Source organism: Curtobacterium sp. MCPF17_011 (assembly GCF_003234145.1).
Taxonomy (GTDB): domain Bacteria; phylum Actinomycetota; class Actinomycetes; order Actinomycetales; family Microbacteriaceae; genus Curtobacterium.
Genome location: NZ_QKSK01000002.1, coordinates 1 through 115,343, shown reverse-complemented (window position 1 = coordinate 115,343; position 115,343 = coordinate 1). Strand labels below are relative to the sequence as shown.

Annotated in this window: 102 protein-coding genes and 1 tRNA gene (1 of these 103 running past the window's edge); 78 read left to right on the top strand and 25 right to left on the bottom strand. The window is 70.9% G+C overall.

Annotated features, from left to right (window positions below):
• Nucleotides 1-196: the 5' portion of an A/G-specific adenine glycosylase gene (locus DEJ25_RS03395; RefSeq protein WP_375334535.1), read on the bottom strand. 704 nt of this gene lie to the left of the window's left edge; the window shows 196 of its 900 coding nt (coding positions 1-196); its start codon is at nucleotides 194-196; the stop codon falls past the left edge of the window.
• Between the two features lie 52 nt (nucleotides 197-248).
• Here DEJ25_RS03395 and DEJ25_RS03390 point away from each other — a divergent pair, with 52 nt between their 5' ends.
• From DEJ25_RS03390 to DEJ25_RS03370, 5 genes are all read left to right on the top strand, one after another.
• Entirely contained in the window at nucleotides 249-695 is a 447-nt protein-coding gene (locus DEJ25_RS03390; protein ID WP_111043769.1) for a hypothetical protein, read from the top strand.
• Nucleotides 696-733: 38 nt separating this feature from the next.
• Nucleotides 734-1,675, top strand: coding sequence for a tRNA pseudouridine(55) synthase TruB (truB, locus tag DEJ25_RS03385; RefSeq protein ID WP_111043768.1), 942 nt, complete (start codon nucleotides 734-736; stop codon nucleotides 1,673-1,675).
• The gene (locus tag DEJ25_RS03380) at nucleotides 1,672-2,037 is read left to right on the top strand and encodes a hypothetical protein (RefSeq protein WP_110902170.1); all 366 of its coding nucleotides are present in this window, start codon (nucleotides 1,672-1,674) and stop codon (nucleotides 2,035-2,037) included. Before truB ends, DEJ25_RS03380 begins: the two co-directional genes overlap by 4 nt.
• 92 nt (nucleotides 2,038-2,129) lie before the next feature.
• Nucleotides 2,130-2,594, top strand: coding sequence for a hypothetical protein (locus DEJ25_RS03375; RefSeq protein ID WP_110902171.1), 465 nt, complete (start codon nucleotides 2,130-2,132; stop codon nucleotides 2,592-2,594).
• Between the two features lie 17 nt (nucleotides 2,595-2,611).
• Complete coding sequence (locus tag DEJ25_RS03370) at nucleotides 2,612-3,574, top strand: bifunctional riboflavin kinase/FAD synthetase (RefSeq protein ID WP_110902172.1); 963 nt, start codon at nucleotides 2,612-2,614, stop codon at nucleotides 3,572-3,574.
• 98 nt (nucleotides 3,575-3,672) lie between these two features.
• Here the strand turns inward: DEJ25_RS03370 and DEJ25_RS03365 are convergent, their stop codons facing one another.
• Both DEJ25_RS03365 and DEJ25_RS03360 read right to left on the bottom strand, forming a co-directional pair.
• Nucleotides 3,673-4,905 (bottom strand): DUF349 domain-containing protein, encoded by a 1,233-nt coding sequence (locus tag DEJ25_RS03365; protein ID WP_111043767.1) that lies wholly within the window; start codon nucleotides 4,903-4,905, stop codon nucleotides 3,673-3,675.
• 113 nt (nucleotides 4,906-5,018) lie between these two features.
• Complete coding sequence (locus DEJ25_RS03360) at nucleotides 5,019-5,828, bottom strand: peptidylprolyl isomerase (RefSeq protein ID WP_110902479.1); 810 nt, start codon at nucleotides 5,826-5,828, stop codon at nucleotides 5,019-5,021.
• Nucleotides 5,829-5,918: 90 nt separating this feature from the next.
• On the opposite strand from DEJ25_RS03360, the gene DEJ25_RS03355 reads away from it, so the two are divergent.
• The 23 genes from DEJ25_RS03355 (at nucleotide 5,919) to DEJ25_RS03245 (ending at nucleotide 32,734) form a co-directional block, all read left to right on the top strand.
• Nucleotides 5,919-7,301 carry a replication-associated recombination protein A gene (locus DEJ25_RS03355; RefSeq protein WP_375334534.1) on the top strand — a complete coding sequence of 461 codons (1,383 nt, stop codon included), beginning with the start codon at nucleotides 5,919-5,921 and terminating at the stop codon, nucleotides 7,299-7,301.
• Nucleotides 7,302-7,576: 275 nt separating this feature from the next.
• On the top strand, nucleotides 7,577-8,206 hold the full coding sequence (gene rpsD, locus DEJ25_RS03350; protein ID WP_110902175.1) for a 30S ribosomal protein S4: 630 nt from the start codon (nucleotides 7,577-7,579) through the stop codon (nucleotides 8,204-8,206).
• A gap of 114 nt (nucleotides 8,207-8,320) precedes the next feature.
• Nucleotides 8,321-8,512, top strand: a complete 192-nt coding sequence (locus tag DEJ25_RS03345) for a hypothetical protein (protein WP_111043765.1) — start codon at nucleotides 8,321-8,323, stop codon at nucleotides 8,510-8,512.
• 97 nt (nucleotides 8,513-8,609) lie between these two features.
• Nucleotides 8,610-11,267 carry an alanine--tRNA ligase gene (gene alaS / locus DEJ25_RS03340; protein ID WP_111043764.1) on the top strand — a complete coding sequence of 886 codons (2,658 nt, stop codon included), beginning with the start codon at nucleotides 8,610-8,612 and terminating at the stop codon, nucleotides 11,265-11,267.
• Between the two features lie 2 nt (nucleotides 11,268-11,269).
• Nucleotides 11,270-11,719 (top strand): Holliday junction resolvase RuvX, encoded by a 450-nt coding sequence (ruvX, locus tag DEJ25_RS03335; RefSeq protein ID WP_111043763.1) that lies wholly within the window; start codon nucleotides 11,270-11,272, stop codon nucleotides 11,717-11,719.
• 71 nt (nucleotides 11,720-11,790) lie between these two features.
• The gene (gene mltG, locus DEJ25_RS03330; protein WP_146240607.1) at nucleotides 11,791-13,524 is read left to right on the top strand and encodes an endolytic transglycosylase MltG; all 1,734 of its coding nucleotides are present in this window, start codon (nucleotides 11,791-11,793) and stop codon (nucleotides 13,522-13,524) included.
• Nucleotides 13,525-13,620: 96 nt separating this feature from the next.
• A complete protein-coding gene (gene aroC, locus DEJ25_RS03325; protein WP_111043761.1) occupies nucleotides 13,621-14,841 on the top strand; it encodes a chorismate synthase in 1,221 nt (406 codons plus the stop codon).
• Nucleotides 14,842-14,912: 71 nt separating this feature from the next.
• Nucleotides 14,913-15,434, top strand: coding sequence for a shikimate kinase (locus DEJ25_RS03320; RefSeq protein WP_111043894.1), 522 nt, complete (start codon nucleotides 14,913-14,915; stop codon nucleotides 15,432-15,434).
• Nucleotides 15,431-16,528, top strand: a complete 1,098-nt coding sequence (aroB, locus tag DEJ25_RS03315) for a 3-dehydroquinate synthase (RefSeq protein WP_375334533.1) — start codon at nucleotides 15,431-15,433, stop codon at nucleotides 16,526-16,528. The genes DEJ25_RS03320 and aroB overlap by 4 nt, the downstream gene beginning before the upstream one ends.
• Nucleotides 16,529-16,574: 46 nt before the next feature.
• Entirely contained in the window at nucleotides 16,575-18,266 is a 1,692-nt protein-coding gene (locus tag DEJ25_RS03310) for an AarF/ABC1/UbiB kinase family protein (protein WP_110902181.1), read from the top strand.
• 70 nt (nucleotides 18,267-18,336) lie between these two features.
• Nucleotides 18,337-18,897: an elongation factor P gene (gene efp, locus DEJ25_RS03305; RefSeq protein ID WP_110902182.1), complete on the top strand. Its 561-nt coding sequence runs from the start codon at nucleotides 18,337-18,339 to the stop codon at nucleotides 18,895-18,897.
• A gap of 11 nt (nucleotides 18,898-18,908) precedes the next feature.
• Nucleotides 18,909-19,361, top strand: a complete 453-nt coding sequence (nusB, locus tag DEJ25_RS03300; protein ID WP_111043760.1) for a transcription antitermination factor NusB — start codon at nucleotides 18,909-18,911, stop codon at nucleotides 19,359-19,361.
• Between the two features lie 75 nt (nucleotides 19,362-19,436).
• Nucleotides 19,437-20,021, top strand: coding sequence for a bifunctional pyr operon transcriptional regulator/uracil phosphoribosyltransferase PyrR (gene pyrR / locus DEJ25_RS03295; RefSeq protein ID WP_111043759.1), 585 nt, complete (start codon nucleotides 19,437-19,439; stop codon nucleotides 20,019-20,021).
• The gene (locus DEJ25_RS03290) at nucleotides 20,018-20,977 is read left to right on the top strand and encodes an aspartate carbamoyltransferase catalytic subunit (protein ID WP_111043758.1); all 960 of its coding nucleotides are present in this window, start codon (nucleotides 20,018-20,020) and stop codon (nucleotides 20,975-20,977) included. Before pyrR ends, DEJ25_RS03290 begins: the two co-directional genes overlap by 4 nt.
• On the top strand, nucleotides 20,974-22,329 hold the full coding sequence (locus tag DEJ25_RS03285; RefSeq protein ID WP_111043757.1) for a dihydroorotase: 1,356 nt from the start codon (nucleotides 20,974-20,976) through the stop codon (nucleotides 22,327-22,329). Before DEJ25_RS03290 ends, DEJ25_RS03285 begins: the two co-directional genes overlap by 4 nt.
• On the top strand, nucleotides 22,326-22,871 hold the full coding sequence (locus DEJ25_RS03280) for a hypothetical protein (RefSeq protein WP_111043756.1): 546 nt from the start codon (nucleotides 22,326-22,328) through the stop codon (nucleotides 22,869-22,871). The genes DEJ25_RS03285 and DEJ25_RS03280 overlap by 4 nt, the downstream gene beginning before the upstream one ends.
• Nucleotides 22,868-24,067, top strand: coding sequence for a glutamine-hydrolyzing carbamoyl-phosphate synthase small subunit (carA, locus tag DEJ25_RS03275; RefSeq protein ID WP_110902188.1), 1,200 nt, complete (start codon nucleotides 22,868-22,870; stop codon nucleotides 24,065-24,067). Before DEJ25_RS03280 ends, carA begins: the two co-directional genes overlap by 4 nt.
• Nucleotides 24,067-27,345, top strand: coding sequence for a carbamoyl-phosphate synthase large subunit (gene carB, locus DEJ25_RS03270; protein WP_111043755.1), 3,279 nt, complete (start codon nucleotides 24,067-24,069; stop codon nucleotides 27,343-27,345). Before carA ends, carB begins: the two co-directional genes overlap by 1 nt.
• Nucleotides 27,342-28,226: an orotidine-5'-phosphate decarboxylase gene (gene pyrF / locus DEJ25_RS03265; protein WP_258366401.1), complete on the top strand. Its 885-nt coding sequence runs from the start codon at nucleotides 27,342-27,344 to the stop codon at nucleotides 28,224-28,226. The genes carB and pyrF overlap by 4 nt, the downstream gene beginning before the upstream one ends.
• 53 nt (nucleotides 28,227-28,279) lie before the next feature.
• Nucleotides 28,280-29,188 carry a guanylate kinase gene (gene gmk / locus DEJ25_RS03260; RefSeq protein WP_110902482.1) on the top strand — a complete coding sequence of 303 codons (909 nt, stop codon included), beginning with the start codon at nucleotides 28,280-28,282 and terminating at the stop codon, nucleotides 29,186-29,188.
• Nucleotides 29,189-29,217: 29 nt separating this feature from the next.
• A complete protein-coding gene (gene rpoZ / locus DEJ25_RS03255) occupies nucleotides 29,218-29,481 on the top strand; it encodes a DNA-directed RNA polymerase subunit omega (protein WP_110902190.1) in 264 nt (87 codons plus the stop codon).
• A gap of 5 nt (nucleotides 29,482-29,486) precedes the next feature.
• On the top strand, nucleotides 29,487-30,695 hold the full coding sequence (metK, locus tag DEJ25_RS03250) for a methionine adenosyltransferase (RefSeq protein WP_111043754.1): 1,209 nt from the start codon (nucleotides 29,487-29,489) through the stop codon (nucleotides 30,693-30,695).
• An 8-nt stretch (nucleotides 30,696-30,703) separates the two neighbouring features.
• Nucleotides 30,704-32,734 carry a primosomal protein N' gene (locus DEJ25_RS03245; RefSeq protein ID WP_110902192.1) on the top strand — a complete coding sequence of 677 codons (2,031 nt, stop codon included), beginning with the start codon at nucleotides 30,704-30,706 and terminating at the stop codon, nucleotides 32,732-32,734.
• Nucleotides 32,735-32,846: 112 nt separating this feature from the next.
• Here the strand turns inward: DEJ25_RS03245 and DEJ25_RS03240 are convergent, their stop codons facing one another.
• Nucleotides 32,847-33,323, bottom strand: coding sequence for a DUF4383 domain-containing protein (locus DEJ25_RS03240; RefSeq protein ID WP_111043753.1), 477 nt, complete (start codon nucleotides 33,321-33,323; stop codon nucleotides 32,847-32,849).
• Nucleotides 33,324-33,432: 109 nt separating this feature from the next.
• Nucleotides 33,433-33,762, bottom strand: coding sequence for a hypothetical protein (locus DEJ25_RS03235; RefSeq protein ID WP_110902194.1), 330 nt, complete (start codon nucleotides 33,760-33,762; stop codon nucleotides 33,433-33,435).
• A gap of 117 nt (nucleotides 33,763-33,879) precedes the next feature.
• Between DEJ25_RS03235 and DEJ25_RS03230 the strand changes: the two genes are divergently transcribed.
• The 18 genes from DEJ25_RS03230 to DEJ25_RS03145 all read left to right on the top strand — a co-directional run bounded on the left by DEJ25_RS03230 (nucleotide 33,880) and on the right by DEJ25_RS03145 (nucleotide 55,306).
• Nucleotides 33,880-34,833, top strand: a complete 954-nt coding sequence (locus tag DEJ25_RS03230; protein ID WP_111043752.1) for a methionyl-tRNA formyltransferase — start codon at nucleotides 33,880-33,882, stop codon at nucleotides 34,831-34,833.
• Complete coding sequence (locus DEJ25_RS03225) at nucleotides 34,830-36,431, top strand: RsmB/NOP family class I SAM-dependent RNA methyltransferase (protein ID WP_111043751.1); 1,602 nt, start codon at nucleotides 34,830-34,832, stop codon at nucleotides 36,429-36,431. The genes DEJ25_RS03230 and DEJ25_RS03225 overlap by 4 nt, the downstream gene beginning before the upstream one ends.
• A gap of 50 nt (nucleotides 36,432-36,481) precedes the next feature.
• A complete protein-coding gene (rpe, locus tag DEJ25_RS03220) occupies nucleotides 36,482-37,147 on the top strand; it encodes a ribulose-phosphate 3-epimerase (protein WP_110902197.1) in 666 nt (221 codons plus the stop codon).
• Between the two features lie 9 nt (nucleotides 37,148-37,156).
• The gene (locus tag DEJ25_RS03215) at nucleotides 37,157-37,420 is read left to right on the top strand and encodes a phosphoribosyl-ATP diphosphatase (protein ID WP_111043750.1); all 264 of its coding nucleotides are present in this window, start codon (nucleotides 37,157-37,159) and stop codon (nucleotides 37,418-37,420) included.
• Between the two features lie 62 nt (nucleotides 37,421-37,482).
• Nucleotides 37,483-38,322 carry an ATP phosphoribosyltransferase gene (hisG, locus tag DEJ25_RS03210; RefSeq protein WP_110902199.1) on the top strand — a complete coding sequence of 280 codons (840 nt, stop codon included), beginning with the start codon at nucleotides 37,483-37,485 and terminating at the stop codon, nucleotides 38,320-38,322.
• Nucleotides 38,319-39,122: an imidazole glycerol phosphate synthase subunit HisF gene (gene hisF, locus DEJ25_RS03205; RefSeq protein WP_110902200.1), complete on the top strand. Its 804-nt coding sequence runs from the start codon at nucleotides 38,319-38,321 to the stop codon at nucleotides 39,120-39,122. Before hisG ends, hisF begins: the two co-directional genes overlap by 4 nt.
• 88 nt (nucleotides 39,123-39,210) lie before the next feature.
• A complete protein-coding gene (gene hisI, locus DEJ25_RS03200; protein ID WP_110902201.1) occupies nucleotides 39,211-39,612 on the top strand; it encodes a phosphoribosyl-AMP cyclohydrolase in 402 nt (133 codons plus the stop codon).
• The gene (locus DEJ25_RS03195) at nucleotides 39,609-41,141 is read left to right on the top strand and encodes an anthranilate synthase component I (protein WP_110902202.1); all 1,533 of its coding nucleotides are present in this window, start codon (nucleotides 39,609-39,611) and stop codon (nucleotides 41,139-41,141) included. Before hisI ends, DEJ25_RS03195 begins: the two co-directional genes overlap by 4 nt.
• Nucleotides 41,138-41,881: a Trp biosynthesis-associated membrane protein gene (locus DEJ25_RS03190; RefSeq protein WP_111043749.1), complete on the top strand. Its 744-nt coding sequence runs from the start codon at nucleotides 41,138-41,140 to the stop codon at nucleotides 41,879-41,881. Before DEJ25_RS03195 ends, DEJ25_RS03190 begins: the two co-directional genes overlap by 4 nt.
• Complete coding sequence (locus DEJ25_RS03185; RefSeq protein ID WP_110902204.1) at nucleotides 41,868-42,107, top strand: DUF6704 family protein; 240 nt, start codon at nucleotides 41,868-41,870, stop codon at nucleotides 42,105-42,107. The genes DEJ25_RS03190 and DEJ25_RS03185 overlap by 14 nt, the downstream gene beginning before the upstream one ends.
• A gap of 58 nt (nucleotides 42,108-42,165) precedes the next feature.
• The gene (gene trpC / locus DEJ25_RS03180; protein WP_111043891.1) at nucleotides 42,166-42,939 is read left to right on the top strand and encodes an indole-3-glycerol phosphate synthase TrpC; all 774 of its coding nucleotides are present in this window, start codon (nucleotides 42,166-42,168) and stop codon (nucleotides 42,937-42,939) included.
• A 40-nt stretch (nucleotides 42,940-42,979) separates the two neighbouring features.
• The gene (trpB, locus tag DEJ25_RS03175) at nucleotides 42,980-44,194 is read left to right on the top strand and encodes a tryptophan synthase subunit beta (protein ID WP_110902205.1); all 1,215 of its coding nucleotides are present in this window, start codon (nucleotides 42,980-42,982) and stop codon (nucleotides 44,192-44,194) included.
• On the top strand, nucleotides 44,191-44,985 hold the full coding sequence (trpA, locus tag DEJ25_RS03170; RefSeq protein ID WP_111043748.1) for a tryptophan synthase subunit alpha: 795 nt from the start codon (nucleotides 44,191-44,193) through the stop codon (nucleotides 44,983-44,985). Before trpB ends, trpA begins: the two co-directional genes overlap by 4 nt.
• 94 nt (nucleotides 44,986-45,079) lie before the next feature.
• Nucleotides 45,080-46,069: a prolipoprotein diacylglyceryl transferase gene (lgt, locus tag DEJ25_RS03165; RefSeq protein ID WP_110902207.1), complete on the top strand. Its 990-nt coding sequence runs from the start codon at nucleotides 45,080-45,082 to the stop codon at nucleotides 46,067-46,069.
• A 305-nt stretch (nucleotides 46,070-46,374) separates the two neighbouring features.
• Nucleotides 46,375-50,892, top strand: coding sequence for a glutamate synthase large subunit (gene gltB / locus DEJ25_RS03160; protein ID WP_110902485.1), 4,518 nt, complete (start codon nucleotides 46,375-46,377; stop codon nucleotides 50,890-50,892).
• Between the two features lie 77 nt (nucleotides 50,893-50,969).
• A complete protein-coding gene (locus DEJ25_RS03155) occupies nucleotides 50,970-52,427 on the top strand; it encodes a glutamate synthase subunit beta (RefSeq protein ID WP_110902208.1) in 1,458 nt (485 codons plus the stop codon).
• A gap of 97 nt (nucleotides 52,428-52,524) precedes the next feature.
• Entirely contained in the window at nucleotides 52,525-53,970 is a 1,446-nt protein-coding gene (gene pyk, locus DEJ25_RS03150; RefSeq protein WP_110902209.1) for a pyruvate kinase, read from the top strand.
• A 166-nt stretch (nucleotides 53,971-54,136) separates the two neighbouring features.
• The gene (locus tag DEJ25_RS03145) at nucleotides 54,137-55,306 is read left to right on the top strand and encodes a VIT1/CCC1 transporter family protein (protein ID WP_110902210.1); all 1,170 of its coding nucleotides are present in this window, start codon (nucleotides 54,137-54,139) and stop codon (nucleotides 55,304-55,306) included.
• Nucleotides 55,307-55,353: 47 nt separating this feature from the next.
• Here the strand turns inward: DEJ25_RS03145 and DEJ25_RS03140 are convergent, their stop codons facing one another.
• A complete protein-coding gene (locus DEJ25_RS03140) occupies nucleotides 55,354-55,893 on the bottom strand; it encodes an HdeD family acid-resistance protein (RefSeq protein ID WP_110902211.1) in 540 nt (179 codons plus the stop codon).
• Between the two features lie 126 nt (nucleotides 55,894-56,019).
• Between DEJ25_RS03140 and DEJ25_RS03135 the strand changes: the two genes are divergently transcribed.
• The 3 genes from DEJ25_RS03135 to DEJ25_RS03125 all read left to right on the top strand — a co-directional run bounded on the left by DEJ25_RS03135 (nucleotide 56,020) and on the right by DEJ25_RS03125 (nucleotide 57,307).
• Nucleotides 56,020-56,099, top strand: a tRNA-Leu gene (locus DEJ25_RS03135).
• A gap of 80 nt (nucleotides 56,100-56,179) precedes the next feature.
• Entirely contained in the window at nucleotides 56,180-56,785 is a 606-nt protein-coding gene (locus DEJ25_RS03130; RefSeq protein WP_110902212.1) for an ANTAR domain-containing response regulator, read from the top strand.
• Between the two features lie 51 nt (nucleotides 56,786-56,836).
• The gene (locus DEJ25_RS03125) at nucleotides 56,837-57,307 is read left to right on the top strand and encodes a GNAT family N-acetyltransferase (protein ID WP_111043747.1); all 471 of its coding nucleotides are present in this window, start codon (nucleotides 56,837-56,839) and stop codon (nucleotides 57,305-57,307) included.
• 56 nt (nucleotides 57,308-57,363) lie between these two features.
• On the opposite strand, the gene DEJ25_RS03120 is transcribed toward DEJ25_RS03125, so the two are convergent.
• Nucleotides 57,364-57,711 carry a PaaI family thioesterase gene (locus DEJ25_RS03120; protein WP_111043890.1) on the bottom strand — a complete coding sequence of 116 codons (348 nt, stop codon included), beginning with the start codon at nucleotides 57,709-57,711 and terminating at the stop codon, nucleotides 57,364-57,366.
• Between the two features lie 162 nt (nucleotides 57,712-57,873).
• Between DEJ25_RS03120 and polA the strand changes: the two genes are divergently transcribed.
• The 7 genes from polA (at nucleotide 57,874) to DEJ25_RS03085 (ending at nucleotide 68,567) form a co-directional block, all read left to right on the top strand.
• Nucleotides 57,874-60,546 (top strand): DNA polymerase I, encoded by a 2,673-nt coding sequence (polA, locus tag DEJ25_RS03115; protein WP_111043746.1) that lies wholly within the window; start codon nucleotides 57,874-57,876, stop codon nucleotides 60,544-60,546.
• A 113-nt stretch (nucleotides 60,547-60,659) separates the two neighbouring features.
• Nucleotides 60,660-62,339, top strand: coding sequence for a DUF885 domain-containing protein (locus DEJ25_RS03110; RefSeq protein WP_110902215.1), 1,680 nt, complete (start codon nucleotides 60,660-60,662; stop codon nucleotides 62,337-62,339).
• A gap of 175 nt (nucleotides 62,340-62,514) precedes the next feature.
• Nucleotides 62,515-63,966: a 30S ribosomal protein S1 gene (rpsA, locus tag DEJ25_RS03105; protein ID WP_110902487.1), complete on the top strand. Its 1,452-nt coding sequence runs from the start codon at nucleotides 62,515-62,517 to the stop codon at nucleotides 63,964-63,966.
• 162 nt (nucleotides 63,967-64,128) lie between these two features.
• On the top strand, nucleotides 64,129-64,731 hold the full coding sequence (gene coaE, locus DEJ25_RS03100; RefSeq protein ID WP_110902216.1) for a dephospho-CoA kinase: 603 nt from the start codon (nucleotides 64,129-64,131) through the stop codon (nucleotides 64,729-64,731).
• Nucleotides 64,728-65,804, top strand: a complete 1,077-nt coding sequence (locus DEJ25_RS16560) for a hypothetical protein (protein WP_181421447.1) — start codon at nucleotides 64,728-64,730, stop codon at nucleotides 65,802-65,804. Before coaE ends, DEJ25_RS16560 begins: the two co-directional genes overlap by 4 nt.
• A 22-nt stretch (nucleotides 65,805-65,826) precedes the next feature.
• On the top strand, nucleotides 65,827-67,410 hold the full coding sequence (locus DEJ25_RS03090; RefSeq protein ID WP_111043744.1) for a class I adenylate-forming enzyme family protein: 1,584 nt from the start codon (nucleotides 65,827-65,829) through the stop codon (nucleotides 67,408-67,410).
• Nucleotides 67,407-68,567 carry an acyltransferase gene (locus tag DEJ25_RS03085; protein WP_110902218.1) on the top strand — a complete coding sequence of 387 codons (1,161 nt, stop codon included), beginning with the start codon at nucleotides 67,407-67,409 and terminating at the stop codon, nucleotides 68,565-68,567. Before DEJ25_RS03090 ends, DEJ25_RS03085 begins: the two co-directional genes overlap by 4 nt.
• Before the next feature lie 113 nt (nucleotides 68,568-68,680).
• Here the strand turns inward: DEJ25_RS03085 and DEJ25_RS03080 are convergent, their stop codons facing one another.
• Complete coding sequence (locus DEJ25_RS03080) at nucleotides 68,681-70,012, bottom strand: MFS transporter (RefSeq protein WP_110902219.1); 1,332 nt, start codon at nucleotides 70,010-70,012, stop codon at nucleotides 68,681-68,683.
• A gap of 143 nt (nucleotides 70,013-70,155) precedes the next feature.
• Between DEJ25_RS03080 and uvrB the strand changes: the two genes are divergently transcribed.
• The 11 genes from uvrB (at nucleotide 70,156) to DEJ25_RS03025 (ending at nucleotide 84,486) form a co-directional block, all read left to right on the top strand.
• Nucleotides 70,156-72,246, top strand: a complete 2,091-nt coding sequence (gene uvrB / locus DEJ25_RS03075; protein ID WP_181421449.1) for an excinuclease ABC subunit UvrB — start codon at nucleotides 70,156-70,158, stop codon at nucleotides 72,244-72,246.
• Nucleotides 72,236-73,174: an SDR family NAD(P)-dependent oxidoreductase gene (locus DEJ25_RS03070; protein ID WP_110902220.1), complete on the top strand. Its 939-nt coding sequence runs from the start codon at nucleotides 72,236-72,238 to the stop codon at nucleotides 73,172-73,174. The genes uvrB and DEJ25_RS03070 overlap by 11 nt, the downstream gene beginning before the upstream one ends.
• 48 nt (nucleotides 73,175-73,222) lie before the next feature.
• Entirely contained in the window at nucleotides 73,223-76,231 is a 3,009-nt protein-coding gene (uvrA, locus tag DEJ25_RS03065) for an excinuclease ABC subunit UvrA (protein ID WP_258366068.1), read from the top strand.
• Entirely contained in the window at nucleotides 76,232-78,388 is a 2,157-nt protein-coding gene (uvrC, locus tag DEJ25_RS03060) for an excinuclease ABC subunit UvrC (protein ID WP_111043743.1), read from the top strand.
• Between the two features lie 151 nt (nucleotides 78,389-78,539).
• Nucleotides 78,540-79,427, top strand: coding sequence for an RNase adapter RapZ (gene rapZ, locus DEJ25_RS03055; protein WP_110902222.1), 888 nt, complete (start codon nucleotides 78,540-78,542; stop codon nucleotides 79,425-79,427).
• A 78-nt stretch (nucleotides 79,428-79,505) separates the two neighbouring features.
• Nucleotides 79,506-80,486, top strand: a complete 981-nt coding sequence (gene whiA / locus DEJ25_RS03050) for a DNA-binding protein WhiA (RefSeq protein WP_110902223.1) — start codon at nucleotides 79,506-79,508, stop codon at nucleotides 80,484-80,486.
• A 240-nt stretch (nucleotides 80,487-80,726) separates the two neighbouring features.
• Entirely contained in the window at nucleotides 80,727-81,731 is a 1,005-nt protein-coding gene (gene gap, locus DEJ25_RS03045) for a type I glyceraldehyde-3-phosphate dehydrogenase (protein ID WP_110902224.1), read from the top strand.
• A gap of 4 nt (nucleotides 81,732-81,735) precedes the next feature.
• On the top strand, nucleotides 81,736-82,953 hold the full coding sequence (locus DEJ25_RS03040) for a phosphoglycerate kinase (RefSeq protein ID WP_111043742.1): 1,218 nt from the start codon (nucleotides 81,736-81,738) through the stop codon (nucleotides 82,951-82,953).
• Complete coding sequence (gene tpiA, locus DEJ25_RS03035; protein WP_111043889.1) at nucleotides 82,950-83,729, top strand: triose-phosphate isomerase; 780 nt, start codon at nucleotides 82,950-82,952, stop codon at nucleotides 83,727-83,729. The genes DEJ25_RS03040 and tpiA overlap by 4 nt, the downstream gene beginning before the upstream one ends.
• Nucleotides 83,730-83,870: 141 nt before the next feature.
• Complete coding sequence (gene secG / locus DEJ25_RS03030; protein ID WP_110825023.1) at nucleotides 83,871-84,122, top strand: preprotein translocase subunit SecG; 252 nt, start codon at nucleotides 83,871-83,873, stop codon at nucleotides 84,120-84,122.
• Between the two features lies 1 nt (nucleotide 84,123).
• Entirely contained in the window at nucleotides 84,124-84,486 is a 363-nt protein-coding gene (locus DEJ25_RS03025) for an RNA polymerase-binding protein RbpA (RefSeq protein WP_110902226.1), read from the top strand.
• A gap of 158 nt (nucleotides 84,487-84,644) precedes the next feature.
• Here DEJ25_RS03025 and pgl read toward each other — a convergent pair whose 3' ends face one another.
• The 6 genes from pgl to tkt form a co-directional block, all read right to left on the bottom strand.
• Nucleotides 84,645-85,415 (bottom strand): 6-phosphogluconolactonase, encoded by a 771-nt coding sequence (gene pgl / locus DEJ25_RS03020; RefSeq protein ID WP_111043741.1) that lies wholly within the window; start codon nucleotides 85,413-85,415, stop codon nucleotides 84,645-84,647.
• Between the two features lie 108 nt (nucleotides 85,416-85,523).
• Nucleotides 85,524-86,468, bottom strand: coding sequence for a glucose-6-phosphate dehydrogenase assembly protein OpcA (locus tag DEJ25_RS03015; protein ID WP_110902228.1), 945 nt, complete (start codon nucleotides 86,466-86,468; stop codon nucleotides 85,524-85,526).
• On the bottom strand, nucleotides 86,465-88,003 hold the full coding sequence (zwf, locus tag DEJ25_RS03010; RefSeq protein ID WP_110902229.1) for a glucose-6-phosphate dehydrogenase: 1,539 nt from the start codon (nucleotides 88,001-88,003) through the stop codon (nucleotides 86,465-86,467). The genes DEJ25_RS03015 and zwf overlap by 4 nt, the downstream gene beginning before the upstream one ends.
• Nucleotides 88,004-88,022: 19 nt before the next feature.
• Nucleotides 88,023-89,621: a glucose-6-phosphate isomerase gene (locus tag DEJ25_RS03005; protein WP_111043740.1), complete on the bottom strand. Its 1,599-nt coding sequence runs from the start codon at nucleotides 89,619-89,621 to the stop codon at nucleotides 88,023-88,025.
• Nucleotides 89,622-89,623: 2 nt separating this feature from the next.
• On the bottom strand, nucleotides 89,624-90,736 hold the full coding sequence (tal, locus tag DEJ25_RS03000) for a transaldolase (RefSeq protein WP_110902231.1): 1,113 nt from the start codon (nucleotides 90,734-90,736) through the stop codon (nucleotides 89,624-89,626).
• A gap of 154 nt (nucleotides 90,737-90,890) precedes the next feature.
• Nucleotides 90,891-92,987 carry a transketolase gene (gene tkt, locus DEJ25_RS02995; RefSeq protein WP_111043739.1) on the bottom strand — a complete coding sequence of 699 codons (2,097 nt, stop codon included), beginning with the start codon at nucleotides 92,985-92,987 and terminating at the stop codon, nucleotides 90,891-90,893.
• Nucleotides 92,988-93,401: 414 nt separating this feature from the next.
• Here tkt and DEJ25_RS02990 point away from each other — a divergent pair, with 414 nt between their 5' ends.
• On the top strand, nucleotides 93,402-94,331 hold the full coding sequence (locus DEJ25_RS02990; RefSeq protein WP_181421450.1) for a heme o synthase: 930 nt from the start codon (nucleotides 93,402-93,404) through the stop codon (nucleotides 94,329-94,331).
• Between the two features lie 501 nt (nucleotides 94,332-94,832).
• Here DEJ25_RS02990 and DEJ25_RS02985 read toward each other — a convergent pair.
• Nucleotides 94,833-95,798 (bottom strand): heme A synthase, encoded by a 966-nt coding sequence (locus DEJ25_RS02985; RefSeq protein WP_111043738.1) that lies wholly within the window; start codon nucleotides 95,796-95,798, stop codon nucleotides 94,833-94,835.
• 250 nt (nucleotides 95,799-96,048) lie between these two features.
• Between DEJ25_RS02985 and sufB the strand changes: the two genes are divergently transcribed.
• The 5 genes from sufB to DEJ25_RS02960 all read left to right on the top strand — a co-directional run bounded on the left by sufB (nucleotide 96,049) and on the right by DEJ25_RS02960 (nucleotide 100,244).
• Nucleotides 96,049-97,467 (top strand): Fe-S cluster assembly protein SufB, encoded by a 1,419-nt coding sequence (gene sufB / locus DEJ25_RS02980; RefSeq protein WP_110902235.1) that lies wholly within the window; start codon nucleotides 96,049-96,051, stop codon nucleotides 97,465-97,467.
• The gene (sufD, locus tag DEJ25_RS02975) at nucleotides 97,468-98,751 is read left to right on the top strand and encodes a Fe-S cluster assembly protein SufD (RefSeq protein WP_111043737.1); all 1,284 of its coding nucleotides are present in this window, start codon (nucleotides 97,468-97,470) and stop codon (nucleotides 98,749-98,751) included.
• Nucleotides 98,751-99,077: a non-heme iron oxygenase ferredoxin subunit gene (locus tag DEJ25_RS02970; protein ID WP_375334532.1), complete on the top strand. Its 327-nt coding sequence runs from the start codon at nucleotides 98,751-98,753 to the stop codon at nucleotides 99,075-99,077. The genes sufD and DEJ25_RS02970 overlap by 1 nt, the downstream gene beginning before the upstream one ends.
• Nucleotides 99,078-99,138: 61 nt before the next feature.
• Nucleotides 99,139-99,912: a Fe-S cluster assembly ATPase SufC gene (sufC, locus tag DEJ25_RS02965; protein WP_111043735.1), complete on the top strand. Its 774-nt coding sequence runs from the start codon at nucleotides 99,139-99,141 to the stop codon at nucleotides 99,910-99,912.
• A gap of 2 nt (nucleotides 99,913-99,914) precedes the next feature.
• The gene (locus DEJ25_RS02960) at nucleotides 99,915-100,244 is read left to right on the top strand and encodes a metal-sulfur cluster assembly factor (protein WP_110902238.1); all 330 of its coding nucleotides are present in this window, start codon (nucleotides 99,915-99,917) and stop codon (nucleotides 100,242-100,244) included.
• A 79-nt stretch (nucleotides 100,245-100,323) separates the two neighbouring features.
• On the opposite strand, the gene DEJ25_RS02955 is transcribed toward DEJ25_RS02960, so the two are convergent.
• The gene (locus tag DEJ25_RS02955; RefSeq protein ID WP_111043734.1) at nucleotides 100,324-100,923 is read right to left on the bottom strand and encodes a biotin transporter BioY; all 600 of its coding nucleotides are present in this window, start codon (nucleotides 100,921-100,923) and stop codon (nucleotides 100,324-100,326) included.
• Between the two features lie 114 nt (nucleotides 100,924-101,037).
• On the opposite strand from DEJ25_RS02955, the gene DEJ25_RS02950 reads away from it, so the two are divergent.
• The gene (locus DEJ25_RS02950; protein ID WP_110902240.1) at nucleotides 101,038-102,636 is read left to right on the top strand and encodes an ABC-F family ATP-binding cassette domain-containing protein; all 1,599 of its coding nucleotides are present in this window, start codon (nucleotides 101,038-101,040) and stop codon (nucleotides 102,634-102,636) included.
• A 95-nt stretch (nucleotides 102,637-102,731) separates the two neighbouring features.
• Here the strand turns inward: DEJ25_RS02950 and DEJ25_RS02945 are convergent, their stop codons facing one another.
• The 3 genes from DEJ25_RS02945 to DEJ25_RS02935 are packed head-to-tail and all read right to left on the bottom strand — an operon-like array spanning nucleotide 102,732 to nucleotide 104,508.
• Entirely contained in the window at nucleotides 102,732-103,721 is a 990-nt protein-coding gene (locus DEJ25_RS02945; RefSeq protein WP_111043733.1) for an SURF1 family protein, read from the bottom strand.
• Complete coding sequence (locus tag DEJ25_RS02940; protein ID WP_110902242.1) at nucleotides 103,718-103,993, bottom strand: hypothetical protein; 276 nt, start codon at nucleotides 103,991-103,993, stop codon at nucleotides 103,718-103,720. Before DEJ25_RS02940 ends, DEJ25_RS02945 begins: the two co-directional genes overlap by 4 nt.
• Nucleotides 103,993-104,508, bottom strand: a complete 516-nt coding sequence (locus tag DEJ25_RS02935; protein ID WP_220033158.1) for a DUF3099 domain-containing protein — start codon at nucleotides 104,506-104,508, stop codon at nucleotides 103,993-103,995. Before DEJ25_RS02935 ends, DEJ25_RS02940 begins: the two co-directional genes overlap by 1 nt.
• A gap of 165 nt (nucleotides 104,509-104,673) precedes the next feature.
• Between DEJ25_RS02935 and fabG the strand changes: the two genes are divergently transcribed.
• On the top strand, nucleotides 104,674-105,387 hold the full coding sequence (gene fabG, locus DEJ25_RS02930) for a 3-oxoacyl-ACP reductase FabG (RefSeq protein ID WP_111043732.1): 714 nt from the start codon (nucleotides 104,674-104,676) through the stop codon (nucleotides 105,385-105,387).
• Nucleotides 105,388-105,417: 30 nt separating this feature from the next.
• Here fabG and serB read toward each other — a convergent pair whose 3' ends face one another.
• Complete coding sequence (gene serB / locus DEJ25_RS02925; RefSeq protein WP_111043731.1) at nucleotides 105,418-106,056, bottom strand: phosphoserine phosphatase SerB; 639 nt, start codon at nucleotides 106,054-106,056, stop codon at nucleotides 105,418-105,420.
• A 67-nt stretch (nucleotides 106,057-106,123) separates the two neighbouring features.
• Complete coding sequence (glgC, locus tag DEJ25_RS02920) at nucleotides 106,124-107,365, bottom strand: glucose-1-phosphate adenylyltransferase (protein ID WP_110902493.1); 1,242 nt, start codon at nucleotides 107,363-107,365, stop codon at nucleotides 106,124-106,126.
• 47 nt (nucleotides 107,366-107,412) lie between these two features.
• On the opposite strand from glgC, the gene glgA reads away from it, so the two are divergent.
• The 3 genes from glgA (at nucleotide 107,413) to DEJ25_RS02905 (ending at nucleotide 109,918) form a co-directional block, all read left to right on the top strand.
• Nucleotides 107,413-108,609: a glycogen synthase gene (gene glgA, locus DEJ25_RS02915; RefSeq protein WP_110902245.1), complete on the top strand. Its 1,197-nt coding sequence runs from the start codon at nucleotides 107,413-107,415 to the stop codon at nucleotides 108,607-108,609.
• A gap of 138 nt (nucleotides 108,610-108,747) precedes the next feature.
• Nucleotides 108,748-109,530 carry an ABC transporter ATP-binding protein gene (locus DEJ25_RS02910; RefSeq protein WP_110902246.1) on the top strand — a complete coding sequence of 261 codons (783 nt, stop codon included), beginning with the start codon at nucleotides 108,748-108,750 and terminating at the stop codon, nucleotides 109,528-109,530.
• 139 nt (nucleotides 109,531-109,669) lie between these two features.
• Complete coding sequence (locus tag DEJ25_RS02905; RefSeq protein ID WP_071275272.1) at nucleotides 109,670-109,918, top strand: type B 50S ribosomal protein L31; 249 nt, start codon at nucleotides 109,670-109,672, stop codon at nucleotides 109,916-109,918.
• Between the two features lie 70 nt (nucleotides 109,919-109,988).
• Here DEJ25_RS02905 and DEJ25_RS02900 read toward each other — a convergent pair whose 3' ends face one another.
• From DEJ25_RS02900 to DEJ25_RS16555, 4 genes are all read right to left on the bottom strand, one after another.
• Nucleotides 109,989-110,804, bottom strand: a complete 816-nt coding sequence (locus DEJ25_RS02900) for an HAD family hydrolase (RefSeq protein ID WP_111043730.1) — start codon at nucleotides 110,802-110,804, stop codon at nucleotides 109,989-109,991.
• Nucleotides 110,801-113,515 carry a phosphoribosyltransferase gene (locus tag DEJ25_RS02895; RefSeq protein WP_258366400.1) on the bottom strand — a complete coding sequence of 905 codons (2,715 nt, stop codon included), beginning with the start codon at nucleotides 113,513-113,515 and terminating at the stop codon, nucleotides 110,801-110,803. The genes DEJ25_RS02900 and DEJ25_RS02895 overlap by 4 nt, the downstream gene beginning before the upstream one ends.
• Entirely contained in the window at nucleotides 113,512-114,678 is a 1,167-nt protein-coding gene (locus tag DEJ25_RS02890; protein WP_110902248.1) for an HpcH/HpaI aldolase/citrate lyase family protein, read from the bottom strand. The genes DEJ25_RS02895 and DEJ25_RS02890 overlap by 4 nt, the downstream gene beginning before the upstream one ends.
• 3 nt (nucleotides 114,679-114,681) lie before the next feature.
• The coding region (locus DEJ25_RS16555; RefSeq protein ID WP_220033157.1) for a hypothetical protein at nucleotides 114,682-115,343 on the bottom strand (662 nt) is incomplete at its 5' end.

Below are 115,343 nucleotides of genomic sequence, written 5' to 3'. Positions count from 1 at the left end.
GCCACCGGGTGAGCCATGCCTCCAGTCGGGGGACGACCCGCGCGACCTGCGTCTGCTGGAGCATGATCTCGCTGACCAGGGTGCCCCAGGCCGGGAAGCCGACACGACGCCAGGGCAGGTCACGGGCCTCCCGGCGGTACCAGGCCAACAAGGGGGACGAGATCGCCGCAGCCCGGTGGATCGTCGCGTCGTCCACGGACGGACTGGAGGCTCTGCCCACGTTCACCACGACAGCCTACGGTGGTGGCATGGCACGCTGGGCACCGCAGGAGATCGACACCATGGCCGCGATCGCGAGCGAAGTGATCGCGCAGGTCGGGACGAACCGGACGGTCATCGCCGTCGACGGGCAGGACGGGACCGACCTCGAGCACGTCGCGGCGGCGCTCGTCGCCGGCTTCGAGCAGCGCGGCGTCCAGGCCATGGCTGCGGCTGCCCCGTCCACCCACGCGGACACGCTGCGGGACGATCTGGTGACCCCGTTCCGCACGACCGGGGCGGGGGAGGGCGTGCTCGTCGTCCACGGCCGGGGGCTCCTCGCCCCGAGCACCCGCACCCTGTGGCGGTGGTCCCTGTGGGTGGAGCAGGAGACCGGTCGGCTCGAGCGGCGGGCCGACGTGAAGATCGCCGCCTCCGCGGTGCTCGACGTCACGGATCCGGAGCACCCCCGGCGCGAGTGGAACGACGCCTGCTGATCGGCGCTGCGCGACCGTCCCGCTGCTAGTCTCGTCCGGTGCTCGTGATCCCTCCAGACGGCATCCTCCTCGTCGACAAGCCGCAGGGCATCTCGAGCCACCGCGTGGTCTCGATCGCCCGACGACGCCTGGACCTCAAGAAGATCGGTCATGCCGGGACCCTCGACCCGATGGCGACCGGGCTCCTGATCCTCGGCGTCGGCCCGTCGACACGCCTCCTGACGCACCTCGTCGGCCTCGGCAAGACCTACACGGCCACCATCCGACTCGGTGTCGGCACCGATTCGGACGACGCGGACGGCGACCCGGTCACGGCCCACGGTGCCCCCGCGGGCACGGTGAGCGACGACGCGATCGAAGCCGTTGTGGCGGCGCTCCGCGGTCCGATCGACCAGGTGCCGTCGACGGTCAGCGCGATCAAGGTCGACGGCCGACGTGCCTACGACCTGGCGCGCAAGGGTGAGGCGGTCACGCTGAAGGCCCGACGTGTGACCGTCGACCGGTTCGACGTGCGGGGCCGAGCCGACCGTGTCGTCTCCGTGGACGGGGCCGACGTCGCCGTGATCGACCTCGACGTCGTCGTCTCGTGCTCGTCCGGTACCTACATCCGTGCGCTCGCGCGTGACGTCGGCGCCGCCCTCGGCACCGGCGCCCACCTCACCGCACTCCGTCGGACCGTCGTCGGCCCGTTCGCGGTCGAGGACGCCGTCGACCTCGAAGACGACGCCGTCGACGTCCGCGCCGCCCTCGCCCGACCGACCGACGTCGCCCGTCGCCTGTTCCCGGTCGTGCAGCTCGACGGTGCCCAGGCGAAGGACCTCGGGGACGGCAAGCGGATCACTGCGGACCACCCCGACACCGACGGCCCGGTCGCGGCGATCGCCACAGGTGCCGACCGGCTCGTCGGCCTCGTCGCCGTCCGGCGTGGACAGCTCCGGGTCATCACGAACTTCCCGACCGCGACAGGAGCGAACACGTGATCGAGTGGTTCATGTGGGTGCAGTTCGGCATCGCGTGCGTCATCGGGCTGGCCGCGGTCGTGCTCGGCCTGATCGGACGGAAGCCGAACGACTACACCGTCGGCGGGCTCGCGCTCGTCGAACTGCTGCTCCTCGCGCAGCTGGTGGTCTCGCTCGTCGCCCCGGCGGTCGGGAACCCGCCGCAGGGCAACATGCTCGAGTTCTGGGTCTACGCGGTGTCGGTGGTCCTGGTCCCGCCGGCGACGATCGTCTGGGCGCTCGTCGACCGGACGCGCTGGAGCACCGTCGTGCTCGGCGCCGGGGCCTTCACCGCAGCGGTCATGGTGTACCGGATGTACCAGATCTGGTTCGCGCTGAACTGACGCCGGCCCTCCTGTCCGGACGTCCCCGGTGACGTCGTCCGCGGTCCGCTCCCCGTGCTCGCGACGCTGCGACGGTCGGTAGGATCGGTGCAATGGTGATCAAGTCCCCCGCAGGAACCGACCGCCCGGCCCGGGGCCGTCGCACGTCGACCCTGGCGAGCGGTGTCGGACGGGTCCTGATCGCCGTCTACGGCATCCTCGCCCTGGCCGCGACGGGCCGGAGCGTCGTGCAGATCGCGGAGAAGTTCTCCTTCGCGCCGTTCTCGTACACGCTCAGCGCCATCGCCGCAGTCGTGTACATCGTCGCCATGGTCGCCCTCATCGTGCCGGGCCGCGCCTGGTACCGGGTCGCCTGCGTGACGATCGTCTTCGAGATGACCGGCGTGCTCGTGATCGGCACGCTCTCGCTGCTCGACCGGCAGCTGTTCCCGGACGACACGATCTGGTCGTACTACGGCCTCGGCTACGCCTTCGCCCCGCTCGTGCTGCCGATCGCCGGACTCTGGTGGCTCCGCAAGCACCACCGGGCCACCGCGTCCGTGGCGTCGGCAGAGTGAGGACGGAGGACCTGCGCATGCACTTCTACGACGACGTCGCCGACGTCCCCGACGACTTCGGTCCGAGCGCGGTCACCATCGGCAAGTTCGACGGTGTCCACGTCGGCCACCGCGCCGTCATCGCCCACCTCGAGGACGCCGCACGGGCCCGCGGTCTCGTCTCGACGGTGGTCACGTTCGACCAGCACCCCCTCAACGTCATCGACCCTCTGCGTGTGCCGCCGGCGCTGACCAGCACGGCCCAGCGGCGCGAACTCCTCGACGCGGTCGGTGTCGACACGACGCTGCTGCTGCGGTTCGACTCAGCGCTCCAGGCGAAGCCGGCCGAGGCGTTCGTGTCCGAGATCCTCGTCGACACCCTGCACGCGAAGCTCGTCTTCGTCGGCAGCGACTTCCGGTTCGGTGCCCGCGGTGCCGGGGACGTCACCCTGCTCCGACAGCTCGGCGAACGGCACGGCTTCCAGGTCGAGCTCATCGACGACGTGGACCTGGCCGACGACGTCCGGTCGGTGGGGGAGCGCCGCGTGTCGTCGACCTGGATCCGCGAACTCCTGTCCGTCGGTCGGGTCGCCGAGGCCGCTCGTCTGCTCGGTCGTGAGCACGCCGTCCGGAGCGTCGTCGTGCACGGCAACCAGCGCGGCCGGGCGATGGGGTACCCGACGGCGAACCTCGCGCCGGCCTGCGAGGGCTTCGTGCCCGCTGACGGCGTGTACGCCGCCCGGGTGCTGCACGACGGTGTGACGTACCCGGCCGCGGTGTCGGTCGGCAACAACCCGACGTTCGAGGGAGTCCCGGCGAAGCAGATCGAGGCGCACCTGCTCGACGTCGACCTCGACCTGTACGACGAGACGATCTCGGTGTTGTTCGTCGCCTACGTCCGGGGCATGGTCGCCTTCCGCGGCATGGACGAACTCGCCGCCCAGATGCGACAGGACGATCTGGACATCCGACTGCTCCTCGGGATGCCCGTCTCCGCCTGACCCTCAGCGCCTGGTCGGCTCCGTCTGATCCACTCGAGCGCAACGCGAACGCCCCGCGACCGATCTGGTCGCGGGGCGTTCGTGGGTGCAGCTCGTGCTCAGCCGCCGAGCGCGTCGAGCCAGATCTTGCGGGCGTCGAGCGCTTCCTGCGCGTCCTTGATCTTGCGGGCGTCGCCGGTCGCCTGCGCGTCGGCGAGCTCCGACTGCAGTTTGGCGATCGCGTCCTCGAGCTGGCTGGCCAGACCCGTCTGACGGGCCTTGCGCTCCGGGTCGGACTGCTTCCAGTGGCTGTCCTCGAGGCTGCGCACGTGGTCCTCGACCGCACGGATGCGGTCCTCGACGCGACGGACGTCGGCGCGGGGGACCCGTCCGATCTCGTCCCAGCGGCGCTGCACGTCGGTGAGGGCCTTGCGCGCGGCGACCCGGTCCTTGATCTGCAGGATCGGCTCGGCCTCGGTCAGGAGTGCCAGCTTCGCCTCGAGGTTGGCCGAGTACTCCTCGTTCTCGGCCGTGTTCTCGGCGTGGCGCTGTTCGAAGAGGACGTCTCCGGCCGCCTTGAAACGGGCCCAGAGCGTGTCGTCGTGGCGTTTGCCGGCGCGGCCGGCGTTCTTCCACTCGTCGAGCAGCTCCCGGTAGGCCGGGATGGCGTCGGAACCGCGGGGAGCGAGCGCCTCGGCCTGCTGGACCAGCTCCTGCTTGCGTGCCCGGGCGTCGCGGTGCTGCGAGTCGAGCTCCGAGTAGAAGGCCCGACGGTGCTGGTCGACCGTGGAGCGGGCGGTGCGGAACCGCTTCCAGAGGTCGTTCGCGTCGTTCTTCGGGATCCGGGGCCCGTCGTGTTGGTGCTGCTGCCACCGGGCGAACACGTCGTCGAGCTGCGCGGTCACCTGCTTCCACTGCGCACGGGCGGGGTCCACCGCGGCGAGTGCCTCGGCCTCTTCCACCAGGGCGGTGCGGTGAGCCAGCGCCTCGGTCAGGGCGGCCTGCGCCTGGGCGGCCTGCTCCTTGGTGAGCGAGCCCACCTGGTCGGTCAGGGCGCCGATGCGGTCCTCGAGCGACTTGATGTCGCCGACGACGCGGGCTTCGGCCACCAGGCTGCGCAGGTGCTCGACGGTCCGGGCGACGTCGTTGGCGGACGCGCCGCCCTTGACGCGCTGCTCCGCGATCTTCACCTGGCCTTCGAGGTCCGCGTACTTGCGGGCGAAGTAGGCCAGCGCCTCTTCCGCGGAGGCGTCGGGGTACTCACCCACGACCCGCTCCGAGTCCTCGTACCGGACGTAGACCGTCCCGTTCTCGTCAACCCGGCCCCAGGTCGTTGCTTCGTCAGATGCCACAGGTCTCGCCTCGATCGTGGTCGTGCATCACCGACGTCACCGTCGGCACGGTCAGGTCGTCAGCCTATTGCACCGCCGCGCCGTACGACGGGCGTGTGCGCTTTCGCTGTGGACTACTTCTGCTCCGCGATGGTCGCGCCGGTGATCTCGGTGGCGACCTCGGGCTCACCGGACCCGTCGGAACCCGCGTCGGCGATGCCCTTCGACGTCACCTTCGACACGAGGTCCGACAGCCCGCTGGTCACCTTGCCGACCACCGTGTAGCCGCCCGTCGACGGGTCGAGCGTGGTGTCGTCCGTCACGATGAAGAACTGCGTCGTCTGGGACGCGGGCGTCGCGCCGCGGGCGATGGCGATCGTGCCCTTCGCGTAGGTGCCGTCGCTCGGCACGTTCTCGAGCGGTCCGTACTGGAACCCGGCGTCGCCCGTGCCGTCGCCGTTCGCCGATCCGCACTGCAGGAAGTGGAAGCCGGTGCTGTCGGCCAGGCGGTGGCACTTCGTGCCCTCGTAGAACTGCTTGCGGATGAGGTCGATCTCGACGCTCGCGGCCTGCGGGGCCTTCGCCCCGTCGAGTTCGATGCCCAGGCGGATGTCCTTGTTCAGCGTGAGCGTGCCGGTCCACGTCGTGCCCTGTGCGATGCGCTTGCTCGGCACGTCGCCGGTGTTGCCGGCGGTCGCGCTGGCCGAAGGCGTCGGGGTGGCCGTGGAGGTCGCGCTGGCCGGAGCGGAGGCGCGGTCGTCATCCTGCGTCGACGCGTGCACCAGCTGTGACCCGGTGGCGAGGGCGGCGACGAGGACGAGGGCACCGGCCCCGATGACGTTGTCACGGACACGACGTCGACGCTGACGCTCGTGGAGGCCCTGTCTGGCCTGGTAGAGACGGAGACGCTCGCGGGCTTCACGGCTCTGGTTCTTCGGTGCCACGGTGCTCTTCTGACCTCTCGTCGCGGTGTCCGACGAGCGTACCGGTTCGCCCGTCACCGGCCCGTCGGTGCTGGCGCTTACGATCGACGCATGGCAACTGACCGGTCGGGGATGAACGCGCCCACGACGGGTGGCCGGACCGGGTTGGCCCAGGGTTCGGTACCGCTGGCCGTCCGCATGCGTCCGACCAGTCTCGACGAGGTGGCCGGTCAGCAGCACCTCCTCGGACGCGGGTCACCGCTCGTGCAGCTGGCGACCGGCTCACGGGAGAGCCCAGGCGGCGTCTCGGTGATCCTGTGGGGACCGCCCGGCACCGGCAAGACGACCCTGGCGCAGGCGATCGCCCGGCAGTCCGGCCGCGAGTTCGTGGAGCTGTCCGCGGTGACCGCCGGTGTCAAGGACGTGCGGGAGGTCATGGAGAAGGCCCTGACGCACCGGGACCTCTACGGGGCGACGACGGTCCTGTTCCTCGACGAGATCCACCGGTTCAGCAAGGCGCAGCAGGACGCCCTGCTGCCCGGGGTCGAGAACGGCTGGGTGATCCTCATCGCCGCGACCACCGAGAACCCGTCCTTCTCGGTCATCTCGCCGCTGCTCTCGCGCTCGCTGCTCCTCACGCTCAAGCCGCTGACCGACGCCGACCTCGGCATGCTGGTCGACCGCGCGGTCGAGGACGCCAGGGGCCTGCGTGGTGCGGTGGTCCTCGGCGACGAAGCGCGGGCTGCGATCGTCCGTCTGGCCTCCGGTGACGCCCGCCGGGCCCTCACCGCGCTCGAGGCAGCGGCGGCGTCCGCCGTGGCGGCCCAGGACGACGACGAGCGTGCGGCCAGCACCGCTCCGGTCGTCGACGCCGACACGGTCGCCGCGGCGGTGGACCGCGCACTCCTCCGGTACGACCGACAGGGCGACGAGCACTACGACGTGATCAGCGCCTTCATCAAGTCGGTGCGGGGGAGTGACGTCGACGCGGCGCTGCACTACCTGGCGCGGATGATCGAGGCCGGTGAGGACCCGCGGTTCATCGCCCGACGGATCATCATCTCGGCGTCCGAGGACATCGGCATGGCGGACCCGCAGGCGTTGCCGATCGCCGTCGCCGCCGCGCAGGCCGTGCAGTTGATCGGCATGCCCGAGGGTCGGATTCCGCTCGCCGAGGCCGTCGTCTACCTGGCGACCGCGCCGAAGTCGAACGCGGCGTACAACGGCGTCAACCAGGCCGTCGCCGACGTCAAGGCCGGTCGGATGGGCGTCGTGCCGAACCACCTCCGCGACGCGCACTACGCCGGCGCGAAGCGGCTCGGGCACGGCAAGGGGTACATCTACTCGCACGACGCCGAGCACGGGGTCGCGACGCAGCAGTACCTGCCCGACGCCCTGGACGGCACCGAGTACTACACGCCGACCGGCAACGGCTTCGAGCGCGAGATCGGCCCGCGGCTCGACCGACTCCGCGGGATCATCCGCGGCGACTGACCCCCGGGTGCGACGCGCGGGCGCCGTGAGGGCCACATCGGGACCGGATGCTGCTATCGTTGACGGGCCTACGTCCTGGTCCTCGCGTGCGGCTGCGTCGAGGACACAGTGTCGGACACGTCCTGAACGGACCTGACCGGCACGGGGGCAGAGGTTCGGGCTGTAGCCGCCCGATCCCACAGGCTCATCCCTCTGGATCCCGTCGCGGGGTCCGTCGGCGCGTGCGCGCTCCGAGACCCGTGACACCTTCAGTTCAGTACAGAGAAAAGGACCCTGTGTCTACCAAGTCACGCACCCGCAGCAAGACCCGCCTGTCTCGCGCGCTCGGCATCCCGCTGACGCCGAAGGCGGCCCGTTACCTCGAGAAGCGCCCCTACGGCCCCGGTGAGCACGGTCGTACCCGCCGTCGTCAGGACAGCGACTACGCGGTGCGCCTCCGTGAGAAGCAGCGTCTGCGCGCCCAGTACGGCATCCGCGAGAAGCAGCTCCGCATCGTCTTCGAAGAGTCCCGCAAGGCGGCCGGTCTGACCGGTGAGAACCTCGTCGAGACCCTCGAGACGCGTCTGGACGCCCTCGTGCTCCGCGCCGGCTTCGCCCGCACGACCTCGCAGGCCCGCCAGCTGATCGTGCACCGCCACATCCTGGTCGACGGCAAGCTCGTCGACCGCCCCTCCTTCCGCGTCAAGGAGGGCCAGCTGATCCACGTCAAGCAGCGCTCCGAGTCGCTCGAGCCCTTCCAGGTCGCCGCTGCCGGTGGCCACCAGGAAGTCCTCCCGAAGGTCCCGGGCTACCTCGAGGTCGAGATCGACAAGCTCCAGGCCCGCCTGGTCCGTCGCCCGAAGCGCGCCGAGGTCCCCGTGACCTGCGAAGTGCAGCTCGTCGTCGAGTACTACGCAGCCCGCTGATCCCAGCACCTGTGTGAACGGCGGGTCGTCCTCCTCGGAGGGCGGCCCGCCGTTCTTCGTGCCCGCGCTACGCTTGTCGGACGCACGCCCCGGCGTGCCCGAGAGGGAGGCATCGTGAAGCAGCTGTTCTTCGTCGCCGTCGGCGTGGTGATCGGTTTCGTCGCCGCGCAGCGCGTCAGCCGGACGCCGTCCGCCGCACACCTCCTCGCCCAGGTCGACGCCGGCGCGAAGGCCTTCACGGGCGCGGTGGCCGAGGGGTACCGCTCACGCGGAGCCGAGCTGCGCCCGACCGCCCACACGGACTGACGCAGCCCCGTTCCGGACGCTGGGTCCACCTGCCGCACCGTCCCACCTGACTCGCTCCGAGCCTCCCGTCCCCGCCACACGCCCTACAGGAAGCACCATGCAGACCGCAGAGATCCGCCGTCGTTGGCTCCAGTTCTTCGGTGACCGCGGCCACACCGTCGTCCCGTCCGCGTCGCTCGTCTCGGACGACCCGTCGCTGCTGTTCACGGTGGCCGGCATGGTGCCGTTCATCCCGTACCTGACCGGGCTCATCCCGGCGCCGTACCCCCGCGCCACGAGCGTCCAGAAGTGCATCCGCACCAACGACATCGAAGAGGTCGGCAAGACCCCTCGGCACGGCACGTTCTTCCAGATGAACGGCAACTTCTCGTTCGGCGACTACTTCAAGGAGCAGGCGATCCAGTACGCCTGGGAGTTCCTGACCGACCCGGAGTCCGACGGCGGGCTCGGCTTCTCGGCGGACGACCTCTGGGTCACCGTCTACGAGGAGGACGACGAGGCGATCGACTTCTGGAAGCGGCACTCGACGCTGCCGGACGACCGCATCCAGCGCCTCGGCAAGGACACGAACTACTGGTCGACGGGGCAGCCCGGTCCGGCCGGCCCCTGCTCGGAGATCTTCTTCGACCGTGGCCCGGCGTACGGCGTCGACGGCGGTCCCGCGACCGACGACGACCGCTACGTCGAGATCTGGAACCTGGTGTTCATGCAGTACCAGATCGCCGACGTGCGGTCGAAGTACGACTTCGAGATCACCGGCGAGCTGCCGAACAAGAACATCGACACCGGCATGGGGCTCGAGCGCGTCGCCTTCATCAAGCAGGGCGTCGACAACATGTACGAGATCGACCAGGTCCGCCCGGTCCTCGACAAGGCCGCCGAGGTCTCGGGCCGTCGCTACGGTGCCGACCACGAGGACGACGTCCGGATGCGCGTCATCGCGGACCACGTCCGTTCGGCGCTCATGCTCATCACCGACGGTGTCTCGCCGTCCAACGAGGGTCGTGGCTACATCCTCCGTCGCCTGCTCCGTCGCACCGTGCGCGCGATGCGGCTGCTCGGGGTCGAGGGTGCGACCTTCCCCCAGCTGTTCCCGGCGTCGCGCGACGCCATGCGCGACGCCTACCCCGAGGTCGGCGAGCAGTACGACCGCATCGCCCGGATCGCCTACGCCGAAGAGGAGACGTTCCTCCGCACGCTCGCGCAGGGCACGACGATCCTCGACGTCGCCGTCGACCGCGCCAAGCAAGACGGCCGTCCGTCGATCGGCGGGGACACCGCCTTCCTGCTGCACGACACGTTCGGCTTCCCGATCGACCTGACCATGGAGATGGCCGAGGAGGCGGGCGTCCACGTCGACCGTTCCGCGTTCGAGACGCTCATGTCGGAGCAGCGCTCGCGTGCCAAGGCCGATGCGAAGAGCAAGAAGACCGCCCTCGCCGACCTCAGCGTCTACAGCGCGTTCCGTGCCGCGGGGGAGACCGTCTTCCTCGGCTACGACGCCCTGCAGGCCGAGAGCCGGATCCTCGGCCTCATCGTCGACGGCCGGAGCGTCGACCGAGCGGTCGTCGGCGACATCGCCGAGGTCATCCTCGGCGAGACCTCGCTCTACGCCGAGTCCGGTGGCCAGGACGCCGACCAGGGGGCGATCGTCGGCAACGGCTTCGACCTCGAGGTGCTCGACGTGCAGCGCCCGGTGTCCGGCCTCTGGAGCCACACCGTCCAGGTGCGCTCCGGCGAGGTCGGTGTCGGTGACCCGGCGACGACCCTGGTCGACGCCGAGTACCGCCGTGGTGCGACCCAGGCCCACTCGGCCACGCACCTGGTGAACGCGGCGCTCCGCGACGTCCTCGGCCCGGAGGCACTGCAGGCCGGCTCGTACAACAAGGCCGGCTACATGCGCCTCGACTTCTCGTGGAGCCAGCCGGTGTCGCTCGAGACCCGCTCCGAGATCGAGGAGGTCGTGAACACCGCGATCCGCTCCGACCTCGAGGTCTCCACGCGCATCCTGCCCATCGACGACGCCAAGGCCCTCGGGGCCCAGGCGCTGTTCGGCGAGAAGTACGGCGCCGAGGTCCGCATGGTCGACATCGGCGGCCCGTGGTCCCGTGAACTCTGCGGTGGCATCCACGTGGCCTCCAGCTCCCAGGTCGGCCTCGTCAACCTCGTCGGCGAGTCCAGCGTCGGGTCGACCAACCGCCGTGTCGAGGCCCTCGTCGGGCTCGAGGGCTTCCGCGAGCTCGCCGTCGAGCGGACCATCGTGTCCCAGCTCTCGAGCGCACTCAAGGCGCCGCGTGACGACCTCCCGGGCCGTGTGCAGTCGCTGCTCGAGGACCTGAAGACGGCCCAGAAGCGCATCGCCGAGTTCGAGTCGGCGAACCTGCAACAGCGCGTGCCGGCGATCGCCCGGACCGCCGAGCGCGTGGGTGCCGTGGCGCTCGTCGCACAGGTGGTCGACGGGCTGTCCTCCGGCGACGACCTCCGTGCCCTCGCCACCGGTGTCCGGGGCCAGCTCGGCTCCGACGCCGCCGTGGTCGTGCTCGGTGCCGTCATCGGCGGCAAGCCGGTCGTCATCGTCGCGACCAACGACGCCGCCCGTTCCGCCGGTGTCCAGGCGGGGCCGCTCGCCAAGGAGGCCGCCGGTGTCCTCGGCGGTGGTGGCGGCGGCAAGCCGGACCTCGCGCAGGGCGGTGGCACCGACGCGTCGGCGCTTCCCGCGGCCCTCCGCGCCGTGTCCGACCGCATCGCGGCCTGACGGTGGCGGTCCGCTCCGGGCGCCGGCTCGGCATCGACGTCGGCCGCGCCCGGATCGGGGTGGCGGTGTGTGACCGCGACGGGCTCCTCGCCACCCCGGTCGAGACCGTCCGTCGGGACGACTCGGCCGACCTCCGGCGGATCCTGGCGATCGCGGAGGAGTACGACGTCCTCGAGATCGTCGTCGGACTCCCGCTCTCGATGTCCGGTGGGGACACCCCCTCCACGACCGACGCCCGGGACTTCGCCGCCCGGATCGCGGCGCACCGGCCGGTCCGGCTCGTCGACGAGCGACTCTCGACGGTCACGGCGCAGCGCGGGCTCCACCAGGCGGGGAAGAACACGAAGAAGTCGCGGGCCGTGATCGACCAAGCGGCCGCTGTTATCATTCTGCAACATGCGCTCGACCACGAGCGCGCAGCCGGCGCCCCACCCGGGGCCGAACTCCCCTGACAGCTGCCCTCCCGGACCCGCCCCAGCGGACCGGAGCCGCGCGGGGTTCCCGACCGAGAGACCGAGGACCGTTGGCAGACGATCTGGACTGGAACGCGATCATCGCGACCGGCAGCGACGCCGAACGCCGTGACCGCACGGGGACCCGCCGAGGCGAGGGACCCACCGAGACGCCCACGGACGACCCGCCGCTGTCGCGTCGGGAAGCCCGTGCTGCGCGTGCACGAGCCGCAGCAGCTGCATCGGCATCGGCATCGGCCGACGAAGCCGTCGATCCGACCGCGTACCGACCCGACGACGACGGCGACCAGCGTCCCGACGCTGCCGGGAGGCCCGCCCCCCGTCCCGGCGTCGGCGCCGCTCCCGCAGGTGACGCCGTCCACCCCGACGTGCACGCCCTCCTCGGTGGCTCGTTGCACAGCGGTCCGGTGCCCGGCACCGCGGCACCGGCCGACGGAAGCCCGGCCGACGGAGGCCCGGCCGACGGCGTCGACGAGGACCACGGGCAGCAGCCCCGACGACGCGGCACCTGGCAGGGCGTCGACGTCGGATCGCCTCTCCCGGACGGCACTGGGCGGGTCGGCGACGACCCGGACGGCGACCGCGTGGACGGCGACGCCCTGGCGAGCACGAGTGGTGCCGGTGGCACCGGCGGCGAGAGTGGCCGTGGTGGCGACGGTGGCGGGCGACGTGGCGGACGTGGGGGAGCCTCCCGGCCGCCGCGCGACGAGCGTCCGCCGCGACGCAAGGGGCCCCTCATCGCCGGGATCGTCATCGTGGCGATCGTGGTCGCTGGCGGTGCGGTCGCCTACAACTTCGCGGCACCGAAGATCCAGGCCATCGCCAGCGCGATCTCGGGGTCGCAGGAGAGCGACGACTACACCGGCGACGGCACCTCGAAGGTGACGATCACGATCAAGGACGGCGACATCGGTGAGGACGTCGCCGCGACGCTGCAGCGGAGCGGTGTGGTGAAGACCTCGAAGGTCTTCTACCAGCTCCTGCTCTCGTCGCCGAACGTGCAGTTCCAGCCCGGCTCGTACTCGCTGAAGAAGAAGATGAGCTCGAAGGCCGCGCTGACGGCTCTGCAGGACAAGGCCAACCGGGTCGAGGACCCGTCGATCGTGATCCCCGAGGGCACGGCGCTGCAGGACATCGAGGCCGGCATGGTCTCGAAGGCCGGGCTGAGCAAGGCCGACGTCGAGGCTGCAGCCGAGGACGTCTCCGCGTACGGCCTGCCGTCGGGTGTCACCACGCTCGAGGGCTGGCTGTTCCCCGCCACCTACCCGATCAACCCGAAGTGGACGGCGAAGCAGTACTTCCAGACCATGGTCGACACCATGAAGCAGCACCTGGAGACCGCCGGTGTCGCCGCCGCAGATCAGGAGCGCGTCGTCGTCTTCGCGTCGCTCGTGCAGAAGGAAGCCGGCCTCGCAGCTGACTACCCGAAGGTCGCGCGGGTCTTCCAGAACCGACTCGACGACGGCATGCTCCTGCAGTCCGACGCGACGGTGGCGTACGGCACGGGCAACACGCACCGTGTGACGACGACGGACGCCGAACGTGCGGACCGGTCCAACCCGTACAACACCTACCAGCACGAGGGGCTGCCGCCGGCACCGATCTCCAACCCGGGCGACCTCGCCATCAACGCGGTGACGAAGATGGCGACCGGCAACTGGCACTACTTCGTGACGGTCGACCTCGAGAGCGGTGAGACCGTGTTCTCGGACACGCTCGCGCAGCACGAGCAGGCCGTGCAGCGTTTCCAGGCCTGGCTGCGCGCCCACCCCGCCTACCAGTAGTCGGTCGGACCACCAGCAGGACCTCGCGCGACGGGCGGCGGTCGGTGCACCTCGCGGTACACCGGCCGCCGCCCGTCGCTGTGGGAGGATGTCGTCATGCTTCGTTGGTTGACCGCTGGTGAGTCCCACGGACCCGAACTGATCGCCATGATGGAAGGCCTCCCGGCCGGCGTCCCGGTGTCTTACGAGTCCATCCGCGCCGACCTCGCGCGCCGCAAGCTCGGCTACGGGCGTGGCTCGCGCATGAAGTTCGAGCAGGACGAGCTCCACCTGTCCGGCGGCGTCCGACACGGCCTCTCGATGGGCAGCCCCATCGCGATCCGCATCGGCAACACCGAATGGCCGAAGTGGGTCGAGGTGATGAACCCCGAGCCCGTCGAGCAGACCGACGCGTCGCGTGGCCGAGGTGCGCCGTTGACCCGTCCGCGGCCCGGGCACGCCGACCTCGTCGGCATGCAGAAGTACGGCTTCGACGAGGCCCGGCCGATCCTCGAGCGCGCGTCCGCCCGTGAGACCGCCGCGCGGGTCGCCCTCGGCGCCGTCGCGAAGTCCTTCCTCGCCGAACTCGGCATGGCCTCGGTGGCGCACACCCTGCAGGTCGGGACCGTCCGGGTGCCGGACGACGCAGCACTGCCCGTGCCAGAGGACGTCGACCGTCTCGACGACGACCAGCTGCGCTGCTTCGACCCCGTGACCTCCGAGCGCATGGTGACCGAGGTCGAGGCGGCCAAGAAGGACGGCGACACCCTGGGCGGTGTCGTCGAGGTGCTGTTCTACGGCGTCCCACCGGGGCTCGGATCGCACGTGCAGTGGGACCGTCGTCTCGACGCCCGACTGGCGGCGGCGATCATGGGGATCCAGGCGATCAAGGGCGTCGAGGTCGGGGACGGCTTCGCGACCGCGGCCCGGCGCGGCTCCGCCGCGCACGACGAACTCCAGCGCGAGGACGGCGAGATCGTCCGGAGGACCGATCGCGCTGGCGGGACCGAGGGCGGCATGTCCACGGGCACCGTGCTCCGCGTCCGTGCCGCGATGAAGCCGATCGCCACCGTGCCGCACGCCCTGCAGACCATCGACGTCGCCACCGGCGAGGACGCGGCCGCACACCACCAGCGCTCGGACGTCTGCGCGGTGCCGGCATCCGGGGTCGTCGCCGAGGCGATGGTGGCACTCGTGCTCGCCGACGCAGTGCTCGAGAAGTTCGGTGGGGACAGCGTCGCCGAGACCAAGCGCAACCTCGAGGGCTACCTCGCCGCGATCCCGGACACGCTCCGGACGCGTCGCACCGAGTCGCCCGCGCAGACCGCCGCCTGGTGACCGGGGCCGACGTCCCGCCCGGGGCAGCCCAGACCGGGGCCGCGGTCCCGCCCGTCGTCGTCATCGGGCCGATGGGTGCCGGCAAGTCGAGCGTCGGGCGCCGGGTCGCGAAGGCCCTGGGCGTGCCGTTCACCGACACCGACCGGGTGATCGCACGCGAACACGGTCCGATCCCGCAGCTCTTCGCCGAACACGGCGAGCCGGCCTTCCGGGAACTCGAGGCCGCGGCGGTCCGTCGCGCGATGCAGATCGGCGGCGTGGTCTCGGTCGGCGGGGGAGCGGTCATGCACCCGGAGACGCGCGCCGCGATGGCGGGCGCGCACGTCGTGCTCCTCACCGTCACGGCCGAGGCGGTCGCCGCGCGGATCGCCGGTAGCGACCGCCCGCTCATCGCCTCGGGTGGCATCGACGCCTGGCAGGCGATCCTGGACGAGCGGGCGGCGACGTACGCCGAGCTCGCCCACGTGGTGTTCGACACCTCGCGCCGACCCATGTCCCGGGTTGCTGACGACGTCGTCACCTGGGTCCGCGACAGCGCACCCGCCGGCACCCACACTCCACCTCCCCCCACCTCCGACGAAGGAGCACCGTGACCGATTCGTCCCTGCCCGAGGGCACCACCGAGATCCGCGTCGGCGGCCAGGACGGCTACGTCGTCGCGGTCGGCAACGGCCTGCTCGCGTCGGTCCCCGCCCTGCTCGGTCCGCGAGTGGCGAAGGTCCTCATCGTGCACGCCCGGACCCTGGGTGCCCGCGCCGAGGACCTCCGTCAGCTGCTCGTCGGCGCGGGGCTCGAGGCCCTCATCGCCGAGGTGCCCGACGCCGAGGCCGCGAAGCGGATCGAGGTCGCCTCGTTCTGCTGGCAGGTCATGGGACAGTCGGACTTCACCCGGACCGACGCCGTGATCGGCCTCGGCGGCGGTGCCGTCACCGACCTCGCCGGCTTCGTCGCCGCCACCTGGCTGCGCGGTGTGCCGTACCTGTCGATGCCGACGACGGTCCTCGGGCTGGTCGACGCGAGCGTCGGTGGCAAGACCGGCATCAACACGAACGAGGGCAAGAACCTGGTCGGGGCCTTCGCCGCCCCGCGCGCCGTGGTCGGTGACCTGGACCTGCTCCGCACCCTGCCACGGAACGAGATCCTGGCGGGCTTCGCCGAGATCGTGAAGGCCGGGTTCATCGCCGTGCCGGAGATCCTCGACGTGATCGAGGCAGACGTCGACCGCGTGACCGACCCGACGACGCCGGAGTTCCGCCGCGTGGTCGAGCTCGCGATCGAGCTGAAGGCCCAGGTCGTGTCCGAGGACTTCACCGAGCAGGGCCGCCGCGAGGTGCTCAACTACGGGCACACCCTCGGCCACGCCATCGAGCACGCCGAGCGGTACCAGTGGCGACACGGTGCGGCGGTGGCGGTCGGCATGGTGTTCGCCGCCGAGCTGGCACGCCTCACCGGGCACCTGGACGACGCCACGGTCGACCGGCACCGCTCGATCCTGGATTCGCTGTCGCTCCCGACGACCTACCCGCTCGGCCGGTGGCAGAGCCTCCTGGCGACGATGCGCCGCGACAAGAAGGCCCGCGCCGGCATGCTCCGGTTCATCATCCTCGATGCCGTCGGCAAGCCGGTGACGCTCGAGGGACCGGAGGACCACCTGCTCTTCACCGCCTACCAAGAGGTGGGTGCCTGAGGGCTGTACCCCGGTCGGCCCCAGGCCCGCGGAGCAGACTGACGGCGTGCCGAACCCGCCCCGTCTCAGCGACTTCTCCACCCAGCAGCGCCAGGAGCCCTCGGGTCTCCGCAGCCGCGGCCGCCGTTTCACCGAGGTGCTCGGGATCGCCCGTCGGCACGCGCTGCTGCCGTTCCGTCGGTTGGACTTCTCCCGGGACCCGGCCACCGCCGACCTGCGCCGTGACCAGGCGGACCACCTGCGCCGGGCACTCGAGGAAGCGGGCGGCGGTTTCGTGAAGATGGGCCAGCTCCTGTCGACCCGCGACGACCTGCTGCCCGAGGAGTGGACCGAGGGTCTCGCGCACCTGCAGCGGGGCGTCCGTCCCGCGGACCCGGTCGAGGTCGCGGCGTTGCTCGAGGCCGAACTCGGCGCGCCGGTGTCCGAGGTGTTCGCGTCGTTCGACTCGGAACCGGTCGCCGCGGCCTCGATCGCGCAGGTGCACCGCGCCCGGCTCACCGACGGCACCGCGGTGGCCGTGAAGGTCCAGCGCCCCGGCATCGACGCAGCCGTCCGGCGGGACGTCGACATCGCGCTCCGCGTCGTGCGGTTCCTCACCCGGACCTCCGCCCAGGCTCGTCAGCTCGGGGTGGTGCAGGTCGCCGAGCAGTACGGTGCGGACCTGATCCGCCAGGTGGACTTCTCGGCCGAGCTCCGCAACCTCGAGTCCCTCCGCGCCGCCCAGGCCCGCAGCGCCCGACCCGACGAGGTCCGGTTCCCGGAGCCGTACCGCGACCTGTCGAGCCGTCGCGTGCTCGTGATGGAGTTCCTCGAGGGGGACACGCTCAGCGCCATCCGAGCAGAGCGCTCCGACCGTGACCTCGACGAGCCGATGCGGGCGATCCTGCGGTCGTTCCTGCGCCAGGTCGTCTTCGACGGGGTCTACCACGCGGACCTGCACCCGGGGAACGTCCTGGTGCTGCCCGACGGTCGGCCCGCCCTCATCGACTTCGGCTCGGTCGGGAGGCTCGACCCGGGTCTCCGGGACACGGTCCAGGAACTCCTCGCCGCCTACCTGCAGGACGACACCTCGCGCATCGCCGACGCGGTGCTCCGGATGGCCCCGGTCCGCAACGCCGAGGACGAGTCCGACTTCCGTCGGGACATGGCCCGTTTCGTCGCGGAGGAGCTCGGTCCGGGCGCACGGATCGGGGTCGAGACGGTCGACGACGCCGTCGCGGTGTTCGGGCGGTACCGGCTCCGTGCGCCGGCGGACTTCGTGGCGGCGGCCCGGGCCCTGGCGATCTTCGAGGGCACGCTCCGCACGCTGACCCCGTCGTTCGACCTGCTCGAGGAGTCGCGCGGCCTGGCTGCGGAGCAGATCCGCGACCAGCTCCGTCCGGCCGCGATCCGGAACGTGCTGGTGCGCGAACTGTTCGGCCTCGTCACCTCGGCACGTCGGCTCCCACGACGCATCGACAAGATCACCGAGGCGGTCGAGGCCGGCCGCCTGTCGGTGAACATCCGCCTGCTCAGCGATCGACGGGACCGGCAGACGGTGTCGGGCATGATCCGTCGGGTGCTGCTCGTGCTCCTGGGAGCCGGGTCGGGCCTCCTGGCCGTGGTGTACCTGGCGACGCCCGCGCGACCGACCGCGGTGATCAGCACGCTCGTGGCCGGCGCCCTGCTCGGCGGCACCTGCGTCGTCCTGCTCGCCTGGGCAGCGATCGACGCCTGGCTCGCGCGCCGACGGCAGTAGCCCGTCCGCTACACTCGTCCGGGGCTCCACGAGCCCGGACTCCTTCACAACACCATCGAACGGAAGACCAATGGCGAGTACCACTGACATCAAGAACGGCGCCGTTCTCATCATCGACGGGCAGCTCTGGTCGGTCGTCGAGTTCCAGCACGTGAAGCCGGGCAAGGGCGGCGCCTTCGTGCGCACCAAGCTCAAGCAGGTCGTCTCCGGCAAGGTCGTCGACCGCACCTTCAACGCCGGCGCGAAGATCGAGACCGCCGTGGTGGACCGTCGCGACTTCCAGTACCTCTACGAGGACGGCGACTCGTACGTCTTCATGGACCAGGACACCTACGACCAGGTCAACGTCCCGGCGGCCGTCGTCGGTGACGCGCGCAACTTCCTGCTCGAGTCCGCGCAGGTCACCATCGCGATGAACGAGGGCAACCCGCTCTACGTCGAGCTCCCGACCTCGATCGTCACCACGATCGAGACCGAGCCGGGCCTGCAGGGTGACCGCTCCTCCGGCGGCACCAAGCCGGCGACGATCGTCACGGGCTACCAGATCCAGGTCCCGCTGTTCCTCGAGAGCGGCACGAAGGTCAAGGTCGACACGCGTGACGGCAACTACCTCGGCCGCGTCAACGACTAGGCGCTGACCGGATGAGTGCTCGTTCCAAGGCGCGGAAGCGCGCCCTCGACATGCTCTACGTGGCCGAGGTGCGCGAGCTGCCGATCGCGGACGTCCTGGCGACCGAGACGGTCCGCCACCTCGACCAGCCGGAGCGTGCCTCCAGCTGGGACTACGCGCGGCAGATCGTCACGGGCATCGACGAAGCCCGGTACGAGATCGACGGCGTGATCGCCGACCACGCGCAGGGCTGGTCGATCGCCCGCATGCCGGTGCTCGACCGCTGCATCCTGCGCATGGGGGTCTGGGAGCTGCGGTTCAACCCGGAGGTCCCCGACGCGGTCGCGATCGCCGAAGCCGTCGAGCTCGCGCAGTCGCTCTCCACGGACGACTCGGCCGGCTTCGTGAACGGTGTCCTCGGCGCCGTCGCGGGCGGCCGCGGACCGTCCGGTCGGACTGTCGCGGAGGACCAGGAGTCCCGCTAGGCTCGAAGCCGTCAGCATCCTTGAAGCCGTCCAGAGAGACGGGAGCCGTCCAGAGAGGCGGGGAAGGAGGTCGGCGTGGGTACCAGAACGGTCCTGCAGCAACCCGACATCACGCGTGCTCTGACACGCATCGCGCACGAGATCCTCGAGGCCAACCACGGTGGCTCGGAACTCGTGCTGCTCGGCATCCCGACCCGTGGGGCCGTCCTCGCCGAGCGCCTCGGTCGCATCCTCGCCGACATCGAGCCCGGGTGGGAGTCAGCCGCCGCGGGGATCGGCAGTGAGCGGGTCGGCGCACTCGACGTCACGATGTACCGGGACGACCTGCGCCGGGGCATCGGTCGAGCGCCACACCCGACGGTGATCCCGGCCGGCGGCGTCGACGGCAAGGTCGTCGTCCTGGTCGACGACGTGCTGTACTCCGGCCGGACGGTCCGCGCGGCCCTCGACGCCCTGCAGGGCATCGGCCGTCCGCGCGCCGTCCGCCTCGCGGTCCTCGTCGACCGCGGCCACCGCGAACTGCCGATCCGCGCCGACCACGTCGGCAAGAACCTGCCGACGGCGGGCGACGAACGGGTCACGCTGCACCTGACCGAGACGGACGGTGTCGACGACGTCGTCATCGAACAGGGCGGTCCCGAACAGGGTGGTGCGTCGTGAGGCACCTGCTCTCCACCGCCGACCTGTCACGCGACGAGGCGATCGGGATCCTCGACGTCGCCGAGGAGATGGCCGAGGTCAACACGCGCGAGGTCCGGAAGCTCCCGGCGCTCCGCGGTCGGACGGTCGTGAACCTGTTCTTCGAGGACTCGACCCGCACCCGCATCTCGTTCGAGGCCGCCGCCAAGCGGTTGTCCGCGGACGTCATCAACTTCGCCGCCAAGGGGTCGAGCGTGTCGAAGGGCGAGTCGCTCAAGGACACCGTGCAGACCCTCGACGCGATGGGCATCGACGGCATCGTCATCCGCCACGGAGCGTCCGGCGCGCCGCGCGTGCTCGCCGAGGCGGACTGGATCGACGTGCCCGTCGTCAACGCGGGTGACGGCACCCACGAGCACCCCACGCAGGCGCTCCTCGACGCCTTCACGATGCGCCGCCGTCTGCACGGCACCGACAGCCGCGGGCAGGGGCTCGACGGGGTCCGGGTGCTCATCGTGGGTGACGTGCTGCACAGCCGCGTCGCCCGGAGCAACGCCTGGCTGCTCCGGACGCTCGGTGCACACGTCACCTTCGCCGCCCCGCCGACACTGCTGCCGGCGGTCGACCGTCCCTTCGGCGCCGCCGTGCACCACGACCTCGACGCCGCACTGGCCGAGGACCCGGACGTCGTGATGACCCTCCGGATCCAGCAGGAGCGGATGGACGACGCCTTCTTCCCGAACCCGCGTGAGTACACGCGGCACTTCGGGCTGACCGCCGCGCGGTTCGCCCGGCTGCCCGAGCGGACGCTCGTGATGCACCCCGGACCGATGAACCGGGGCCTCGAGATCGCCGGGGTCGCCGCGGACGACGCTCGCTCGACCGTCGTGGAACAGGTCGCGAACGGCGTCTCGGTCCGGATGGCCGTGCTCTACCTCGCCCTCACCGGCGACCACCAGAAGGAGACCGTCGCATGACCGCACACCTCATCCGTGGCGCGCAGCTGGTCGACGGCTCGCGTGCCGACATCCGCCTGGAGGGACCGCTCGTCACCGCGGTCGGGTCCGGTCTCGACGCGGCTGGTGCGACGGTGGTCGACGCCGACGGGCTGCTCGCCCTGCCGGGCCTGGTCGACCTGCACACCCACCTCCGGGAACCCGGGCACGAGGAGTCCGAGACCGTCCTCTCCGGCTCGCGGGCCGCGGCCGCCGGCGGTTTCACGGCCGTGAACGCGATGGCGAACTCCTCGCCGGTCGCGGACACCGCCGGGGTCGTCGAGCAGGTGCAGGCGCTCGGGGACGACGCCGGGTACGTCACGGTCCGTCCGATCGGTGCCGTCTCGCAGGGGCTGCAGGGCACGCACCTGTCCGAGATCGGTGCCATGGCGACCTCACGCGCGAAGGTCCGGGTGTTCTCGGACGACGGCTCGTGCGTCGCCGACCCGCTGCTGATGCGCCGGGCGCTCGAGTACATCAAGGGCTTCGGCGGCGTGCTCGCACAGCACGCGCAGGAGCCCCGTCTGACGGTCGGCGCGCAGATGAACGAGGGCCGACTGTCGTCCGAACTCGGTCTGGCGGGCTGGCCGGCCGTGGCGGAGGAGTCGATCATCGCGCGAGACGTCCTGCTCGCAGACCACGTCGGAGCTCGGCTGCACGTCTGCCACGTCTCGACCGCCGGCAGCGTCGAGGTGATCCGCTGGGCCAAGTCCCGCGGCATCGACGTCACGGCCGAGGTCACACCGCACCACCTGCTGCTCACGGAGGACCTGATCGCCGGGCACGACGGCACCCCGGGCTACGACGCCCGGTACAAGGTGAACCCGCCGCTCCGCCGCCGCGAGGACGTCGAGGCACTCCGCGCCGCCCTGGCCGACGGCACGATCGACATCGTCGCGACCGACCACGCCCCGCACCCCGCCGAGGCCAAGCACTGCGAGTGGCCCGCCGCCGCGAACGGCATGGTCGGGCTCGAGTCCGCGTTGAGCGTGGTGCACGCCGCCGTGGTCGAGGACGGCCGACTGGACTGGGCCGACGTCGCCCGTGTGCTGTCGAGCGCGCCGGCCCGGATCGGCCAGGTCACGGGCCACGGCCACGCGATCGCCGCGGGTGCGCCGGCCGAGATCACCCTCTACGACCCCGCGGCGGGCCGCGAGTTCTCGGTGGCCGACCTGCACGGGCAGTCGCAGAACTCGCCGTACCTCGGGATGCGGCTGCCCGGCCGGGTCGTCGCGACCTTCCACCACGGCGAGCCGACGGTGCTCGACGGGCAGCTCGTCGACGCCGACACCGTCGCGGCCCGGGCTGCAGCGGCACGGGTGGCGACGGCATGAGCGGTGACACGGCGCGCTGGCTGCTCGGCGGGGTCATCCTGCTCGCGGTGGCCGCGCTGTTCGTCGCGATGGCGCGCACGTGGCGCACGCGGAGCCGACGGCAGGCGGAGGCCGTGCCTCCCGTCCCGGTGCCGGCCGACCGTGGTCCGGCGGCCGGGTCGTGGGACGGGTTCACCGTCGCGACGACCCGAGCGGACCAACCGCTCGAACGGATCACCGCCGGCGGACTCGGCTTCCGCGGCCGCGGCGGCGTGACCGTGCACGCGACCGGCGTCGTGCTGCACCACGCCGGCGTGGACGACCGGTGGATCGCCCGGAGCGCCGTCCGCGGCGCCGACCGGGCCACGTGGGCGATCGACCGAGTGGTCGAGCCCGGGGGACTGGTCCGACTGCGATGGACGGCGACCGGCGCCGCAGCAGCGACGGACCTCGACACCTACTTCCGGTTCCCGGAGGGCGACGCGGAAGCGCTCACCGCCCTGCAGGGACTGGCGACGACGAACGACTCCCCGCACACCGCGGGCGAAGGGACGAACTCATGACACGCGAACGGGCCGTACTGGTCCTCGAAGACGGCACCCGGTACGACGGCTGGGCCTACGGCGCCCGTGGGCGCACGCTCGGCGAGGTGGTCTTCGCGACCGGCATGACCGGCTACCAGGAGACGCTCACCGACCCCTCCTACGCCGGGCAGATCGTGGTGCAGACCGCGCCGCACATCGGCAACACCGGGGTCAACGACGAGGACCCCGAGTCCCGGCGCATCTGGGTCGCGGGGTACGTCGTGCGCGACCCGAGCCGCGTGGTGTCGAACCACCGCGCGGACGCGTCGCTCGACGAGCACTTGGTGCGCGACGGCATCGTCGGGATCTCCGGGATCGACACCCGCGCCCTCACCCGTCGCATCCGCGACGCGGGTGCCATGAAGGGCGGCGTGTTCAGCGGGGCGGATGCCACGCTCGACGCCGACGAGCAGCTCCGGATCGTCACCGAGCAGGCCGGCATGGCGGGGAAGAACCTCTCCGCCGAGGTCTCAACGGCCGAGGAGTACGTCGTCGAGCCGGTCGGCGAGCGGATCGGCACGCTGGCCGTCCTCGACCTCGGGGTGAAGTCGTCGACGACCCGTTACCTGTCCGAGCGCGGCTTCGAGGTGCACGTGCTGCCGCAGGACGTCACGGTCGAGCGGCTCCGCGAACTCGACCCCGACGCGCTCTTCTACTCGAACGGCCCCGGCGACCCGTCGGCGTCCGACGCGCAGGTGTCCCTGCTGCAGGAGAGCCTCCGCGACGGCCGGCCGTTCTTCGGGATCTGCTTCGGCAACCAGCTGCTCGGCCGTGCCCTGGGCTTCGGCACGTACAAGCTGCCGTTCGGTCACCGCGGCATCAACCAGCCGGTGCTCGACACGACGACCGGCAAGGTCGAGATCACGAGCCAGAACCACGGCTTCGCGGTCGACGCGCCCGTCGGTGAGGTCCTCGAGTCCCCGGTCGGCTTCGGTCGTGTCGAGGTCTCGCACTACTCACTGAACGACAACGTCGTGGAGGGCCTCCGGGCGCTCGACATCCCCGCGTTCAGCGTGCAGTACCACCCCGAGGCCGCCGCCGGACCGCACGACAGCATGTACCTCTTCGACCGCTTCCGGGACATGGTGCTCGCCCGACGGCAGGGAGCGCCGCTCGACGCGGCCACCACCGACGCCACCACGCCTGCCGCCGACATCACGAAGGAGGGCAACTGATGCCCAAGCGCACCGACATCAGCTCCGTCCTGGTCATCGGCTCCGGCCCGATCGTGATCGGGCAGGCCGCCGAGTTCGACTACTCCGGCACGCAGGCCTGCCGCGTCCTCCGCGCGGAGGGCGTCCGCGTCATCCTGGTGAACCCGAACCCGGCGACGATCATGACCGACCCGGACTTCGCCGACGCGACCTACATCGAGCCGATCACGAACGCGTCGCTCGAGGAGATCATCCGCATCGAGCAGCCGGACGCCGTCCTGCCGACCCTGGGCGGACAGACCGCGCTGAACGCCGCGATCTCCCTCGACGAAGCAGGCATCCTCGAGAAGTACGGCGTCGAGCTCATCGGCGCGAAGGTCGACGCCATCCAGCGCGGTGAGGACCGGCAGCTCTTCAAGGAGCTCGTCCTCGAGTCCGGTGCCGACGTCGCCCGCAGCCACATCGCGCACACCCTGGAGGAGGCGAAGGAGTTCGCGAAGGACCTCGGCTACCCGCTCGTGGTCCGCCCGTCCTTCACGATGGGCGGTCTCGGCTCCGGCTTCGCCTACGACGAGTCGGAACTCGTGCGCTTCGTCGGCGACGGTCTGCAGTCCAGCCCGACGACCGAGGTCCTGCTCGAGGAGTCGATCCTCGGGTGGAAGGAGTACGAGCTCGAGCTGATGCGGGACAACGCCGACAACACCGTCGTCGTCTGCTCGATCGAGAACGTCGACCCGGTCGGCGTGCACACCGGCGACTCGATCACCGTCGCCCCGGCGCTGACGCTGACCGACCGCGAGTACCAGAACATGCGGAACATCGGCATCGACATCATCCGCCGCGTCGGGGTCGACACCGGCGGGTGCAACATCCAGTTCGCGGTCGACCCGGCGAACGGCCGTCTGATCGTCATCGAGATGAACCCGCGCGTCTCCCGCTCCTCGGCGCTCGCGTCGAAGGCGACGGGCTTCCCGATCGCCAAGATCGCCGCGAAGCTGGCCATCGGGTACCGCCTGGACGAGATCCAGAACGACATCACCCGCGTCACCCCGGCGAGCTTCGAGCCGACGCTCGACTACGTCGTCGTGAAGACCCCGCGCTTCGCGTTCGAGAAGTTCCCGGCCGCCGACGCCACGCTCACCACCACGATGAAGAGCGTCGGCGAGGCGATGGCGATCGGCCGCAACTACGCCACCGCGCTGCAGAAGTCGCTCCGCTCGCTCGAGAAGCGCGGGTCGAGCTTCCACTGGGACGTGCCGGCCGACCAGCTCGACAAGGCCGCCCTGCTCGAGAAGTCCGCGGTCCCGACCGACGGCCGCATCGTCACGGTGCAGCAGGCCCTCGTCGCTGGCGCCACCGCGGCCGAGGTCTTCGAGGCCACGAAGATCGACCCGTGGTTCATCGACCAGATCGTGCTCATCAACGAGGTCGCGGACGAGGTCCGTGCCGCCGAGACCCTGGACGCGGACACCGTCCGGTGGGCCAAGGAGCACGGCTTCAGCGACGCGCAGATCGCGGCGCTCCGCGGGGTCTCCGAGCAGGAGGCGCGCGACCAGCGACACGCGCTCGGCATCCGCCCGGTGTTCAAGACCGTCGACACCTGCGCCGGCGAGTTCCCCGCCCTGACGCCCTACCACTACTCGTCCTACGACACCGAGACCGAGGTCGCCCCGAGCGACCGCAAGAAGGTCGTCATCCTGGGCTCCGGCCCGAACCGCATCGGCCAGGGCGTCGAGTTCGACTACTCCTGCGTGCACGCGTCCTTCGCGCTGAGCGACGCCGGATTCGAGACGATCATGATCAACTGCAACCCGGAGACGGTCTCGACCGACTACGACACCTCGGACCGGCTCTACTTCGAGCCGCTCACGGTGGAGGACGTGCTCGAGGTCATCGAGGCCGAGCAGGCGTCCGGCCAGGTGGTGGGCGTCGTCGTGCAGCTCGGCGGCCAGACCGCTCTGGGCCTGGCGAAGCCCCTCGAGGCCGCGGGCATCCCGATCCTCGGCACCACGCCGGACGCGATCGACCTGGCGGAGGAGCGTGGGGCGTTCTCGCGCATCCTCGACGAAGCAGGCCTGCTCGCGCCGAAGAACGGCACCGCCCACGACCTGGCCAGCGCCACCGCGGTCGCCGAGGGCATCGGCTACCCGGTGCTCGTCCGTCCGTCCTTCGTGCTCGGCGGCCGCGGCATGGAGATCGTCTACGACTCCGCCACCCTCGCCGACTACTTCGACCGGATGGCCGACCAGGCGATCATCGGCCCGGACCTGCCGCTGCTCGTGGACCGGTTCCTCGATGACGCGGTCGAGATCGACATCGACGCGCTCTACGACGGCGAGCGGCTCTACGTCGGCGGCATCATGGAGCACATCGAAGAGGCCGGCATCCACTCCGGCGACTCGTCCTGCACCCTGCCCCCGGTCGGCCTCGGCCGCGCCGAGATCCAGGCCGTCGTCGACGCGACCGAGAAGATCGCGCGCGGGGTCGGCGTCCGCGGACTCCTCAACGTGCAGTTCGCCATCGCCGCCGGGGTGCTCTACGTCCTCGAGGCGAACCCCCGCGCCAGCCGCACGGTCCCGTTCGTCTCGAAGGCGCTCGGCATCGCACTGGCCAAGGCCGCGGCACGCATCATGACCGGCACGAGTGTCGACGGCCTGGTCGCCGAGGGACTGCTGCCGGCACGCGACGGCGCCTTCGTCCCGATGGAGGCCCCGATCGCCGTGAAGGAGGCCGTGCTGCCCTTCCGTCGCTTCCGCACCCGCGAGGGTCAGGTCGTCGACTCGGTGCTCAGCCCCGAGATGCGCTCCACCGGAGAGGTCATGGGCATCGACCGCGACTTCCCGCGGGCGTTCCTCAAGAGCCAGGAGGCCGCCTACGGTGGTCTGCCCACCAGCGGTACCGTGTTCGTGAGCGTCGCGGACACCGACAAGCGCGCCATCGTCCTGCCGGTGCACCGCCTGCAGCAGCTGGGCTTCACGATCATCGCCACCGAGGGCACCGCCGAGGTGCTCCGCCGCAACGGCATCCTGGTCGGCACCGTCGGCAAGTACAGCCAGGGGCAGGAGAGCGTCGTCGACCTGCTCGCCCGCAACGAGGTCGACATCGTCATCAACACCCCGAGCGGTGCCGCCGGTCGCGCGGACGGGTACGAGATCCGCGCGGCCACCGTGGCGGCGGACAAGCCGCTGTTCACGACGATCTCGCAGCTCGGCGCCGCCGTCGCGGCGATCGAGACGATCGGGACGCCGCACAGTGTCCGGAGCCTGCAGGACTACGCGCTCGAGCGGGCGGGCTGGTGACCCCAGGTCTGCACGGAGGCCCGACCCCGTTCGGCGTCCGGCTCGCGGCCGCCATCGAGTCGCGGTCGGCGCTCTGCGTCGGGATCGACCCCCACGCCGCCACCCTGGCGGCGTGGGGGCTCGGCCGCGACGAGGCCGGTCTCACCGCCTTCGGCGCCACCCTGGTCGACGCCGCCGCGGGGCGAGCGGCGGTCGTGAAGCCGCAGATCGCGTTCTTCGAGGCGGCGGGGGTGCCCGGGTACCGAGCGCTCGAGGCGACGATCGGTCGCGCGCGTGATGCGGGCCTCCTGGTCGTCGCGGACGTCAAACGCGGCGACATCGGTTCGACCGGCGACGACTACGCCCTGGCGTGGCTGGACCGTGACGGCCCGTTCACGGCGGACGCGATGACGGTGTCGCCGTACCTCGGGTACGGCTCGCTGTCCGGGACCGTCGCCGTCGCCCGCGAGAACGGTGCGGGCGTGTTCGTCCTCGCCGCGACGAGCAACCCGGAGGCGCGTGTGCTGCAGACAGCGGTGCTCGCCGAGGGCCCGCGTGCCGGCCGGACCGTGGCGGCCGGTATCGTCGTGGACGTGGCAGACGACAACCGGACGAGCGCCGACCAGCCCCTGGGGGACGTCGGGCTGGTCCTCGGCGCGACCCTCGACCTCGACGACTTCGGCATCACGGCCGACGAGATCGGCACCGCCCCGGTCCTCGCACCCGGCTTCGGTGCGCAGGGGGCCCGGATCGAGGACCTCCGCGCGCTGTACGGCAGCCGGGCGGAGCAGGTCCTCGTGAGCGAGTCCCGCGGGCTGCTCGGCGACGGGCCGAACGGTGTCGCCGCACTCGTCGCCGACCGTGCCGACCGGATCGCACGCGCGCTGGGGACGGCGGCGTGAGCGACGAGCAGGCGGACGTCCGGTCCGACGACACCGATCCCGGCCGCTCGGCCCTGCCGGCGCACCGCAACCCGCCGGAGGTCGACCGGGTCGCGGCCGCGAAGGCCGCCGTCGCCGCACGACGCGCACGCGCCGCGGTCAAGTCGGCGATCGCCACCGGCGAACGGTCGCCGCTCGAGGTCGCCCGTTCCGCCTGGTCTGAGGACGAGTCCGTCGTCGCGACCACCGCGGCCGAACGCTCGCTCCGCGTCCGTGACCTGCTCACGAGCCTGCCCGGTGTCGGACCGGCCCGGGCGGAGGCCGTGATGGGTGCGCTGCGGATCGCCCCGTCGAAGCGCCTCGGGGGACTCGGCAGCCGGCAGCGGACCGAACTGGCGGACTGGCTCGCCCAGCGCGGACGCAAGCGCGCGGCGTCGAAGCTCGTCGTGCTCGCCGGACCCACCGCGGTCGGCAAGGGCACGGTCAGCGCGTACATCCGTGAGCAGTACCCCGAGGTGAACCTCAGCGTCTCCGCGACGACCCGGAAGCCCCGCCCGGGCGAGGTCGACGGCGTGCACTACTACTTCGTGGACGACGCCGAGTTCGACCGGATGATCCGCGACCGCGAGCTGCTCGAGTACGCGACCGTGCACAACTCCTACCGGTACGGCACCCCGCGCCCGCCGATCGACCGCGCGCTCGACGCCGGCGAGAAGGTCATGCTCGAGATCGACCTGCAGGGCGCCCGACAGGTGCGGGACGCGATGCCCGAGGCCGTCCTGGTGTTCCTGCTGCCGCCGACGTGGGACGAACTCGTCCGTCGGCTCATCGGCCGCGGCACCGAGACGCCCGAGGAGCAGACCCGGCGACTCGAGACCGCGAAGGTGGAGCTCGCGGCCCAGGACGAGTTCGACGTGCGGATCGTGAACTCCGATGTCAGCACGGCGGCACGCGAGGTCGTAGACTTGTTCTCTGCGCCCTGACCGGTGCACCGACGACGAGGAGCAACCCCATGGCCAACCCCCAGGGCATCATCGACCCGCCCATCGACGACCTGCTCAGCAAGGTCGAGTCGAAGTACGCGCTCGTGATCTTCGCTTCGAAGCGCGCTCGCCAGATCAACGACTACTACGCGGACCTGCACGAAGGCTCGCTCTTCGACAACGTCGGTCCGCTCGTCGACTCGACGATCGACGACAAGCCGCTCTCGGTCGCGCTCCACGAGATCAACGAGGACAAGCTGACCGTCACCAAGCAGCAGCAGCCCTCCGCCTGATCCCGGTGAGTGCGCTCCGCCTGTTCACGTCGGAATCGGTGACCGAAGGCCACCCCGACAAGATCTGCGACCAGATCTCGGACGCGATCCTGGACGCCCTGCTCACGGTCGACCCGAACGCGCGGGTCGCCGTCGAGACGATGGTGACGACCGGGCTCGTGCACGTCGCAGGAGAGGTCACGACCTCGGGCTACGTCGAGATCCCGCAGCTCGTCCGCGACGTCATCACCGGGATCGGGTACAACTCGTCGGACGTGAGCTTCGACGGTCGCACCTGCGGCGTCGAGATCTCGATCGGCGCGCAGTCCCCGGACATCGCCCAGGGCGTCGACGAGTCCCTCGACACCCGCTCGGGTGCCGGCACGGACCCGCTCGACCGCCAGGGCGCCGGGGACCAGGGCATCATGTTCGGCTTCGCGACGAACGAGACGCCGGAGTACATGCCCGTCGCCATCTGGCTCGCGCACCGCCTGGCCGAGAAGCTCGCCGCGGTCCGCAAGTCCGGCGAGCTGACGTACCTGCGCCCGGACGGCAAGACCCAGGTCACGGTCGGGTACGACGGCGTCACGCCGAAGACCGTCGAGACCGTGGTCCTGTCGACCCAGCACGCGCCGAGCGTCTCGCTCGAGCAGCTGACCGCGGACATCACCGAGCACGTCATCCGCCCGGTGCTCGACCTGGTGGAGCTCGACTCGTCGCACGTCGACGTGATCGTGAACCCGACCGGACGCTTCGAGATCGGCGGCCCGCAGGGCGACGCCGGACTCACCGGGCGCAAGGTCATCGTCGACACCTACGGCGGGGCCTCCCGGCACGGCGGCGGCGCGTTCAGCGGCAAGGACCCGTCCAAGGTCGACCGCTCGGCCGCCTACGCCCTGCGCTGGGTCGCGAAGAACGCCGTCGCGGCGGGTCTCGCCGACCGCCTCGAGGTCCAGGTCGCCTACGCGATCGGTCGGGCCAAGCCCGTCGGCCTGTACGTCGAGTCCTTCGGCACCGGCCACGTCGACGACGCGACGATCGAAGCCGCGATCACGAAGGTGTTCGACCTGCGACCGGCCGCGATCATCCGTGACCTCGACCTGCTGACCCCGAAGTACGCGCAGACCGCGACCTACGGGCACTTCGGTCGCGAACTGCCCGGCTTCACCTGGGAGCAGCTCGACCGCGTCGAGGAGCTCCGCACCGCGGCAGGACTCGTCTCCGTCACCGTCTGAGGCCCTCCGTGGCCAACGTCGCGCGTGTCGTCCTCGACTCACCGCTCCCGCAACTCGACCGTCTGTTCGACTACCGGGTCCCGGCCGAGATCGAGGACGACTGCGTGCCGGGGGTCCGGGTCCGGGTGCCGTTGCGCTCCGGCGCCCGGATGACCGACGCCTACGTGGTGGAGGTCGTGGCCGACGACGCCCTCTCGCCGGAGAACGACTTCCCGGGCGAGCTGAGTGCCGTCGAGGAGCTCGTCAGCCCGGTGCCGGTGCTCGCGCCGGAGGTCTGGGAGCTGGCCCGCGCCGTGGCCGACCGTGCCGCCGGGGTCGCCAGCGACGTGCTGCGCCTCGCGGTGCCGACGCGGCAGGTCCGGCCGGAGAAGGCCTGGCTCGCTCGTGACCCGGACCACGTGCCGCCCCGCGTGACGGCGGTCCCGGTCGACGGGTACGGCGACGCGGTCGTCGAGGCGGTGATGGACGCCGGCGGACGCGCGGCCGTCGGTGCGATCCCGCACCCGGTCCTGCTCGCCGCCCCGGCCCGAGCGATCCCGGCCGACGACGCCGACGGGCCTGCTCCCGCCTGGGTGCCCGGCTGGGCCGCGACCCTGGCGCAGGCCGCCGCACACACCCTGGCGGGGGAGCGGTCGGCCGTCATCGCCGTGCCCGACTTCCGCGACGTCACGGACCTCGAGCGCGCCCTGCTCGTCCTCGTGCCCGCCGAGCGGGTGGTGCGGTTCGACGCGAAGCAGACCAACGGGCAGCGCGCCCGGGCACTCCTCACCGCCCGGACGCACCCGGTCGTCGCGATCGGGAATCGTGCCGCTGTTTACGCACCGGCGTCGGACCTCGGCCTCATCGCCCTCTGGGACGACGGCGACCCGTCCTTCGCCGAGCAGCGCGCGCCGTACGTGCACACCCGTGACGTCGCGCTGGTACGGACCGCCCAGTCCGGGGCCGCGCTCCTGATGGTGTCGCACGCGCGGAGCACCGACGTGCAGCGGCTCGTCGAGCTCGGATGGCTGCAGGAGATCGGTCCGCACCGCGCCCGTGTGCCGAAGGTCGTCCCGACGGCCCACCAGACCAACGCCGACGGGTACGCCGCACAGGCCCGCATCCCGAGCAGTGCTTGGCGGGCCGCCCGCGAGGCCAGTCACGACGGACCCGTGCTCGTGCAGGTGTCGAACCCCGGCTTCGGGACCGGCCTGGTCTGCACCGAGTGCGGGGAGCGCGCCCACTGCCGGGTGTGCGGTGGTCCACTCGGCAGTCCGCACGCCGGGTCCACCCCGCAGTGTCGGTTCTGCGGCGCGCTGGCGGCCGGGTACCGCTGCCCGACCTGTGGCAACGGGAAGCTCAAGCCCGTCGGCCAGGGTGCCCAGCGCACCGCCGACGAACTCGGCCGCGCCTTCCCGAACACCCGGATCGTGGTGGCCGACGGATCGCGCCCGATCGACGAGGTACCGGCCCGTCCCGCGGTCGTCGTCGCGACCCGCGGCGCCGAACCGGACGTCGCCGGCGGCTACGCCTGCGTACTGCTCCTGGACGGCGAACGGATGCTGGCGCGCGAGGGACTGCGAGTCCAGGAGGACGTCCTCCGGATCTGGGCGAACGCCGCGGCGAAGGGCGCTCCCGGAGCGCCGGTGTACCTCGTCGGCATCGGCGGCAAGCTCGCGAACGCGATGGCACTCTGGCGGCTCGACGTACCCGCCCACGACGAACTCACCGACCGGCGTGAGCTGTTCTTCCCGCCCGCGGTGCGGGTCGCCACGCTGACCGGGACGGACGAGGCGGTGACCGGCGCGATCGAGGCGCTCGGCGACGCGCCGGTGGGCCCGGTCCTCGGACCGGTCCCCGTCGACGACCCGACGCCGGGGACGGTCCGCGCGATCGTGCGCTTCCCCTACGGCCACGGGACAGAGGTGGCGGCGACCCTCAAGGCCGAGGTGATCCGCCGGTCGTCGACGCGCCGGGTGGTCAAGGGCGGGGCGAAGCGTCGCGCGGCTCCGGCCCTCCGCGTCCGGATGGACGACGCCGAGCCGTTCTCCGAGGTCTGAACCGGTCGCTGCAGAGCCGAGCCCGGACATGACGGGAGGCCCGTGGCGATCCCGCCACGGGCCTCCCGTCATGTCACCGACCGAGGTCACCGACCGAGGTCACCGATCAGGGTCAGCGCGCGGTCCGCTCCGCGCCGACCGGTGCACGGCGGCCGCGCGAGAGCACGACGCCGAGGGCGACCATGCCGATCGCGAGGACCAGGTGCAGCCAGTTGTCCGCCGAGTTCAGCGGCACGAAGTTCGCGGCGCTGTCGCTGTTCGCGGTGAACAGGCCGTAGATCCAGAGCACGAAGTAGACGATGCCGCCGATGACCAGGTAGAGCCGGGAACCACTGGCGCGTCGGGCCGCCAGGACGCCGACGATGCCGAAGAGCAGGTGGACGATGTTGTGCAGGACCGACACCTGGAAGATGCCGAGCAGCATGCCCATCGAGTCGTTGCCGGCACCACCGAGGTCACCGGTGGTCAGGCCGGGGATGAAGCCCGCCAGGCCGACGAGCAGGAAGACGATGCCGACGACGAGCGTGCCCTTCTGGACGGGCGTCTCGGCGAAGCTGGTGGGAGCGGGGGTGGAGAGTCGGTCTGACATGTTCGTTCCTTTCAGGGAATCGCCTGTGAACGTACCCGTCGGTCTCCGCGCTGTCCGGAGGCGAGGGCACAGCTCGTCCGGCACGACGCCGGCGAGCCGGGTCCGCGGATCAGCGGGGCTGGGCCGGGTTGGTCGGGTCGCCGTGTGACGGCGGGTTGATGACCGGCCCGGACGTGGCCGGGGTGACGGCGGGGGAACCGCCGGTGCCCTGCTGGACCTCCGGGAGGTGCTCGGGCACCGAGCCGGTCGGTTCGGCCCCGGCTTCGAGTGCGGCGATCCGGGAGGTCAGCACCTCCACGACCGGCAGCCGGTTCCCGTGGGCCCGCTCGTGCTCGAGCAGGGTCTGCAGCTGGTCGCGGTCGAGCGGGCGGACGTGCTCGGCGAGGTTGCCGAGCGGCAGGTGGTCGAAGTCCGGCAGCGGCAGTGCGTCGGTGGTCATGGTGGTCCTTCCGTCGAGATGCCAGCGACCGTAGGCAGGCACGCCTCAGCGCGTCCCCAGGCCCGGCGCGGACGGCGTCCGCCCGGGCGCGGCCGCGGCTCGTGGGAGACTGGTCCGATGCGTCTCGTCGTCGCCGGCAGTCCCGCTGCCGCGGTCCCCACCCTCCGTGCTCTGGCGGCGTCCGACCACGAGATCGCGGCGGTGTTGACCCGCCCGCCGACGCCGCAGGGCCGGAAGCGCGTGCTGACGCCCACGCCGGTCGCGCAGGCAGCGGCGGAGCTCGGGCTGCCGGTGATCGAGGCCTCCCGTGTGGACGACGAGGTGACGGCCCGGATCGCGGCGCTCGACGTCGGCCTCGGTGTGATCGTCGCGTACGGCGCACTCCTCCGTCGCCCAGCCCTCGACGCCCCGCGGCTCGGCTGGGTCAACCTGCACTTCTCCGACCTGCCGGCGTACCGCGGTGCCGCCCCCGTGCAGCGTGCCGTGATGGCCGGTGCGACGACCACGGCCGCGACGGTGTTCCAGCTGGTCGAGGCCCTGGACGCGGGCCCAGTCTTCGCGGCCGAGCCGTTCACGATCGACCCGGAGGCCACCTCCGGCGAGGTCCTCGGCGCGATGGCGGTGACCGGTGCCGACGTCGTCGTGCGGGTCGTCGACGCCATCGCCGCGGGCACCGCCGTCGCCACCGAGCAGGTCGGCGCTCCGTCGTCGGCCCCGAAGCTCACGCTCGACGACGGCCGGACCGACTTCGCCGCCCCGGCCGCCGCGGTGCACGCCAGGCTCCGCGGCGTCACCCCGGAGCCCGGTGCGTTCGCACACCTCGGCGAGACCCGGGTGAAGCTGCTGCGGGCCCGCCGGTACGGTGCACCCGACGGCCGGCCGGGAGGCCCGGAGGACTCCGCGCCGCACCTCGCGCCGGGTGCGCTCCGGCTCGTGGACGGTGCCCTGCTGGTCGGGACGGCGGACGAACCGCTCGTGCTGACCGAGGTGCAGCCGGCCGGCAAGAAGGCGATGGACGCTGCGGCCTGGGCCCGAGGGCTCGGACCGCTCGACGGGAAGGTGCTCGCATGAGCGCGGAACAGGCGCGGTCACGCGGATCGCAGCGTGGCGGCCGCAGCGGCGGCAGCGGTGTCGGGCGGACCGGCGGGCGCCCCGGCGGCCGACCCCGGGAGCCCCGGCAGGTGAGCGCCCGGCGGGTCGCCTTCGACGTCCTCCGTGCCGTCCAGGTCGACGACGCGTACGCGAACCTGCTCCTGCCGACGCGCATCCGACGAGCCGGGCTCAGCGCCCGGGACGCCGGTTTCGCCACCGAACTCACCTACGGCACGATCCGGATGATCGGCCGCTACGACGTGGTGGTCGCGGTGGCGTCCGGACGTCGGGCGGACCTCATCGAAGCCGACGTGCTCGACGTCATGCGCCTCGGTGTGCACCAGCTGCTCGGCATGCGGACCCCGACGCACGCGGCGGTCTCCGCGACGGTCGAGCTCGCCCGCGAGGTCGGCGTCGCCCGCGCCACCGGCTTCGTCAACGCCGTGATGCGGAAGGTCGCCGGCAAGACCCCGGAGGAGTGGGACGCCCTGGTGACGGCGGGCCTCGGCGGGGACGCACTCCTCGCGACGCGCTGGTCGCACCCGGTGTGGGTCGTGTCGGCACTCCGGGACGCCCTGGCAGCGGAACGGTCCCGTGACGAACTCGTCGCGCTCCTCGCCGCCGACAACGAGGCACCGCGGGTCCAGCTCGCGGCGTTGCCCGGTGTCGCGTCGGCGGAGGACGTCGAGCAGGCGACCGCCCGCGTGGCGGGGGACGACGACGAGACGGGGGAGGTGCCTCCCGTCGGTCCGGGCGCCGACGCCGACGCCGCCGAGGTGGCCGAGGCCGACCAGGCCGACGCGGTGCCCGAGCCCGCCCCGGCCGCTCCCGACCTGCCGGTCTCGCCCGTCGGGATCCGCGGCGTCACCGGTGACCCGGCGCGCGTCCCCGGCGTCGCCGCCGGCCGGCTCCGCGTCCAGGACGAGGGCTCGCAACTCGCGGCCCTCGCGCTGTCCCGTTCGTCCGAGGTACGGGCCGGCGAACGCTGGCTCGACCTCTGCGCAGGCCCGGGTGGCAAGGCCGCACTCCTGGCCGCCGAGGCCGCACAGGCTGGTGCGACCCTCACCGCCAACGAGCTCGTCCCGGCCCGGGTGGGACTCGTCCGGGAGGCACTCCGCGACTTCCGTGACACCGTCACCGTGGTCGAGGGCGACGGTCGCCGCTACGGGCACGACGGCTCGGGTGTCACGTACGACCGCGTCCTGCTCGACGCCCCGTGCACCGGCCTCGGCGCGCTGCGTCGCCGTCCGGAGGCCCGCTGGCGGAAGCAGCCGGAGGACGTCGCCGAACTGGCCGTCCTGCAGGAGGAGCTGCTCGAGGCCGCGGTCCGCGTGCTCGCACCGGGCGGCACCCTGGCGTACGTGACGTGCTCGCCGCACCTGGGCGAGACGCGCGGCCAGGTCGACGCCCTGATGCGTCGGCACGGGGACCTGCTCGAGCAGCTCGACACCGCATCCGTGGTCCGCTCGGTCGCCGCGCGTGACCCGCAGGTCGCGGACGGCCGGACCGTGCAGCTCTGGCCGCACCGGATCGGTACCGACGCGATGTTCATCGCACTGTTCCGCCGGACCGCCTGACGGGCTGTCGGCTCGGTGGCCGGCCGGGTCCGGGCCGGTAGGCTCGACGGGTGACGATCCGCATCTCGCCGAGCATCCTGTCCGCCGACTTCGCGAACCTCGAGCGCGAGCTCCAGCGCATCGAGACCGCCGACATGGTGCACGTCGACGTGATGGACAACCACTTCGTGCCGAACCTGACGCTCGGCCTGCCGATCGTCCAGCGCCTGCAGCAGGTGTCGCCCGTGCCCCTCGACGTGCACCTCATGATCACCGACGCCGACACCGAGGCGCCGAAGTACGCCGAGACCGGTGCGTCCAGCGTCACCTTCCACGTCGAGGCCGCGACCGACCCCGTCGCCACCGCTGCCGCCATCCGGTCGAACGGGGCCCGCGCCGCGGTCGCCGTGAAGCCCGGCACCCCGATCACCCGGGTGCTGCACCACCTCGACGCCTACGACATGATCCTGCTGATGACCGTCGAGCCCGGGTTCGGTGGTCAGGCGTTCATGACCTCGGTGATGCCGAAGCTCGCCGACGCACGCGCCGCGGTCGACGCGTCGGGGCTCGACGTCTGGCTCGAGGTCGACGGTGGCATCGCGGTCGACACGGTGCCGGAGGCGGTCCGGAGCGGCGCGGACACCCTGGTCGCCGGCTCCGCGGTCTACGGCGGCGAGCCCGCCGCCCGCATCACCGATCTCCGGGCGGCGGCACAGCGTGCGCTCGCAGACCGGTAGCCTGGGAACGTGAAGACGTTCGACGACCTGTTCGCGGAGCTGACCGAGAAGGCGCGCATGCGCCCGGACGGCTCCGGCACCGTCGCCGAACTGGATGCCGGCGTGCACCAGATCGGCAAGAAGATCGTGGAGGAAGCCGCCGAGGTCTGGATGGCGGCCGAGTACGAGGGCGACGAGCGCACCTCGGAAGAGATCTCGCAGCTCGTGTACCACCTGCAGGTCCTCATGATCGCGAAGGGCCTGACCCCGGCGGACGTCTGGCGACATCTGTAGGGAGCGCGTCACCCCGCGCACCGCAGATCCGTCACCGACCCCTCCTCCAGGAAGCAGACCTGATGCTCCGCATCGCCGTGCCCAACAAGGGCTCACTGTCCGAGACCGCCTCCGAGATGCTGCGGGAGGCCGGGTACGCCGGCCGCCGTGACCCGAAGGCGCTGCACCTCATCGACGAGCGCAACGGGGTGGAGTTCTTCTTCCTCCGTCCGCGGGACATCGCCACCTACGTCGGCTCGGGCGCACTCGACGTCGGGATCACCGGCCGCGACCTGCTGCTCGACTCGGGGTCGACCGCGCACGAGGTCGACGCGCTCGGGTTCGCGGACTCCACCTTCCGCTTCGCCGGCGCCCCGGGCCGGTACAGCGTGCTGCAGGACCTCGAGGGTGTCCGCGTCGCCACGAGCTACCCCGGCCTCGTCGGCGAGTTCCTCGCCCAACACGGCGTCACCGCGACCCTCGTGAAGCTCGACGGCGCTGTCGAGAGCGCCGTCCGGCTCGGGGTCGCCGACGCGGTGGCGGACGTCGTCTCGACCGGCAGCACACTCCGCGCCGCCGGGCTCGAGATCTTCGGCCCGGTCATCCTGGAGTCCACCGCGGTGCTCATCACCACCGACGAGACCATCTCCGGCATCGACGTGCTCCGGCGCCGGCTGCAGGGCGTCCTGGTGGCCCGCGGCTACGTCATGCTCGACTACGACATCCCGTCCGACCTGCTCGAGCAGGCGACCGCGATCGCCTCGGGCATCGAGTCGCCGACGGTCTCGCCGTTGCACGACCGCGCCTGGTCGGCCGTCCGCGTGATGATCCCGCGCGACGACGCCAACCTCATCATGGACGCGCTGTACGACCTCGGCGCCCGGGCGATCCTCGTCAGCCCGATCCACGCCGCACGCCTGTGACCGGCGCACCCGACGCGACCGCACCGGGCGCAGCACTCGGCGGGGTCTCGGTCCGTGTCATCCCGTGCCTCGACGTCTCCGGCGGCCGGGTCGTCAAGGGCGTCAACTTCCTCGACCTGCAGGACGCCGGGGACCCCGTCGAGCTCGCCGCGCGGTACTACGAGCAGGGCGCCGACGAGTTGACGTTCCTCGACGTCGGCGCGACGGTCGAGAACCGCGCCACGATGTGGGACACCGTCACCCGCACCGCCGAGCAGGTCTTCATCCCGCTCACCGTCGGCGGTGGGGTCCGCACCGTCGACGACGTCTCTCGCCTACAGCAGTGCGGCGCGGACAAGATCGGCGTCAACAGTGCCGCGATCGCCCGCCCGGAGCTGGTGTCCGAGATCGCCGACCGGTTCGGTGCCCAGGCGGTCGTCCTGTCGCTCGACGTCAAGCGCTCCGACCGGATGCCGTCCGGTTTCGTGGTCACCACGCACGGCGGTCGCACCGAGACCGACATCGACGCGATCGCCTGGGCGCGCGAGGCCGTCGAGCGCGGCGCGGGGGAGCTCCTCGTCAACTCCATCGACGCCGACGGCACGAAGAACGGCTTCGACCTCGACCTCGTCGCCGCGGTCCGTCCGGTCTCCACGGTGCCGGTCATCGCCTCGGGAGGCGCGGGGCGCGTCGAGCACTTCGCCCCCGCCGTCGACGCCGGTGCCGACGCGGTCCTCGCGGCGAGCGTGTTCCACCGCGGTGAGATGACCGTCGGCGACGTCAAGGGGGCGCTCCGCGCGACCGGCCACGTCGTCCGCTGACGCCGTCCCGGCGAGCCGGCTCGGGCCTCCCGTCCGGCGTGTCCGTCCGCAGCGAGCGCGCCGGGCAGGGCCGTAGGCTGGTGCCCTCATGACCGACAGCACCAGCACCAGCACCGAAGCGGTCCTCGACCGCGCGCGCTTCGGTACGGACGGACTGCTCCCCGCCATCGTGCAGGAGGAATCGTCGAAGGACGTCCTCATGCTCGGCTACATGGACCGTGAAGCCCTCCGCCGCACCCTGACGGAGGGCCGGGTGACCTTCTGGTCGCGGTCCCGGAGCGAGTACTGGCGCAAGGGGGACTCGTCGGGCCACGCCCAGTACGTCCGTGCCGCCGCCCTGGACTGCGACGACGACACGCTCCTCGTCACGGTGCAGCAGGTCGGAGCCGCGTGCCACACGGGTGCCCACCGGTGCTTCGACGTCGATCCGCTCGAGCCGGTGACCGCCTCGGCGCCCGACACCGCGGCTGCGGACGGGGCGGCTCGATGAGCGACTCGCCCCGCACCACGCTCCGCGACGACTTCGACGGACTCGTCCGCGACGGCCACCGTGTCGTGCCCGTCGTCCGCGCGCTCTTCGCCGACAGTGAGACGCCGGTCGGGGTCTACCGGAAGCTCGCCGACGGTCGCGCCGGGTCGTTCCTCCTGGAGTCCGCCGGACAGGGCGGCCTCTGGTCGCGCTGGTCGTTCGTCGGTGTCCGCAGCTTCGGCGTCCTGACCCAGGAGGGCGACCGCGCCGCCTGGATCGACACCGGCATGTCGGCCGAACGGGCCGTCGGCTCGCTCGACGGGCAGCCGCTGGAGGTCCTCGCCCGGCTGCACGAGCGCTGGGCGACGCCCCGCGTGCCGGGCATGCCGCCCCTCGTCGGCGGCACCGTCGGCTTCATCGGGTGGGAAGCGGTCCGCCAGCTCGAACACCTGCCCGACGCGCCGCCCGCCGACTTCGACGTGCCCGGACAGGCGCTGTCGTTCGTCGCCGAACTCGCCGCCCTCGACCACCGCACCGGACTGGTGCTCCTGGTCGCGACGGCGCTGAACGACGGCACGGACGATGCCGACACCCTGTGGTCGGACGCGCAGGCCCGGCTCGACCGGATGCAGGCCGACCTCGTGCAGCCGAGCATCGCGACCGTCGCCGAGGCGTTCGACATCGCCGAACCGACCGCACGCTCCCGGTCCACTCCGGAGGAGTACGCGGCCGCCATCGAGCGGTCGAAACAGTTCATCCGCGACGGCGACGTCTTCCAGGTCGTCATCTCGCAGCGGTTCGACCAGGAGGTCACAGCTGACCCCCTCGACGTCTACCGGGTCCTCCGCACGTTGAACCCCAGCCCGTACATGTACTTCCTGTCGCTCGCGGGCACCGACGCCCGGCCGTTCTGGATCGTGGGAGCGTCGCCGGAGGCCCTGGTGAAGGTGCAGGACGGTCGCGCGATGACGCACCCGATCGCCGGCTCCCGGCCGCGCGGTGCCACGACCGAAGAGGACGTGCGCCTCGGCGACGAGCTGCTGCAGGACCCGAAGGAGCGCGCCGAGCACCTGATGCTGGTGGACCTCGCCCGCAACGACCTGCAGAAGGTGTGCGAGCCGGGGACCGTCGCCGTGACGGAGTTCATGACGGTCGAGCGGTTCAGCCACATCATGCACCTGGTCTCCAGCGTCGAGGGGGCGATCCGCCCGGGGATGTCGGCCATCGACGTGTTCCGGGCGACCTTCCCGGCCGGCACGCTCTCGGGTGCGCCGAAGCCGCGCGCGCTGCAGATCATCGACGAGCTCGAACCCGCGAAGCGCGGGGCGTACGCGGGGGTCGTCGGGTACTTCGACTTCGCAGGGGACGCCGACGTCGCCATCGCGATCCGCACCGCCCTGATCCAGGACGGGGTCGCACGGGTGCAGGCCGGTGCCGGGCTCGTCGCCGACTCGGACCCGATGAGCGAACACCTCGAGTCGGTCAACAAGGCCGCCGCGCCGCTGCGTGCCGTCGCGACCGCCAACCGGATGACCGGGGTCGCCCCGTGAAGCGCTCCCGACCGCTCGTCGTCGTCCTCGGGCTCCTGGTCGCCGGACTCGTGATGCTGTCGTGGACGCAGACCTGGTTCACCGTGCACCTCGACCACACCGCGGCCGTCGTGAAGACCGTGGACGCGGACGGAGCCACCGTCGTACCGCAGTACACCGCAGTCGCGATCGCCAGCCTCGCCCTGTTCCTCGCGATGACGATCGCCGGCCGTGTCGTCCGCGTCGTGCTCGCCGTGGTGCAGGTCCTGCTCGGGGTGGCCGTCGTCGTCACCGGCGTCACGGCACTGTCCGATCCAGTCGCCGCCGCGCGGAGCGCCATCGGTTCGGTCGCCGGAGTCAGCGACATCGGCGCCGTCCGGCAGGTCGTCACCGGCGTCGACGTCGGTGTCTGGCCGGTCATCGGGATCATCGGCGGGGTCCTCGCGTCGCTGCTCGGCGTCGCGGTGCTCTTCCTGCAGCGGTCCTGGCCCGGTCCGAGCCGCAGGTACGGCGATGCCGCCACGCCCGGAGCGGCCTCCGCGGCCGGGGCCAGTGGCGGTCCCGCGTCCGTCGACGGTGCTCCGCGCCGACCCGTCGTACGCGACGCGGTCGTCGACTGGGACGACCTCAGCGCGGGCGTCGACCCGACCGCGGGGGACGCCGTCGCGGGGCAGTCCGACACCCCGAACACGGTAGGATCGACGGAGCGCCGCCCGACCGGTGGTGCCAGCGACCACGAGGAGCACCGTGAGCAACACTGAGCCCGCAGAACTCGGCGAAGGCCACTCGCCGGCGGCCTGGACGGCCGTCGTCATCATGCTGATCGGCTTCGCGGCCGGGACGCTCTGCTTCTGGTTCGACATCGCCTGGGGCGTGTGGGCGTCCGCTGCCGTCGTCGTGATCGGTCTCATCGTGGGCTTCGCGATGGGCAAGGCCGGCTACGGCGTCAACGGTCCGAAGTACGTCACCAAGCACCACGGCGGCTGAGCCCGTGTCGGCTGAGCCCACCGACACCGTGCGCGTTCCTCCGGTGCCCGGGGTCGACCTGCTGCAGGGCCTCGTCGCCGGTGCGCTCGAGGACGCCGCTGCTCGTCGACTCGACCGCCCGTACGCGGACGTCGAACGCGACCTCGACCGGGTCGCCTCGCCGCTCGACGCGCTGCAGTTCCTGGCCCCGGGTGACCGGGTGAAGGTCCTCGCCGAGGTCAAGCGTGCGAGTCCGTCACGTGGGTCGATGGCCCCGATCGCGGACCCGGCTGCCCTCGCCGCCGAGTACGAGCGCGGCGGAGCCTCCGCGATCAGCGTCCTGACCGAGGGCCGGAAGTTCCTCGGCACGCTCGCCGACCTCGAGGCGGTCAAGGCCCGTGTCGGCATCCCCGTGCTCCGCAAGGACTTCATCGCCGACCCGTACCAGGTCGTCGAAGCGCGTGCGGCCGGAGCGGACATCGTCCTGCTCATCGTCGCGGCCCTCGACCAGCCCACGCTCGTGCAGCTCCACGGCCTCGCCGAAGAACTCGGAATGCGCGTCCTTGTCGAGGCGCATTCCGCGGACGAGGTCGCGCGTGGCCTCGACGCCGGCGCACGGATCCTGGGTGTGAACGCCCGCGACCTGACCGACTTCTCGCTCGACCGCGACCTCTTCGGGTCCTTGGCCGACCGGATCCCGGACGGGGTCGTCCGCGTGGCCGAGTCCGCCGTGAAGACCCCCGCCGACGTGGCCCACTACCGGTCCGCCGGTGCCGACGTCGTCCTCGTCGGGGAGGCGCTGGTCACCGGCGCCGACCCCGCCGCCACGCTCGCGTCGTTCATCGACGGCTGACAACCCGTCCGGTGCACGCCGGACACCCAGGAGCACCACCGTGACCTCACTCCGTGACCTGCAAGGCCCCTACTTCGGCGACTTCGGTGGGCGGTTCGTCCCCGAGTCGCTCGTGCTGGCGCTCGACGAACTCGAGACCGCGTTCCGTTCGGCCTGGGCGGACCCGTCCTTCCGCGAGGAACTCGACACCCTCCAGCGCGACTACACCGGACGGCCGTCGATCATCACCGAGGTGCCGCGGTTCGCGAAGCACGCCGGTGGTGCCCGGATCATCCTCAAGCGCGAGGACCTCAACCACACCGGGTCGCACAAGATCAACAACGTGCTCGGTCAGGCGCTCGTCGCCCGCCGGCTCGGCAAGACGCGGCTGATCGCGGAGACCGGTGCCGGCCAGCACGGCGTCGCCACCGCGACGGCGGCGGCCCTGTTCGGGATGGACTGCGTCGTGTACATGGGCGCCGTCGACACCGAGCGACAGGCCCTCAACGTCGCCCGGATGCGCCTGCTCGGCGCCGAGGTCATCCCGGTGGAGACCGGATCGCGCACGCTGAAGGACGCCATCAACGACGCCCTCCGCGACTGGGTCGCCAACGTCGACTCCACGCACTACCTCCTCGGCACGGTCGCCGGTCCGCACCCCTTCCCGGAGATGGTGCGCCAGTTCCACAAGGTGATCGGTGAAGAGGCTCGGCAGCAGGTCCTGGACCGCGTCGGTCGCCTGCCCGACGCCGTCGCCGCGTGCGTCGGCGGCGGGTCGAACGCCATGGGCATCTTCGAGGCGTTCCTCGACGACGAATCGGTCCGGCTGCACGGGTTCGAAGCGGGCGGCGACGGTGTCGAGACCGGTCGCCACGCCGCCAGCATCACCCTGGGGCGCGAAGGCGTGCTGCAGGGCGCGAAGTCGTACCTGATGCAGGACGAGGACGGCCAGACCATCGAGAGCCACAGCATCTCGGCCGGACTCGACTACCCGAGCGTCGGTCCGGAGCACGCGTACCTGGCGTCGATCGGCCGTGCGCAGTACGAGCCGATCACCGACACCGAGGCGATGGAGGCCTTCCGGCTGATGAGCCGGACCGAGGGCATCATCCCCGCGATCGAGTCCTCGCACGCCCTCGCCGGGGCGATGAAGCTCGGCAAGGAACTCGGACCCGAGGGCGTCATCCTCGTGAACCTCTCCGGCCGCGGCGACAAGGACGTGGCTTCGGCCAGCCGCTACTTCGGCATCCTCGACGAGACAGCGGTGCAGTCGTGAGCACGAACAAGACCGTCGCCGCGACCATCGACCGCGCGAACGCCGAGCGAGCCGGAGCCGTGATCGGCTACCTGCCCGCCGGCTACCCGGACCTGCAGACGAGCGTGGACGCGGCGGTCGCCCTCGCCGAGAACGGCGTCGACGTCATCGAGCTGGGTCTGCCGTACTCCGACCCGGTGATGGACGGCCCGGTGATCCAGCGCGCCGCGGAGGAGAGCCTGGCCAACGGCTTCAAGGTCGCGCAGGTGTTCGACGCCGTCAACGCGATCACCGAGCGGGTCGACGTGCCGGTCCTGGTGATGACCTACTGGAACCCGGTCCTGCGCTACGGCGTCGACCGCTTCGCCGACGACCTGGTCGCAGCGGGTGCCGCCGGCCTGATCACGCCGGACCTGATCCCGGACGAGGGCCAGCAGTGGATCGACGCGTCCGAGCGCACCGGTCTCGACCGGGTGTTCCTCGCGGCACCGTCCTCGACGGACGTCCGGATGCGCCAGGCCGTGGACCGCAGCCGTGGGTTCGTCTACGCCGTCTCGACCATGGGCGTCACCGGCGCCCGGCTGGGCGTCGACACCGCCGCCCGCACGGTGGTCTCCCGCCTGCGGGACGCCGGCGTCCAGCGCACCTGCGTCGGTCTCGGCATCTCCACCGCCGACCAGGTCGCCGAGGTGCTCGAGTACGCGGACGGTGCCATCATCGGCTCGGCGTTCGTCCGTGCACTCGCCGACCTCGGCGTGACCGGGGTCGCGGACCGCGCCGCCGACCTGTCGTCCGGCGCAGCGCGGCGCTGACCCGCGCTACAGTGATCCGGGCCGACCAGCCCGCAGGGCAAGGGGCCACCCCCATCGACTGCCCAGCTCCACACGTGAAAGGCGACAGTCGCACATGCCCCTCCTGAGCATCCCGAGCCCGAGCACGGCCTGGCAGTACTTCGACCTCACCGCCTGGCTGCACAGCGTGTCCGGTCTGACCCTGCCGCTCGACTTCCGGATCCACGCGTACGCGATCTGCATCCTCATCGGGATCGTCATCTGCGTGCTGCTCACGAACAGCCGGCTCAACGCCCGTGGTGCCGAGCGGTGGATCATCATCGACATCGCGATCTGGGCGGTGCCGGCCGGCATCATCGGCGGTCGCCTGTTCCACGTCTTCACCCACGTCAGCGACTACTTCGGTCCCGGCATCGACCCGCTCTCGATCTTCTACATCTGGGAGGGCGGTCTCGCCATCTTCGGCGCGCTGATCCTCGGGTCGGTCGGCGCGTGGATCGGCTGCCGCATGGCGGGCCTCCGCTTCTCGGCCTTCATCGACGCCGCCGCTCCCGGTGTGCTGCTCGCCCAGGCCGCGGGTCGTCTCGGCAACTACTTCAACCACGAGCTCTTCGGCATGCCGACGAACCTGCCGTGGGGTCTGCAGATCGAAGCGACGAACCCGGCCTACCCGAAGGGGCTGCCGGAAGGCGTGCTGTTCCACCCCACGTTCCTCTACGAGATCATCTGGAACGTCGTGGGCGCCGTGCTGATCCTGCTCATCGACCGCCGGCTCCGCCTGCAGTGGGGCCGCGTCATGGCGCTCTACCTGATCTGGTACGGCGTCGGCCGGTCGGTGCTCGAGTCCATCCGCGTCGACACGAGCGAGACCTTCGCCGGCATCCGCACCAACGTCTGGATGTCCTTCGCCGCGATCCTGCTCGGCATCATCATCTTCGCGATCCAGTCCCGACGACACGTCGGCAAGGAACCGAGCCCGTACCTGCCGGGTCGCGAGCCGCGCTCGAAGTCCGATGTAGACTCGGACGACACCTACTCGGAGCACGACACCACGACCGGTGTCGCCGATCCGGAGCCGGTCGCCGTCGTCGCCGACCGACACTGAGGTCCCCAGCCTCTCCCGAACGCAGCACCACACCGCGCTTGCCGTCCGCCACAAGCGGACTCCACTCCTCGCACGCCGTCAGGGCACAGCCTGACGGCGAGCACGGGCACCAGTCCCGCCCGCTCGGGCGGAACGCACCACCGGGCCATCGCTGTCCCTGTTCCACTTCCTCGTGAGGACGGTTCCCCATGGCGCTCCTGCCACCCCAGCCCTCTGCAGTCCCGAACGGCGCGAACGACCCGTCGTCACGGACCGGGCTCCGCTCGCCGCACCGACGGTTCTCCGCGATCCCCGATGCCGCCGGCATGTACGACCCGGCGAACGAGAAGGACGCCTGTGGCCTGGCCATGGTCGCGACGCTCCGCGGGACGGCCGGGCACGACATCGTCGACGCCGCCCTCGGTGCGCTCCGCAACCTCGAGCACCGCGGTGCCGTCGGCTCGGACGCCGGTACCGGTGACGGCGCGGGCATCCTCTGCCAGGTTCCCGACGCCTTCCTCCGCGACGTCGTCGACTTCGACCTGCCGGACACCGGTCAGTACGCCGTCGGCACGGCCTACCTGCCGCTCGACGCCGACGCCCGTGCCGACGTGAAGGCCACGGTCGAGCAGCTCGCCACTGCCGAGGGGCTCCGCGTCCTCGGCTGGCGCGAGGTGCCGGTCCGTCCCGAGGTGCTCGGCACCCTCGCCCGCGCCGCCATGCCCGCCTTCGAGCAGGTCTTCGTCGCGTCCACCCACCACGACGAGCAGGGTGCACTGCGCTCCGGCATCGAACTCGACCGCCAGGCGTTCCGCCTGCGCAAGCGTGCGGAGCAGGGCAGCGAGCTCTACTTCATGTCGCTGTCGAGCCGCACCATGGTCTACAAGGGCATGGTCACGACGCTCCAGCTCGAGCCGTTCTACCCCGACCTCAGCGACGAGCGCTTCGCGTCCCGTCTGGCGATCGTGCACTCGCGGTACTCCACGAACACCTTCCCGTCGTGGCCGCTCGCCCAGCCGTTCCGTTCGCTCGCGCACAACGGCGAGATCAACACCGTGCGCGGCAACCGCAACTGGATGCGCGCCCGCCAGTCGCAACTCGAGAGCGAACTGCTCGGCGACATGGGCCCGCTGCTGCCGATCGTCAGCCCGGGGGCGAGTGACTCGGCCTCGTTCGACGAGGTCCTCGAACTCCTCACGCTGACCGGCCGGTCCCTGCCGCACGCGATGTCGATGATGGTGCCGGAGGCCTGGGAGAACCAGACCGACATGGACCCCGAGCTCCGGGCGTTCTACGAGTACCACTCGATGCTCATGGAGCCGTGGGACGGCCCGGCGGCGATCACCTTCACCGACGGCACGCTCGTCGGCGCCACGCTCGACCGCAACGGCCTGCGTCCGGGACGGTTCCTGGTCACCGACGACGGCCTCATCGTGATGGGCAGCGAGACGGGCGTCATCGACGTGCCCGCCTCGAAGGTCGTCCGGAAGGGCCGTCTGCGTCCGGGCCGGATGTTCCTGGTCGACACCGAGAACGGCCGCATCATCGAGGACGACGAGGTCAAGCACGACCTGGCGACGTCCGGCCCCTGGGCCGAGTGGCTCGAGTCCGGGCGCATCAACCTCAACGACCTGCCGGACCGCGAGCACATCGTGCACACCCCGGCGTCGGTGACCCGTCGTCAGCGTGCCTTCGGCTACACCGAGGAAGAGGTCCGCATCCTGCTGCGTCCGATGGCGCAGACCGGGGCGGAGCCGCTCGGCGCGATGGGCTCCGACACACCGATCGCAGTGCTGTCGCAGCGTCCGCGCCTGCTCTTCGACTACTTCACGCAGCAGTTCGCACAGGTCACGAACCCGCCGCTCGACTCGATCCGTGAGCAGGTCATCACGTCGATGGGCCTCGGGCTCGGTCCCGAGCGCAACCTGCTGAGCGCCGGGCCCGAGCACGCGAAGCAGATCGTGCTCGACTTCCCGGTGATCGACAACGACGAGTTGGCGAAGATCCAGCACTTCGAGACGGCCTCGGGCCGGCACCTCACCGTGACGATCCGCGGGCTCTACCGGGTCGACGCCGGCGAGACGGCGATGGAGCAGCGCCTCCAGGCCGTCTGTGACGAGGTCGACGCGGCCATCGAGTCGGGCAAGCAGTTCATCGTGCTCTCGGACCGCGACGGCAACGCCGAGAGTGCGCCGATCCCGAGCCTCCTGCTGCTCGCCGCGGTGCACCACCACCTGATCCGCACCGAGCAGCGCATGAAGGTCGGCCTGATCGTCGAGGCCGGCGACGTGCGCGAGGTGCACCACGTGGCGACCCTGATCGGGTACGGCGCCTCGGCGATCAACCCGTACCTCGCCATGGAGACCTGCGAGAACCTCGTACGGTCGGGAATGATCACCGGTCTCACGCCGGAGCAGGCCGTCAAGAACGTCATCAAGGCGCTGGGCAAGGGCGTCCTGAAGATCATGTCGAAGATGGGCATCTCGACGGTGTCCAGCTACGCCGGTGCCCAGGCGTTCGAGGCGGTCGGCCTCAGCCAGGAGTTCGTCGACCGGTACTTCACCGGGACCTCGTCGATCCTCGGCGGTGTCGATGTCGACGTGATCGCGGCGGAGAACGCCGAGCGGCACGCGCAGGCGTACCCGCAGGACGGTGCGGTGCTCTCACACGAGCGCCTGCAGACCGGCGGCGAGTACCAGTGGCGCCGCGAAGGACCGCCGCACCTGTTCAACCCGGACACCGTCTTCCGCCTGCAGCACGCGACCCGTGCCCGCCGGTACGACGTGTTCCGCGAGTACTCGAAGGCGGTCGACGACCAGTCCGAACAGCTGATGACGCTGCGCGGCCTGTTCGGCTTCACCACGGGCGACCGCACCCCGGTGCCCCTCGACGAGGTCGAGCCGATCGCCGAGATCGTCAAACGGTTCAACACCGGTGCGATGTCCTACGGGTCGATCTCGCAGGAGGCGCACGAGACGCTCGCGATCGCGATGAACCGTCTCGGCGCACGGTCGAACACCGGAGAGGGCGGCGAGGACGTCGAGCGCCTGCTCGACCCGGAGCGCCGCAGCGCGATCAAGCAGGTCGCCTCCGGCCGGTTCGGCGTGACGAGCATGTACCTCACGCACGCCACCGACATCCAGCTGAAGATGGCGCAGGGTGCCAAGCCCGGCGAGGGCGGCCAGCTGCCCCCGCAGAAGGTGTACCCGTGGGTCGCCCGGACCCGGCACGCGACCGCCGGTGTCGGCCTCATCTCGCCGCCGCCGCACCACGACATCTACTCGATCGAGGACCTCAAGCAGCTGATCTTCGACGTGAAGCGGGCCAACCCCTCGGCGCGCGTGCACGTCAAGCTCGTCAGCCAGTCCGGCATCGGTGCGGTCGCGGCCGGCGTGACGAAGGCCCTGGCCGACGTCGTGCTCGTCTCGGGCCACGACGGCGGCACCGGCGCCAGCCCGCTGAACTCACTGAAGCACGCCGGCACCCCGTGGGAGATCGGTCTCGCCGAGACGCAGCAGACGCTCATGCTCAACGGCATGCGCGACCGCGTCACGGTGCAGGTCGACGGGCAGATGAAGACCGGGCGCGACGTCGTCGTGGCCGCACTGCTCGGCGCCGAGGAGTACGGCTTCGCGACCGCTCCGTTGGTCGTCGAGGGATGCATCCTGATGCGCGTCTGCCACCTCGACACCTGCCCGGTGGGCGTCGCCACGCAGAACCCGGAGCTCCGCAAGCGCTTCTCCGGCAAGCCGGAGTTCGTCGTGAACTTCTTCGAGTTCGTCGCACAGGAGGTCCGCGAGCTCCTCGCCGAGCTCGGGTTCCGGAGCCTCGACGAGGCGATCGGTCACGCCGACGCCCTCGACGTGGACCGTGCGGTCGAGCACTGGAAGGCGTCGGGTCTCGACCTCGGGCCCGTGCTCAAGGGACCGGAGTTCGCCCCCGACGAGCCGCGCAGCCGTCGCCGCGCCCAGGACCACGAACTCGAGCAGCACTTCGACGTCCGGCTCATCGCCGAGGCGTCCGACGTGCTCGAGCACGGCGGCACGCTGTCGCTCGACCTGCCGATCCGCAACACGGAGCGCGCGGTCGGCACGATGCTCGGCCACGAGGTCACGCTGCGCCACGGCGAGAACGGGCTGCCGACCGGCTCGATCGACATCACCCTCCGCGGGTCGGCCGGACAGTCGCTCGGCGCGTTCATGCCGGCCGGCATCACGCTCCGCCTGGTCGGCGACAGCAACGACTACGTCGGCAAGGGGCTGTCCGGCGGCGAGATCGTCGTCCGTCCGGCCGAGGACGCCGGGTTCGACCCGGCGGAGAACGTCATCGCCGGCAACGTCATCGGCTACGGCGCGACCCAGGGCAGCATGTTCATCCGCGGCATCGTGGGCGAGCGCTTCCTGGTCCGCAACTCGGGTGCGACCGCGGTGGTCGAGGGTGTGGGCGACCACGCGCTCGAGTACATGACCGGCGGCCTCGCGCTCATCCTCGGCGAGACCGGCCGGAACCTCGGTGCCGGCATGTCCGGAGGCACGGCGTACGTCCGCGGCCTCCGTCGCGAACTCGTCAACACCGACGCGCTGGCCTCGGGGGAGCTCCGGCTGGAGCCGCTCGACAGCGCCGACGTCGAGATCGTCACCGACCTGCTCCGACGGCACGCCGACGAGACCGGTTCGACGATCGCTGCGGGGCTGCTCGACTCCGGCGACCTCTCCGAGTTCGTCAAGGTGCTGCCGCGTGACTACGCGGCCGTGCTCGAGACGCGTCGTCAGGCCGTCGACGAGGGCCTCGACCCGGACGGCACCGTCGTCTGGAACCGCATCCTGGAGGTCACCGGTGGCTGACGACATCCACATCGGCGACCCCGCCATCCGCTCGACCCGCACCCGCTCGACCCGCACCCTCACCCAGGAGGTGACCCGTGGCTGACCCCAAGGGGTTCCTGAAGGTCCAGGAACGTGAACTGCCGCCCCGCCGCCCCGTGCCCGTCCGGCTGATGGACTGGAAAGAGGTCTACGAGCAGCAGGAGTCCGGCGCGCTGAAGCGACAGGCTGGCCGCTGCATGGACTGCGGCGTGCCGTTCTGTCACCAGGGCTGCCCGCTCGGCAACCTGATCCCGGAGTGGAACGACCTCATGTGGCGCGGCGAGGGCCGTCAGGCCATCGAGCGGCTCCACGCGACGAACAACTTCCCCGAGTTCACCGGTCGGCTCTGCCCGGCCCCGTGCGAGTCGTCCTGCGTGCTGGGGATCAACCAACCGCCGGTGACGATCAAGCAGGTCGAGGTCTCGATCATCGACGAGGCGTACCAGAAGGGGTGGGTCACCCCGCACCCGCCGGAGCGCCTGACGGGCAAGACCGTCGCGGTCGTCGGGTCCGGCCCTGCCGGCCTCGCCGCCGCGCAGCAGCTGACCCGTGCCGGCCACACCGTCGCCGTCTACGAGCGTGACGACCGCATCGGTGGTCTCCTCCGCTACGGGATCCCCGACTTCAAGATGGAGAAGCGGCAGATCGACGCCCGCCTCGCCCAGATGCAGGCCGAGGGCACGCGCTTCCGCGCCGGTGTCGAGATCGGCCGGGACATCACGTGGGACGACCTGAAGTCCCGCTACGACGCGGTCGTCGTCGCGACCGGCGCCACCGTGCCGCGTGACCTGCCGATCCCGGGACGCGACCTCTCCGGCGTGCACTTCGCCATGGACTACCTCGTCCAGCAGAACCGGGCCAACGCCGGCACGGTCGTCGACAACCAGATCACGGCCGAGGGCAAGCACGTCGTCGTGATCGGTGGCGGTGACACCGGCGCGGACTGCATCGGCACCGCACACCGGCAGGGAGCGCTCAGTGTCACGAACCTGGCGATCGGCAAGCAGCCGCCGCTGGAGCGTCCGTCGGAGCAGCCCTGGCCGATGTTCGCGACCGTGTTCGAGGTCACGAGCGCGCACGAGGAGGGCGGGGAGCGACAGTTCCTCGCCTCGACGGTGGAGTTCCTGCCGAACGAGGCCGGCGAGGTCCGCGCACTCCGCGTGGCCGAGACCGAGTACCTCGACGGACGTCGCGTCCCCAAGGCCGGTACCGAGCGGGAGATCCCGGCGGACCTGGTGCTCATCGCGCTGGGCTTCACCGGTCCCGAGACCGACACGATCGAGCCGCAGCTGGGCCTGCCGACGAGCGTCTCCGGCGTGGTCGCCCGTCAGGCCGACTACACGACCAACGAGCCGGGGGTGTTCGTCGCCGGTGACGCCGGTCGCGGTCAGTCCCTGATCGTCTGGGCGATCGCCGAGGGCCGCGCCGCTGCCGCGAAGGTCGACGAGTACCTCGAGGGTTCGACGATCCTGCCGTCCCCGGTCAAAGCGACGGACCGGGCGATCTCGGTCTGATGGTCCCCTCCCCGTAGACGAGAGGCCACCCGCACTCGATAGGGTGCTGGTGGCCTCTCGTCGTTCCCGAAGCCACACCACCACACGAAGGAATCCATTGAGACGCGCAAAGATCGTTTCGACGCTCGGACCTGCAACCGCCGACTACGAGGTCGTCAAGCAGATCATCCAGGCCGGGGTCGACGTGGCCCGCCTGAACCTCAGCCACGGTGACTACAGCGTGCACGAGGCCAACTACGAGAACGTCCGTCGTGCCGCCGAGGAGCTCGGCAAGCCGGTCGCGATCCTCGTCGACCTGCAGGGTCCGAAGATCCGTCTCGCGAAGTTCGCGGACGGCCCGCACGAGCTGGCCGTCGGCGACGAGTTCACCATCACGACCGAGGACGTCCCCGGCACGAAGGACGTTTGTGGCACGACCTTCAAGGGCCTGCCGCAGGACGTCAAGCCCGGCGACCCGCTGCTCATCGACGACGGTCGGGTCCGCCTGCGCGTCCTCGACACCGACGGCGTGCGCGTCCGTACCGAGGTCGTCGTCGGCGGCACCGTCTCGAACAACAAGGGCATCAACCTGCCCGGGGTGGCGGTGAACGTCCCCGCACTGAGCGAGAAGGACGAGGCCGACCTGCGCTGGGGCATCCGCCAGGGCGCCGACCTCATCGCGCTCTCGTTCGTCCGGAACGCCTCGGACGTCGTGCGCGCCCACGAGATCATGGACGAAGAGGGCAAGCGTCTCCCCGTGATCGCGAAGGTCGAGAAGCCCCAGGCCGTCGACGCGCTCGAGGAGATCATCGACGCCTTCGACAGCATCATGGTCGCCCGGGGTGACCTCGGCGTCGAGCTGCCGCTCGAGGCGGTCCCGATCGTGCAGAAGCGCGCGGTCGAGCTGTCCCGCCGGATGGCGAAGCCGGTCATCGTCGCGACGCAGATGCTCGAGTCGATGATCTCGTCCCCGATCCCGACCCGCGCCGAGACCTCCGACGTCGCGAACGCCGTCCTCGACGGTGCCGACGCGGTCATGCTCTCCGGCGAGACCAGTGTCGGCGAGTACCCGGTCGAGACGGTCCGCACGATGGCCCGCATCGTCGAGTCGACCGAGGACCACGGCCTGGAGCGCATCGCGCCCCTCGGGACCAAGCCGCGCACCCTCGGTGGTGCGATCACCCTCGCGGCCGTCGAGATCGCCGAGTTCACCGAGGCGTCGTACCTCTGCGTGTTCACCGAGTCGGGTGACTCCGCGCGTCGCATGTCGCGCCTCCGCCACGGCCTGCCGATCATCGCGTTCACGCCGAACGAGGCGACCCGTCGCCGCCTGGCGCTGACCTGGGGCGTGCGCTCCTTCCTCGTCGACCGGAAGACGCACACCGACGAGCTCTTCTCGCAGGTCGACGACGTCCTCATCGGCAACGGTCTCGCCATCCCCGGCGACCGTGTCATCGTCACGGCGGGTTCCCCTCCCGGACTCGAGGGCTCGACGAACGACCTCCGGGTGCACCGCGTCGGAGACGCGCACGCCGAGGCCGCGCCGGCGTACGTCCGCGACTGAACCCGGACCGATCCGACGAGAGGCCGTCACCCGGACCGGGTGGCGGCCTCGCGTCGTGTGCCGCTCGGCTGGTCAGGTGGCCGGGAGGCCCGTGGTGCGTCCTCGACGCCGGCCGCGTCGGTAGCGTGGTCCCGTCCCGACCGACCGAGAACGCGAGGAGCGTCGCATGGGTGACCCGAGCCTCCAGTCCGACCGCCCACCGTCGGACAGCGCACCGTCCGACGGCCCGACGCGCTCCCGCCCCGACGTGCAGCGGTGGCGCCGCTACCTGGCGGACGAGCGTGCCGAGGCGGCCGTCTACCGGAACCTGGCCACGCGGCGGATCGGCGAGGAGCGCGAGATCCTGACAGCCCTCGCCGAGGCCGAGGGCCGACACGAACAGCACTGGCGCGACCTGCTCGGCGACGACGTCGGCCGTCCGCTCGCAGGCAGCCTGCGGACCCGTGTCCTCGCCGCCCTGGCGAAGCGGTTCGGGTCGGTGTTCGTCCTCGCACTCATGCAGCGGGCCGAGGACCGCTCGCCGTACGCGGACGACGCCGACGCCACCGCGACGATGGCCGCCGACGAGCGGATCCACGGCGAAGTGGTGCGGGGGCTCGCGAACCGTGGCCGGATGCGTCTGTCGGGGACGTTCCGCGCCGCGGTCTTCGGGGCGAACGACGGCCTCGTGTCGAACCTGGCGCTCATCATCGGCATCAGTGCCTCCGGAGCGGACCGGCACTTCGTCCTGCTCAGCGGCATCGCCGGCCTGCTCGCCGGGGCGCTGTCGATGGGCGCGGGGGAGTACGTGTCGGTGCGGTCGCAGCGGGAGCTGCTCGAAGCCTCGGCACCGCACCCGGAGGCGCAGCACGCGGTCGCGGACCTGGACGTCGACGTGAACGAACTGGCGCTGGTGTACCGGGCGCGGGGGATGAGCGAGGACGAGGCCGCCGCGCACGCCGACGAGGTCATCGCCTCGCTGCTCGTCGCCCCGACCACGGGCGGCGTGCCCGTCGTCCGGTCGCGGTCGGCCCTGCCCCGACCGAGCGTCACCGAAGACGGGGACGACCACGAGGCGATCGGCACCGGGACGAGCGCGGCGCTCTCGAGCTTCTGCTTCTTCGCGTCGGGTGCGGTGATCCCGGTGCTGCCCTACCTGTTCGGGCTCGAGGGCTGGCCCGCAATCGGCCTGGCGGCAGCCCTGGTCGGCCTCGCCCTGCTCGGCACCGGCGCGGTGGTGGGTGTGCTGAGTGGTGCTTCGCCACTGCGGCGCGCCCTGCGGCAGCTCGGCATCGGCTTCGGCGCCGCCGCCGTGACGTACCTGCTCGGTCTGCTGTTCGGGACGAGCAGCGGCTAGCGGCCGTCAGCGGCCGTCAGCGGCCGTCAGCGGCCGTCAGCGGCCGGTCAACGGCGGGCGGCCGCGCGGGCCGGCAGGAGGAGCAGCGCCGCGCTGCCGACCCCGACGAGCGCGATGCCGGCCAGGACCGTGAACACCTCGAGTGCTGTCGTGGGTGCGAGCAACACGGCGGCACCGCAGAGCACCGAGAGCACACCGCTCACGACGGTCGGCGCCCGCGAGGAGCCGGGGTGCCCGACGAGGGCCCCGACGAGCGCCGCGACGCCCTCGACCAGGAAGCCGACCCCGGCCAGGACCGCGTACACGACGAGCGGCACCGCGGGGTCGAGGAGCGTGACGAGCCCGGCGATGCCGACGAGGGTGCCGACCACGCCCGAGGTCCAGCGCCACACGGCCGGCGTGCCGTACCCGCGCGCCGCGGCGAACACCCGCATCGCCCCCGCGACGACCAGGTAGACCCCGAACAGCAGCGCGACGAGCACGAGCGTCGGTCGCGGCCAGACGACGGCGACGACGCCGGCGATCATCGCGACGACCGCGGTGACGACGACGAACGCGCGGAACGTGCGGACGGCACGAGAGTCCACGGTGCTCCTCCCTGACAGGTCAGCCGGACCTCCGACCGTACCGTGACCGGGCCACCCGCGTCGCGGTGAGCCGGGGCCTGGCCGGAACCTGCGTCGGCGGGCGCGACTGCTACGCTGGCACGGCTCGCGAGTGTGGTGGAATGGTAGACACGGGGCACTCAAAATGCTCTGCCTCTGGCGTGCGGGTTCGAGTCCCGCCACTCGTACAAGTACCGGAGCTCCGAGTACCGGAGCTCTGTCGGGCGGGTTGCCGCGGTCGGATCGAGCGTCTAGTAGGCTCTCCGTCGTGAGTGACACAGAAGCAACCGCAGCCGCACCCCGTCGCGTCGTCGTCGCCGAGGACGAGTCGCTCATCCGCCTCGACATCGTCGAGATCCTGCGCGACAACGGGTTCGACGTGGTCGGTGAAGCCGGCGACGGCGAGACCGCGGTGCAGCTCGCGACCGACCTGCGCCCCGACCTCGTCATCATGGACGTCAAGATGCCGCAGCTCGACGGCATCTCCGCAGCTGAGCGGCTGTCGAAGAACCACATCGCTCCGGTCGTCCTCCTCACGGCGTTCAGCCAGAAGGAGCTCGTCGAGCGAGCGACCGAAGCCGGCGCGCTGGCGTACGTCGTGAAGCCCTTCACCCCGAACGACCTGCTCCCCGCGATCGAGATCGCCCTCTCGCGTTACCAGCAGATCATCACGCTCGAGGCAGAGGTCGCGGACCTCGTCGAGCGCTTCGAGACCCGCAAGCTCGTGGACCGGGCCAAGGGCCTGCTCAACGAGAAGATGGGCCTGACCGAGCCCGAGGCGTTCCGTTGGATCCAGAAGGCGTCGATGGACCGCCGGCTGACCATGCACGACGTCGCCAAGGCGATCATCGAGCAGCTCAGCGCGAAGAAGTAGGCGTCGGCGCGGACATGCCGGTTCCGCCGTGCCACGTGGCAGGGTGAGGGCATGGACGACGTGGTGATCCGGGCCTCCCGACCGGCCGACCTGCCGACGGTGGCCGACCTGCGCTGGCGGTGGAGCGTCGACGAGGGTTGTGCGACGCCCGCGGTGTCGGCCGAGCGGTACCGCGACGCGACGACGGCCTTCGCGGCCGCGCACCCGGACAGCCACCGGTGCGTCGTCGCGGAGCGGGACGGCGTCGTGCTCGGGATGGGCTGGCTGGCCCTGACGGAGCGACCGCCGACGCCGGACCGACCGGAGCGTCGGGTGACCGGTGACGTGCAGACCGTCTACGTGCACCCGGTCCTGCGCGGCCGGGGTGTCGCGAGACGACTGGTCACGGCACTGCTGGAGCTCGCGGACGACGCCGGGGTGGAGCGGACGTCGGTGCACTCGAGCGTCGACGGCGAGACACTCTACCGGCGGCTCGGGTTCGGGGACACCCCGCTGCTGCTGCAGCGACCGCCGGAGGCCTGAGACTCGGCGGACCAGCCCCGGAGCCCGAGGCGCAGCACCCGAGGCCCGGTCGAGCGTCAGCGGGCGTCGCGGATGATGTTCGTGATGCGCACGGTCGAGCAGCGTCGGCCCTCGTCGTCGGTCAGGACGATCTCGTGCGTGGTGAGCGTGCCGCCGAGGTGGATCGCGGTACACGTGCCGGTGACCCGGCCGCTCGTCGCGCTCCGCGTGTGCGACGCGCTGAGCTCGATGCCGACCGCGTAGCGACCGGGACCGGCGTGGATGTTCGCTGCCATCGACCCGAGGCTCTCGGCCAGGACGACGTAGGCACCACCGTGCAGCAGGCCCGCGGGTTGCCGGTTGCCCTCGACGGGGATGCTGGCGACCGAATGCTCGGCGGAGAGCTCGGTGAACTCCATGCCCATCTTCTCGGCGAGCTGCCCGACGCCGCGCGCGAGGTACTCCGCGACGCCCTCGTCGGATCCCCGGACGGTCTGTTCGTCGGTCACGTCGCGTCGGCCTTCCGCGTGGTCGTTCCGCCCGGACCGCGGCCGCACCCTGTCGGGGGCCGTCGGTAGGCTGTCCGGGTGTCGGACTCCGCAAAGCCTACCCTCATGGTCATCGACGGCCACTCGCTCGCCTTCCGGGCCTTCTACGCCCTGCCGGTCGACAGCTTCGTGAACCGCGAGGGGCAGCACACGAACGCCATCCACGGGTTCATCTCGATGCTGCTCATGCTGCTGCAGCGTGAGAAGCCGACGCACCTGGCGGTGGCGTTCGACATCTCCCGGTTCTCGTTCCGCACGCGCGAGTACGCCGAGTACAAGGGCACCCGGTCGGAGACCCCGGCCGAGTTCAAGGGCCAGATCCCGCTCCTGCAGCAGGCGCTCGAGGCGATGGGCATCACGACCGTCACGAAGGAGGACTTCGAGGCGGACGACATCCTCGCCACGCTCGCGAAGCAGGGTGCTGACCAGGGATTCCAGGTCTACGTGGTGTCCGGCGACCGCGACTCGATCCAGCTCGTGAACGACGACGTCACACTGCTGTACCCGTCGGTCCGCGGCGTGTCCGAACTCACGCGCTACGACCGCGACAAGGTGTACGAGCGGTACGGCATCGAGCCGCACCAGTACCCGGACATCGCGGCCCTGGTGGGGGAGACCAGCGACAACCTGATCGGCATCGACAAGGTCGGCGAGAAGACCGCGGTGAAGTGGGTCACGCAGTACGGCTCGCTCGACGGGGTGCTCGAACACGCCGACGAGATCAAGGGGGTGGTCGGGAACAACCTCCGCGAGCAGCGTGACCGGGCGATCCGGAACCGCCGGTTGAACCGCCTCGTCACCGACGTCGAACTGCCGGTCGGCCCGGCGGACGTCGCCCTCCGCCCGCTCGACGAAGCCGCGGTGCGCGAGCTCTTCGCCACGCTGCAGTTCCGGACCCTGCTCGACCGGGTGTTCAAGGTCGTCGGCAGCGGCGAACCGACCGAACCGTCGACGACCGACGGCAGCGTCGAGGACGCCGGCCCGACACCGCCGCCGGTCAAGACCCTGATCGACGAGGAACTCGGCTACTGGCTCGAGCGGAAGAACGCCGCCGACGCGGAGAACGGGTACGGCGTCGCGGTCGAGGTCATCGACGGCCGCCTGAGCGCGATCGGCATCGCCACGCACGACGACGCCGTCCTCGTGCCGGGTGGCAGCGGCGCCCTGGACTACGAGCAGCTGGCCACGTGGTTCGCCTCGGACGCCCCGAAGCACTTCCACGACGCGAAGGCCGCGATCAAGGCGCTCGGCACCGCGGGGTTCACGGTCGCGGGCGTCGCAGGGGACGCCCGCATCACCGGCTGGCTCGCGAACCCGGGCAAGCAGGGGCAGCCCCTCGCGGACCTCGTGTACCAGGAACTCGGCGAGGAGCTGCCGACCGCCGACCCGAACCAGCTCGTCCCCGAGACCGAGCCGGTCAACGTCGGGGTGCACGCCTGGTACGTGCTCCGTGTCACCACGGCCCTCCGCGCCCGCGTCGACCCGAGTTCGCTCACGGTGCTCGACGACATCGAGCTGCCGCTGACGTCCGTGCTCGCGCGCATGGAGACCACCGGTGTCGGCATCGACCGCCCGGTGCTCACCGGGCTCTCGCACGAGCTCGGGGAGCGCGCCGCGGACCTCGCCCAGCAGGCCTTCGCCGAGATCGGGCACGAGGTCAACCTCGGGTCGCCGAAGCAGCTGCAGGAGGTCCTGTTCACCGAGCTCGCGATGCCGAAGACCCGCAAGACCAAGACCGGCTTCTCCACCGACGCCGCGAGCCTCACCGACCTGCAGGAGCAGCACCCGCACCCGTTCCTCGGCCTGCTGCTGCAGCACCGCGACGCGACGAAGCTCCGCCAGATCGTCGACACCCTCGACGCCGCCGTGGTCGACGGCCGCATCCACACCCGGTACGAGCAGACCGGCACGAGCACCGGGCGTGTGTCCTCCACAGACCCGAACCTGCAGAACATCCCGGTGAAGACCGCCGTCGGTCGCCGGATCCGGTCGGCCTTCGCGGTCGCCGAGCCGTACACGACGCTCCTCACCGCGGACTACTCGCAGATCGAGATGCGGATCATGGCCCACCTGTCGGGAGACGCGGGGCTCATCCAGGCGTTCAACGAGGGCGAGGACCTGCACCGCTTCGTCGGCGCCCGGGTCTTCGGCGTGGAGCCGTCCGACGTCAGCCCGGAGATGCGCACGAAGGTCAAGGCGATGTCCTACGGCCTGGCGTACGGCCTCAGCGCCTTCGGCCTGTCGAAGCAGCTCCGCATCGAGCAGAGTGAAGCCCGCACGCTGATGACGGAGTACTTCGCCCGCTTCGGCGCGGTGCGCGACTACCTCCGGAACGTCGTGGAGCAGGCCCGCGAAGACGGCTACACCGAGACGATCTTCGGTCGCCGCCGTCCGTTCCCGGACCTGAAGAGCCCGAACCGGGTGCTCCGCGAGAACGCCGAGCGCGCGGCGCTGAACGCTCCGATCCAGGGGTCCGCGGCGGACATCATGAAGATCGCGATGCTCGGTGTCGACGCGGACCTGCGCGACGGTGGCCTCGGTTCGAGACTGCTGCTGCAGGTGCACGACGAACTGATCCTCGAGATCGCGCCGGGGGAGCAGGACCGGGTCGAGGAGATCCTCCGCACCCGCATGGGCGGCGCAGCCGAACTGACCGTCCCGCTCGACGTGTCGGTCGGGCTCGGCACGAACTGGGAGGCGGCGGCGCACTGAGCGCGATCGCACCCGGGTGAGCGGCGGGACGGACGGGAGGCGCGCCTCCCGTCCGTCCCGCCGCTCACTCCGTGCTGGTGGGTAGGGTCGGGCTGGTGGGTAGTGTCTGGGACATGAGCGATGACCGTCCCGTCCGTCAGCCGTCCGCCGTCGACCAGGTCGCCGAGCAGTGGGTCACCACGCTCGTGGACCTCGACCCGACCGTCGCCACGTACATCGGTGTGCCGGGTCGCACCGACGGGTACGGCGACACCTCGCCGGCCGGTGCTGCGGCCCTCGCCGACGCCGCTCGCACGGCACGCCGCGCGCTCGATGCCGCCGACGCTCGCGACGACGTCGACCGTGTGACGAAGACCGACCTCGGTGCCGAGCTCGACCTGACCGTCGAGTCGTACGAGCGGAAGCTGCACCTGCGCGACCTCAACGTCATCCAGAGCCCGGCGCAGTCGCTCCGTGACGTCTTCGACCTGATGCCGACCGCGACGGCGGAGGACTGGCAGGACGTCGCCGGCCGCCTGCAGTCGCTGCCCGACGCGCTGGAGGGCTACCGCGAGACCCTGCTGGAGGGCACGCGCGAGGGCGTCACCGCGGCGAAGCGCCAGGTCGAGCTCATCGCGGAGCAGGCCGCCCGCAACGGCGCGCCCGACGGGTTCTTCCGGCAGCTCGCCGACGGTGCCGTGCTCGAGGGCGGCGCTCCCGTCCCCGACCGGTTGCGCGCCGAGTTGACCCGGGGAGCCGAGGTCGCCGCGGCCGCCTACCGGTCCTTCGGTGCGTTCCTGGAGCACGACGTGCTGCCGCTCTCGACCCCGGTGGACGCCGTCGGCCGGGACGACTACACGCTGCACTCCCGCCGGTTCCTCGGCGCCGTCGTCGACCTCGACGAGACGTACGAGTGGGGCATCGAGGAGCTCGCCCGGATGCGCGACGAACAGGAGCGCATCGCCGACCGCATCGAGTCCGGTGCGAGTGTCGCCCGCGCGATCGAGGTCCTGGACGCTGACCCGGCGCGGGTGCTGCACGGCACCGATGCGCTCCGGGCCTGGATGCAGGAGACCAGCGACGAGTCGATCCGGGCGATGGACGGTCGCTACTTCGACATCGCGGACCCGATCAAGCGCCTGGAGTGCCGGATCGCCCCGACGCAGGAGGGCGGGATCTACTACACCGGACCGTCCGACGACTTCTCGCGTGCCGGCCGCATGTGGTGGTCCGTCCCGCAGGGTGTCACCGAGTTCGGCACCTGGCGTGAGAAGACCACCGTCTACCACGAGGGTGTCCCGGGCCACCACCTGCAGATCAGCCAGGCGGTCTACAACCGCGGCGAGCTCAACACCTGGCGTCGGCAGCTCGCCGGGCCGTCCGGCCACGTCGAGGGCTGGGCGCTGTACGCCGAGCGGCTCATGGAGCAGCTCGGGTTCCTGGACGACGACGGCGACCGCCTGGGCATGCTCGACGGGCAGCGGATGCGGGCCGCCCGCGTGGTGCTCGACATCGGCGTGCACCTGCAGAAGACCAACCCGGACGGCGGCGGCTGGACGTGGGAGTACGCCCTCGACTTCATGGGGCGGAACGTCAACATGGACCCGGCGTTCGTGCAGTTCGAGGTGGCGCGGTACTTCGGGTGGCCGGGACAGGCGCCGTCGTACAAGGTCGGGCAGCGCGTCTGGGAGTCGATCCGCGACGACGTGGCGGCCCGTGAGGGTTCGTCGTTCGACCTCAAGGCCTTCCACCACCGCGCCCTCGCGCTCGGCGGCGTCGGCCTCGACACCCTGCGGAGTGCGCTGGTCGGCTGAGCGGACACGCCCGGTTGTGGGCGTCCCGCCTGCTGGATAGACTTGTGCGGCGCAATCCGCGCCAACAACACTCATCGCCATGGTGGCTCGCACCGGTCGCTCGACCGGCACGCGGACCGGGGGTCGCTCCCTCGCCGCCACGGCCCGACTCATGTCCGTTCGGAGCAATCTCTACATGACAACCACCACGACCAAGGCTCCCAAGCAGGTCGCCATCAACGACATCGGCTCGGCTGATGACTTCCTGGCCGAGGTCGAGAAGACCCTGAAGTTCTTCAACGACGGAGACCTCATCTCCGGCACCGTCGTGAAGATCGACCGCGACGAGGTCCTCCTCGACGTCGGTTACAAGACCGAGGGTGTCATCCCCTCGCGCGAGCTCTCGATCAAGCACGACGTCGACCCCAACGAGGTCGTCAACGTCGGTGACGAGGTCGAGGCCCTGGTCCTCCAGAAGGAGGACAAGGAAGGCCGCCTGATCCTGTCGAAGAAGCGTGCACAGTACGAGCGTGCATGGGGCGACGTCGAGAAGATCAAGGAGTCCGACGGCGTCGTGACCGGCACGGTCATCGAGGTCGTCAAGGGCGGTCTGATCGTCGACATCGGCCTCCGCGGCTTCCTCCCGGCATCGCTCATCGAGCTCCGCCGTGTCCGCGACCTGACGCCGTACCTCGGTCAGGAGCTCGAGGCGAAGATCCTCGAACTCGACAAGAACCGCAACAACGTGGTCCTCTCGCGTCGCGCCCTGCTCGAGCAGACGCAGTCCGAGTCGCGCACCACCTTCCTGAACAACCTCCACAAGGGCCAGGTCCGCAAGGGCGTCGTCTCGTCGATCGTCAACTTCGGTGCGTTCGTCGACCTCGGTGGTGTCGACGGTCTCGTCCACGTCTCCGAGCTCAGCTGGAAGCACATCGAGCACGCCAGCGAGGTCGTCGAGGTCGGTCAGGAAGTCACCGTCGAGATCCTCGAGGTGGACCTGGACCGCGAGCGCGTGTCGCTCTCGCTCAAGGCCACGCAGGAAGACCCGTGGCAGGTCTTCGCCCGCACCCACGCGATCGGTCAGATCGCACCGGGCAAGGTCACGAAGCTCGTGCCGTTCGGTGCCTTCGTCCGCGTCGCGGACGGCATCGAGGGCCTGGTGCACATCTCGGAGCTCTCGAACAAGCACGTCGAGCTCGCCGAGCAGGTCGTGTCCGTGGGCGACGAGGTGTTCGTCAAGATCATCGACATCGACCTCGACCGTCGCCGCATCTCGCTCAGCCTCAAGCAGGCCAACGAGGGCGTCGACCCGGAGAGCACCGAGTTCGACCCGGCGCTCTACGGCATGCCGACCGAGTACGACGACAAGGGTGACTACAAGTACCCCGAGGGCTTCGACCCGGAGACCAACGAGTGGCTCGAGGGCTACGACACCCAGCGCACCGAGTGGGAGGGCCAGTACGCGGCCGCCCAGGCGCGTTGGGAGGCCCACAAGGCCCAGGTCGCCAAGTCCCTCACCGAGGAGGCGCAGGGTGGCTTCGACCTCCCGGCCGCCGCTTCGACGTTCACGAGCGAGACGACCGGAGCCGGCACCCTCGCCGACGACGCGTCCCTCGCCGCGCTGCGCGAGAAGCTCAGCAACAGCTGAACGGGTGTGACCGGGTGAGCTGATCATCCGTCGCATCGACCGGGAGCCCGGTCCTGATCGTCCCCCCGGGACGGCCGGGGCCGGGCTCTTCGGCGTCGTGCCGGAGCGCTCGGCGTGCGTCGCTGGGAGCATTCGTGGAGCAGGCCGTGCGACGCTGTCCCCGTGCGCATCATCGGACTCACGGGCGGCATCGCCGCGGGCAAGTCGACGGTCTCCCGGCGGTTCGCGGATCACGGCGCGGTCGTGGTCGACGCCGACCGGCTCGCACGGGACGCCGTGGCACCCGGCAGCCCGGGGTTGCAGGCGGTGCGGGAACGCTTCGGCGACGCGGTGATCGCCCCCGACGGCAGCCTCGACCGTCCCGCGCTCGGTGCCGTCGTGTTCGCCGACCCGGAGGCGCGCAAGGCCCTGGAGGCCATCACCCACCCGGAGGTCTGGCGGCTGGCGCAGCAGCGCTTCGACGCTGCCGAGGCAGCCGACCCGGATGCCGTCGTCGTCTACGACGTGCCGCTCCTCGCCGAGGCACAGGGGACGCGGCCGCTGCGGTTCGACGCCGTCGTGGTCGTGGACGCCCCTGCCGCAGTGCGGATCGGGCGCCTCGTCGAGCACCGGGGGATGCGCCGCGACGACGCGGAACGCCGAGTGGCGGCACAGGCCTCCGACGCGGACCGACTCGCCCTGGCCGACCATGTGGTCGACGCCACCGGCACGCTCGAGCAGACGATCCGGTCGGCCGACGAGGTATGGGCGCGCCTCGTCCGATGAGGACGCACCACCGGCTGCTCGTCGTGGCGGTCCTCGTCCTCGTCGCCATGGGGCTCGCCGCGCTGGTCGGGGCGAACGTCCTCGGTGGTCAGCGTGTGGCGGAGGGCGGTCGTCCCGGACAACCGCACCGGACGCTCGAGCCGGGCGAGGCACCGCACGGCGACTTCCACCGCTTCCGGCTCGGCGCGATCGACGGGGAGCGCCTGGCCCCGAACCGCGACGACTTCGCGGCCCGGACCTCGCCGAACGGTCCGCTGCTGCTCTTCCTGCCGGCCACCCGCGCGAAGCCGGCCGACTACCAGCGGTTCCTCACGACGGCGCTGGACGACGGGTACCACGTGCTCGGGCTCGACTACTGGAACCTCGGCAGGACCCTGTCCGGCACGTGCGAGGCCGACGCGCGGTGCTACGGGCAGGTGCAGCGGAACCGGTTCGACGGCACCCGCGGTTCGACGTTCAGCGACGTCAGCCCGGCGGGCTCGATCGTGTCGCGGTTCCGGGACGCCGTCGCACACCTCGACGACGTCGACCCCGCCGGGGGATGGGGGCGGTTCGTCCAGGCCGACGAGGACATCCGGTGGCAGGACATCGTCGTCGCCGGGCATTCACAGGGCGGGGGCGAGGCCGCGTACATCGCCCACATCCGGCCGGTGCTCGGTGCACTGATGTTCTCGTCGCCGGTGGAGTCCGTCGGCCCGGTGCACGCAGCGTGGATGGACCACCCCGGTCAGACCCCGGCGAGCCGGATGTACGCGCTCGACGACGTCCGCGACGAGTTCGGCCCGCGCATCACCGGGTCGTGGTCGGCGATGGGACTCGACGGCGCTCGTGGGACCGAGGGGCCGGCCGGTACCGACGGCCCGTGGCGGACCGACACCGCGCCACCGCCGCCCGCCGCCGACCCGCACGCGATCCTCACCGACCTGCCGGTGGGCGACCCGCGCTGGGCGCACTCGCGGATCATCAAGGACTCGACCCCGCTCGACGAGCACGGCGACCCGCGGATGCTCCGGATCTGGCAGTGGATGCTGCACCGGTTCCCGACTCCTGCCGTTCCCTCCGGACGGTCATAGCCAGCGGAAATACGATGAGGCGGTGCACCACGACGGCGAACGCCCCACCCCCGACCGCACGGCGGTCACCATCGACGAGCCAGACGACGGACACATCGACGGACACAGCGACGCGACGACCCTGGCCGCGCTCATCCGGCAGCGCGCCGAGCGCACCCCGGACCACGTCTACCTCGAGGACGCCCGCTCCGACCGGACGCTGACGTACGGCGGTCTCGACGCCGCCGTGACGGCCTGGTCGCGGACGTTCGACGCCATCGGCGTCCCGCCCTCCGGCGGCGTCCTCGTCGACGTGGGGGACCCGATCGCGTTCGCCGCCGTGCACCTCGCGGCCGTCGCCTCCGGCCGTCGGTCGGTCCCCGTCGACACCGGGCAGCCGGCCTCCGAACCCGCTCGGCTGGCGGCGCTCCTGGGCGGGGCCGCGATGGTCGTGTCGGACCGAGACCCTGACCCTGGTGCGGAGGCCGGAGCGGCGAGTGTCCCCGGAGCCCCGTCGGCCCGGGTGGACGCGGCCACGGGCCTCCCGGTCGGGGTCCGGGACGGCGACGTGCCGGACGCACCCATCGACGGCCCCGGCGAGGGCTCGGTCGTGCTGTTCACCTCCGGCTCGACCGGGACGCCGAAGGGCGTCGAGCTGCCGGAGTCGCAGCTCCGGTTCGTGGCGCACGCGATCGCCCGGCACAACGGCCTGACCGAGCGGGACCGCGGGTTCAACTCGCTGCCGCTGTTCCACGTCAACGCCGAGGTGGTCGGTCTCCTCGCGACACTGGTCGCCGGGGCGACCCTGGTGCTCGACCGCCGGTTCCGACGCACCGGGTTCTGGGAACTGCTCGAGGCCCGCCGCGTGACGTGGCTGAACGCCGTGCCCGCGGTCCTGGCCGTCCTCGCCAAGACCGGCCCCCTGCGGCCGCCGGCGAGCCTGCGGTTCGTGCGGAGCGCCTCCGCGCCGCTGCCCGACCCGGTGCGGGCCGCGCTCGGTGACCTGCCGCTCGTGGTGAGCTGGGGGATGACGGAGGGCGCCAGCCAGATCACCGCCACGCCGCTCGACGCGCCGCCCCGACCGGGCACAGTCGGGCTGCCCGTCGGGTCCGAGGTCCAGGTCCGCGGCGAGGACGGCGCGCTCCTGCCCGCGGGCGAGGTCGGTGCCCTGTGGGTGCGCGGTCCGGGCATCGTGCGCTCCTACCTCGGCGGTCGGGCGGCCGACCGGTTCGACGCCGACGGCTGGCTCGCGACGGGCGACCTCGGCTCCGTCGCCGTCGACGGCTGGGTCTCGCTGGCCGGCCGGTCCGACGACGTCATCAACCGTGGCGGTGAGAAGGTCTACCCGTCCGAGGTCGAGGACGTCCTGCTCCGGGACCCGCGCGTGCTCGAGGCAGTCGTCGTCGGCCGGCCGGACGAGGTCCTCGGGGCGGTGCCGGTGGCGTACGTCATCCCCCAGCCCGACACCGACACCGACGGGCTCGTCGAGGACCTGCGGGCCCTCGCCGAGTCCGCCCTGACCCGGTTCCGTCGTCCGTCCGAGATCACCGTCGTCCTCGACCTGCCCCGGGCCCCGACGGGCAAGGTGCAGCGCGCCCGCGTCCGAGCGATGACCGAGTCGCGGTGAGCGCCGCCACCACCACGCCGGGCGTGCAGACCCCCACCCGGACTGCCTCCGGCAAGCCGCGGCACCTGTACGAGGTCGACGTCCTCCGCATCCTCACCTTCGCGTGCGTCATCGGCGTGCACACCACGAGCCACACCATCGCGTCCGACGACGTCCCACTGAACGCCCTGCTCGGCCTGCTGCACTTCACCCGCCTGGTGTTCTTCTCGCTCACGGCGTTCGTGCTGGTCTACAGCTGGTCGCTCCGCCCGCGCCCGCTGGCGCAGTTCTGGCCACGCCGGTTCCTGCTCGTCGGCGTGCCCTACCTGGCGTGGTCGTCCGTGTACGTCACCGCGTCGTGGCTCCTCAGCTCCACGACGCGGGGTGACGTGCCGGCCCTGGTGACGACGTACGCCGAGGGGATCGTCACCGGGACGTCCTGGTACCACCTGTACTTCCTGCTCGTGACGATGCAGGTCTACCTGCTGCTGCCGGTGATCATCTGGCTCGTCCGGGTCACCCGGCGCCACCACGTCGCCGTGCTCGTCGTCGCCTTCCTGCTGCAGCTCGCCGTCTTCGCCGCGTACAAGTACTGGCCGCACTCCATCGACTGGTTGCACGGCTACCAGAAGCAGTTCTTCTTCTCGTACGTGTTCTTCATCGTCTCCGGGGCGGTGGCGGCCGACCACGCGGACCCGTTCCTCCGGTTCATCCGGGAGCACCGGCGGGCCGTCCTCTGGGCCTTCGCCGGCACCGGGGCGCTCACCCTGGGCGTGTGGTGGCTGCAGGTCGGGCTCGGCCAGTCCCTGTACGCCGCCGGCACCCCGCTGCAGCCCGTCCAGGTCCTCTGGAGCACGGCGGTCTTCGTCGGCTTCCTGGCGATCGGTGCGGCCTGGGCGGACCGCCGTCGGGCCGGCTCGGCGCTGGCGCGGGTCGTCGACTACGGATCGGACCGGTCCTTCGGGATCTTCCTCAGCCACCCGTTCATGATCTGGATCCTGCTGTACGGCGACAGCTGGCTCGAGAGCGCGGTGCCGAAGCCGTGGCTGACACTCGTCACGTACGTGCTCGTGCTGGTGCTGTCGGTCGCGGTGACCGAGGCGTTCCGGTGGACGCCGCTCAGCGTGCCGCTGACCGGACGGCCGTCGCGGGCGCGCCGGGCACGGGCGAGGGGCTGACGGCGGTCCGGTCAGGACGGACGGTCGCGGGCCTCCCGGCCTGGAGGCCCGCCACAGGTCCGACGGGACGCTGACCGACCGACGGCTGCGCCGGCGGGTCCGCCGCTCGATCGCTAGTGCGTCGCGTCGCGCTCGACTGCGGGGACGCCCACCTCGAGCACGCCGTCGGTCACGGTGAGCCGCTGCGGCTTCATCACCCACGCCACGACCGCCGCACCGGCGAGGAGCGCACACGAGATCCCGAACGGCAGCTGCCAGCCGGAGGTGTCGATGAGGAACCCGAACACGATGGGCGAGACGACGCCGGCCACACCGAACCCGGTGTTCATGAAGCCCGAGGCGGTGCCGGACCACTGCGGCGCCACGTCCATCGGGATGGCCCACAGGTTCGCGTTGCAGAGCTCGAGGAAGAAGAACGACAGCGCGAGCGACACCGTCGCCACCGTCAGGCTCTGCCCGACCACGACGAGCGGCAGCAGGCAGACCAGGGATCCACAGAGGCCGATCACCAGCACCAGACGACGGGCCTGACGGGAGTCCCCGCCCCGGTGGATGATCCGGTCGCTGAGCATCCCGCCGACCGTGTCACCGACCACACCGGCCAGGAGGACCGCGGTCGTGAACCATGCGAAGGCATTGATCTCGAGGTCGTACTGGTCGCTCAGGAACGTCGGGATCCAGGTGAGGAACACCCAGAGTGTCCACCCGTACCCGAAGTCGACGAAGGACACCGGCAGGATCTGCTTCGCCAGGGCGCGCCAGGGGACCGGCGGACGCGTGGCCCGGGTCTCGACGGGTGGCAGCTCGGCGAGTTCGGCCTTCGTGATCCCGTGGGCGTCCTCCGGACGGTCCCGGAAGAGGAAGAACCAGGCGATGCCCCAGGCCACGGACAGCACGGCGGTGGCGAAGAACGCCAGGCGCCAGCCGCTGATCGCGATGAAGTAGGCGACGAGCAACGGCGCGAGGGCGTTGCCGAGCCGGGCGGCGGAGTGCACCACGCCCTGGGCGAAGCCGTTCCGGTCCCGCGGGATCCACCGACTCATCGCCTGGGTGGCGGACGGGAACGCGGCTGCTTCACTGAGGCCGAGGAGCAGGCGTGCCGCGAACAGCGTCCAGAACCCCAGCGACAGCCCGGTCCACAGCGTCGCGACTCCCCAGACCACGGTGATCACGAAGAGGGCCCGTCTCGGCCCGAACTTCTCGCTGATCGTGCCGCCGAACACCTGGAGCAGGGCGTACGGCAACGAGAAGGCGGACACGATGAAGCCGGCGGCCGTCTCGGTCAGCCCGAACTCGTCGGTGATGTGGGGGAGGGCGGTGGAGATGTTCGTACGGTCGATGTACGAGATGGCGTACATGCAGCAGAGGAGCAGCAGCACCCGTCCGCGGATGCGTCCGCGGAACGGGGTGCCCTTCGCCGGTGCTGCAGCGGGGGCCGTGGTCATGGGGCCTCTTCGGTCGGGTTGCTGAACGGATCGGAGGCTACGACCGGATTCGATCAGGGACCTCTGAGTGCGCTATCGGGAGACAGTACGCCCAGGGCGAGCAGAGCACGTGGATGTCGGGGGCCGCGCCTACTGTTGAGGCCATGGGAGTTGCCATCGAGCCCACGCGTGCCATCCGACCCTTCGAGGTCATCAGCGAGTACTCGCCGAGCGGTGACCAGCCCGCGGCGATCGCCGAACTCGCCGGGCGCATCAACGCGGGTGAGACCGACGTGGTGCTGCTCGGCGCGACCGGTACCGGCAAGTCGGCGACGACGGCCTGGCTCATCGAGCAGGTGCAGCGGCCGACGCTGGTGCTCGCGCACAACAAGACGTTGGCGGCGCAGCTCGCGAACGAGTTCCGCGGGCTGATGCCGAACAACGCGATCGAGTACTTCGTCTCGTACTACGACTACTACCAGCCAGAGGCCTACGTCCCGCAGACGGACACCTTCATCGAGAAGGACTCGTCCGTCAACGCCGAGGTGGAACGACTGCGCCACTCGACGACGAACTCGCTGCTCAGCCGGCGCGACACCGTCGTGGTGTCGACCGTGTCCTGCATCTACGGCCTCGGCACGCCGGAGCAGTACATGAACGCCTCGGTCGCGCTCCACATCGGGCAGAACATCTCCCGTGACCAGCTCGTCCGCAAGTTCGTCAGCATGCAGTACCAGCGCAACGACGTCGACTTCGCGCGCGGCACCTTCCGGGTCCGCGGCGACACGCTCGAGATCATCCCGATGTACGAAGAGCACGCGATCCGCATCGAGATGTTCGGCGACGAGATCGAAGCGCTCTCCTCGCTGCACCCGCTGACGGGCAACGTGATCGACGACCTGCCCGCGGTCTCGATCTTCCCGGCGTCCCACTACGTGGCGGACACCGACGTCATGCACCGCGCGATCAGCTCGATCAAGGAAGAACTGGCCGAACGGCTCGCCGAGCTCGAAGGTCAGGGCAAGCTGCTCGAAGCCCAGCGGCTGCGGATGCGCACCACGTTCGACATCGAGATGATGGAGCAGATCGGGTTCTGCTCGGGCATCGAGAACTACTCGCGGCACATGGAAGGCCGTGGGCCGGGCGAAGCACCGCACTGCCTGATCGACTACTTCCCGGACGACTTCCTCCTCGTCATCGACGAGTCGCACGTCACCGTGCCGCAGATCGGTGCGATGTACGAGGGCGACGCCTCCCGGAAGCGCACCCTGGTGGAGCACGGCTTCCGTCTGCCGAGCGCGATGGACAACCGCCCGCTGAAGTGGGAGGAGTTCCTCGACCGCGTCGGGCAGAAGGTCTTCCTGTCGGCGACGCCCGGCAAGTACGAGCTCGGCATCACGGACAGCGTCGTCGAGCAGATCATCCGCCCGACTGGCCTCGTCGACCCCGAGATCATCATCAAGCCGAGCGACGGTCAGATCGACGACCTGCTCGAGGAGATCAAGCAGCGCTCCGAGAAGAACGAGCGCGTGCTCGTCACCACGCTGACGAAGCGCATGGCCGAAGAGCTCACCGACTTCCTCGGCAACGCCGGGGTCCGGGTGCGGTACCTGCACTCGGACGTCGACACCCTGAAGCGTGTGGAACTCCTCACGGAGCTGCGCCAGGGGGTCTACGACGTGCTCATCGGGATCAACCTGCTCCGCGAAGGCCTCGACCTGCCCGAGGTCTCGCTCGTCGCGATCCTCGACGCGGACAAGGAGGGCTTCCTGCGCTCGTCGACGTCGCTCATCCAGACGATCGGTCGTGCAGCGCGCAACGTGTCGGGCCAGGTGCTCATGTACGCCGACAAGATGACCGACTCGATGAAGCAGGCCATCGAGGAGACCGACCGCCGCCGCGAGAAGCAGGTGGCGTACAACCTCGAGCACGGCATCGACCCGCAGCCGCTGCGCAAGAAGATCGCGGACATCACCGAGGTCCTCAACCGCGAGAGCGACGACACCCGCGAACTCCTGGAGCGCCGCGGTGGTGGCGTCCGTGACGGTCGTCGTGCCCCGACCCCGTCGCTCCGCCGCGAGGGCATCGCCGGCGAGGGTGCGACGCAACTCGAAGCGACGATCGCCGACCTCAACGACCAGATGCTGCAGGCGGCCGCCGAGCTGAAGTTCGAGCTCGCAGCACGACTCCGCGACGAGGTCCAGGACCTCAAGAAGGCGCTGCGCCAGATGGAGTCGGCCGGACATGTCGTCTGATCCCGGCGCCCCGGCCGGACCTCGCACGGTCGTCGTCACCGGCGCCAGTGCGGGGCTCGGGTACCAGGCGGCCGAACAGCTCGCCGTGGGCGGACACCGGGTGGTCCTGGCGACGCGCGACTCCGGCAAGGCCGCGGCTGCCGAGCGCAGCATCCGCTCGGTGGTGCCCGACGCGCAGCTCGAGCACGTGCACCTCGACCTGGCGGACCTCGACTCGGTGCGCGCGGCTGCGGCAGCGCTGGGAACGCTCGGGCCGGTGCACGCGGTGCTCAACAACGCCGGGGTCGTCGGGTCTCGCGAGCGTCGGTCCACGGCGCAGGGCCACGAACTGCAGATGGGGACGAACCACCTCGGGCACTTCGCCTGGACGGGCCTGGTGCTCCCGCTGCTCCGGGACACCGGCGGTCGGGTCGTCCACCTCGGATCCATCTCGCACCGCTGGGTGACGCTCGACCGGCACGACCCGCTCGGTGCCGGGCACTACAACGGCTACCGGCAGTACGCGCGCAGCAAGCTCGCGGTGATGCTGTTCGGGTTCGAGTTGGCCCAGCGTCTGGCAGACGCAGGGTCCCCGGTGTCCAGCGTCGTGGCGCACCCGGGCCTCGCCCTCGACTCCCTGACGCAGGAGGCCGTCACCGGCACCCTGGCAGTCGGCCGGTCGCGACCCGAACCCGCGTGGATCGGGCCCGGGCAGCGCTTCGTCGCGCAGGGGAAGGACGCGGGCGCGGTCCCGCTCGTCCACGCCTCGGTGGGCGACGACGTCCGGTCCGGCGAGTACTGGGGACCGGACGGCTGGTTCCAGCTCCGCGGTCGGGCGACGGTCGTCCCGGCGGAACCCCGGGCGCACGACCGCCACGAGGCCGCGCGACTCTGGGCCGCCAGCGAGACGGCTTCCGGCGTCACGTTCGCTCTCGACGCACTCGGCTGAGCCGGCTCGGCGGGCGTTTGTCGGACCGGCTTCGTAGAATCGTCTGCGATGACCATCACCTCTGACCGCGGAACCGCCATGTCCGGCCCGGACGACTTCGACGAGCCGTCGGACCTGCACCTGCCCGGCGGGACGGCCCCGCACGACACGTCGACGCTCAGCGTCCGTGGTGCGCGCGTGCACAACCTCCGAGACGTCGACCTCGAGATCCCGCGCGACTCGCTCGTCGTGTTCACCGGGCTGTCCGGCTCGGGGAAGTCCTCGCTCGCGTTCGACACGATCTTCGCCGAGGGCCAGCGGCGCTACGTCGAGTCCCTGTCGGCGTACGCCCGCCAGTTCCTCGGCCAGGTCGACCGCCCCGACGTCGACTTCATCGAGGGCCTGTCGCCGGCGGTGTCGATCGACCAGAAGTCGACGAACCGCAACCCGCGTTCCACGGTGGGCACCATCACCGAGGTCTACGACTACATGCGTCTGCTCTGGGCGCGCATCGGCATCCCGCACTGCCCCGTCTGTGGTGAAGTGATCAGCAAGCAGAGCGTGCAGCAGATCGCCGACCAGCTGATGACGCAGGAGAGCGGCACCCGTTTCCAGGTGCTCGCGCCGATCGTGTCGAAGAAGAAGGGCGAGTTCGTCGACCTCTTCCAGGAGCTCGCGGCCTCCGGCTACTCGCGCGCCATCGTCGACGGCGAGCGGATCCAGCTGAGCAGCCCGCCGACGCTGAAGAAGCAGGTCAAGCACGACATCTCCGTCATCGTCGACCGCCTGGTCGCCAGCGACGACATCCTCGGACGCCTGACGGACTCGCTCGAGACCGCCCTGCGCCTGACGAACGGCACCGTGGCGATCGACCTCGTGGACCACGAGGGCCCCGGCGCCGTCCGGACCTACTCCGAGAACCTGTCGTGCCCGAACAACCACCCGCTGGCCCTGACCGAGATCGAGCCGCGGACCTTCTCGTTCAACGCCCCGTTCGGCGCCTGCCCGGAGTGCTCGGGCCTCGGTACCCGGATGTCCGTCGACCCGGACCTGGTGCTCGGCGACCCCGAAGCCTCGTTGAAGGACGGCGTGCTGCTGCCCTGGACCGGCACCAGCGGCCTGTACTCCTACTTCGAGAAGCTGCTCGCCGGTCTGGGCAAGGAGCTCGGGTTCCGCATGGACACCCCGTGGAGCCAGCTGCCGTCGTCGGTGCAGGCGGCGATCCTGACGGGCAAGGACTTCGAGGTCTCGGTGTCCTGGCGGAACCGCTTCGGCCGCGAGATGCGGTACACGAGTGGGTTCGAGGGTGTCATGCCCTACATCGAGCGGAAGTTCGCCGAGGCCGAGACCGACTCGCAGCGCCAGCGCTTCCAGGGCTACCTGCGCGAGGTGCCCTGCCCGGTGTGCGACGGCACCCGCCTGAAGCCCGAGGTGCTCGGCGTGACCGTCGACGGTCGCAGCATCGCCGACGTCACGAGCATGGCCCTGGACCAGGCCTACGCGTTCATGGCGGACATCGCCCTCACGGATCGCGAGGCGCACATCGCCGCGGCCGTCCTGCGGGAGATCCGGGCGCGTCTCGAGTTCCTGCTCGAGGTCGGCCTCAACTACCTGACGCTCGCGCGCGGAGCAGGCGGGCTCTCCGGCGGCGAGGCGCAGCGCATCCGTCTGGCGACGCAGATCGGTTCCGGCCTGACCGGCGTCCTCTACGTGCTCGACGAGCCGAGCATCGGTCTGCACCAGCGCGACAACCGCCGGCTCATCGACACCCTGGTCAAGCTCAAGGACCTCGGGAACACCCTCATCGTCGTCGAGCACGACGAGGACACCATCCGCACCGCTGACTGGGTCGTCGACATCGGACCGGGCGCGGGCGTCAACGGCGGCAACGTCGTGCACTCGGGCTCCTACGCGGACATGATCGAGAACCGCGAGTCGATCACGGGTGACTACCTGGCCGGACGTCGGGCGATCGAGATGCCGTCGGAGCGCCGGAAGGTGAACCGCAAGCGCGTCATCAGCGTGCAGGGTGCGCGGGCGAACAACCTCAAGGACGTGGACGTCGACTTCCCGCTCGGGGTGTTCACGGCGGTCACCGGCGTGAGCGGTTCGGGCAAGTCGACGCTGGTGAACGACATCCTCTACAAGGTGCTCGCCAACCAGCTCAACGGTGCCCGACACATCGCCGGCAAGCACACCCGCGTGAAGGGCCTCGACCAGCTCGACAAGGTCGTGCACGTCGACCAGGCACCGATCGGCCGCACCCCGCGCTCGAACCCGGCGACGTACACCGGCGTCTTCGACCGCATCCGTCAGCTCTTCGCCGAGACGCAAGAGGCCAAGACCCGCGGCTACCAGCCCGGTCGCTTCAGCTTCAACGTCAAGGGCGGGCGCTGTGAGAACTGCTCTGGCGACGGCACGATCAAGATCGAGATGAACTTCCTGCCCGACGTCTACGTCGCGTGCGAGGTCTGTGGCGGCGCCCGGTACAACCGCGAGACGCTGCAGGTCCACTACAAGGGCAAGAGCATCTCCGAGGTCCTGGACATGCCGATCAGCGAGGCGGCCGAGTTCTTCGAGCCGATCTCCGCGATCCACCGGTACATGGCGACCCTGGTCGACGTCGGCCTCGGCTACGTCCGACTCGGCCAGAGCGCGACGACCCTGTCTGGTGGCGAGGCGCAGCGCGTCAAGCTCGCGACCGAGCTGCAGCGTCGCTCGAACGGCCGCACCGTGTACGTGCTCGACGAGCCGACCACGGGTCTGCACTTCGAGGACGTCCGGAAGCTGCTGCTCGTGCTGCAGTCGCTGGTCGACAAGGGCAACACCGTCATCACGATCGAGCACAACCTCGACGTCATCAAGTCCGCCGACTGGCTCATCGACATGGGTCCCGAAGGCGGTTCGGGTGGTGGCACGGTCCTCGCGACCGGCACCCCGGAGCACGTCGCCGACGTCCCGGAGAGCCACACCGGTGTCTTCCTCCGCGAGATCCTCGAGGCGCAGGACGCCCGCGTGGGCAAGGAGCGGTCGGTCGGCGCGCGTCGAGCAGGTGCACAGAAGGCAGGTGCTCGCTAGGTGGCCGACACCGTCCCCTGGCGGCCGAAGGCGGGTGAGATCCCGACCGACCCGGGCGTCTACCGATGGCGCGACGGCAACGGTCGGGTGCTCTACGTCGGCAAGGCGAAGAACCTCCGCGCCCGCCTGAGCAACTACTTCGCGCCGCTGCCGACCCTGCACGAGCGCACCCGGCGGATGGTCCTGACGGCCAAGAGCGTCGAGTGGACCACCGTCGGATCCGAGATCGAGGCGCTGCAGCTCGAGTACACGTGGATCAAGGAGTTCGATCCGCCGTTCAACGTCAAGTTCCGGGACGACAAGTCGTACCCGTACATGGCGATCACGATGGCGGACGAGGCGCCCCGCGTGATGGTGACCCGGAACCGCAAGATCAAGGGCGCCAAGTACTTCGGGCCGTACCCGAAGATCTGGGCGGTGCACGACACGATCGACCTGATGATCAAGGTCTTCCCGATCCGCACGTGCTCGGAGTCCTCGTACAAGCGGGCCATGCAGACCGGCAAGCCCTGCTTCCCGGGGCAGATCGGCAAGTGCGGCGGCCCGTGCTCCCAGCGCGTGACCATCGAGGAGCACCGCGCGCTCGTCGAGGAGTTCGTCCGCTTCATGGGCAGCTACGACCGACGCGTCATCACGCAGCTCCGGCAGCGGATGGCCGCGTCGGCGGACGCCATGCAGTACGAGCAGGCCGCGCGCTTCCGTGACCAGGTCGAGGCGCTCGAAGCGGTCCTCGAGAAGTCCGCCGTCGTGCTCAAGGACTCGGTCGACCTCGACCTCTTCGGCATCGCCGAGGACGAACTGGCCGCGGCCGTGCAGCTGTTCTCGGTCCGTGGCGGCCGCATCCGCGGTGTGCGCGGCTGGGTGGTCGACAAGGAGCTCGACATCAGCACCGGCGACCTCGTCGAGCAGATCGTGCAGGGCGTGTACGCCGACGACGGGCTCTCGACCGGTGCCGACGGTGCCCTGCTCACGCAGGCGAGCGCAGACCCCACCCCGGGCGTCGCGAACGACGGCCCGCCGCGTGAGGTCGTCGTGCCGGTGCTGCCGGACGACGCCGACGCGCTGCAGCAGTGGCTCAGCGACCGCCGTGGGGGTCGTGGCACGAAGCTCAGCACGGCGCAGCGCGGTGACCGGGCCGGACTGGCCCGGACCGCGTCACAGAACGCCCAGCAGGCGCTGATGCTCTACAAGACCAAGCGCTCGGCCGACTACACCACGCGGGCCGCAGCCCTGGCCGACATCCAAGAGGCCCTCGGCATGACCGAGGCACCACTGCGGATGGAGTGCTACGACATCTCGCACCTGCAGGGCACGAACGTCGTCGCCTCGATGGTCGTGTTCGAGGACGGCCTGCCCCGCAAGGACCAGTACCGCCGCTACACGATCGCCGAGACCACCGACGACACCGACAGCATGTACCAGGTGCTCACACGGCGCCTGGCGCGGCTCGACGAGGACGCGGCAGCACCCGACGTCCCGGACGTGACGGGGGACGGCGTTGTCGAGGGATCGAAGCCCTCGAAGCGGTTCGCGTACCGGCCGCAGCTGCTCGTCGTCGACGGCGGGCAGCCCCAGGTCGCGGCGGCGAAGCGTGCGCTCGACGAGGCCGGGGTCCGGGACATCGCCCTGGTCGGCATCGCGAAGCGCCTCGAGGAGCTCTGGCTGCCGGACGACGACTTCCCGGTGATCCTGCCGCGCAACTCCGAGGCGCTCTTCCTCATCCAGCGCCTCCGTGACGAGGCACACCGGTTCGCGATCACGCACCAGCGCACGCGTCGGAAGCGTGACGTGCGCTCGCAGCTGTCCGAGATCCCCGGGCTCGGACCGAACCGCGTCTCGGCGCTGCTCAAGCACTTCGGGTCCGTCGCCCGGCTCCGGCAGGCGACGCCGGAAGAGGTCGCCGAGGTCCCGGGCGTCGGACCGGCGACCGCGGCCGCGGTGGTCCGGAAGCTCACGACGGTGCCGGCCAGTGCGCCAGAGTCGGCCAGCGCGCCCGAGCCGAGCAGCGCACCTGGACCGACCAGTGCACCTGGACCGACCAGTGCACCTGGACTGACCAGTGCGCCAGAGCCGCCCGAGCCCGTCAGTGCTCCCGCGCCGGCAGGCCCGGTGCGTGTGCCCGAGCCGACCCCGGACGGTCCGCACCGGCCTGTGTGACCCCGGCACGGGCCTCCCGGCCGGACGGTAGCCTGGACGCGGACCCGGGGCGTGCAGCCCGAGGGTCCGCGGGCCGACCCCTGCCGAGCGCACCGCGCACGGCGACGACGGGCGACCCGCCCGGCCACACCACGATGGAGCCCCTTCGCAGATGACCGACACCACCTCGCAGCAACAGCACGACGTCCTCATCGTGACGGGCATGTCCGGCGCGGGGCGGTCGACGGTCGGCAAGGCGCTGGAGGACCTCGGCTGGTACGTCGTCGACAACCTGCCGACGCAGATGCTGGGGCCGCTCACCGACCTGGCGGACCGAGCGGGGGAGTCGATCCCGAAGATCGCCACCGTCGTCGACGTCCGCGGCGGCCGGTTCTTCACCGATCCCGAGCGTGCCGTGCAGTCGCTTCGCGAGAGCACGAGCGCCCGCGTCCGGGTGCTGTTCCTCGAGGCCACCGACCAGGTCCTGGTGCGGCGCTTCGAGCAGGTGCGCCGGCCGCACCCGCTGCAGGGCGAGGACACGCTGCTCGACGGCATCGCACGGGAGCGCACTCGGTTGCTCGGCCTCCGCGAGGCATCCGACCTGATCATCGACACGTCCGACCTGAACATCCACCAACTCGCGAACTCGGTGACCGAGAAGTTCGCAGAGGACCGGTTCGTCGGAGTCCAGGTGACGCTGATGAGCTTCGGGTTCAAGTACGGCCTGCCCGCCGACGCCGACATGGTGGCCGACGTGCGCTTCATCCCGAACCCCTACTGGGTGCCGGAACTGCGGCCGCACACGGGGCTCGACAAGCCCGTCTCCGACTACGTCATGGAGCAGTCCGGAGCCCGTCCGTTCGTCGACCGCTACGCCTCGGTCCTCGAGCCCGTGTTCGAGGGGTACCAGCGCGAGAACAAAAGACACGCTACGATCGCCATCGGCTGTACCGGCGGCAAGCACCGTTCGGTCGCCATCGTCGCCGAGTTGGCGAGCCTCCTCCGCGGGATGCCCAACGTCGCCGTGCGTGTGAAGAACCGAGATCTCGGCCGGGAGTGACCGTCCCACCGGCCGCCTCCACACGTGTGCGCCCCGGGACCGCAGAACCCCACCCCGAAGAACGTAAGGAATGATGCCGTGCCGTTGACTGCCGAGGTGAAGGACGAGCTGGCCAGGGTCGTCGTCAACCGGAACACGGTCCGCGCCGCCGAACTCGCGACCGTCCTGCGCTTCGCCGGGGGCCTGCACGTCATCTCCGGCCGCATCGCGGTCGAGGTCGAGCTCGACACCCGGATCATCGTGCACCGGGTCCGCAAGGACCTGGCCGAGCTCTACGGCGTCCGCAGTGAGGCCTCCGTCGGCTCGACCGCGTCGTCCCGTCGCGGCACCCGCTACCTGGTGCGTGTGCTCGAGGCGGGCGAGACGCTCGCCCGCCAGACCGGCCTGATGGACGCCCGTCGTCGTCCGGTGCGGGGCCTCCCGAACCGGCTGACCACCGGCAACCGCGAGGACCTCGCCGCCATCTGGCGCGGGGCGTTCCTGGCCTCCGGCACCCTGACCGACCCGGGCCGTGCCGCGGCGCTCGAGGTCACCTGCCCGGGCAACGAGGCCGCGATGGCGCTCGTCGGTGCAGCCTCCCGCCTCGGGATCGCCGCGAAGGGCCGTGAGGTCCGCGGGGTGCACCGCGTCGTGATCCGTGACGGCGAGGCGATCGGTCAGATGCTCACGGCCATGGGCGCCGCCCGCACCACCGCCGACTGGGAGGAGATGCGCCAGCGCCGGGAGGTCCGGGCCACCGCCAACCGCCTGGTCAACTTCGATGACGCGAACCTCCGCCGTTCCGCGCAGGCCGCCGTGGCCGCGTGCGCCCGGGTCGAGCGGGCGCTGGAGATCCTCGGCGACGAGGTGCCCGACCACCTGCAGTACGCCGGTGCCCTGCGCCTCGAACACCGCGACGCCTCGCTCGACGAGCTCGGCCAGCACGCGGACCCGCCCATGACGAAGGACGCCATCGCCGGGCGCATCCGCCGACTGCTCGCGATGGCTGACAAGCGTGCCAGCGACCTCGGCATCCCGGGCACCGAGGCGAGCGTCCCGGAAGAGCTCGAGGGCGCCTGACCGCAGCCCGGGCCGGGCAGTCAGCTGACCCACTGTCGGACCCCCGTGGCCGCCGCACCCGCCCCGTCCCCAGGACGGCGTCATGCAGGCCGTCCGCGGGGGTCCGACTGCTAGGGTCGGTACGGCGACGTCACGGGGCCCATCGTCCCCGTGCGTGGGTCGGCCGTCGTCCGCGACGACGCCTCCACACTCCGAAAAAGCAGCGTCTCCCGAGGCGCTCCACACCCAACAGGAGATCCATTGACCGTCAAGATCGGCATCAACGGCTTCGGCCGGATCGGCCGTAACTTCTTCCGCGCCGCTCTGGCCAAGGGCAGCGACCTCGAGATCGTGGCGGTGAACGACCTCACCGACAACGCGTCCCTCGCGAACCTGCTCAAGTACGACTCGATCACCGGCAAGCTCGGCGTCTCCGTCGAGCTCGACGGCGACAACATCGTCGTCGACGGCAAGGCCATCAAGGTCCTCGCCGAGCGTGACCCCGCCAACCTGCCCTGGGGCGAGCTGGGTGTCGACATCGTCATCGAGTCGACCGGCTTCTTCACGAAGGCCGCCGATGCGCAGAAGCACATCGACGCCGGTGCCAAGAAGGTCATCATCTCCGCCCCGGCGACCGGTGACGACGTCACGATCGTCCTCGGCGTGAACGAGGACACCTACGACGCCGCGAACCACCACATCATCTCGAACGCCTCGTGCACCACGAACAGCCTCGCGCCGCTCGCCAAGGTGTTCCACGACGCGTTCGGCATCGAGCGCGGTCTCATGACCACCGTGCACGCGTACACCGCCGACCAGAACCTGCAGGACGGCCCGCACAAGGACCCGCGTCGTGCCCGTGCGGCCGCGCTGAACATCGTCCCGACCTCCACCGGTGCAGCGAAGGCCATCGGCCTGGTCCTGCCGGAGCTCGCCGGCAAGCTCGACGGCTTCGCGCTCCGCGTCCCGGTCCCGACCGGATCGATCACGGACCTCACGCTCGAGACCAAGGCCGACGTCACCGTCGACGAGATCAACGCGGCGTACAAGGCCGCCGCCGAGGGTCCGCTGAAGGGCATCCTGCTCTACAGCGAGGACCCGCTGGTGTCGACCGACATCACCACGGACCCGCACTCCTCGATCTACGACTCCGGCCTGACCAAGGTCATGGGCAACCTCGTCAAGATCACCTCGTGGTACGACAACGAGTGGGGCTACTCGAACCGCCTGGTCGACCTGACCGAGTTCGTGGGCGAGAAGCTCTGACCTGATGGCTCTCCGCACCCTCGAGGACCTCGGCGACCTCGCCGGCAAGCGTGTCGTCGTCCGCTGTGACCTGAACGTCCCGCTCAAGGACGGCACGATCACGGACGACGGCCGCGTGCGGGCGTCGCTCACCACCCTGAACACCCTGATCACCGCCGGTGCGCGCGTGGTCGTGGTGTCCCACCTCGGCCGGCCCGACGGCGAACGGAAGCCCGAGTACTCACTCGCGCCCGTCGCCCAGCGCTTGTCCGAGCTGCTCGGCAAGCCGGTCGCCTTCGTCGACGAGACGGTCGGCGACGACGCGACCGCGGCTGCCGAGGCCCTCGAGGACGGTGACGTCCTGCTGCTCGAGAACCTCCGCTTCAACCCGGAGGAGACCTCGAAGGACGGCGCCGAGCGGACCGCCTTCGCGGAGCGCATCGCCGCACTCGGGGACGCCTTCGTCTCCGACGGCTTCGGTGTCGTGCACCGCAAGCAGGCCTCCGTCTACGAGCTGGCGTCGGCGCTCCCCAGCGCTGCCGGTCAGCTCATCGAGCAGGAACTGACCGTGCTCGAGCGGCTGACGAAGGACCCGGAGCGGCCGTACACCGTCGTACTCGGTGGTTCGAAGGTCAGCGACAAGCTCGGTGTCATCGACCACCTCCTGCCTCGGGTCGACACGATCTGCATCGGTGGCGGGATGCTCTTCACCTTCCTCGCGGCCCAGGGCCACGGCGTGGCGAAGTCGCTGCTCGAGCAGGACCAGCTCGACACGGTCCGCGAGTACCTCTCGCGGGCGACCGAGCTCGGCGTGACCATCGACCTGCCGACCGACGTCGTGGTGGCCTCCGGGTTCGCCGCGGACGCCCAGCACGTGACGGTCGCCGCGGACGCCATCGAGTCGTCGTCGTTCGGCACGGACGGCATCGGCCTGGACATCGGACCGGAGACGGCGGAGCGGTTCGCGGCAGCGGTCTCCGCGTCGAAGACGGTCTTCTGGAACGGCCCGATGGGCGTGTTCGAGTTCCCGGCCTTCGCCGCCGGCACGAAGACGGTCGCCCGGGCGCTGACCGAGGTCGACGGTCTCGGTGTGGTCGGCGGTGGCGACTCCGCCGCCGCGGTCCGGTCGCTCGGGTTCACGGACGACCAGTTCGGCCACATCTCCACCGGTGGTGGAGCGAGCCTCGAGTTCCTCGAGGGCAAGTCGCTGCCGGGTCTCGAAGCACTCGGGTGGTCCGCATGAGCCGCACGCCGCTCATCGCGGGGAACTGGAAGATGAACCTGGACCACCTCCAGGCCATCGCGACCGTCCAGAAGCTCGCGTGGACCCTCAAGGACGCCCGGCACGACCACGCGGACGTCGAGGTCGCGGTGTTCCCGCCGTTCACCGACCTGCGAAGCGTGCAGACCCTGATCTCGGCGGACAAGCTGCCGCTGGCGTTCGGTGCCCAGGACCTCTCGCAGTACGACTCGGGCGCCTACACCGGTGACGTCTCGGGCGCCTTCCTCGCGGCACTCGACGCGAAGTACGTCATCGTCGGTCACTCCGAACGTCGCACCATGCACGGAGAGACGGACGAGGTCGTCGCCGCCAAGACCGCCGCTGCCGTGAAGCACGGTCTCGTGCCGGTCGTCTGCGTCGGCGAGACCGGCGAGCAGCGGGAGCAGCGCGGGGCCGGCGTCGTGCCGGTCGAGCAGCTCCAGGTCGTGCTCGGCACCGTGCAGCCGTCCGAGATCGTCGTCGCGTACGAGCCGGTGTGGGCCATCGGCTCCGGCCAGGCAGCGACCGCAGAGCAGGCGCAGGACGAATGTGCTGCGCTGCGCCGCGGGATCGCCGCCGCCTGGGGTGACCAGGCCGCTGCCGACACGCGGGTGCTGTACGGCGGTTCGGTCAAGTCGGGCAACATCGCCGGCTTCCTCCGCGAGCCCGACGTCGACGGCGCCCTCGTCGGTGGCGCGTCCCTCGACGTGCAGGAGTTCGCCGCCATCGCGCGGTTCCAGCAGCACGTCGGTCTCTAGACCAGCACCGCCGAGGCGCGACGGGCACCGCCCGTCGCGCCTCGTGCTGTGCCCCTCCCGAACCGCCCAGCCCGTCCGGGTCCCGACCGCGCTCCGCGTGACCGGTATACTCGGATGGCTGACTGACACGAAAGGTACGTCGTGGCGATACTCTCCGTCGTGCTGCAGGTCCTGCTCGCGATCACGAGCCTCCTGCTCACGCTCCTCATCCTCCTGCACAAGGGCCGCGGTGGCGGCCTCTCGGACATGTTCGGCGGTGGTGTGACGAGCAACCTCGGGGCATCTGGCGTCGCCGAGCGCAACCTGAACCGCATCACGGTGATCCTCGGGCTCCTCTGGATCTCCAGCATCATCGTGCTCGGTCTCATCAACAAGTTCACGGCAGGGAGCTGACATGGCATCCGGAGGAAGCGCAATCCGCGGGTCGCGCGTCGGCGCGGGCCCGATGGGCGAACAGGACCGTGGGGTCCAGGCCGAGCGTGTGGCCATCTCCTACTGGGACGCGATGGGCAACGAGGTCGTCCGGTACTTCGCCGCGAACCTGCCCGACGACGAGATCCCGGAGACGGTCGACTCGCCGTCCACGGGTCTGCCGGCCGGTCGTGACAAGGAGAACCCGCCGCAGGTCGCCAAGACCGAGCCGTACAAGACGCACCTCGCGTACGTGAAGGAGCGTCGCACCGAGGAAGAGGCAGCGCAGCTCCTCGAGGACGCGCTCCAGCAGCTGCGCCAGCGCCGCGGGACCGCAGCCAAGTAGACCACCACCGGGTACAGAGAAGGCCCCCGCACCGATCGGCGCGGGGGCCTTCTCTGTCATCGCCGTGACGGTCCGGGAGCGGACGACGGACGGGAGGCCCGGTACCAGCTGGTACCGGGCCTCCCGTCCGTGTGCAGGCGCGTCACGCGCCGCGTGCGTCAGTACGTCGACGCGATGAGGTTCTCCGGGACGTCGCGTGCGGCGTCCTGGTCGACGAAGAAGACCGTGCGCTTCCGACCCTGCACGCCGCCGACGGGGACCTCGTCGACCGAAGCGCCCGCGAGTGCCAGCCCGAGGACCGATGCCTTCTCGGCTCCGGACAGGATGACCCAGACGCGCTGCGAGGCGTTGATCACCGGGTAGGTGAGCGTCAGGCGCTGTGCCGGCGGCTTGGGGGAGTCGTCGACCGGGACGACCTTGCGGTCGGTGATGCGCAGCTGCGGGAACTCCGGGAACAGCGATGCGGTGTGGCCGTCCGGTCCGACGCCGAGCAGCGTGATGTCGAACCGGGGCGTCTCGGCGGAGTCCGGGGCAGCGGCGAGGAGTTCGCGCTCGTACTGCTCGGCGGCTTCGTCGATGCTGATGCCGGCGTCCGACGGAGCCATCGGGTGGATGTTCTCCGCCGGGATGCTCACGTGGTCCAGGAAGTCGGTCTGCGTGCCGGTGATGTTGCGGTCCGCGTCCCCCTCCGGCACCCAGCGCTCGTCGACCCACCAGACGTGGACCTTCGACCAGTCGACGCTCTGCTTCGCCTGCGACTGACCGATCGCAGCCAGGACGAGGGTGGAGACGGAGCCCCCGCTGATCGCGATGTCGGCCCGCCCCTGCTCGTCGAGGACGTCGATGATCTTCGTGATGAAGCGTGCGGCGACGGAGGCGCCGAGGGCCTGCTTGTCGGGGTGCACGAGCACCCGCCGTTCGTTGGTCACGTGACTCCTGTGTTCGTGTGCGGTCGGTGTGCCCGCGGGCCGGTCCGGCCGGCCGTCCGACCGTCCACCGTGCGGGTGGGGGAGGACGGGCGGCCGGACCGTGGTGGTTCAGCCCGCGATGCGTTCGCGGAGCTTGGCCACCCCGTGCTTGACGACGTCTCCGAAGAGGACGTCCGGGTCGAGTCTACGGAGTTCCTCGGCCAGGCAGTCGCGGAGGTTCCGACGGGGCAGGGACAGGTCGTGCGTCGGCTGACCGGGCATCGACAGCGTCGCCACGTCGACCAGGGACCGCTCGAGTTCGATGGTCCCGGACTCGCGGATCAGCTTGACGCCGTGGATGCCGCTCGAACCGGTCGCCCGGGGCGAGGTGGTGACCTCCACCGGGACCTTGAGCTGCAGTCCGAGCCAGGCCGCGAGCAGGACGGTCGACGGGCTGTCGAACGCGCCCGAGACCTCCACCGCGGTGATCGGCTCGAACGGCGGCTGGTCGAGCGCGGCGGCGAGCTGGTTCCGCCAGAGGGTCAGGCGGGTCCACGCGAAGTCGGTGTCACCCGGTGCGTAGGAGTCGGCCAGCGCCATGATCGCCGCGTTCGGGTCCTTCTGAGCGGCTGCGTCCGTGATGCGACGCTGGGCGATCCGGCCGAGCGGGGACGCCGAGGGCTTCTCCGGCGCGGCTTCCGGCCACCAGGCCACGACGGGCGCGTCGGGCAGCAGCAGCCCGGTGACCAGGCTCTCCTCGTCCGCCGCGGTCTCGCCGTAGGCACGGAGGACGATGACCTCGCTGGCTCCGGCGTCGCTACCCACGCGGATCTGCGCGTCGAGCCGGCCGGGGGACGCGACGTCCCCCTCGTTCTTCGACACGATGACGACGCGCATCGGGTGCTCGCGGGACGCCTGGTTCGCGGCCTCGATCGCCTCTTCCTCGCGACCGAGGGCGGTCGAGACGATGAGGGTGAGGACGCGGCCCAGGGCGACGGCGCCGCCCTCTTCGCGGATGTGCACCAGGGTCTTCTGGATCTTCGAGACCGTGGTGTTCGGCAGGTCGATCTTCATGGACGCCTCCAGGTCCGACCGTCGCGGGCCAGGAGCTCGTCGGCCGAAGCCGGGCCCCAGGTGCCGGGACGGTACTGTTCGGGCTGGCCCTGAGTCCGCCAGAACTCCTCGATCGGGTCGAGGATCTTCCAGGACAACTCGACCTCCTGGTGCCGCGGGAACAGCGGCGGGTCACCGAGGAGCACGTCGAGGATGAGCCGTTCGTAGGCCTCGGGAGAGGCCTCGGTGAACGCGTGGCCGTAGCCGAAGTCCATCGTCACGTCGCGGACCTGCGTCCCGACGCCCGGGACCTTCGAACCGAAGCGGAGCGTGACGCCCTCGTCCGGCTGCACGCGGATCACGAGGGCGTTCTGGCCGAGCGGGGACTGCTCGATGCCGAAGACGTCCTCGGGCACGCGCTTGAACACGATCGCGATCTCGGTCACCCGACGACCGAGTCGCTTGCCGGCACGCAGGTAGAACGGGACGCCCTGCCAGCGGCGGGTCGCAATGTCGAGACGGATGGCCGCGAAGGTCTCGGTCGTGGACTCGGGGTTCATGCCCGCTTCCTCGAGGAACCCGAGCACCTTCTCGCCGCCCTGCCACCCACCGGCGTACTGCCCGCGGCTGGTCGCCGTGGACAGGTCCTCGGGCAGGCGGACCGCGGAGAGCACCTTCTCCTTCTCGGCACGGAGGTGTCCGGCCTTGAACGAGACGGGCTCCTCCATCGCCGTGAGGGCGAGGAGCTGCAGGAGGTGGTTCTGGATGACGTCGCGCGCCGCGCCGATCCCGTCGTAGTACGCGGCTCGTCCGGCGACGCCGATGTCCTCGGCCATCGTGATCTGCACGTGGTCGACGTAGTTCGAGTTCCAGATGGGTTCGTACATCTGGTTCGCGAACCGCAGCGTCAGGAGGTTCTGGACGGTCTCCTTGCCGAGGTAGTGGTCGATGCGGAACACGTCGTCGGGAGCGAAGACGCTCTCGACGATGGCGTTCAGCTCACGTGCGGTGCGGAGGTCGGAGCCGAACGGCTTCTCGACCACGACGCGGCTCCAGGAGCCGTCGCGCTTCTCGGTGAGGCCCGAGACCTTGAGCTGCTCCGTGACCACGGGGAACATCTTCGGCGGGATGGAGAGGTAGAAGGCGTGGTTGCCGAGCGTCCCACGTTCGGCGTCGAGCGTGTCGACGGTCTCCTTGAGCAGCCGGAACGCCTCCGGGTCGTCGAACGATCCCTGGACGAAGCGGATGCCCTGTTCGAGCTGACGCCAGACGTCCTCGTCGAAGGGGGTCCGCGAGTGCTCCTTGACGGCATCGTGGACGAGTTGGGAGAAGTCCTGGTCCTCCCAGTCGCGCCGAGCGAACCCGACCAGCGCGAATCCCGGGGGCAGGAGCCCCCGGTTCGCGAGGTCGTAGACCGCGGGCATCAGCTTCTTCCGGGAGAGGTCTCCCGTCACCCCGAAGATGATGAGGGTGCTGGGACCCGCGATCCGGTTCAGTCGACGGTCCGCGGGCAACCGGAGCGGATTGTGCTCCGGGGTGATCGCCACCGGTGACATGTCGGTGAACTCCTTTGAATCAGGTTGTGAGTGCAGCCGCGATGACCGCCACCGCCGCGGGGACGTCCCGCGTCGACAGGGTCAGCACCGGGCGGCCGTGCTCCGCGAGGACACTCGCGTCGCCGGCTGCCTGGGCTCGGATGAGCCGGCCGAACGTGAACGGGCGGCCGGGGACGGCGAGGTCGTCCTGCTCGTCGGAGACGATCTGCAGGAACACGCCGTTCGCGGGGCCGCCCTTGTGGTACTGGCCCGTGGAGTGCAGGAACCGGGGCCCGAAGCCGAAGGTGACGGGCCGCCCGGTACGAGCGGCCAGCTGGTCGCGGAGCGAAACGAGGCCGGCACCGGCGGCGCGGTCCACGTAAGCGTGGACGGCCACGTAGCCCTCGGCACCGAGACCGGCCAGGAGGCCCGACACGGCCTGGGCGAGCGTCGTCCCGACGTCGACTCCACCCGTCGCGGACACGGCGATGCCATGCTCCTCGAAGGCCGGCGTGACGTCCGGTGTCGCTGGGCCGTCGAGCAGCCTGCGGGCGGCGACCTTGGCGGCCTCCACGTCGGGCTGGTCGAAGGGGTTGATGCCGAGCAGGCGCCCGGCGACCGCGACGGCGTACTCCCACACCAGGAACTGACCACCGAGCGTGCCGGTGATCTCCAGCTCGCCGTCGGCGACGTGGCGCTCGTCGTCGCGGGACCCGACGAGCCGCACGACCTGGAGGTCGGGCAGACCCGCGCCGAGCTCGGGGGCGTCGACGTCGAGGACGACGGGGAGCAGCCCCGTGCCGTCCTTGCCGGTCGACTCGGCGATGAGCTGTTCGACCCAGTCACCGAAGCCGAGGATGTGGGTGCCGTCCGCGACGATGGCGATCTTGTCGCGCAGCGGAGCGGTCCCGCCGAGGACCGCGCCCAGCACGAGGCCGGGGTTCTCGTCGGTGTCGACGGCGAGCAGCACACTGATGGCGTCGGCTTCGTCGAGGAGCTCCGCGATGTCGGCGCCGGCCAGCCCGGCCGGGACCAGCCCGAAGGCGGTCAGTGCGGAGTAGCGGCCGCCGACGGTCGGATCGGCGGTGAAGACGCGGTACCCGGCCTGCTGCGCCGCGGACTCGAGCGTGGAGCCCGGGTCCGTCACGACGACGATCCGCCCGGCGGGGTCGATGCCGGCGTCCTGGAACGCCTGCTCGAACACCCGGCGCTGCGAGTCGGTCTCGAGCGTGGAGCCCGACTTCGACGACACGACGAGCACGGTGCGCTCGAGGTCGGTGAGCGCGGCCCGGACCTGCGCGGGATCGGTGGAGTCGAGCACCACCAGTGGCACGCCGGCGGTCCGGGCGATGACCTCCGGCGCGAGCGACGATCCGCCCATGCCCGCGAGGACCACCCGGTCGACGCCCTGCTCGTGCAGCTGGTCGCGGAGTGCCACGACCTCGGCGACGAGCGGGCGCGAGACCGAGACGGCCTCGACCCAGCCGAGGCGGTTCGACGCCTCGGCTTCGGCTGCAGGACCCCACAGCGCGGCGTCCTGGGCCGTGATCCCGGACGCCACCAGGTCGGTGACGAGGCGCGGGACCACCGTGTCGATGGCCCGCGCCGCGTCACCGCTGGCGGCGATGGAGACGGTCACTCTTACTTGGCGTTCTCGAGGGCCGTCTTGACGGTGTCGACGAGCTCGCCCCACGAGACGTTGAACTTCTCGACGGCCTCCTTCTCGAGGAGGTCGACGACGTCGTCGTAGTCGATGCCGACGGCGGCGAGCTGGTCCATGACCTGGTTCGCGTCGTCGAAGGTCCCGGCGATGGCATCGCCGTGGATCTGACCGTGGTCGAACGTGGCCTCGAGGGTCTTGCCCGGCATCGTGTTGACGGTGTTCGGGGCCGCGAGCTCGGTCACGTAGAGGGTGTCGGGCAGCGACGGGTCCTTGACACCGGTCGAGGCCCAGAGCGGGCGCTGCGTGTTCGCGCCGGACTCGAGGAGGCCGAGGGCACGCTCGGTCGCGAACGCCTGGGTCCACACCTGGTAGGCGAGCTGCGCGTTGGCGATGCCGGCCTTCGACTTGAGCGCGGTCGCCTCGTCCGAGCCGACGGCGTCGAGACGCTTGTCGATCTCGGAGTCGACGCGCGAGACGAAGAACGACGCGACCGAGTGGATCTTCGAGAGGTCGTGGCCGGCGGCCTTGGCCTTCTCGAGGCCACCGAGGTAGGCGTCGATGACGGCGCGGTAGCGCTCGAGCGAGAAGATCAGGGTGACGTTGACCGAGATGCCGGCGCCGATGACCTCGGTGATGGCCTCGAGCCCGTCGACGGTCGCCGGGATCTTGATGAGGACGTTCTCCTTGCCGACCTTGTCGAACAGGAACTTCGCCTGCTCGATGGTCTTCGCGGTGTCGTGCGCGAGACCCGGCTCGACCTCGATGGAGACGCGGCCGTCGAAGCCGTTGGACGAGGCGTAGATCGGGGCGAAGATGTCGGACGCGTCGGCGACGTCGCGCGTGGTGATCTCGAAGATCGCGTTCGTGACGTCGGTGCCCGCAGCGGCGAGCTCCTTGACCTGCGCGTCGTAGCGCTCGCCCTTGGCGAGGGCCGAGGCGAAGATCGTCGGGTTCGTGGTCACGCCGACGACGTTGCGGTCCGCGATGAGGTTCTCGAGACGGCCGGTCTCCAGCAGCTCACGGGACAGGTCGTCGAGCCAGATGCTCACGCCGACGGCGGAGAGGGCTTCGGTGGGGGTGGTGTCAGTCATTCGCTTCTTCTCTGCTTCGTTTTCGTTCGTCGGCTCCGGGGAGCCGTGGTCTGTGCGGGGGTCGAGCCCCCGGCACGGGAGGGACGTGGCGGGACCGCCACGGGCCTCCCGTGCGGAAGGGCCGGGCCCGGATGTCCGGACCCGGCCCGGTGGGTCAGGACGCTGCTGCGATCGATTCCTTGGCAGCCGAGATGACGTGCTCGGTGGTGAAGCCGAACTCCTCGAACAGCTTCTGGTAGTCGGCCGAGGCACCGAAGTGCTCGATCGACACGCTGCGGCCGGCGTCGCCGACGATGTCGCGCCAGCTCATCGCGATCCCGGCCTCGACCGAGACACGGGCCTTGACGGCCTTCGGCAGGACCGACTCGCGGTACGCCTCGTCCTGCTCGAAGAACCACTCGAGCGACGGGGCGGACACGACGCGGGCGTTGATGCCCTCGCTCTTCAGCTGCTCACGGGCGTCGACCGCGATCTGGACCTCGGAGCCGGTGCCGATGAGGATGACGTCCGGAGTGCCGTTCGGCGCTTCGGCGAGGATGTACGCACCCTTGGCGACGTTCTTCGCCGAGGCGAAGACCTCGCCCGAGGCGTCACCGTCGCCACGCTCGAAGACGGGCAGGTTCTGGCGGCTGAGCGCGATGCCGGCCGGGCGGTCCTGGTGCTTGAGCATCTCGAGCCAGGCGTACGCGACCTCGTTGGCGTCCGCGGGGCGGACGACGTCGAGACCCGGGATCGCACGGAGGGCGGTGATCTGCTCGATCGGCTGGTGCGTGGGGCCGTCCTCGCCGAGGGCGATGGAGTCGTGCGTCCAGACGTAGATCGCGGGCGCCTTCATGAGGGCGGCGAGACGGACTGCCGGACGCATGTAGTCGCTGAAGATCAGGAAGGTGCCGCCGAAGGGGCGGGTGTTGCCGTGCAGGACGATGCCGTTCAGGATCGAGCCCATGGCGTGCTCACGGATGCCGAAGTGCAGCACGCGGCCGAACGGGTCCGTCGTCCAGGTCTTCGTCGAGGCGTCGGCCGGACCGAAGGACTTGCCGTCCTCGATCGTGGTGAGGTTCGACTCGGCGAGGTCGGCGGAGCCACCCCAGAACTCGGGCATCAGCGGCGCGATGGCGTTGATGACCTTGCCGGAGGCGGCGCGGGTCGAGACGGCCTTCTCGGTGCTGAACACCGGGAGGGCGGCTTCGAGGCCCTCGGGCAGCTGCTTCGCCTGCACCCGGTCGAACAGTGCCTTCTTGTCGGCGTTGGCCGCGGCCCACGCGTCGAAGGTCTTCTGCCACTCGGCGTGCTCGGCCTGGCCCTTGGCGATCGCGCCACGGGTGTAGTCGAGGACCTCGGGGTCGACGTCGAAGGTCTTCTCGGTGTCGAAGCCGAGGACCTCCTTCAGGCCCTTGAGCTCGTCGGCACCGAGGGCCGAGCCGTGGATCTTGCCGGAGTTCTGCTTGGTGGGCGACGGCCAGCCGATGATCGTCTTGATGACGATCAGCGACGGCTTGTCGTGGACCTGCTTGGCGGCCTCGACGGCGGCGAAGAGTGCTTCGGCGTCCTCGTGGTACTCGCCGGTCTTCTTCCAGTCGACGACCTGGACATGCCAGCCGAGCGCCTCGTAGCGGGCGTGGACGTCCTCGGAGAACGCGATGTCGGTGTCGTCCTCGATCGAGATCTGGTTCGAGTCGTAGAAGGCGATGAGGTTGCCGAGCTGCTGGCGACCTGCGAGCGAACCGGCCTCGTTCGTGACGCCTTCCTGCATGTCACCGTCACCGGCGATCACGTAGGTGTAGTGGTCGAACGGCGACTGACCGGCCGGGGTCTCCGGGTCGAACAGGCCGCGCTCGAAGCGCTGCGCGTAGGCGAAGCCGACCGCGGACGCGAGGCCCTGGCCGAGCGGTCCGGTGGTGATCTCGACACCGTCAGTGTGGCCGTACTCCGGGTGACCCGGCGTCTTGGAGCCCCACTTGCGGAGGTGCTGGAGGTCGTCGAGCTCGAGGCCGTACCCGTGCAGGTAGAACTGCACGTACTGCAGGATCGATGCGTGACCCGCCGACAGGATGAAGCGGTCGCGGCCGATCCACGTGGAGTCGCTCGGGTCGCGACGCATCACCTTCTGGAAGAGGAGGTGAGCCAGCGGCGCGAGGCTCATCGCGGTGCCGGGGTGACCGTTGCCGGCCGCCTCGACAGAGTCGGCGGCGAGGACGCGGGCCGTGTCGACGGCCTTCCGGTCGATGGCGTCCCAGGTGAATTCAGCCACTTGGATGTTGACCCTTCATTGATGCGACATGTGCGAGGGCTCGTGCCATCGCACGGACATGGTGCCCACCCGGGGCTCCGTCGCGGCGCCGTTGCCGGCGGCCGACCGGCTCGATCGCGGCCGACGTCTTCGGGGCACGCTGCGGGAGGGCCTCTCCAGCATAGTGAACCGGCACTCAGAAGGTGCCCAGGTGACCGGCGGGCCTCGGTGGCCGTTCGGTGGCCGGTCACCGTCCGGGCGTGTCCCGGACCCGCTGCGATGCTGCCGGACATCGTCGTGGCGCCCTCGATCGCGTAAACTGATCGTGATCCGCGACCATTCCGCGGACACGCGCGCCCGGACGCCGACGGTGACGTCCTCCCGAGCGTGCGAGCTGCAGCGAAACAGACTGAGGTTCCCTTGCCGACTGCCACCGTGACCAGGCCAGACACCGTTCGTCGGTCGATGCTGTCCCGCAAGGTCCGGGCGTACGTCTCGCTCACCAAGCCGCGCGTGATGGAGCTCCTGCTCGTCACCACCGCGCCCACGATGTTCCTCGCCGAGCGCGGCGTGCCCGACCTGTGGCTCGTGTTCTGGACGATGCTCGGTGGCGCGATGTCGGCCGGCTCGGCGTCCGCGTTCAACTGCTACATCGACCGCGACATCGACCGCCTGATGAAGCGCACGAGCACACGTCCGCTGGTGACCGGTGAGCTCTCGGACCGCGAAGCGCTGGTGTTCTCGTGGATCCTCGGCATCGTGTCGACCGCGGTCCTCGTCGTCTTCGTGAACTGGCTGGCGGCTGCGTTGAGCGTCGCCGCGATCCTCATCTACGTGTTCGTCTACACGCTCTGGCTCAAGCGCCGGACCCCGCAGAACATCGTCTGGGGCGGCTCTGCGGGGTGCATGCCGGTCCTCATCGGGTGGGCGGCCGTCACCGGCTCGCTGACCTGGGCGCCGGTCGTCCTCTTCATGGTGATCTTCCTCTGGACGCCGCCGCACTACTGGCCGCTGTCGATGAAGTACCGCGACGACTACGACGCCGCCGACGTGCCGATGCTGGCCGTCGTGCGCGGGCGGACCGTCGTCGGGCTGCAGGTCGTGCTCTACGCCTGGGCGACCCTGGTCTGCTCGCTGCTGCTCGTCCCGGTCGCGAACATGGGCCCGCTGTACACGGTGGTCGCACTCGCCGGCGGCATCTGGTTCGTCGTCGAGTCGCACCTGCTCTACAACCGGGCGATCCAGCACATGGAGCAGGTCCACCCGATGCGCGTGTTCCGCAGCTCGATCACGTACCTGACGCTGCTGTTCATCGCGGTCGGCATCGATCCGCTGCTCCCGCAAGTGTTCACGTTCACGATCTGATCCACCCGGTGTGACGGCGGGCCCGGCCTCCTCGGAGGTCGGGCCCGCCGTCGCTTCGTGGGGCGGGCGCGTCGGGCGCCTCGGGCGGCAGGCTGGCGGCACGGCTGCCGACCCCGACGCGAGAGCGACAGTTCGCGGCGGAAGGTCCGCGCAAGTCTGTCGCTTTCGCGTCCGCGTCCGCGCCCGGGACGGGGACCGGGTGCGGCGGTGACGCGGTCCGGCTCCCGACTCCGACTCGTGCTCGGAAGCGACAGTTCACCGCAACGTGGCCGCACTCATCTTTCGCTTTCGCGCCCGGGGTCAGGCGGCAGCGGCGCAGCGGCGTGCGGTGCCGGCGGACTCCTGCGCGGAAGCGACGGTTCGCGGCCGAAGGTGCGCGCAGACCTGTCGCCTTCGGCGACCGGACCGGGTCCGCGGCCGACCGGGAGGTGCGGATCACCGCTCGCGGACGGCTGCCGTGACGAAGTGGCCGGCCCACAGCCGCGGCGGGGCCGAGCCGGGTCAGGCCCGGACGGCGTCCCGACCGGCACTCGAGCGGGTGGAGAGCACCACCGCCGTCATCGCGGCGACGAGCAGGCCGGCGAGCACCATGTGGGTGCCCACCAGGCCGACGGGGAGGCCGGTGCGGGCCTGGGTGAGCCCGACCGCGATCTGGACGAACTCGACGACGAGCAACAGCAGCGCGCTCCTGCTGGAGACACCGAGGCGGACCGCTCCGATGACGAGCACGAGCGTCAGGGCGAAGGTCGCGTAGGCGGGGATCGCGTGCAGGTGCTCCATGAGTTGCGTGTCGAAGCCGGTCCGGTGCACGGCGCCGCCGTCCACCCGTTCGCTCGCCCCGGCATGCGGACCGCTGCCCGTGGTGAGGATGCCGACCAGGACGGTGACGGCGACGGCGACCACGGTGCCGCGGACGACGGCGAAGTACCAGCGGGGCACGATGCGGTCGCGGACACGCGGGCCGGTCACCGAGCGGTAGACGAGCGCGGCGGTGATGCTCGTCAGGACGGCGGAGACGACGAAGTGCAGTCCGACGACGAACGGGTTGAGGCCGGATATGACCGACACGCCGCCGATGACGGCCTGGACGGGGATCGCCGCGCCCTGGGCGAACGCCAGCCAGAACAGCTCCGGCCGGGTCTTCCGCATCCGGACGACCGCCAGGAACATCGCGATCGCGACGACGACCAGCACGAAGGTGAGGAGGCGGTTGCCGAACTCGATGACGCCGTGGATGCCCATCTCGGGCGTCGACACGAGCGAGTCGGTGGTGCACTTCGGCCAGGTGGGGCAGCCGAGGCCGGAGGCGGTCAGGCGGACCAGCCCACCGGTGCCGATGAGCACGACCTCGACCGCGAAGGACGCCCAGGCGAGGACCACGACGCGCGGGTCGACGGTGCGGGGGAGTGACCACCAGGTGGTCGGAGTCCGGACGTCCTGCTCGACAGTGGGGCCGACGCGAGTCACGAGGGTGGTGCCTTCCTGTTGTTCCGGGCCCTGGACCTGTAGGATTCGAGGGTTCAGCAGCAGTCAAGTCTAGGCAGGCGCCGGCTCCGAATGAGCCGTGATCGCCGATCGGTCCCGCGACTGCGTGGAAGCATCGACGTTGCGAGGCAGCAACACCATGGACCGCCGTGTCGGCGGCCTGCGGTGGAATGGTGTCCGACACCACCGGGTTGTACCGGAGACGCTGTTGCGAGAAGGAAACGAGGAGACCATGTCCGACGTGCTCATCGACCGTCCAGAACTCGAAGGGCTCGGCCAGTACGAATTCGGCTGGGCCGACTCCGACGCTGCCGGCGCCTCTGCGCGCCGTGGCCTGTCGGAAGAGGTCGTCACCGACATCTCCGGCCGCAAGGGTGAACCCGAGTGGATGCGTGCGAACCGGCTGAAGGCGCTGAAGCTCTTCGACCGCAAGCCGATGCCCTCGTGGGGCGCCGACCTGTCGGACATCGACTTCGACAACATCAAGTACTTCGTGAAGTCGACGGAGAAGCAGGCCGAGTCGTGGGAGGACCTCCCCGAGGACATCCGCACCACGTACGAGCGCCTGGGCATCCCGGAGGCCGAGCGTCAGCGCCTCGTCGCCGGCGTCGCCGCGCAGTACGAGTCCGAGGTCGTCTACCACCAGATCCGCGAGGACCTGGAGCAGCAGGGCGTCATCTTCATGGACACCGACACGGCGCTGCGCGAGCACCCGGAGCTGTTCGAGGAGTACTTCGGCACCGTGATCCCGGCCGGCGACAACAAGTTCGCTGCGCTGAACACGGCCGTGTGGTCCGGCGGCTCGTTCGTCTACGTCCCGAAGGGGGTCCACGTCGAGATCCCGCTGCAGGCCTACTTCCGCATCAACACGGAGAACATGGGCCAGTTCGAGCGGACGCTGATCATCGCGGACGAGGACTCGTACATCCACTACATCGAGGGCTGCACCGCTCCGATCTACAAGTCGGACTCCCTGCACTCGGCCGTCGTCGAGATCATCGTGAAGAAGAACGCCCGCGTCCGCTACACGACGATCCAGAACTGGTCGAACAACGTCTACAACCTCGTCACGAAGCGTGCGATCGCCCACGAGGGCGCGACCATGGAGTGGATCGACGGCAACATCGGGTCCAAGGTCACGATGAAGTACCCGTCCATCTACCTCGCCGGTGAGCACGCCAAGGGCGAGACCCTGTCCGTCGCCTTCGCCGGCCCCGGCCAGCACCAGGACGCCGGCGCGAAGATGATCCACATGGCGCCGTACACGACGTCGTCGATCGTCTCGAAGTCGATCGCCCGTGGTGGCGGTCGTGCCGGGTACCGCGGTGAGGTCCGGGTCGACCCGGGCGCACACCACTCGGCCAACACGGTCCGCTGTGACGCGCTGCTCGTCGACACCGTCTCGCGGAGCGACACCTACCCGGCGATCGACATCCGTGTCGACGACGTGCAGCTCGGCCACGAGGCCACCGTCTCCCGCGTCAGCGAGGAGCAGCTGTTCTACCTCATGTCCCGCGGCATGGCCGAGGACGAGGCCATGGCGATGATCGTGCGCGGTTTCATCGAACCCATCGCCCGCGAGCTCCCGATGGAGTACGCACTCGAACTCAACAAGCTCATCGAGATGAGCATGGAAGGATCCGTCGGCTAGATGTCCAGCACCACCCCTCCTCCCCACATCGACCAGCCGACGGAGCCCGCGAGCACGCTCTCGTCGGGCGGTACGGACCAGCACGGCGCCCGGGCGCACTCCGACGGCGGCTGGGACACCAAGGTGCCGGTGCAGACGCGTTCCGAGCGGTTCCGCTCGGGCGACGTCGACGCCTTCCCCGTCGTCACCGGCCGAGAGGTCAACTGGAAGTTCGCCCCGCTCGCCAAGATCCAGCCGCTGCTCGACGGCCCGCTGGACGGCTCGGCGTACCCCTTCCTCGCGACCCAGTCCGCGGGCGCCGACGTCGAGTGGGGTCGTAGCGACGACCCCCGCGTCGGCGGCGCCGGACTGCCGGAGGACCGGGCGGCCGCGGCCGCCTGGAGCGCGCGTGACGCCGTCCTGGCGATCACCGTGAAGGGCACCGACGAGCACGAGTTCATCACGGTGACCCGCTCCGACTTCGGCTCGCAGCCGCGGGCGGCGCACACGGTCATCACGGCCGAGCCGCACGCGCAGGGCATCGTCGTCATCGACAACCGCGGCACGGCGCTCCTCAGCGAGAACGTCGAGGTCGTCGTCCGCGACGGCGCGCGACTCACCGTCGTCACGGTCCAGGACTGGGACGACGACGCGGTGCACGTCTCGACGCACTTCGCCGAGGTCGGCCGCGACGCCTTCCTCAAGCACGTCGTGGTCTCGCTCGGCGGTGACGTCATCCGCGTCAACCCGTCCACGCACCTCGGTGCGCAGGGCGGCGACGTCGAGATGTACGGCGTCTACTTCGCCGACGCCGGCCAGTACATCGAGCAGCAGGTCTACGTCGACCACGACGCGCCGAACACCCGCAGCCGGGTCAACTACAAGGGCGCGCTGCAGGGCCAGGGCGCACACACGGTGTGGATCGGCGACGTCCTCATCGGACGGTCGGCCCCCGGCACGGACTCGTACGAGCAGAACCGCAACCTGGTCCTGACCGACGGCACGCGCGCCGACAGCATCCCGAACCTCGAGATCGAGACGGGCGACATCACCGGTGCCGGCCACGCCAGCGCCACCGGTCGTTTCGACGACGAGCAGCTCTTCTACCTGCAGGCCCGCGGCATCCCGGAGGAAGAGGCCCGCCGTCTCGTCGTCCTGGGCTTCCTGGTCGAGGTGATCCAGAAGATCGGTGCGCCCGAGCTCGAGGAGCGTCTCATCGCCGCCGTCGAGCAGGAGCTGATGGAGGGCCGGACGGTCCTCGCCGCGCCCGCCGCTGAGGCCGCTGCCGCCGGGGTCGACGCCTGATGGCCGAGAAGGTCTGTGCCGAGAGCGACATCGCGGTGGACAGCCCGATGCGCGCGGTCGTCGACGGCACCGCGATCGCGATCGTGAAGGACTCGGCCGGCACGGTGCACGCCATCGGTGACACCTGCACGCACGGCGACATCTCGCTGTCCGAGGGCTTCGTCGAGGGCGACTCGCTGGAGTGCTGGGCGCACGGGTCGCAGTTCTCGCTGGCGACCGGCAAGCCGAAGAACTTCCCGGCGTACGAGCCGGTGCCGGTCTTCCGGGTCGAGGTCCGTGACGGCGACGTCTACGTCGACGTGCACGAGCCGGTCCCGGTCGACTGACCGTCATCCCACACTCTTCCCGCGGCTGACGCCGCACCACAGCTGCAACCGAAGGAACGCAATGTCCACTCTCGAAATCCGTGACCTGCAGGTCGCCATCGACACCGACCAGGGCGTCAAGGAGATCCTCAAGGGCGTCGACCTGACGATCAACGAGGGCGAGATCCACGCGATCATGGGGCCGAACGGCTCCGGCAAGTCGACCCTGGCGTACACGATCGCCGGTCACCCGCGCTACCACGTCACGGGCGGCTCGATCACCCTCGACGGCCAGGACGTCCTGGCGATGAGCGTCGACGAGCGTGCCCGCGCGGGCATGTTCCTCGCCATGCAGTACCCGGTCGAGATCCCCGGCGTCACGGTGTCCAACTTCCTCCGCACCGCGAAGACCGCGATCGACGGCGAGGCGCCGGCCCTCCGTGGCTGGATCAAGGACCTTCGCACCTCGATGGCCGACCTCAAGATGGACCCGGCCTTCGCCGAGCGCAACGTCAACGAGGGCTTCTCCGGTGGCGAGAAGAAGCGCCATGAGATCATGCAGCTCGAGTTGCTCAAGCCGAAGTTCGCCGTCCTGGACGAGACCGACTCCGGCCTGGACGTCGACGCGCTGAAGATCGTGTCCGAGGGCGTCAACCGTGCCAAGGGCGCGACCGGCCTCGGGGTGCTGCTCATCACGCACTACACGCGCATCCTCCGCTACATCCGCCCGGACTTCGTCCACGTGTTCGTCGCGGGCAAGATCGCCGAGCAGGGTGGCCCCGAGCTGGCGGAGCGCCTCGAGAACGAGGGCTACGACCGCTACGTGCAGGCCGCCGCTGCCGCACCGGCGGAGTGACGATGATCACCACACTGGCACCGCAGAAGTTCGACGAGGTCGTCGAGGGCCTGAAAGAGGTGCAGGACCCGGAGCTCGGCGTGAACATCGTCGACCTCGGCCTCATCTACGACCTGGCCTGGGACGACGAGGCGAGTGCGCTGATCATCAGCATGACGTTGACGAGCGCCGGCTGCCCGTTGACCGACGTCATCGAGAACGACACCGCGAACGCGCTGGACGGGATCGTCGACGCGTTCCGCATCAACTGGGTCTGGATGCCGCCGTGGGGTCCGGAGCGGATCACCGACGACGGTCGCGAGATGATGCGCGCACTCGGCTTCTCGATCTAGTCACGAGAGCCCGAGACGGACGGGAGGCCCGGTACCAGCTGGTACCGGGCCTCCCGTCCGTGCGTGGTGCGGAGTGCGCTCAGCGGCGGCCGAGCGCCTTCCACGCCAGGGGCAGCACGCCGGCCGCGATGAGCGCCTTCGCGACGCCGCCGACGACGAACGGGTACAGGCCCGCCGCGAGGACGGACTGGAGGTCGTTCGGGGCCCCGAGGGCGCCGAGGGCGACGGCGAGGTACGGCAGGCCGGTGACGAAGGGGATCGCGCTCGCGAGCAGCATCGCCACCGCCGCGCGCCCGACCTTGCGGTCCCAGTTGCGACGCGCGAGCCACCCGACGAGCCCGGCTGCCGGGACGAACCCGATGACGTACCCGAAGCTCGGCAGGGTGAGGGCGTGCAGGCCGCCTTGCGCTTCGGCGAAGAACGGCGCGCCAGCCAGTCCGACGACCGCGTAGACGAGCATCGACAGGACACCTCGGCGGGCACCGAGGGTCGCGCCGACGAGCACGACGGCGAGCGTCTGACCGGTCACGGGGACCGGCCACATCGGCACCTGGACCTGCGCCAGGACGGCGGTGAACAGCGCGCCGCCGGCGATCAGAGCCATGTCGGTGGCGATACCGTGCGTGCGCAGACGGTCGGCGAGGACTGCGCGGGGAGCGAACCCGGTGGCGTTCGTCATGGATTCTCCTAGAATGGACTGCTGGTCCTCTTCGGACCATCGGTCCCGTCAGCGTAGCGGTGCACCTCCCGCACACACCGTTGTGCACTTCCACCAACTGATTGGACCACCACTGTGCTTGCCGTGCACGACCTCGAGATCCGCGTCGGGGCTCGCCTCCTGATGGAGAACGTGTCCTTCCGCGTCGAGCGGGGTGACAAGATCGGCCTCGTCGGCCGCAACGGCGCGGGGAAGACCACCATGACCAAGGCCCTGGCGGGTGAAGCTGCCCCGACCGACGGCAAGATCGAGCGGTCGGGTGAGATCGGCTACCTGCCGCAGGACCCCCGTTCGGGCAACCCCGAGGACACCGCGCGCAAGCGCATCCTGGACGCCCGCGGCCTCGGCGAGCTCGTCGACGGCATCCGCAAGGCCACGCTCGACATGGCCAGCACGGACCCGGCCGTCGCCGAGAAGGCGATGAAGCGCTACTCGCGGCTCGACGACGAGTTCAACGCCCTGGGCGGCTACGCCGCCGAGGCGGAGGCAGCGTCGATCGCCTCCAACCTCAAGCTGCCGGACCGTATCCTCGACCAGCAGCTGAAGACGCTGTCCGGTGGGCAGCGGCGCCGCATCGAGCTCGCGCGCATCCTGTTCTCCGACGCGGACACGATGATCCTCGACGAGCCGACGAACCACCTCGACGCGGACTCCGTCGTGTGGTTGCGCGAGCACCTCAAGACCTACCCGGGCGGCGTGATCGTGATCTCCCACGACGTGGAACTCGTCGACGAGGTCGTCAACCGGGTCTTCTACCTGGACGCGAACCGCCAGGCGATCGACATCTACAACATGGGTTGGAAGCTGTACCAGCGGCAGCGCGCGGCCGACGAGGAGCGCCGCCGCAAGGAGCGGGCCGGTGCCGAGAAGAAGGCCGCGACGCTCAAGGACCAGGCTGCTCGGTTCGGCGCGAAGGCGTCGAAGGCGGCTGCGGCCCACCAGATGGTGGCGCGCGCCGACAAGCTGCTCGCGGGCCTCGAGGACGAGCGCGTCGCCGATCGGGTCGCGAAGATCCGCTTCCCCACCCCGGCTCCTTGTGGTCGAACGCCACTGATGGCCGAGGGGCTGTCGAAGTCCTACGGGTCGCTCGAGATCTTCGCGGGCGTCGACCTGGCGATCGACCGCGGTTCCCGCGTGGTCATCCTGGGCTTCAACGGTGCAGGCAAGACGACGCTGCTCCGCATCCTCGCCGGCGCGGACGCACCCGACACCGGCGAGATCCTGCCCGGCCACGGCTTGCGGATCGGTTACTACGCGCAGGAGCACGAGAACATCGACGTCAACCGAACGGTGATCGAGAACATGGTCTCCGCGTCGACGGACCTCAACGAGACCGAGGCGCGCCGCGTCCTGGGCTCGTTCCTGTTCACCGGCGACGACGGCTACAAGAAGGCAGGCGTGCTCTCCGGCGGTGAGAAGACCCGCCTGTCGCTCGCGATGATCGTCGTCTCGGGTGCGAACGTGCTGCTGCTCGACGAGCCCACGAACAACCTGGACCCGGCATCGCGTGAGGAGATCCTCAACGCGCTGGCGGGCTTCGAGGGCGCGGTCGTCCTCGTGTCCCACGACGCCGGCGCGGTCGAGGCGCTGAACCCCGAGCGCGTGCTGCTCCTGCCGGACGGCACCGAGGACCACTGGAACAAGGACTACGCGGAGCTCATCGAGCTCGCATGACGTGAGCGCGGCCCGCGGATGCGGAACCGGGACACAGACGGACGGGAGGCCCGTGGCCACGTCGCCACGGGCCTCCCGTCGGTCCGGTCAGCCCGTCAGCGACCGGACGTGAGCAGTTCGTCCTCGATCTCGGCGTCGGACTTCGGCTTCGCGTCCTTGCGGCGCTGCCGGTCCAAGGCCCGCTCGCGCTCTTCCGGGTCGTCCTGGTTGAGGTTCCGGTACTCCTGCACCATCACGTACGCCAGGAAGCCGAAGCCCCCGACGGCGAACAGGAACCACTGGATGAAGTAGCTGAGGTGCAGGCCGGTGTCGGCGCTCGGGCGGTCCCAGCCGAGGGGCGCCCGCTCCGACGGAGCGGGCGTCTCGCTGTCGAGCTGGCCGTACGCGCCGGTCCAGATCGGATGGCCGGCCTTGTCGGCGACGTCGGGCAGCGTGACGGACTGCACCTGATCGGTGTTCGCCGGGTCAGTGCGGCCGGGGATGCGTGGCTCGGACTGCTGCAGACGCACGACGACGGTGACGGTCCCCGTCGGGGGAGTCGGGATGCTGTCCGGCGCGTCCTGCTCGTTGCCGGTGGGCACCCAACCGCGGTCGACGACGAAGGCGCGACCCTCGGCAGTGACCAGGGGAGTGAGGACCTCGAACCCCGGCTGCCCGTTGTGCACGCGGTTGCGGACGAGGAGCTGGTGGTCGGTGTCGTACCGGCCGGTGACGCTCGCGCGAAGCCAGGTCAGGTCGTTGCTCCACGTCGCGGAGCGGGGGAGCACCTGGTCGATCGGGATGGGAGCGTGGTCGTAGTTCGCAGCGATCTGGTCGTTCTGGCGGACGGCCTCGTTCCGACGGTCCCATTGCCACATGCCGAACAGCGCGCAGACGACCGCGAACGCCACGGCGATGGCGAAGTAGCCGAGCCACCGACGGCTGCGGACGAAGTGCCAGCCGACGAAGGGCTCGGTGGGGAGACCGCCCTGATCGCCCTGATGGTCCGCAGTGGCGACGTCGGTCGTCGCGTCGTTGCCCGCCCGGCGGATCCGGGCCGCGTGGCGCCGGCCGTACCGGGAGCCGGGGTCGAAGCCCTCGGTCATCGCCCGTCACCCGCGACGCGCGCGGTGGTGTCGTCGAGGTCCTCCACGTCGTCGTCGATGCCGGTCACGCGCACGGGGAACGAGCGCGACCGCAGGTAATCGGCGAGGAAGTCGCAGTGGTCGTCGCAGGCGGCCCAGATCTTCACCCGGTCCTCCGCGTGGATGCGGGGGTTCCGCCAGTTCACCCGCCACGATGCCGTCGACGAGCAACCGGCCCGCGAACACACCGGCGTCGCGCCGGGTTCGGTGAACAGGTCGAAGGTCGATCCCATCAGCGGCGGCCGCCGTTCCGGGGCGACCAGACACGCGAGCGGTCGCCGTTGCGCTGCCAGTCCTCCTGGGCGCGCTGGGCCTGGTCGCGCAGACGCTCCTGCTCGGCACGGTAGGCCTGGGCTCGGGCCTCTTCCTGCTCGTCACGGAGGTGCGGGTCGACGGCGTCGTACAGCTCGATGGCACCACCCGGTCGCACCACGTCGCCACCGGTGCGGTTGCCTGCGTTCGCCAGCACGACCGCGACCCAGGGGACGACGGCGGCGGCGACGATGGGCAGGACGGCGATCCAGGAGTGCCATGCGCTCCAGATGAGCACGGCCGCGACGAAGCACACCACGCGGAAGGCCATCTGCCACACGTAGCGGGAGAGCCGGTGCGCGCGGTCGATCTCCGGGTTGTCCGGGAGCGTCGTGATGTTCTGGGCCGACATCGGCTCTGCGATCACGTGTTCCGGCGCGGAACGCTGGAGCTGGATGCGCGGGCCGCTCGGGTTCTGCTGGTTCTTGCGGTTCATGCGGTGGGGTCTCCGTCTGCCGACCTCCAGTTTACGCCCGGGTACCGACATCCGGCCGGTGGTGCGGGGACCGGCCGTCGGGGGATGCGCACCGGTAGGCTCGTCCGGGCGTGTCCGGACCCGCGGGTCCTGGCGCGCCAGCGACCACCAGCGAACGGAGCGACCATGACCACCCCCCGTACCGTCCTCATCACCGGCGGCAACCGCGGCATCGGCCACGCGCTGGCCGTACGGTTCGTCGCAGCCGGTCACCGGGTGGCCGTCACGTCGCGCAGCGGTCAGGGCGGCCCCGAGGGCGCGCTCACCGTGCAGGCCGACATCACCGACACCGCCTCGGTGGACCGCGCCTTCACCGAGGTCGAGGCAGCGCTCGGGCCGATCGAGGTCCTGGTCGCCAACGCCGGCATCACGAACGACCAGCTGCTGCTCCGGATGTCCGAGGAGGACTTCACGAGCGTCATCGACACCAACCTGACGGGCACCTTCCGGGTGGTCAAGCGCGCGACCAAGGGGATGATGAAGGCGAAGTTCGGCCGCATCGTCCTGATGTCGAGCGTCGTCGGGGCGTACGGGCAGATCGGGCAGGTCAACTACGCGTCGTCGAAAGCCGCGCTGGTCGGGATGGCCCGGTCCATCACGCGCGAGCTCGGCTCCCGCGGCATCACCGCGAACGTCGTCGCACCGGGCTTCATCCAGACCGACATGACGGCGGCGCTCTCGGACGAGCTGCAGGCCGAGTTCAAGAAGGCGATCCCCGCGGCACGGTACGGCAGCGTCGACGACGTCGCGGACGCCACGCTGTTCCTGGCCGGCGACGGCGCGGGCTACATCTCCGGCGCGGTCATCCCGGTCGACGGCGGCCTGGGCATGGGCCACTGAGCAGCTGAGCCGCCCGAGTGGCGGCGGGAGTCAGCCGCGCAGGCCGAGGGCCGCCAGCACGACGGACAGGTCGCGGTCGACGACGGCGACGTCCGCCTGCGCCCGCACCCGAGGCTTGGCGTCGAACGCGACGGCGAGACCGGCGATCGCCATCATCGCGAGGTCGTTCGCGCCGTCACCGACGGCGACCGTGCGGGCGAGCGGGACCCCGTCCGCCGCGGCCCAGGTCCGGAGCGTGTCCGCCTTGGCCTGCGCGTCGACGACCGCGCCCGCGACACGCCCGGTGAGCACGCCGTCCTGCGTGTCGAGGCGGTTCGCCCGGCAGTGGTCGAGCGCGAGACCGGCCGCGAAGGGGTCGAGCACCTCGTGGAAGCCCCCCGACACGACGCCGACCGTGCCGCCAGCGGCGTGTACCCGGCGCACCAACTCGTCGGCTCCGCGGGTGACGTGGACGGCTTGCTGCGCACGGGTGAACGTGTCGACCGGGAGGCCCGCCAACGTGGCGACCCGCGCCCGGAGGCTCTCGGCGAAGTCGATCTCGCCGCGCATGGCACGCTCCGTCACCGCCTGGACCTGTGGCCGGGTCCCCGCCGCGTCGGCCAGGAGCTCGATGACCTCGTCCTCGAGCAGGGTCGAGTCGGCATCGAGGACGACGAGGAAACGGGGCACACGACCACGGTAGCGGGGTCGGGTGCCCCGTGACGTCGTGCTGACGCGACGTGCGGAGGCTGCTCGCTCAGGCCTCGACGCGCACGCCCTTCCCGACGACGGTGATGCCCGAGTCGGTGACGGTGAACCCGCGGGCCTCGTCGGCCTCACGGTCGACGCCGACGTGCGCACCCGGTGCGAGGACGACGTCCTTGTCGAGGATGGCCCGGTTCACGATCGCGCCGGCACCGATGGTCGCGCGCTCGAAGACGATCGAGTCCAGGACCTTCGCCTGCGAGTCGATCGTCGCCCAGGGGCCGATGACGCTGCGCTCGACCTGGGCGCCGGAGAGCAGGCAGCCGAGCGAGACGATGGAGTCCACGGTCGCGCCGGTGTTGCCGTTCGCGTCACGGACGAACTTCGCCGGGGGCAGGTTCGTCTGCTGGTTGAAGATCGGCCAGTCCTGGTTGTACAGGTTGAAGACCGGGACCGGGGCGATGAGGTCCATGTGCGCGTCGAAGAACGAGTCGATCGTGCCCACGTCGCGCCAGTAGTACTTGTCGCGGTCGTTGGACCCGGGCACCTCGTTGCGCTGCAGGTCGTACACACCGGCGTCGCCGCGTGCGACGAAGTCCGGGATGATGTCGCCGCCCATGTCGTGGTCGGACGACTCGATCTGGCCGTCGCGGAGCACCGCGTCCACCAGGGCGTCGGCGTCGAAGACGTAGTTGCCCATGGACGCCAGGACCTCGTTCGGCGAGTCCGGCAGACCGGTGGCGTCCTTCGGCTTCTCGAGGAACGCCTCGATCCGGGTGGGGTCCGCGTCGTCGACCTTGATGACGCCGAACTGGTCCGCGAGCTCGATCGGCTGGCGGATCGCCGCGACGGTGGCGCTGCGTCCGGAGGCGATGTGCGCCTCCACCATCTGGGAGAAGTCCATGCGGTACACGTGGTCGGCGCCGACCACGACGACGATGTCGGGCCGCTCGTCGCGCATCAGGTTCAGGGACTGCAGGATCGCGTCGGCGGAGCCGGCGAACCACCGCTTGCCGAGCCGCTGCTGCGCGGGGACGGAGGCGACGTAGGAGCCGAGCAGCCCCTCCATGCGCCAGGTCTGGGAGACGTGCCGGTCGAGTGAGTGCGACTTGTACTGCGTCAGGACGACGATGCGCTGGAGCCCGGAGTTGACCAGGTTCGACAGCGCGAAGTCCACGAGGCGGAAGTTCCCACCGAACGGCACGGCCGGTTTCGCGCGGTCCGCGGTGAGCGGCATGAGTCGTTTGCCCTCGCCGCCGGCCAGGACGATGCCGAATACCTTCTTCGTTGCCATGTCGCTCACAGTAGGCGTCAGCACTGGGAAACCGTTACCTTGAACCCGTGCGAGTCGATCTACTGACCAGGGAGTATCCGCCGGAGGTCTACGGCGGTGCCGGAGTCCATGTTGCCCAGCTGACCGCGGCGCTGCGGTCGGGGACCGACACCGACGTGCGCGTCCGGGCGTTCGGCGGGTTCCGTGACGAACAGGGCGTGTGGGCCTACCGCACCCCGGCGGGCCTCGAACAGGCCAACGGCGCGCTGCAGGCGCTCGGCACCGACGTGCAGATCGCGGCCGACGTCGAGGGTGCCGACCTCGTGCACTCGCACACGTGGTACGCGAACTCGGCCGGACGCCTGGCGCAGCTGACGCACGGCATCCCGCACGTCGTCACGGCACACAGCCTCGAGCCGCTCCGTCCGTGGAAGGCCGAGCAGCTCGGCGGCGGGTACCGCCTGTCCAGCTGGATGGAACGCGAGGCGTTCACGAACGCGGACGGTGTCGTCGCGGTGTCGAAGGCGATGCGTGCGGACATCCTCCGCTCGTACCCGTCGATCGATCCGTCCCGCGTGAAGGTCGTCTACAACGGCATCGACATCGACGACTGGGCTCCCGACCGCGACGACGACGCCGTCCGCGCGCTCGGCATCGACCCGGACCGCCCCAGCGTGGTCTTCGTCGGTCGCATCACCCGCCAGAAGGGCCTGCCCTACCTGCTCCGCGCGGTGGCGTCGCTGCCTGAGGACGTCCAGGTCGTGCTCTGCGCCGGCGCGCCCGACACACCCGAGATCCTCGCCGAGGTCACGGGGCTGGTCGAAGACCTCCGGACCCGTCGGAACGGCGTGATCTGGATCGACCGGATGCTCGAGCACCGCGAGATCGTGCACGTCCTGTCGAGCGCGACCGTGTTCGTCTGCCCGTCGATCTACGAGCCGCTCGGCATCGTGAACCTCGAGGCCATGGCCTGCGGGATCCCGGTCGTCGGCACGAAGACCGGCGGGATCCCCGAGGTCGTCGCCGACGGCCTGACCGGCCGCATCGTCCCGATCGACCAGGCGACCGACGGCACGGGTACCCCCACGGACCCGGACCGGTACGTCGCCGACCTCGCCGCGACCCTCAACGAGGTGCTCGACGACCTCGGGCTCGCCAAGCTGATGGGCCGCGCCGGCCGGCTCCGCGTCGAGAGCGAGTTCACCTGGGGCGCCATCGCCACGAAGACCCGCGCCGTGTACGACGAGGTGCTCGCCGGGCGCTGACCGCGTCGCGCCGACTGACGGCCTGGAGGCCCGGTGCCGGTCCCCGAGACCGGCACCGGGCCTCCCGTCCGTCGCCCCTGGACAGCCGGGCGCGCGGCGCTGATGGGGGAGCCGACCGTGCTCGTCTAGGCTGGCGGCATGCCCTCGGTCGTGCGCTTGTCAGACGTCTCCGTGGTCCGTGACGGGTCCACCATCCTCGACGGGATCTCGTGGGAGGTGCAGGACGACGAGCGCTGGGTGGTGCTCGGCGCGAACGGTGCCGGCAAGACCACGCTGCTGCAGGTCGCGGGTGCGCAGACCTTCCCGACCTCCGGCGACGTCGAGGTCCTCGGGACCGGTCTCGGCGGCGCCGACCTGTTCGAACTCCGCCCCCGGATCGGCTTCGCGTCGACCGCCCTGGCGCGTCGCATCCCGATGACCGAGAAGGTCATCGACGTGGTCCTGACGGCCGCGTACTCGGTCACCGGCCGGTGGAACGAGGAGTACGAGGAGCTCGACGTCCGCCGTGCCCAGCGCGTGCTCGAGGAGTGGGGCCTCGGCGCCTTCACCGAGCGCAGTTTCGGGGAGCTCAGCGACGGCGAGCAGAAGCGGGTCCAGATCGCCCGTGCGGTGATGACCGACCCCGAGGTGCTGTTCCTCGACGAGCCGGCAGCGTCGCTCGACCTGGGCGCCCGCGAGAGTCTGGTGCGGACGCTCGGCGGCTACGCGCAGAGCCAGGACTCGCCGGCGATCGTCATCGTCACCCACCACGTCGAGGAGATCCCGGCGGGCTTCACCCACGCGCTCGTCCTCGCCGACGGCCACGTGCAGTCCGCCGGTCCGATCGCCGAGGTCCTGACCGCGGAGACGCTCTCCGCGGCGTTCGGTGTCGAGCTCACGGTGTCCCAGGACGCCGGGCGCTGGACCGCCCGCGCCGTCTGATCCGCCGGGGCCCGACTCCGGCCGGCCGCGACACGGCTCCGGACGCACCCGATCAGGGCCGTGGTCTGGTAACGTGGTCCGCTGGCGTAGGCCACACGACTTCCCATCTTCCGTCATCGCGATCCACCGAGGAATCCCCATGAAGACCGAAACCCACCCCGAGTACCGCGCCATCGTCTTCCGCGACCTGGCTTCCGGTGAGACGTTCCTGACGCGTTCGACCGCGAACAGCGACAAGACCATCGAGCTCGACGGTGCGACCTACCCGGTCATCGACGTCGAGATCTCGTCCGCGTCGCACCCGTTCTACACGGGCAAGCAGCGCATCCTCGACTCGGCCGGCCGCGTCGAGAAGTTCAACCAGCGCTTCAAGGGCTTCAGCAAGTAAGCAGCTCTGCTCCCTCTGGGAGTTCGAACGGGCGGTCCTCCTGCGGGAGGACCGCCCGTTCTGCGTCCAGTCAGGTCGTCATCTGGACGGTGGCGGCGGCTGCGAGCCCGACGAGCTCCTCACCGGCCATGACCCCGCGCGCCTGCGTGACGACGAGGTTCGGTGCCGTCCACCCCACCGCGTGCAACTCGCCGTGGGCCGGGCGGATCGCGACGTCCGCCCAGGCCAGCATCTCCCGGTCGAGCAGCGAGTCGCCCGCGGCGATCGTGCGGGTCGCTCCGGTGCGCTCGGCGACGGCCGCCAGGGCCCGTTCCTTCCGGATCGGCACCGGGACCGCGTAGAGCTTCCGCCCCTGCACGGACACCCGCCACCCGAGGTCGGCGAGTTCGGCCGCGAAGGCTTCCACAGCGGCATCGGGCAGCGCGGCCCGCTCGACGATGGCGTACACGAAGAGGTCCTCGGCGCGCCGGGTGCGGAGGACGGCACCCTCGGGCAGAGCCGTGGCCAGGCGGTGCTCGGCCTCGGGGAGCGGTGCCGACGTCGCCGCGATCTCCTCGCGGAGCGTGGCGGTCCAGGACTCGTCCGGTGTGCCGTCGTGCAGCACGACCGCGCCGTTCGTCGTGACGGCCCAGCCGGACGTCGGCAGCGGCAGACGGATCCGCTGGAACTGTGCGACCGTGCGGGTGGTCACCGGGACGACGACGGACGTCTCGGCCAGCGCCGCGAGTGCACGCTCCGCTGCTCGCGTCATGAACGACAGCGGCAAGCCCTGGTACACCTCGGTGACGACGAGCGAGGGTGCGTCCTCGTCGGGGCCGTCGAGCATGAGCGCGGCGGCGGAGTAGACGACGGTGCGGTCGAGGTCGAACCCGACGAGCGCGCTCACGCGACGCTCCCGGTGGTGCCGTCAGCGGTCCCGGTGTCCGACACGCGACTCCCGAGCGGGTGGATGAGCCCCACGCAGCTGTAGGACAGCTCGGGGCGGGTGACGACGGGCACGCCACGCTCACGGGCCAGCGCGACGACGTGCGCGACGTCGACGTCCTCCGGGTCGCGCACCAGGACCTGCCACGGCACGCGGCGGAGCAGCACCCGGGTGGTCTCGCCGACCCCCGGCTTGACCAGGTGCAGGTCGGTGATGCCGTACTCGGCACCGATCGCCTCGACCGTCCGCATGCCACGCCAGTCGACGGCCCGTGACGCCGGTCCGCCGTCGGCTGCCACGGCGGCGTCGACGCGGGGACGGACGGCGCTGAACCGGTCGGCGATGGTGGCGACGAACGAGCGGGAGTGGTCGCGGGGACCGAGCTCCCGGTACTGCTTCGCACCGTGCAGCGTGCCCTCCGGGGTCCACGCTCGGTTGAACACCGTGCGGGACACCAGGCCGGACACGGTGGAGTTGAGGCAGGCCGACGGCACCAGGTAGTCGTCGCGGGTGCCGTGCAGCGGTGTGCAGCCGGCCGGGTCGGCGAGGACCGCGAGTCCGTCGCCGAAGCGCACCCCGTCCGAGGCCGCGAACCGGTCGAGCGCGTCGGTCAGCTCGCGCGTGATGGCGCCCTTGCCCGTCCACCCGTCGACGAAGACGACCTGGGACGCGTCGTGGTGCGCGGCGAGCCAGCGGAGGGCCGTCTCGTCGATGCCGACCCCGCGGACGATGCTCGCCGTGTAGTGCTGCAGCCGGACACCGCGCTGCTGCTCGGCCCACCGGCGCATCAGGATCCCGACGGGCGTCCCGGCGCGCGCGAGCGAGACGAGCACCGCGTCCGGCCGGTCGAGGAGGACCAGGTCCGTGACGATCCCGACCGCCTCCGCGATCCGCTCCGCCGACCGCGCGAGGGCCTCCCGGTACAGCTCCTCGTAGGACTCCGACGGCACGTACTCGACGGGAAGCGACTCCGCGTAGTTGGCGCCCTCGAGCTGGATGGCGCGTTCCCGGTCGGCGGTGTCGGCCTCGAGGGCGGCGTCGGCGAGGTCCTGCAGCAGCCAGGTCACCTCGTCCGGCTCGTACGACCCGAAGGACGGCCCGGTGAGCGGACGGGGCGAGGACGCGGCAGCACCGGCGGGTTCGAGGGCGCTGTCCACGAGCAGCACCCGGGGCGTCACGGTGGCCAGGACGTCGAGCAGGCCGTCGGGACCCTCGAGCGACGATCGTTCGGTCCCCGGCTCGGGGATGACGACGACCGCGTCGAAGCCGTGCACGTTGTACGCGTACCGCTCGCCGGGACCGTCGACCGTGACGTCGTGGGACCGGTGCCGGATGCCGGACCGGATCGGCCAGGCCGGGGCGTCGAACACCGCGACGGGGGAGCGGGTGCTCGTCGAGGACCGGACGTCCGCCGTCGTCCGGCGGCGGAGTGCGTCTGCGACGGCGAGCGGCGTCGCCATGTGCTCCTCGGTCCCGAGGACCAGGACCCGGTCCGGCACCCGGCCGGACGTGTCGGTCAGGACCCGGGCGAGGTCGGCCGCGATGCCCTCGACGTCAGTCCGCGGGGTGCGGACGCGTAGGGCGGGCGTCCCGGTGCGGTCGACGACGGTCGGCGGGGCGGCGACGACGGTGACCGCGTCGGGACGGGAGGCGCGTGCCGGGCCTGGTGCGGGCCTCCCGTCCGCGGTCGGTCCGCTGTCGAGCGCCGTCGTGCCGTCCGGTGACGTCGTGCCGTCGGGTGACGTCGTGCTGTCCGGCGTCGTCGTGGTGAGGGGCGCCGCGGCCGAGGCGACGAGCTCCGCTGCCGTGTCGGTGAGACCGTCCGGGAGGGAGACGCGGCCACGGCCGAGGGCAACGACCGCGACGGGCGCGCCGAGCTCGGTCGCGAGGGCCTCGGTGGCGGCGACGTCCGCGTCGGAGCGGAGGTCGACGAGCGCGGCGACGACCCACTGTCGCTGCGGTGCGACGGCGTGTAAGGCGCGGATCGTGGCGCGGGCCGTCGCTCCGGTGCTCAGCTCGTCGTCGACCAGGACCACGGTGCCGTCGGCCGGCAGCCAGTCGTCCTCGGCGGGCAGCAGGCGGTGCGCCGTGGCGTGCGAGTGCGCCTCGTCGAAGCCGGCGGCCGGCGTCGTCCCGGGCGGGTCGTGGCGCGTCGAGTGCAGGTACCCGGCACCCAGGGCCTCGGCGACGGTCGCGCCGAGGGCGGTCGCGGTCTCCGCGAACCCGAGGACGAGGACGTCGGGCAGGGTCGGCCGGACCGCGGCCAGGTCGGTGCGGAGCGTCGTTGCGGCTCGGTGCAGGGCGTCGGACCCGTCGCCCGCATCCGTCGCGGTGTCGGTCGCCTGCTGCCGGTCGAGGACGACCCGGAGGCGCGCGGCGGCTCCGGCGTCGAGCCGAGCGCCGCCGTCCAGGACGTCGGCGACCCGGGCGCCGAGCGCCTCACCGGCGAGGAGCGCGACCGCGGGCACGGTCGGGACGTGCTTCGCGAGCACGGTGGACACGAGCAGATGCGCCCGTCTGGGGTTCCGACGGAGTGCGAGCCGGACGAGCGACGCCAGCGGCACGCCGGGTGCAGTGGGCACGATCGGCGCGTCGGTCAGGACCACGCCGAGCTCGTCCGGGCTCGGCAGGGCGGCCTCCGTCGTCGCGGTCGTCGAGGTGGTCGTGGTCACGGGAGGCTCCGCTCGAGCAGGTCGACGTAGGTCACGTCCGGGGCCGCCACACCGAACGCCCGGGCGCGGAGCATGGTGCGCTCCGCCCAGGCGTGGTGCGGTTTCATCTCGTTCATCTTGTTGCCGTAGCGGGAGGCGGCGACCCCGCCCGTGGCGTTCGCGAGCACGTCGGACGCGTCGGAGAACTCCTCGTCACTGACCACCGACATCGCGTGGACGAGGGGCACGTGGCGCGGGTGGATGACCGTCTTGCCGGTCAGGCCGTTCGCGCGGTCGAGGGTGACCTCGCGGAGGAGCCCGTCGAAGCCCTCGAGGAGCAGCTGCCGGCGGAGCGCCAGGTCCCCGGCCTCCTGGAACGGCGTGGTGCGCAACTGCGTGCGGAACACCCGGTCGGAGTCGGGGTAGTGCTCCCACACCGGCCCGGCGACCACGAAGCCGTCCCTCGCCCGACCGAGGACGTTGACCACGTCGCCGATCACGGACGCCAACACCTGCACGTCGTACACGGTCAGGTGCGAGGGACGCCGGAGGCCGTACACGCTCGAGAGGTCCGTCGCCCCGATGCGCACCGCCAGGACGTCGTCCCGTCGTTCGAGCAGCAGGTCGTGGACGTCGGCCAGGGCCTCGGTGCGCGACTCACGGTGCATGATCGCGGGGGACTCGAGGATCGGCATCACGAGCAGACGGCGGCCGGGTGCCCGCCCCTCGTTCGCGGCGTCGAGGACCGCGAACCACGCTGCGCCGGCACCGTCGGGGTCCTCGAACTTCGGCAGGACGATCCCGGCCAGGACGTCGAGCGCTCGACTGCCGAAGCGGTCGAGCAGCCGTGCGAAGTGCTCCGGCGTCCGGACCCGGAGGAACAGCTGTGGCAGCATCGCCGGGTCGAGGTCCTCCGCGAGGATCCGCAGCGCGGCCTCGACGTTCGCCTCGGCCGTGGGCAGGTCGTCGTCGGCGACGGAGTCCTCCAGGCAGAGGACGATCGACCCCGCGCCGAGCTCCGTCTGCCGACGGACGTCACGCACCAGGTCCGGACGGACCCCCGGCGTGTACAGGGTCGCCCCGAGTGCCACCGCGCGGAGGTCCTGCGGGCTGTCCCGCGTCACGTCCTCGGGTGGTCGGAGGAAGAGCGGTTCCTGATCGGCGATGTTGGCGAAGTGGCGCACGGATCAGACTCCGACGGTCGGGGCGGACAGGACGAACCCGAACGCGGCGAACACGTCACCGTCGTGGGTGGCCCGGGGGAACGGCTCGGCGCGGAGCTCGAGTTCGCCGTCGATGACGGAGAGCGCCAGGATCGTGGTGGTGTCGGCGTCGCCGGGGTCGACCGCCAGGGTGGTGCCGTCGTGCAGGGCGACGACGAGACGGTCCGACCCGCGGCCCATCACGAGTGCCCGCCGCAGTTCGCGGACGTGGCGGAGGGCGACCAGGACGTCGGAGCCGTCGTAGCCGACCAGGGGGCGGTTGCCACGGGTCGTCACGGCGCGCCCGGCGGTCGCGCCGTCAGCGGTCGCCGCGCCGACCACGTGGTCGACCGACTCCCACGCAGCACTCGTCGAACCGGTGATCCGGAGTGCTCCGACGGCGGAGCGGCGGCGGTCGATGCGGACCACCAGGTCCTCGGGTCCGAGCACGCGGACGTCGCGGGGGTCTGGTGCGGGGAACGGTCGGATCCGGGAGGCCCGTTCCCGCAGTCGGCGTGCGACACGGTCGGAACGGGGCGGGGTCGCGCCGGGTTCGGCCGCGGAGGCCGACGGTGCGGTCGAGCTGCGCTGGTCCGGCGTCCGGACCGCCGACGGTGCGGGCTGCCGCCCGGAGGACAGGCTCAGCC

What these genes read in the sequence shown, in the direction of transcription:
- DEJ25_RS03390 (WP_111043769.1), top strand. Translation starts at nt 249, where the DNA reads ATGGCACGCTGGGCACCGCAGGAGATCGACACCATGGCCGCGATCGCG.
- DEJ25_RS03375 (WP_110902171.1), top strand. Translation starts at nt 2,130, where the DNA reads ATGGTGATCAAGTCCCCCGCAGGAACCGACCGCCCGGCCCGGGGCCGT.
- DEJ25_RS03370 (WP_110902172.1), top strand. Translation starts at nt 2,612, where the DNA reads ATGCACTTCTACGACGACGTCGCCGACGTCCCCGACGACTTCGGTCCG.
- DEJ25_RS03355 (WP_375334534.1), top strand. Translation starts at nt 5,919, where the DNA reads ATGGCAACTGACCGGTCGGGGATGAACGCGCCCACGACGGGTGGCCGG.
- alaS (WP_111043764.1), top strand. Translation starts at nt 8,610, where the DNA reads ATGCAGACCGCAGAGATCCGCCGTCGTTGGCTCCAGTTCTTCGGTGAC.
- aroC (WP_111043761.1), top strand. Translation starts at nt 13,621, where the DNA reads ATGCTTCGTTGGTTGACCGCTGGTGAGTCCCACGGACCCGAACTGATC.
- DEJ25_RS03320 (WP_111043894.1), top strand. Translation starts at nt 14,913, where the DNA reads ATGGGTGCCGGCAAGTCGAGCGTCGGGCGCCGGGTCGCGAAGGCCCTG.
- efp (WP_110902182.1), top strand. Translation starts at nt 18,337, where the DNA reads ATGGCGAGTACCACTGACATCAAGAACGGCGCCGTTCTCATCATCGAC.
- nusB (WP_111043760.1), top strand. Translation starts at nt 18,909, where the DNA reads ATGAGTGCTCGTTCCAAGGCGCGGAAGCGCGCCCTCGACATGCTCTAC.
- DEJ25_RS03285 (WP_111043757.1), top strand. Translation starts at nt 20,974, where the DNA reads ATGACCGCACACCTCATCCGTGGCGCGCAGCTGGTCGACGGCTCGCGT.
- DEJ25_RS03280 (WP_111043756.1), top strand. Translation starts at nt 22,326, where the DNA reads ATGAGCGGTGACACGGCGCGCTGGCTGCTCGGCGGGGTCATCCTGCTC.
- carA (WP_110902188.1), top strand. Translation starts at nt 22,868, where the DNA reads ATGACACGCGAACGGGCCGTACTGGTCCTCGAAGACGGCACCCGGTAC.
- carB (WP_111043755.1), top strand. Translation starts at nt 24,067, where the DNA reads ATGCCCAAGCGCACCGACATCAGCTCCGTCCTGGTCATCGGCTCCGGC.
- rpoZ (WP_110902190.1), top strand. Translation starts at nt 29,218, where the DNA reads ATGGCCAACCCCCAGGGCATCATCGACCCGCCCATCGACGACCTGCTC.
- DEJ25_RS03240 (WP_111043753.1), bottom strand. Translation starts at nt 33,323, where the DNA reads ATGTCAGACCGACTCTCCACCCCCGCTCCCACCAGCTTCGCCGAGACG.
- DEJ25_RS03235 (WP_110902194.1), bottom strand. Translation starts at nt 33,762, where the DNA reads ATGACCACCGACGCACTGCCGCTGCCGGACTTCGACCACCTGCCGCTC.
- DEJ25_RS03230 (WP_111043752.1), top strand. Translation starts at nt 33,880, where the DNA reads ATGCGTCTCGTCGTCGCCGGCAGTCCCGCTGCCGCGGTCCCCACCCTC.
- DEJ25_RS03225 (WP_111043751.1), top strand. Translation starts at nt 34,830, where the DNA reads ATGAGCGCGGAACAGGCGCGGTCACGCGGATCGCAGCGTGGCGGCCGC.
- hisG (WP_110902199.1), top strand. Translation starts at nt 37,483, where the DNA reads ATGCTCCGCATCGCCGTGCCCAACAAGGGCTCACTGTCCGAGACCGCC.
- hisI (WP_110902201.1), top strand. Translation starts at nt 39,211, where the DNA reads ATGACCGACAGCACCAGCACCAGCACCGAAGCGGTCCTCGACCGCGCG.
- DEJ25_RS03195 (WP_110902202.1), top strand. Translation starts at nt 39,609, where the DNA reads ATGAGCGACTCGCCCCGCACCACGCTCCGCGACGACTTCGACGGACTC.
- lgt (WP_110902207.1), top strand. Translation starts at nt 45,080, where the DNA reads ATGCCCCTCCTGAGCATCCCGAGCCCGAGCACGGCCTGGCAGTACTTC.
- gltB (WP_110902485.1), top strand. Translation starts at nt 46,375, where the DNA reads ATGTACGACCCGGCGAACGAGAAGGACGCCTGTGGCCTGGCCATGGTC.
- DEJ25_RS03145 (WP_110902210.1), top strand. Translation starts at nt 54,137, where the DNA reads ATGGGTGACCCGAGCCTCCAGTCCGACCGCCCACCGTCGGACAGCGCA.
- DEJ25_RS03125 (WP_111043747.1), top strand. Translation starts at nt 56,837, where the DNA reads ATGGACGACGTGGTGATCCGGGCCTCCCGACCGGCCGACCTGCCGACG.
- DEJ25_RS03120 (WP_111043890.1), bottom strand. Translation starts at nt 57,711, where the DNA reads ATGGGCATGGAGTTCACCGAGCTCTCCGCCGAGCATTCGGTCGCCAGC.
- DEJ25_RS03110 (WP_110902215.1), top strand. Translation starts at nt 60,660, where the DNA reads ATGAGCGATGACCGTCCCGTCCGTCAGCCGTCCGCCGTCGACCAGGTC.
- rpsA (WP_110902487.1), top strand. Translation starts at nt 62,515, where the DNA reads ATGACAACCACCACGACCAAGGCTCCCAAGCAGGTCGCCATCAACGAC.
- DEJ25_RS16560 (WP_181421447.1), top strand. Translation starts at nt 64,728, where the DNA reads ATGAGGACGCACCACCGGCTGCTCGTCGTGGCGGTCCTCGTCCTCGTC.
- DEJ25_RS03080 (WP_110902219.1), bottom strand. Translation starts at nt 70,012, where the DNA reads ATGACCACGGCCCCCGCTGCAGCACCGGCGAAGGGCACCCCGTTCCGC.
- uvrB (WP_181421449.1), top strand. Translation starts at nt 70,156, where the DNA reads ATGGGAGTTGCCATCGAGCCCACGCGTGCCATCCGACCCTTCGAGGTC.
- DEJ25_RS03070 (WP_110902220.1), top strand. Translation starts at nt 72,236, where the DNA reads ATGTCGTCTGATCCCGGCGCCCCGGCCGGACCTCGCACGGTCGTCGTC.
- uvrA (WP_258366068.1), top strand. Translation starts at nt 73,223, where the DNA reads ATGACCATCACCTCTGACCGCGGAACCGCCATGTCCGGCCCGGACGAC.
- rapZ (WP_110902222.1), top strand. Translation starts at nt 78,540, where the DNA reads ATGACCGACACCACCTCGCAGCAACAGCACGACGTCCTCATCGTGACG.
- DEJ25_RS03040 (WP_111043742.1), top strand. Translation starts at nt 81,736, where the DNA reads ATGGCTCTCCGCACCCTCGAGGACCTCGGCGACCTCGCCGGCAAGCGT.
- tpiA (WP_111043889.1), top strand. Translation starts at nt 82,950, where the DNA reads ATGAGCCGCACGCCGCTCATCGCGGGGAACTGGAAGATGAACCTGGAC.
- DEJ25_RS03025 (WP_110902226.1), top strand. Translation starts at nt 84,124, where the DNA reads ATGGCATCCGGAGGAAGCGCAATCCGCGGGTCGCGCGTCGGCGCGGGC.
- DEJ25_RS03015 (WP_110902228.1), bottom strand. Translation starts at nt 86,468, where the DNA reads ATGAAGATCGACCTGCCGAACACCACGGTCTCGAAGATCCAGAAGACC.
- zwf (WP_110902229.1), bottom strand. Translation starts at nt 88,003, where the DNA reads ATGTCACCGGTGGCGATCACCCCGGAGCACAATCCGCTCCGGTTGCCC.
- tal (WP_110902231.1), bottom strand. Translation starts at nt 90,736, where the DNA reads ATGACTGACACCACCCCCACCGAAGCCCTCTCCGCCGTCGGCGTGAGC.
- sufB (WP_110902235.1), top strand. Translation starts at nt 96,049, where the DNA reads ATGTCCGACGTGCTCATCGACCGTCCAGAACTCGAAGGGCTCGGCCAG.
- sufD (WP_111043737.1), top strand. Translation starts at nt 97,468, where the DNA reads ATGTCCAGCACCACCCCTCCTCCCCACATCGACCAGCCGACGGAGCCC.
- DEJ25_RS02970 (WP_375334532.1), top strand. Translation starts at nt 98,751, where the DNA reads ATGGCCGAGAAGGTCTGTGCCGAGAGCGACATCGCGGTGGACAGCCCG.
- sufC (WP_111043735.1), top strand. Translation starts at nt 99,139, where the DNA reads ATGTCCACTCTCGAAATCCGTGACCTGCAGGTCGCCATCGACACCGAC.
- DEJ25_RS02960 (WP_110902238.1), top strand. Translation starts at nt 99,915, where the DNA reads ATGATCACCACACTGGCACCGCAGAAGTTCGACGAGGTCGTCGAGGGC.
- DEJ25_RS02955 (WP_111043734.1), bottom strand. Translation starts at nt 100,923, where the DNA reads ATGACGAACGCCACCGGGTTCGCTCCCCGCGCAGTCCTCGCCGACCGT.
- DEJ25_RS02945 (WP_111043733.1), bottom strand. Translation starts at nt 103,721, where the DNA reads ATGACCGAGGGCTTCGACCCCGGCTCCCGGTACGGCCGGCGCCACGCG.
- DEJ25_RS02940 (WP_110902242.1), bottom strand. Translation starts at nt 103,993, where the DNA reads ATGGGATCGACCTTCGACCTGTTCACCGAACCCGGCGCGACGCCGGTG.
- DEJ25_RS02935 (WP_220033158.1), bottom strand. Translation starts at nt 104,508, where the DNA reads ATGAACCGCAAGAACCAGCAGAACCCGAGCGGCCCGCGCATCCAGCTC.
- fabG (WP_111043732.1), top strand. Translation starts at nt 104,674, where the DNA reads ATGACCACCCCCCGTACCGTCCTCATCACCGGCGGCAACCGCGGCATC.
- glgC (WP_110902493.1), bottom strand. Translation starts at nt 107,365, where the DNA reads ATGGCAACGAAGAAGGTATTCGGCATCGTCCTGGCCGGCGGCGAGGGC.
- DEJ25_RS02910 (WP_110902246.1), top strand. Translation starts at nt 108,748, where the DNA reads ATGCCCTCGGTCGTGCGCTTGTCAGACGTCTCCGTGGTCCGTGACGGG.
- DEJ25_RS02905 (WP_071275272.1), top strand. Translation starts at nt 109,670, where the DNA reads ATGAAGACCGAAACCCACCCCGAGTACCGCGCCATCGTCTTCCGCGAC.